The 115,343-nt window shown below is 52.1% G+C and carries 92 protein-coding genes and 1 tRNA gene (2 of these 93 running past the window's edge); 53 read left to right on the top strand and 40 right to left on the bottom strand.

The genetic code is table 11. From position 1 onward, the window contains the following. The 9 genes from D3A97_RS17315 to D3A97_RS17275 form a co-directional block, all read left to right on the top strand. Positions 1–774, top strand: the 3' portion of a protein-coding gene (locus D3A97_RS17315) for a SusC/RagA family TonB-linked outer membrane protein (RefSeq protein ID WP_232826003.1). The gene continues 2,415 nt to the left of window position 1, outside the view; the window shows 774 of its 3,189 coding nt (coding positions 2,416–3,189); its start codon lies off the left edge, out of view; it ends in the stop codon at positions 772–774. A gap of 20 nt (positions 775–794) precedes the next feature. Further along, positions 795–2,825 (top strand): RagB/SusD family nutrient uptake outer membrane protein, encoded by a 2,031-nt coding sequence (locus D3A97_RS17310; protein ID WP_119079787.1) that lies wholly within the window; start codon positions 795–797, stop codon positions 2,823–2,825. Between the two features lie 23 nt (positions 2,826–2,848). Continuing rightward, entirely contained in the window at positions 2,849–3,769 is a 921-nt protein-coding gene (locus D3A97_RS17305; protein WP_157986603.1) for a DUF5017 domain-containing protein, read from the top strand. Positions 3,770–3,771: 2 nt separating this feature from the next. Further along, complete coding sequence (locus D3A97_RS17300; protein ID WP_119079785.1) at positions 3,772–5,010, top strand: glycoside hydrolase family 88 protein; 1,239 nt, start codon at positions 3,772–3,774, stop codon at positions 5,008–5,010. A gap of 193 nt (positions 5,011–5,203) precedes the next feature. Next, positions 5,204–6,340, top strand: coding sequence for a cellulase family glycosylhydrolase (locus D3A97_RS17295; protein ID WP_119079784.1), 1,137 nt, complete (start codon positions 5,204–5,206; stop codon positions 6,338–6,340). A 384-nt stretch (positions 6,341–6,724) separates the two neighbouring features. After that, a complete protein-coding gene (locus D3A97_RS17290) occupies positions 6,725–7,657 on the top strand; it encodes a glycoside hydrolase family 43 protein (RefSeq protein WP_119079783.1) in 933 nt (310 codons plus the stop codon). Between the two features lie 42 nt (positions 7,658–7,699). Further along, positions 7,700–8,275 (top strand): AraC family transcriptional regulator, encoded by a 576-nt coding sequence (locus D3A97_RS17285; RefSeq protein WP_157986602.1) that lies wholly within the window; start codon positions 7,700–7,702, stop codon positions 8,273–8,275. A gap of 125 nt (positions 8,276–8,400) precedes the next feature. Continuing rightward, positions 8,401–8,757: a nuclear transport factor 2 family protein gene (locus D3A97_RS17280; RefSeq protein WP_119079781.1), complete on the top strand. Its 357-nt coding sequence runs from the start codon at positions 8,401–8,403 to the stop codon at positions 8,755–8,757. 80 nt (positions 8,758–8,837) lie between these two features. After that, on the top strand, positions 8,838–9,842 hold the full coding sequence (locus D3A97_RS17275) for a DUF6528 family protein (RefSeq protein WP_157986601.1): 1,005 nt from the start codon (positions 8,838–8,840) through the stop codon (positions 9,840–9,842). 69 nt (positions 9,843–9,911) lie between these two features. Here the strand turns inward: D3A97_RS17275 and D3A97_RS17270 are convergent, their stop codons facing one another. Next, positions 9,912–10,367: a YciI family protein gene (locus D3A97_RS17270; protein ID WP_119079779.1), complete on the bottom strand. Its 456-nt coding sequence runs from the start codon at positions 10,365–10,367 to the stop codon at positions 9,912–9,914. A gap of 28 nt (positions 10,368–10,395) precedes the next feature. Next, the gene (locus D3A97_RS17265; protein ID WP_119079778.1) at positions 10,396–12,156 is read right to left on the bottom strand and encodes an ABC transporter ATP-binding protein; all 1,761 of its coding nucleotides are present in this window, start codon (positions 12,154–12,156) and stop codon (positions 10,396–10,398) included. A 229-nt stretch (positions 12,157–12,385) separates the two neighbouring features. Between D3A97_RS17265 and D3A97_RS17260 the strand changes: the two genes are divergently transcribed. Beyond that, on the top strand, positions 12,386–12,964 hold the full coding sequence (locus tag D3A97_RS17260; protein WP_119079777.1) for a PhnA domain-containing protein: 579 nt from the start codon (positions 12,386–12,388) through the stop codon (positions 12,962–12,964). 78 nt (positions 12,965–13,042) lie between these two features. Then, on the top strand, positions 13,043–13,456 hold the full coding sequence (locus D3A97_RS17255) for a VOC family protein (protein ID WP_119079776.1): 414 nt from the start codon (positions 13,043–13,045) through the stop codon (positions 13,454–13,456). 95 nt (positions 13,457–13,551) lie between these two features. On the opposite strand, the gene D3A97_RS17250 is transcribed toward D3A97_RS17255, so the two are convergent. Beyond that, positions 13,552–14,523 carry a 3-keto-disaccharide hydrolase gene (locus D3A97_RS17250; RefSeq protein ID WP_119079775.1) on the bottom strand — a complete coding sequence of 324 codons (972 nt, stop codon included), beginning with the start codon at positions 14,521–14,523 and terminating at the stop codon, positions 13,552–13,554. Between the two features lie 100 nt (positions 14,524–14,623). Here D3A97_RS17250 and D3A97_RS17245 point away from each other — a divergent pair, with 100 nt between their 5' ends. Next, positions 14,624–15,646: a S66 peptidase family protein gene (locus D3A97_RS17245; RefSeq protein ID WP_119080156.1), complete on the top strand. Its 1,023-nt coding sequence runs from the start codon at positions 14,624–14,626 to the stop codon at positions 15,644–15,646. Between the two features lie 57 nt (positions 15,647–15,703). On the opposite strand, the gene D3A97_RS17240 is transcribed toward D3A97_RS17245, so the two are convergent. From D3A97_RS17240 to D3A97_RS17225, 4 genes are all read right to left on the bottom strand, one after another. Next, the gene (locus D3A97_RS17240) at positions 15,704–16,396 is read right to left on the bottom strand and encodes a hypothetical protein (RefSeq protein WP_119079774.1); all 693 of its coding nucleotides are present in this window, start codon (positions 16,394–16,396) and stop codon (positions 15,704–15,706) included. A gap of 19 nt (positions 16,397–16,415) precedes the next feature. Beyond that, positions 16,416–18,410, bottom strand: coding sequence for a hypothetical protein (locus tag D3A97_RS17235; RefSeq protein WP_157986600.1), 1,995 nt, complete (start codon positions 18,408–18,410; stop codon positions 16,416–16,418). Positions 18,411–18,664: 254 nt separating this feature from the next. Beyond that, the gene (locus tag D3A97_RS17230) at positions 18,665–21,256 is read right to left on the bottom strand and encodes a phosphoenolpyruvate carboxylase (protein WP_119079772.1); all 2,592 of its coding nucleotides are present in this window, start codon (positions 21,254–21,256) and stop codon (positions 18,665–18,667) included. Positions 21,257–21,334: 78 nt separating this feature from the next. Beyond that, complete coding sequence (locus tag D3A97_RS17225) at positions 21,335–22,765, bottom strand: hypothetical protein (protein ID WP_119079771.1); 1,431 nt, start codon at positions 22,763–22,765, stop codon at positions 21,335–21,337. A 324-nt stretch (positions 22,766–23,089) separates the two neighbouring features. Here D3A97_RS17225 and D3A97_RS17220 point away from each other — a divergent pair, with 324 nt between their 5' ends. After that, positions 23,090–23,431, top strand: coding sequence for a YciI family protein (locus D3A97_RS17220; protein WP_119079770.1), 342 nt, complete (start codon positions 23,090–23,092; stop codon positions 23,429–23,431). Between the two features lie 2 nt (positions 23,432–23,433). Next, a complete protein-coding gene (locus D3A97_RS17215; protein ID WP_198674042.1) occupies positions 23,434–24,666 on the top strand; it encodes an RNA polymerase sigma factor in 1,233 nt (410 codons plus the stop codon). Between the two features lie 257 nt (positions 24,667–24,923). Here D3A97_RS17215 and D3A97_RS17210 read toward each other — a convergent pair whose 3' ends face one another. The 6 genes from D3A97_RS17210 to D3A97_RS17185 all read right to left on the bottom strand — a co-directional run bounded on the left by D3A97_RS17210 (position 24,924) and on the right by D3A97_RS17185 (position 33,311). After that, positions 24,924–26,198: a polysaccharide pyruvyl transferase family protein gene (locus D3A97_RS17210; protein ID WP_119079769.1), complete on the bottom strand. Its 1,275-nt coding sequence runs from the start codon at positions 26,196–26,198 to the stop codon at positions 24,924–24,926. Positions 26,199–26,226: 28 nt separating this feature from the next. Then, entirely contained in the window at positions 26,227–27,678 is a 1,452-nt protein-coding gene (locus tag D3A97_RS17205; RefSeq protein WP_119080154.1) for a RagB/SusD family nutrient uptake outer membrane protein, read from the bottom strand. 11 nt (positions 27,679–27,689) lie between these two features. Next, positions 27,690–31,004, bottom strand: coding sequence for a TonB-dependent receptor (locus D3A97_RS17200; RefSeq protein WP_119080153.1), 3,315 nt, complete (start codon positions 31,002–31,004; stop codon positions 27,690–27,692). A gap of 237 nt (positions 31,005–31,241) precedes the next feature. Beyond that, the gene (locus D3A97_RS17195; protein ID WP_119079768.1) at positions 31,242–32,369 is read right to left on the bottom strand and encodes a FecR family protein; all 1,128 of its coding nucleotides are present in this window, start codon (positions 32,367–32,369) and stop codon (positions 31,242–31,244) included. Between the two features lie 60 nt (positions 32,370–32,429). Beyond that, on the bottom strand, positions 32,430–33,026 hold the full coding sequence (locus D3A97_RS17190; protein WP_119079767.1) for an RNA polymerase sigma factor: 597 nt from the start codon (positions 33,024–33,026) through the stop codon (positions 32,430–32,432). A 36-nt stretch (positions 33,027–33,062) separates the two neighbouring features. Continuing rightward, a complete protein-coding gene (locus D3A97_RS17185; RefSeq protein ID WP_119079766.1) occupies positions 33,063–33,311 on the bottom strand; it encodes a hypothetical protein in 249 nt (82 codons plus the stop codon). A gap of 965 nt (positions 33,312–34,276) precedes the next feature. On the opposite strand from D3A97_RS17185, the gene D3A97_RS17175 reads away from it, so the two are divergent. Further along, on the top strand, positions 34,277–36,364 hold the full coding sequence (locus D3A97_RS17175) for a polysaccharide lyase family 8 super-sandwich domain-containing protein (RefSeq protein WP_119079764.1): 2,088 nt from the start codon (positions 34,277–34,279) through the stop codon (positions 36,362–36,364). A 79-nt stretch (positions 36,365–36,443) separates the two neighbouring features. On the opposite strand, the gene D3A97_RS17170 is transcribed toward D3A97_RS17175, so the two are convergent. Continuing rightward, complete coding sequence (locus tag D3A97_RS17170; RefSeq protein ID WP_119079763.1) at positions 36,444–39,008, bottom strand: TonB-dependent receptor; 2,565 nt, start codon at positions 39,006–39,008, stop codon at positions 36,444–36,446. 279 nt (positions 39,009–39,287) lie between these two features. On the opposite strand from D3A97_RS17170, the gene D3A97_RS17165 reads away from it, so the two are divergent. From D3A97_RS17165 to D3A97_RS17105, 13 genes are all read left to right on the top strand, one after another. Beyond that, on the top strand, positions 39,288–40,055 hold the full coding sequence (locus D3A97_RS17165) for a motility-associated ABC transporter substrate-binding family protein (protein ID WP_157986599.1): 768 nt from the start codon (positions 39,288–39,290) through the stop codon (positions 40,053–40,055). Between the two features lie 74 nt (positions 40,056–40,129). Next, positions 40,130–40,687 carry a DUF4256 domain-containing protein gene (locus tag D3A97_RS17160; RefSeq protein WP_119079761.1) on the top strand — a complete coding sequence of 186 codons (558 nt, stop codon included), beginning with the start codon at positions 40,130–40,132 and terminating at the stop codon, positions 40,685–40,687. A 159-nt stretch (positions 40,688–40,846) separates the two neighbouring features. Further along, entirely contained in the window at positions 40,847–41,410 is a 564-nt protein-coding gene (locus tag D3A97_RS17155) for an RNA polymerase sigma-70 factor (protein ID WP_157986598.1), read from the top strand. Positions 41,411–41,473: 63 nt separating this feature from the next. Beyond that, entirely contained in the window at positions 41,474–42,661 is a 1,188-nt protein-coding gene (locus D3A97_RS17150) for a FecR family protein (RefSeq protein ID WP_119079759.1), read from the top strand. A gap of 347 nt (positions 42,662–43,008) precedes the next feature. Continuing rightward, the gene (locus D3A97_RS17145; protein WP_198674041.1) at positions 43,009–46,347 is read left to right on the top strand and encodes a TonB-dependent receptor; all 3,339 of its coding nucleotides are present in this window, start codon (positions 43,009–43,011) and stop codon (positions 46,345–46,347) included. Positions 46,348–46,422: 75 nt separating this feature from the next. Beyond that, positions 46,423–47,820, top strand: coding sequence for a RagB/SusD family nutrient uptake outer membrane protein (locus D3A97_RS17140; RefSeq protein WP_198674040.1), 1,398 nt, complete (start codon positions 46,423–46,425; stop codon positions 47,818–47,820). Between the two features lie 35 nt (positions 47,821–47,855). Next, a complete protein-coding gene (locus D3A97_RS17135) occupies positions 47,856–49,064 on the top strand; it encodes a serine hydrolase domain-containing protein (protein WP_119079756.1) in 1,209 nt (402 codons plus the stop codon). A gap of 20 nt (positions 49,065–49,084) precedes the next feature. Beyond that, positions 49,085–50,701 (top strand): serine hydrolase, encoded by a 1,617-nt coding sequence (locus tag D3A97_RS17130; RefSeq protein WP_198674039.1) that lies wholly within the window; start codon positions 49,085–49,087, stop codon positions 50,699–50,701. Position 50,702: 1 nt separating this feature from the next. Further along, complete coding sequence (locus D3A97_RS17125; protein ID WP_119079754.1) at positions 50,703–52,400, top strand: serine hydrolase domain-containing protein; 1,698 nt, start codon at positions 50,703–50,705, stop codon at positions 52,398–52,400. Between the two features lie 39 nt (positions 52,401–52,439). Beyond that, the gene (locus D3A97_RS17120; RefSeq protein WP_119079753.1) at positions 52,440–53,459 is read left to right on the top strand and encodes a dipeptide epimerase; all 1,020 of its coding nucleotides are present in this window, start codon (positions 52,440–52,442) and stop codon (positions 53,457–53,459) included. 13 nt (positions 53,460–53,472) lie between these two features. Then, positions 53,473–54,732, top strand: coding sequence for a DUF819 family protein (locus D3A97_RS17115; protein WP_119079752.1), 1,260 nt, complete (start codon positions 53,473–53,475; stop codon positions 54,730–54,732). Positions 54,733–54,803: 71 nt separating this feature from the next. Then, positions 54,804–56,630, top strand: a complete 1,827-nt coding sequence (locus D3A97_RS17110) for a glycoside hydrolase family 71/99 protein (protein WP_119079751.1) — start codon at positions 54,804–54,806, stop codon at positions 56,628–56,630. An 83-nt stretch (positions 56,631–56,713) separates the two neighbouring features. Continuing rightward, positions 56,714–58,054, top strand: a complete 1,341-nt coding sequence (locus tag D3A97_RS17105; protein WP_119080152.1) for a Gfo/Idh/MocA family protein — start codon at positions 56,714–56,716, stop codon at positions 58,052–58,054. 97 nt (positions 58,055–58,151) lie between these two features. Here D3A97_RS17105 and D3A97_RS17100 read toward each other — a convergent pair whose 3' ends face one another. After that, positions 58,152–58,727, bottom strand: coding sequence for a GNAT family N-acetyltransferase (locus D3A97_RS17100; protein ID WP_119080151.1), 576 nt, complete (start codon positions 58,725–58,727; stop codon positions 58,152–58,154). A gap of 312 nt (positions 58,728–59,039) precedes the next feature. Between D3A97_RS17100 and D3A97_RS17095 the strand changes: the two genes are divergently transcribed. Next, the gene (locus D3A97_RS17095; RefSeq protein ID WP_119079750.1) at positions 59,040–59,738 is read left to right on the top strand and encodes a DUF1826 domain-containing protein; all 699 of its coding nucleotides are present in this window, start codon (positions 59,040–59,042) and stop codon (positions 59,736–59,738) included. Positions 59,739–60,255: 517 nt separating this feature from the next. Here D3A97_RS17095 and D3A97_RS17085 read toward each other — a convergent pair. The 7 genes from D3A97_RS17085 to D3A97_RS17055 all read right to left on the bottom strand — a co-directional run bounded on the left by D3A97_RS17085 (position 60,256) and on the right by D3A97_RS17055 (position 70,846). Beyond that, on the bottom strand, positions 60,256–61,176 hold the full coding sequence (locus D3A97_RS17085; protein WP_119079749.1) for a hypothetical protein: 921 nt from the start codon (positions 61,174–61,176) through the stop codon (positions 60,256–60,258). Beyond that, the gene (locus D3A97_RS17080) at positions 61,173–64,334 is read right to left on the bottom strand and encodes an AAA family ATPase (protein WP_119079748.1); all 3,162 of its coding nucleotides are present in this window, start codon (positions 64,332–64,334) and stop codon (positions 61,173–61,175) included. The genes D3A97_RS17085 and D3A97_RS17080 overlap by 4 nt, the downstream gene beginning before the upstream one ends. Continuing rightward, complete coding sequence (locus tag D3A97_RS17075) at positions 64,331–65,005, bottom strand: condensin complex protein MksE (protein WP_119079747.1); 675 nt, start codon at positions 65,003–65,005, stop codon at positions 64,331–64,333. The genes D3A97_RS17080 and D3A97_RS17075 overlap by 4 nt, the downstream gene beginning before the upstream one ends. Further along, positions 64,981–66,339, bottom strand: coding sequence for a hypothetical protein (locus D3A97_RS17070; RefSeq protein ID WP_119079746.1), 1,359 nt, complete (start codon positions 66,337–66,339; stop codon positions 64,981–64,983). Before D3A97_RS17070 ends, D3A97_RS17075 begins: the two co-directional genes overlap by 25 nt. A gap of 30 nt (positions 66,340–66,369) precedes the next feature. After that, positions 66,370–68,253, bottom strand: a complete 1,884-nt coding sequence (locus tag D3A97_RS17065) for a UvrD-helicase domain-containing protein (protein ID WP_119079745.1) — start codon at positions 68,251–68,253, stop codon at positions 66,370–66,372. Positions 68,254–68,264: 11 nt separating this feature from the next. Continuing rightward, a complete protein-coding gene (locus D3A97_RS17060) occupies positions 68,265–70,418 on the bottom strand; it encodes an ATP-dependent endonuclease (RefSeq protein WP_119079744.1) in 2,154 nt (717 codons plus the stop codon). 131 nt (positions 70,419–70,549) lie between these two features. Beyond that, positions 70,550–70,846, bottom strand: a complete 297-nt coding sequence (locus D3A97_RS17055; RefSeq protein ID WP_119079743.1) for a helix-turn-helix domain-containing protein — start codon at positions 70,844–70,846, stop codon at positions 70,550–70,552. 123 nt (positions 70,847–70,969) lie between these two features. Here D3A97_RS17055 and D3A97_RS17050 point away from each other — a divergent pair, with 123 nt between their 5' ends. Continuing rightward, complete coding sequence (locus D3A97_RS17050) at positions 70,970–72,619, top strand: recombinase family protein (protein WP_119079742.1); 1,650 nt, start codon at positions 70,970–70,972, stop codon at positions 72,617–72,619. A 176-nt stretch (positions 72,620–72,795) separates the two neighbouring features. Here the strand turns inward: D3A97_RS17050 and D3A97_RS17045 are convergent. The 3 genes from D3A97_RS17045 to queG form a co-directional block, all read right to left on the bottom strand. Next, positions 72,796–72,869: transfer RNA gene (locus D3A97_RS17045), tRNA-Pro, on the bottom strand. 72 nt (positions 72,870–72,941) lie between these two features. After that, positions 72,942–73,640, bottom strand: coding sequence for a collagen-like triple helix repeat-containing protein (locus tag D3A97_RS24880; RefSeq protein ID WP_232826020.1), 699 nt, complete (start codon positions 73,638–73,640; stop codon positions 72,942–72,944). Between the two features lie 250 nt (positions 73,641–73,890). After that, a complete protein-coding gene (queG, locus tag D3A97_RS17030; RefSeq protein ID WP_119080150.1) occupies positions 73,891–74,811 on the bottom strand; it encodes a tRNA epoxyqueuosine(34) reductase QueG in 921 nt (306 codons plus the stop codon). A gap of 76 nt (positions 74,812–74,887) precedes the next feature. On the opposite strand from queG, the gene D3A97_RS17025 reads away from it, so the two are divergent. Together D3A97_RS17025 and D3A97_RS17020 are read left to right on the top strand one after the other, a co-directional pair. Further along, the gene (locus D3A97_RS17025; protein WP_119079740.1) at positions 74,888–76,918 is read left to right on the top strand and encodes a DUF3858 domain-containing protein; all 2,031 of its coding nucleotides are present in this window, start codon (positions 74,888–74,890) and stop codon (positions 76,916–76,918) included. Beyond that, positions 76,918–78,822 (top strand): DUF3857 domain-containing transglutaminase family protein, encoded by a 1,905-nt coding sequence (locus D3A97_RS17020; RefSeq protein ID WP_119079739.1) that lies wholly within the window; start codon positions 76,918–76,920, stop codon positions 78,820–78,822. The genes D3A97_RS17025 and D3A97_RS17020 overlap by 1 nt, the downstream gene beginning before the upstream one ends. Before the next feature lie 80 nt (positions 78,823–78,902). Here the strand turns inward: D3A97_RS17020 and D3A97_RS17015 are convergent, their stop codons facing one another. Then, positions 78,903–80,168 carry an OmpA family protein gene (locus tag D3A97_RS17015; RefSeq protein WP_119079738.1) on the bottom strand — a complete coding sequence of 422 codons (1,266 nt, stop codon included), beginning with the start codon at positions 80,166–80,168 and terminating at the stop codon, positions 78,903–78,905. Positions 80,169–80,450: 282 nt separating this feature from the next. Between D3A97_RS17015 and clpB the strand changes: the two genes are divergently transcribed. The 4 genes from clpB to D3A97_RS24875 all read left to right on the top strand — a co-directional run bounded on the left by clpB (position 80,451) and on the right by D3A97_RS24875 (position 84,883). Next, positions 80,451–83,048, top strand: coding sequence for an ATP-dependent chaperone ClpB (gene clpB, locus D3A97_RS17010; RefSeq protein WP_119079737.1), 2,598 nt, complete (start codon positions 80,451–80,453; stop codon positions 83,046–83,048). A 580-nt stretch (positions 83,049–83,628) separates the two neighbouring features. Then, positions 83,629–84,111 (top strand): nucleoside deaminase, encoded by a 483-nt coding sequence (locus D3A97_RS17005; RefSeq protein WP_119079736.1) that lies wholly within the window; start codon positions 83,629–83,631, stop codon positions 84,109–84,111. A gap of 112 nt (positions 84,112–84,223) precedes the next feature. Next, a complete protein-coding gene (locus tag D3A97_RS17000; RefSeq protein ID WP_119079735.1) occupies positions 84,224–84,682 on the top strand; it encodes a DUF6934 family protein in 459 nt (152 codons plus the stop codon). Positions 84,683–84,712: 30 nt separating this feature from the next. Then, positions 84,713–84,883, top strand: a complete 171-nt coding sequence (locus D3A97_RS24875) for a hypothetical protein (protein ID WP_157986596.1) — start codon at positions 84,713–84,715, stop codon at positions 84,881–84,883. A gap of 56 nt (positions 84,884–84,939) precedes the next feature. On the opposite strand, the gene D3A97_RS16995 is transcribed toward D3A97_RS24875, so the two are convergent. The 4 genes from D3A97_RS16995 to D3A97_RS16980 form a co-directional block, all read right to left on the bottom strand. Next, positions 84,940–85,287, bottom strand: a complete 348-nt coding sequence (locus D3A97_RS16995; protein WP_119079734.1) for an anti-sigma factor family protein — start codon at positions 85,285–85,287, stop codon at positions 84,940–84,942. Positions 85,288–85,309: 22 nt separating this feature from the next. Next, positions 85,310–85,876, bottom strand: coding sequence for an RNA polymerase sigma factor (locus D3A97_RS16990; protein ID WP_119079733.1), 567 nt, complete (start codon positions 85,874–85,876; stop codon positions 85,310–85,312). An 81-nt stretch (positions 85,877–85,957) separates the two neighbouring features. Next, entirely contained in the window at positions 85,958–87,031 is a 1,074-nt protein-coding gene (locus tag D3A97_RS16985) for a tetratricopeptide repeat protein (RefSeq protein WP_119079732.1), read from the bottom strand. Further along, positions 87,028–87,588, bottom strand: a complete 561-nt coding sequence (locus tag D3A97_RS16980; protein ID WP_119079731.1) for an RNA polymerase sigma factor — start codon at positions 87,586–87,588, stop codon at positions 87,028–87,030. Before D3A97_RS16980 ends, D3A97_RS16985 begins: the two co-directional genes overlap by 4 nt. 74 nt (positions 87,589–87,662) lie before the next feature. Between D3A97_RS16980 and D3A97_RS16975 the strand changes: the two genes are divergently transcribed. Further along, the gene (locus D3A97_RS16975; protein WP_119079730.1) at positions 87,663–88,427 is read left to right on the top strand and encodes a C40 family peptidase; all 765 of its coding nucleotides are present in this window, start codon (positions 87,663–87,665) and stop codon (positions 88,425–88,427) included. Positions 88,428–88,596: 169 nt separating this feature from the next. On the opposite strand, the gene D3A97_RS16970 is transcribed toward D3A97_RS16975, so the two are convergent. The 4 genes from D3A97_RS16970 to purE form a co-directional block, all read right to left on the bottom strand. Beyond that, entirely contained in the window at positions 88,597–89,142 is a 546-nt protein-coding gene (locus D3A97_RS16970; RefSeq protein WP_119079729.1) for an inorganic diphosphatase, read from the bottom strand. Between the two features lie 183 nt (positions 89,143–89,325). Continuing rightward, a complete protein-coding gene (locus tag D3A97_RS16965) occupies positions 89,326–89,784 on the bottom strand; it encodes a DUF4878 domain-containing protein (RefSeq protein ID WP_119079728.1) in 459 nt (152 codons plus the stop codon). 91 nt (positions 89,785–89,875) lie between these two features. Further along, complete coding sequence (locus D3A97_RS16960) at positions 89,876–90,838, bottom strand: PhoH family protein (RefSeq protein WP_119079727.1); 963 nt, start codon at positions 90,836–90,838, stop codon at positions 89,876–89,878. Positions 90,839–90,918: 80 nt separating this feature from the next. After that, the gene (gene purE, locus D3A97_RS16955) at positions 90,919–91,374 is read right to left on the bottom strand and encodes a 5-(carboxyamino)imidazole ribonucleotide mutase (RefSeq protein WP_119079726.1); all 456 of its coding nucleotides are present in this window, start codon (positions 91,372–91,374) and stop codon (positions 90,919–90,921) included. A gap of 213 nt (positions 91,375–91,587) precedes the next feature. Here purE and D3A97_RS16950 point away from each other — a divergent pair, with 213 nt between their 5' ends. Both D3A97_RS16950 and D3A97_RS16945 read left to right on the top strand, forming a co-directional pair. Continuing rightward, complete coding sequence (locus tag D3A97_RS16950; RefSeq protein ID WP_198674038.1) at positions 91,588–94,200, top strand: PAS domain-containing protein; 2,613 nt, start codon at positions 91,588–91,590, stop codon at positions 94,198–94,200. Between the two features lie 6 nt (positions 94,201–94,206). Continuing rightward, complete coding sequence (locus tag D3A97_RS16945) at positions 94,207–94,599, top strand: response regulator (RefSeq protein ID WP_119079724.1); 393 nt, start codon at positions 94,207–94,209, stop codon at positions 94,597–94,599. On the opposite strand, the gene rpe is transcribed toward D3A97_RS16945, so the two are convergent. From rpe to thrA, 5 genes are read right to left on the bottom strand one after another with little or no spacing between them, the layout of a single operon-like run. Further along, entirely contained in the window at positions 94,577–95,257 is a 681-nt protein-coding gene (gene rpe, locus D3A97_RS16940; protein WP_119079723.1) for a ribulose-phosphate 3-epimerase, read from the bottom strand. The two genes, D3A97_RS16945 and rpe, sit on opposite strands and share 23 nt — an antisense overlap. 28 nt (positions 95,258–95,285) lie before the next feature. Beyond that, complete coding sequence (locus D3A97_RS16935; protein WP_119079722.1) at positions 95,286–96,098, bottom strand: tetratricopeptide repeat protein; 813 nt, start codon at positions 96,096–96,098, stop codon at positions 95,286–95,288. 47 nt (positions 96,099–96,145) lie between these two features. Then, positions 96,146–97,450, bottom strand: a complete 1,305-nt coding sequence (gene thrC / locus D3A97_RS16930) for a threonine synthase (RefSeq protein ID WP_119079721.1) — start codon at positions 97,448–97,450, stop codon at positions 96,146–96,148. 3 nt (positions 97,451–97,453) lie between these two features. After that, on the bottom strand, positions 97,454–98,392 hold the full coding sequence (locus D3A97_RS16925; RefSeq protein WP_119079720.1) for a homoserine kinase: 939 nt from the start codon (positions 98,390–98,392) through the stop codon (positions 97,454–97,456). A gap of 7 nt (positions 98,393–98,399) precedes the next feature. Then, positions 98,400–100,841 (bottom strand): bifunctional aspartate kinase/homoserine dehydrogenase I, encoded by a 2,442-nt coding sequence (thrA, locus tag D3A97_RS16920; RefSeq protein ID WP_119079719.1) that lies wholly within the window; start codon positions 100,839–100,841, stop codon positions 98,400–98,402. A 739-nt stretch (positions 100,842–101,580) separates the two neighbouring features. Between thrA and D3A97_RS16910 the strand changes: the two genes are divergently transcribed. The 6 genes from D3A97_RS16910 to D3A97_RS16885 all read left to right on the top strand — a co-directional run bounded on the left by D3A97_RS16910 (position 101,581) and on the right by D3A97_RS16885 (position 106,561). Continuing rightward, a complete protein-coding gene (locus D3A97_RS16910) occupies positions 101,581–102,738 on the top strand; it encodes a homogentisate 1,2-dioxygenase (RefSeq protein ID WP_119079717.1) in 1,158 nt (385 codons plus the stop codon). A gap of 25 nt (positions 102,739–102,763) precedes the next feature. Then, positions 102,764–103,756 carry an aldo/keto reductase gene (locus tag D3A97_RS16905; RefSeq protein ID WP_119079716.1) on the top strand — a complete coding sequence of 331 codons (993 nt, stop codon included), beginning with the start codon at positions 102,764–102,766 and terminating at the stop codon, positions 103,754–103,756. Between the two features lie 45 nt (positions 103,757–103,801). After that, entirely contained in the window at positions 103,802–104,932 is a 1,131-nt protein-coding gene (gene hppD / locus D3A97_RS16900; protein ID WP_119079715.1) for a 4-hydroxyphenylpyruvate dioxygenase, read from the top strand. A 134-nt stretch (positions 104,933–105,066) separates the two neighbouring features. Then, entirely contained in the window at positions 105,067–105,399 is a 333-nt protein-coding gene (locus D3A97_RS16895) for a hypothetical protein (protein WP_119079714.1), read from the top strand. Between the two features lie 103 nt (positions 105,400–105,502). Continuing rightward, a complete protein-coding gene (locus D3A97_RS16890; protein ID WP_119079713.1) occupies positions 105,503–105,760 on the top strand; it encodes a TFIIB-type zinc ribbon-containing protein in 258 nt (85 codons plus the stop codon). A 30-nt stretch (positions 105,761–105,790) separates the two neighbouring features. Further along, positions 105,791–106,561, top strand: a complete 771-nt coding sequence (locus D3A97_RS16885; protein ID WP_119079712.1) for a TerC family protein — start codon at positions 105,791–105,793, stop codon at positions 106,559–106,561. A 103-nt stretch (positions 106,562–106,664) separates the two neighbouring features. Here D3A97_RS16885 and D3A97_RS16880 read toward each other — a convergent pair whose 3' ends face one another. Then, positions 106,665–107,498, bottom strand: coding sequence for a glycoside hydrolase family 16 protein (locus D3A97_RS16880; RefSeq protein WP_119079711.1), 834 nt, complete (start codon positions 107,496–107,498; stop codon positions 106,665–106,667). A 353-nt stretch (positions 107,499–107,851) separates the two neighbouring features. Between D3A97_RS16880 and D3A97_RS16870 the strand changes: the two genes are divergently transcribed. From D3A97_RS16870 to D3A97_RS16835, 8 genes are all read left to right on the top strand, one after another. After that, the gene (locus tag D3A97_RS16870) at positions 107,852–108,658 is read left to right on the top strand and encodes a L,D-transpeptidase family protein (RefSeq protein WP_119079709.1); all 807 of its coding nucleotides are present in this window, start codon (positions 107,852–107,854) and stop codon (positions 108,656–108,658) included. 175 nt (positions 108,659–108,833) lie between these two features. Next, complete coding sequence (locus D3A97_RS16865) at positions 108,834–109,403, top strand: gluconate 2-dehydrogenase subunit 3 family protein (protein WP_119079708.1); 570 nt, start codon at positions 108,834–108,836, stop codon at positions 109,401–109,403. A 29-nt stretch (positions 109,404–109,432) separates the two neighbouring features. Then, a complete protein-coding gene (locus tag D3A97_RS16860; protein ID WP_119079707.1) occupies positions 109,433–111,127 on the top strand; it encodes a GMC oxidoreductase in 1,695 nt (564 codons plus the stop codon). Between the two features lie 78 nt (positions 111,128–111,205). After that, complete coding sequence (locus D3A97_RS16855) at positions 111,206–112,900, top strand: GMC oxidoreductase (protein ID WP_119079706.1); 1,695 nt, start codon at positions 111,206–111,208, stop codon at positions 112,898–112,900. A 271-nt stretch (positions 112,901–113,171) separates the two neighbouring features. After that, a complete protein-coding gene (locus D3A97_RS16850) occupies positions 113,172–113,591 on the top strand; it encodes a CBS domain-containing protein (protein ID WP_232826019.1) in 420 nt (139 codons plus the stop codon). A gap of 213 nt (positions 113,592–113,804) precedes the next feature. After that, positions 113,805–114,245, top strand: coding sequence for an NADH-quinone oxidoreductase subunit A (locus D3A97_RS16845; RefSeq protein ID WP_119079704.1), 441 nt, complete (start codon positions 113,805–113,807; stop codon positions 114,243–114,245). Further along, on the top strand, positions 114,226–114,864 hold the full coding sequence (locus tag D3A97_RS16840) for an NADH-quinone oxidoreductase subunit B (protein WP_119079703.1): 639 nt from the start codon (positions 114,226–114,228) through the stop codon (positions 114,862–114,864). The genes D3A97_RS16845 and D3A97_RS16840 overlap by 20 nt, the downstream gene beginning before the upstream one ends. Before the next feature lie 103 nt (positions 114,865–114,967). Beyond that, positions 114,968–115,343, top strand: the beginning of a protein-coding gene (locus tag D3A97_RS16835) for an MBL fold metallo-hydrolase (RefSeq protein ID WP_119079702.1). 404 nt of this gene lie beyond the right edge of the window; only the first 376 of its 780 coding nucleotides appear in the window; its start codon is at positions 114,968–114,970; the stop codon falls past the right edge of the window.

The raw sequence follows: 115,343 nt of genomic DNA, 5'->3' as shown, positions 1-115,343 counted from the left end.
TCCGGCACGTTCTTCAATACTACTTTTTCCGGCCTTTCTCCTTATATATCCGTTATTGGGCGCCCCATTGGTGAAATGTACGGGCTGGTGTTTGACGGGGTGTACCAGTTCTCCGACTTTGACCTCATGCCCAACGGCACGTACCAGCTGAAGCCGGAAGTAACGGCCAACGGCGCGGCCCGCAACGCCATCCGCCCGGGAGATATCAAGTACAAAGACCTGAACGGCGACCTGCTAGTGAATAACCAGGACTATACCATCATTGGCCGCGGCCTGCCCAAACACACGGGCGGTTTCAGCAACGATTTCCGTTACGGGAACTTTGACCTGAACGTATTGCTGCAATGGTCTTACGGGAACGATATCATCAATGCCAACCGCTACGTGTTTGAAGGCGGTATCGTCAACAACCCGAACCTTAACCAGTTTGCCAGCTACGCCAACCGCTGGACGCCGGAGAACCCCAGCAACACCCTCTTCCGCGCGGGCGGCATGGGCAATGCGGCGTACTCCTCAAGGGTGGTGGAAGACGGTTCTTACCTCAAGCTGAGAACGGTATCCCTGGGCTATTATGTACCCAAGGCGGCTTTGCGGCGGGCAAAAATAGACAACATGCGGTTGTATATGTCCGCCCAGAACCTGTACACCTGGACCAACTACTCCGGTAAAGATCCCGAAGTATCCGGCCGTAACGGGAACCTCACGCCGGGCTTTGACTACGCCGTATACCCGCATTCGCTCACCTATGTGATAGGGCTGAACGTAACCTTCTGATCAACGAAAAATCTTTGCATATGAAACGCATTTGTATCATTGTGTGTGTGGCCATGGCAGGACTCACTTCCTGCAAAAAGTTCCTTGACACCAAACCAACGGATTTCTTTACACCAGATAATTATTATACCTCCGAAGCACAGCTGCAGCAGGCGCTGAACGGCGTGTACGGAGACCTGATGCGCCCCGAGCTGTATGCGCAGGTGATGGGCTTCAACTTTGTGTCCACTACGGACGAGGTAATGTCTAACCGCACGGCAGACGGCGATGCGCGCGGGCTGCGGTACAACTATGACGCCTCGCTGGTACACATCGGCAACATCTGGAAGTTTTCCTACATAGGCATTGCCAACCTCAACCAGCTGCTGGCCAATATTGACAAACCCGACATGGACGAAGGCCGCCGCAACATTATCAAAGGCCAGGCCCTGTTCCTCCGCGGTTTCCTGTACTTCACGCTGGCCAGCAACTACGGGGACGTGCCCCTGGTGCTGCGGAACCTGGCCATCAGTGAAGTGAACATGCCCGCCACGCCTCAGAAGGGCGTGTACGAGCAGGTGGAAAAAGATATGAAAGAAGCCGAAACCCTGCTGGCCGGTTATACCTCCAACAAACTGGGGTATAACGATGTGGTGACCCTTACCGCCGTGCAGGCGGTGCTGGCGCGCGTATACCTGCACTGGGCCGGTTACCCGCAGAACGATGTGTCCAAATATGCGGACGTGATCACCTATACGGACAAAGTGATCAATTCCGGCCTGCATGCGCTCAACCCTGATTACCGGCAGGTATTCATCAATCTCAGCAGGGACCAGTACGACGTGAAAGAGATCATCTGGGAGCTGGGCTCTTCCGGCGCCGCGGCCGGTGTGGTGAACAAACCGGGAAACGACATCGGGAATTTTGTAGGCGTGCAGAGCAACCTTACAGCGGCAGACACCAGCTCTTATTCTTCCGCGGCCTGGGTATGGATCACCCGCAAGCTGTTTGACGCCTACGAGGTGGATGCGGCCAGCACCGCCCTGCCCTTCAAATCTTCGCTGGACGTGCGCCGTGACTGGAACTGCGCCAATTATATCTATTCCGGCACGCCCCGCGTGAGATCGGCCCGCAACAACGTATGGCAGATGTGTGCCGGCAAGTTCAGGCGGGAGTATTGCCCGGCGGCCATCCGCAATACCAACGGGGTAGGCGGCACCTATAATATCAACTGGCCTGTGATACGTTATGCAGACGTGCTGTTAATGCGGGCGGAAGCGGAGAACTATGTGAACGGCCCCGGCAACGCCTATACGTATATTGACCAGGTAAGGAAAAGAGCATACGGCATACAGGCGGGCAACGTGGTGAAATCCGTAACGGTGAGCCATGGCGGGTCCGGTTATACCGCCGCCCCTGCCGTGACCATTTCCGGCGGCGGCGGCCACGGCGCTGCGGCCACGGCCATCGTATCCGGCGGCCAGGTAACCGGCATTTACCTGAGCAGCCCCGGCGCCCTGACGCCGGGCAGCTATTACTCATCCGCTCCCGTAGTGGTGATAGGCACGGCCTGGATACCCGGCACTACCTATGCCGCGGCTACGCAGATCACCAACGGCGGCCACCTGTATACCGTTACCACGGCCGGTACCGCTACCAATACGCCGCCCACGCATACCTCCGGCGCGTCTGACGCGGCGGTGACCGGCGCCGTGTTTACCTACGCCGGTACAGCGGCCACCGCGGCAGCCGCCATTACCAATGGAACAGAATCGGCGCTTACGCCCGGCCTGGGCCGTGAAGCGTTTCAACTGGCCATCCGGGACGAGCGGATGCGGGAACTGTGTTTTGAAGCGGTGCGGAAGGCAGACCTCATCCGCTGGGGCAATTTTGTGGGAGACATGCAGACCTTTGCCGCCTGGGCCACCTCCAACGGCGCCAGCGTAACCGCTACCGGCAATGTGAACGGCCTGCAGGGCCTGCGCAACGTGGCAGACCGCCATGTGCTGCTGCCCAAGCCTACTTACGAACTCAACCTGAATCATGACCTGGTGCAAAACCCCGGCTGGTAATGTACTCCCAAAAAAACATACACATGAAACGTTCTATATTCATCATAACCGCAGGCCTCTCCCTGGTGGCAGCCGCCTGTAACAAAGACATGCAGGTAGACACGCCTTCCTTTTCGGTACACCTTGACCCTGCGCGGCTGGTGGCAGATACATTTACCTACAGGGCAGGAGATACCACCCGCTTCATCTTCTCCGGCAATGCGGACAATATTGCTTTCTACTCCGGGGAAACCGGTAAAAAATACGCCAACAGGCAGGTAGCCTACCAGCTGGGAAACGTGTCCCTCTCTTTTTCTTCCAAAGCGGAATGGGGCAACCAGGCCAATACCCTTACCGTGTTGGCCACCAACAACCTGACGGCGTTCGATTCTACGGCTATCGTAGATGCCGCCTGGACGGACATTACCTCCCGCGTAAAGCTGGCCACCAACGCCACCGTGGTGGCGTCTGGAGAAGCAGACCTGACAGACCTGGTGAGCAATGAAAAAGACTCGCTCTTTATTGCCTTCAAATACAGCGGGGTAACGGGCAGCACCCAACGTACGTGGACCATCACCAACTATGCTGTAAAAAATACGGTTAACGGGGAGGCCTATACGGCCTCGGCCCTGGCTACCGATGTGAGCTTCTGGACGCGCCTGGGCAATGTGAAAACGCCCGCCAGCGCCATCTGGGCCGCCACTTCTTCAGACCTGAAGATCATTGGCGGCAACGGCGCCGCGCCCACCAATACCAGCTGGATCATCAGCAAACCCATATACGCAGGCCGCATTCCGCCAGATGTGAGCACGCCCGTCAAGAGCATTGTAGACCCCGCCAAAACAGGGCATGCATATAGTTACGCGAAGGCTGGGATTTATAAAGCAACTTTTGTAGCTTTCAACCACACGCTTGACGACGAAAAAAGCGTAGTCAAAGAATTTATCATTAAAGTGATACCATAGTTATGAGAACGGTACTTTATTTCATTGCACTGGCCGGCCTTTTTGCGTTTACTGTAAGCAAAAAGGAGAACGGTTTTATTGACAGCAACTTTTCCTTTGTGCAGCAGCAGCTGAAACACATGCTGAAAGAAACGGAAACCCGCAACAAGCTGGCTTTTCCCCGCACTACGGACGCCTCCGGCAAAATGACCACCACCAGCATGTACGACTGGACGCCCGGTTTTTTCCCCGGCAGCCTCTGGTACGCCTTTGAGCACACCAAAGACAAGGCCCTGGAAGAGCAGGCCGTTGCGTGGACGGAGAAACTGGAGCCGCTGAAAGATTTCACCAAACATCACGACCTGGGCTTTATGGTGTACTGCAGCTACGGCAACGCCTACCGCCTCACCGGCAACAAGGCCTACCGGGACATTCTCATCCAGTCCGCCCGCTCCCTCAGCACCCGTTTCAGCCCCGTTACCGGCAGCATCAAATCATGGAACGGCTTCAAAAGCTGGCACGGCAACAAAACCTATTATTACCCGGTGATCATAGACAATATGATGAACCTGGAGCTGTTGTTCTTTGCCGCCCGTGAAACCGGCGATACCAGCTTCCGCCACATTGCCGTTACCCATGCGGAAAATACCATGAAGAACCAGATACGCCCTGATGGCAGCTCTTACCACGTGGTATGTTACGACTCCACTACCGGCAAGGTAGAAGGCCGGGAAACCGCGCAGGGGTATGCAGACAACTCCACCTGGTCACGCGGCCAGGCATGGGGCATTTACGGTTTCACCATGGTATACCGCGAAACCAGGGACCCGCGGTTCCTTGCCACCGCGGAACGCATGGCGGACTTCTACCTGAACCACAAGAACCTGCCGGCAGACAAAGTGCCTTACTGGGATTTCAACGCGGGAGAAGCCGGTTACACGCCCGGCGTCAACTCTAACGCGCTGAAAGTAAGCACCCGGTACCGCGATGCTTCCGCCGCCGCCATCACCGCTTCCGCGCTGTTTGAGCTGAGCGGGTACGTGAAAAACAAAAAGGGAAAGAAATACCGCAAGGCCGCCACGCAAATGCTGCATGCGCTGGGCAGCCCCGCCTACCGCGCTCCTGAAGGCGCCAACGGTAACTTTATGATCATGCATTGCGTGGGCAGCATACCCCACAACAGTGAAATAGACAAACCGCTGGTGTACGCAGACTACTATTTTACAGAAGCGCTGCAGCGTTACAACGCTTCCCTGAAATAATATTTTTAAGCAGGCATAAGAAAAACACAGGAGGTGTATCAGCGTTTTGATATACCTCCTTTTTTTATCGGGGTACCCGGCAGGGGCCTTCGTTTACACGGCCCTCCTCTTTTTGCCGGGGCTTGCATAAGCAGGGAGATATTGCTATATTGAGGGCTTGTCCACGTCGTTTTTTATCATTTAAAAGGAAATTATGTACAGAAAATTCCTCGTAGCACTCGCTGCCGCGGCCGTAGTGGGCTGCGGACAACCTCAGCAAAAACAGGAAAAAGAAACCACCGCAACAACCGGCGTATGGGACGCAGCCAAAGCCAACGAATGGTACGGCCAGCAAGGCTGGCTGGTAGGGGCCAACTACATCACCGGCTCCGCCATCAACCAGCTGGAAATGTGGCAGGCAGAAACTTTCGATACCGCTTCCATTGACCGGGAACTGGGCCTGGCGGCCGGTATCGGCATGAACACCATGCGCGTGTTCCTGCATGACCTGCTGTATGAACAAGACCCGCAGGGCCTGTTTGACCGCATGGGAACATTCCTGCAGATCGCGGACAGGCACAAGATCCGCATCATGTTCGTATTGTTTGACTCCGTTTGGGACCCTTTCCCCGCACCAGGCAAACAGCGCGATCCCAAACCGCATGTACACAACTCCGGCTGGGTACAAAGCCCCGGCATCAAGGTGCTGCAAGACAGCACCCAGTACCCCCGCCTGGAAAAATACGTGACAGAGACCGTGAAGAAATTTGCCAACGATAAAAGGGTGATCTGCTGGGACGTATGGAACGAGCCCGATAACCCGAACGTAAGCGCTTACGGCCCGGTAGAGCTGAAAAACAAGGTAGACTACGTGCTGCCCCTGCTCAAAAAATCATTTGACTGGGCGCGCGCCGCCGCCCCGGAGCAGCCGCTTACCAGCGGCGTATGGTCTGGCAACTGGGCCGCGGACTCCACCCTCAAGCCGATTGAAAAGCTGATGATAGCAGAATCTGATGTGATTTCTTTCCACTCTTATGATGACAGCGCCGAAGTGGAAAAACGCATTGCCCAGCTGCAACGCTACGGCAAGCCCCTGATCTGTACCGAGTACATGGCCCGCCCGCGCAACAGCACCTTTGAAAGCATCATGCCCATTTTCAAAAAGCACCAGGTGGCCGCTTACAACTGGGGCTTCATAGAAGGCAAGTCACAGACCAACTACCCCTGGGATACCTGGACCAAACAATACACCGGAGAGCCGGATGTATGGTTCCACGATATTTTCCGCAAGAACGGCGAACCTTACCGCCAGCAGGAGGTAGATTTCATCAGGCAAATCACGAAACAATAGTACACCGGGGCTGCTCAAGAGGCAGCCCTGTTTTTTTGCCCGGAAGCCCGCTGTTCCTGCCGTAATTTGCCGGGAAGCCGCCGTTTCCGCAGGGGTGTGCCACCCGTACCCACCCGCGTGAAGCCCGCTGTTCCTTCGGTCATTGTTCGGTGATCCTTCGGTCAACCTTCGGTTAAACACCCTCAAACCCGTACCAGCACTGAACACCACCGAAGGATCACCGAAGGATGGCAGCAGGATGTCAGTAGGGCGCCCGTACTACTGCTTCTGATTGAAGAAGTTATATATTAACCGTGTCACATTTGCCCCCGCAATTTCCAGCATCAGGGGTCATATTGTTAATTTCAAGAATTTGAAGCCGGTAACGCCGGCGTTATTTGCACCATGAAAACGATCATGCTCTTTTTAGGCCTTTTCTGCCTCTTTACGGGGCCGCGGGCCCATGCGCAGGACTCCGCCATATACCTTGCAGACCCTGCCATTTTCCAGCATAAGGGTACGTATTACCTGTATGGGACCGGCGCAGTGAGCACCGGCTTCCAGGTATACACCTCCAAAGACCTCCGGCACTGGCAGCGCTCCGGGGAAAATAACGGCTACGCCCTCCACGAAGGCGATGCGTTTGGCACAGACGGTTTCTGGGCGCCGCAGGTATTTTTGTATAAAGACACGTTCTACATGGCCTATGTGGCCAACGAAGGGATAGCCATAGCCACCAGCACCAGCCCGCTGGGCCCCTTCAGGCAGGCCGTAAAGCAGCCGCTGGCCGCGCCGGTGAGGCAGATAGACCCTTTTGTGTTCATAGACACGGACGGAAAAAAATACCTGTACCATGTACGCCTCACCGAAGGCAACAGGATCTTTGTAGCGGAAATGACGGACGACCTGTCTGCCATCAAACCCGCCACCCTGCGGGAATGCATATCGGCTACCGAGCCTTGGGAAAACACCGCCCATGCCAAATGGCCCGTGGCGGAAGGCCCGTCCGTTTTCAAACGCAAAGGCCGCTATTACCTGGTGTATACCGCCAATGACTTCCGCAACCCTGACTATGCCGTAGGCTACGCTACCAGCAAAAGCCCCCTGGGGCCGTGGACAAAACACCGCGGCAACCCCATTCTCAACAAAACCATGATAGGGCATAACGGCCCCGGCCACGGGGATTTTTTCCGGGATACGAAAAACGGGCTGCAGTACGTGTTCCATACCCACTTTTCGCCGTCAAAAACAGGCCCGCGCAGAACAGCGGTCATAAAGGCATCCTTGGGAAATACGCTTACCTTTGACGCCGGCAGTTTTCATTTTCTGTCAGAATAGATGATCGTTCCATTCGAAAACTTCAACCGGAAAAAGGCGGCCGTGAGACTGTTGTACGCAGAGGGGGCCGTGAACATAGCGCATTGCCGGTACCAAAAGCCGTCTGAAGATGCTTTTTTTATGCCGCATGCCGCCGTTACGTACGTGCGGCAGGGCAGAAAAGTGGTGTGCTTCAATGGCCGCCAGTACGAAATGAAGGCGGGCGATGCGCTGTTCATTCCCAAAAACACCATCCTTTATTCAGATATACTGGTGAAGCGGGAAGATTTCATCAGCGTGAACATGACCATTGCGGATAACGATGCGGCCTGCGGCCTGTTGCAACCGGTGGCCTGCCGCCTCACAGACCGCGTGCCGCTGGAAGAGCTGGCCCGGGGGCAGCATATGAGCCTGAGCACCTTTAAACGCCGCTTCCGGCGGCATACGGGCGCCAGCCCGGGGCAGTGGGTGATCACAAAGCGGCTGGAGCGGGCGCGCTACCTGCTGGCGCACAAACAGTTGCCGGTAACGGCCGCCTGCTTTGAAAGCGGCTTTGAAGACCTTTCGTATTTCATCCGCCGGTACCGCCGGCAATTCGGGCATACGCCGGGGAGCGAGGTGTTAGGCGGGATGTTTTAGGGTGAAACTTTGCGCAGCCGGTTTTCGCGGTGGCCCGGCGCCATGCCGCCGCTACAAAAAAAATGGCCTTTTTGTCCTATTCCCGTAACGGCGCGGCCCGCTAATTTTGTCATTAAAAAAAGACAATGATCACACGTCAGCAAGCATTGGATTTTGCGCATGAATGGGTGGCGGCCTGGAACAGCCACAACCTGGAGCGCGTATTATCTCATTACACAGATGATTTTGAAATGAGCAGCCCTTTTATCGCGGCCATGGGCATTGACCCCTCCGGTACCCTGAAAGGGAAGAACAATGTGCGGGACTACTGGAGCAAGGCCATGGAAAAATACCCCGATCTTTCTTTCGGGCTGATAGAAGTGCTTTCCTGCGTTAACACCGTTATCATTTATTACACCAGCATAGCAGGGAAAAAAGCGGCAGAGTTCTTTACTTTCAATGAAGCAGGAAAAGTGTACAAGGCCATGGGGCATTATAATTAATGAAAGGCCCGGCGCAGTGAAGGTTTGGAACATCCAGGACAGCAATACCCGGAATCATCCACCCAATAAACCTGACACATATGAAACCACTATTTGTTGCCGCATCGCTGATGCTGGCACTGGCCTGCAAGCGGGACAGCACTGCGCCCGAAAGCCTCCCCGTTCCTGACACCCGGTCCGCCGTGGCCGCCGCTGCGGCCACACCGCGGGAAATCATCATCTGCGATCAGAAGAATGCCCGCATCATTATGGTAGACGTGGCCAACGGCAATACCATTACCTGGGAATGGAAAGCCAACGCTTCCTATGCCATGATACGCTCCGGCGCACAAGGCTGGTTTTCCAACCTCAGCGAGGCCAAGCTGGTGTACAATGGCAAGTACATACTGGCCACTGCATCCGGCGGGGGCGTGGCGCTCATCAATGTATCTTCCAAAAAAGCCATCTGGTACGATTATGCCGGCGGCAACACCCATTCCGCGGAGCTGCTGCCCAACGGCAACGTGGTAACGGCGTCCACCACGGGCGGGTACCTGCTCATTTTTACGGTAGACTCTTACATCAACGACCAGTCTGCCCAGGGCGGCAAAGTGCTTTTTGAGGATGTACACAACGTGGTGTGGGACAATGCCCGCAAGGTGCTCTACGCCGCAGGCAAAAACAAGCTGAAGGTGTTCACCTATAACAACAGCTGTGCCTCGCCCAAGCTCACGTTGAAAAGCACGTACACCATGCCGCAGGGCAACGCGCATGACCTGTTCCCCGTACACGGCAGCACTACGGACCTCTGGCTCACCAACTCCGGCCACATCTACAAATTCAACGTGACCACCGGGGCGTTTACGCTGGTAAAAACACAGACCGCCGTGAAGTCCGTTACCTCCGGGCCATCCGGCTACCCCACCATATTGGCAAGGGCCACCGGCGCGGGCGGCGAAACGTGGAGAACAGACCAGATCATTGACATCAACGGGGCGCTGGTATATAAGAATACTTCACTGGGGCTGTACAAAGCCCGCTGGAAGCTGGTGAACGCTTTCAGTTACCCGGCGGGAGACAGTTTTCATGAGTGTACGCATCCCTGAGCGGGATGAGTTGAGTGTTGAGGGGAGAATAGCGTATGCCGTTTTCCCTTTGTTGTTGCCGCGAACAATTCAGAATACCTTCTTGCCTACCTTTTCCGCATACGGCAGGTAAACAGGCAGCGCCGCGGAGCCGTACCACTCGTACATTTCAGCATCCAGCAGCCCGCTTTGAACGGCCGGGTCTGTCTGCAGCAGGGCCTGGGCTTCGTTCAGCGTTGCGGCGTTGAGGATGAAGATGCCGCGGTACGTTTTATCGTTTTTCCCCAGGGGGCCGGCCACCACCAGCTTGCCGTTCTTCACCAGCCGGTTGATGTTGGCCATATGGCCGCGGAAAAGGCTGTCAATTGCTTTTTTATCGGCAGTGGTATTGGCGCCGGTTTTCAGCATCACCAGCACGTACATTTTCATGCCGTAATCATCCGCGCCCAGGGAGTCTGCAAGGGCCTTGTTGTATTGCGGATTGTCTTTTTGTGCATGGGCGCAGGCGCAGCCCAGCAGCAGGAGCAGTGTGAACAGTTTGCGCATACCCGTTTTTTTTGTAAGGTAAGATTTTTTATACCTGCGCGCGCATTTCCCGCCGTTCCCCCACCTGCTGGCGCCACATGGCATAATATAATCCCTTTTGCCGCAGCAGGTCGTCATGCGAGCCGGTCTCGGCAATTTTGCCCTTTTCCAGCACGTAGATCACGTCCGCATGCATGATAGTGGAGAGGCGGTGCGCAATGAGTATGGTCATTTGCCCGCGGCTGGCCGAAATATCGCGGATGGTGCGGGTAATGTCTTCTTCCGTAAGGGAGTCCAGCGCGGAGGTGGCCTCATCGAAGATGAGCAGCCGCGGCTGCCGCAGCAGCGCGCGGGCAATGGAGATCCTTTGTTTTTCCCCGCCGGAGAGTTTCATGCCGCTTTCGCCCAGCACGGTGTTAACGCCATGCTGCGCGCGGGCAATAAGGGCGGAAGCGGAGGCCTTGTGCAGCGCTTCTGTTATCTCCGCGTCTGTGGCGGCGGGGTTGACGAACAGCATGTTCTGTTTGATGGTGCCCGCGTAGAGCTGCGTATCTTGCGTTACAAAACCGATCTGCCGCCGCAACGGGTTGTAGCGGATGGTGGCGGACCTTACATCATTGAAATAAATAGCCCCTTCCACCGGCGCGTACAAACCTACCAGCAGCTTTACCAGGGTAGACTTGCCGGAGCCGGAGGGGCCTACAAAGGCAATGGTCTGCCCTTTCTCCACGGAAAATGAAATGCCGTCTATGGCGTTGTAGCCGGCGGTTTTGTGGCGGAACACCACATCCTCGAACCGCAGGCTTTCCAGCGGGCCTATTTCCACCGGGTTTTCCGGACGCTGTTCAACAGGTTTCTGCATCAGCCGGTCAAAGTTTTTGATGGAGGCGTCTACTTCCCGGTATTGCAGTATCATGTTGCCAAGGTCTTGCAGGGGCACAAAAATGGCGGTGGAAATGAACTGCATGGCAATCAGCTCGCCCGTGCTGAGCACCTGCCTGAAAATGAGCCAGAGCAGGATGAAGAGGATGGACTGTTTCAGCAGGTTCAGCGTGGCGCCCTGTAAAAAAGACAGCGTGCTTACCTTTTTTGCCTTGTACATTTCCAGCTCAAATATTTCCTGCGTCTGTTTGTTGAGCCGCCTTATTTCCGGGAAGGTGAGGCCCAGGCTTTTGACCAGTTCTATATTACGCAGGCTTTCCGTAATAACGCCGGCCTGTGCGTCAGTTTGCCGGTTGATGCTGCGCTGTACGGTCTTGATCCTGCGGGAAAGCAGGCCGGTCAGGGAGCCGAGCACTACCACGCCTACAAAGAACACCGGTATGAGCAGCCAGTTCTTGTTGATGCTGTACCATAACAGGAAGCCCGTGCCCACCAGGGAAGAGAACAATACGTTGATGAAGGAATTGACAAACCGCTCCGCGTCCGTTTTTACTTTCTGCAGTACGGAGAGGGTAGTGCCGCTGCGGTTCTCTTCAAACTCCTGGAAAGAAAGGCGCAGCGTTTGTTTCAGCCCGTCGTTAAAGATCTGCATGCCGAACTGCGCCACGGTTTTGCGGGTAATGTATTCCTGCCAGGACTTGAAGCCGCGGGAGAGCAGCGCCACGCCCACGGCTATGCCCAGCCAGTACAGCACGTTTTGCACCAGCTCTTTTTCAGACAGGCCCTGTGGGTTGGCGGCATAGTCATCCACGATCTTCCCGAAAATAAGCGGGTCTACCAGGTTGAGCAATTGCGCGGCGCCGGCCAGCAGCAAGGCGTAGATAACGAGGCGCCGGTGTGGACGAAGGTACTTCCAGAGTGTTTTCATACGGTCTTGATGTGAATGACGGGAGGTTTTCCGTGTTACGAATATACTGATTTGTGCGGCGGTCCAATGCATCGTTCCCGCGTGCAGGGGCGGTATTTTATTGCCCGGCCTTTTATGAAGGACAGATCTTGGTGCAGCCGACCATGACCAGTAGCTGCTGTTAAACGGCGGCCCTTTTTTGATCCGCCGGCTGAAATGCTTACCTTTGCCGGCGTTCTAAAAAGATTGTATGAAACTCGAAGAGCAACTGCAGCAAAGAAGCGGCAACCAATGTGAACTATGCAAGGCGGGCGGAGCATTGAAAGCGTATGACGTACCGCCGTCTAACGGCTATGCGGATAGCCACATCCTCCTCTGTGACAAGTGCCTGGCACAGATCAACAAAAAAGAAGAGCTGGATAGCGCGCACTGGCGCTGCCTTACGGAAGCCATGTGGAGCGAAGTGCCCGCTGTACAGGTAGTAGCCTGGCGCATGCTCAACCGCCTGCGGAACGAGAGCTGGGCCATGGAAAGCCTTGACATGATGTACCTGGCAGACGATACGCTGGCCTGGGCCAAAGCCACCGGAGACCATGAGAGCGACGGCTCGGTAGACCTGCATAAAGATAGCAACGGCCACCTGCTGCAGAACGGAGATACGGTAGTGCTCATCAAGTCGCTGGACGTAAAAGGCTCCACGCTGAACGCCAAATTGGGCACCGTAGTGAGAAATATCAGGCTGGTGCCCGATAATACCGAACAGATAGAAGGGCGCATAGAAGGGCAACTGATCGTTATCCTGACCAAATACGTGCGTAAACAGAACTGACAATAACTGCTTTCCCCTGATAGCCCGCCGCTCTGCCGGCGGGCTTTTTTTTGTAGATTGGATAAAAATCGCCCCAATATGGAAATTCAAGGCATGTGCCCGCTGCTGCAGGTATTTGACATGAATACCTCCCTGCAATTCTACTGTGAGATACTGTCATTCAAGGTACACCAAAGCGCCGGGGAAGCCGGCGCCCCGCCAGACTGGGTATGGCTGAAGTGGAACAATATAGACCTGATGCTGAACACCGCGTATGAAGCGGCCCGCCGCCCCCCAAAGCCAGACTATGCCCGTGAGCGCGCGCATGGCGATGTGACCCTTTACTTTGGCTGCCCGGATGTGGATGCCGCTTACCGGGAGCTGACGGCCAAAGGTTTGAACCTGACCCCGCCGAAAGTAGCGCCCTACGGCATGAAACAAATGTATGGCTATGACCCTGACGGGTACCAGCTTTGTTTTCAGTGGGGGAACGATGCGCCTGTACAACTATGAAAATACGGCTGGCACCTTTGCCAACCTGCAGGCGTGTTCAAAGAAAAGGCCGGCCCGGATGGGGCCGGCCTTGCCGGGAATTATTTGTACGCGGCTTATTTAGCCGGTGTGATCACTATTTTCCGGAACTCAATGGGCCCATGGTCTCCCTGGATGTAGATAGGGCCGGGCTCGCCTTCATTGCTGTTCAGCGCTCCGCCGGTAATGCCGGGGATCTCCTGGTTGCTGATCACGGTTTTGCCGTTGGCTACGATGGTCACCATGCGGCCTACCAGCGTAATATCGTACCGCTGCCACTGGTCAGGGCCCAGCGCATTGATCTCTGACGGGGCCAGGAAGCCGTATACGCCGCTGTACAGTACGCTGTTGGGATGCGCGTCTTTCGGGCTGTCTTCGATCTGCACTTCGTAGCGGCCTCTCAGGTATACGCCGCTGTTGCTGCCTTTTTTATAACGGAACTCAACGGTCAGTTTAAAGTCTGTGAACTGCTGCTCGGAGATCAGGTTAGCGCCTGATTTGGGACTGGTGAGAATGCCGTTGCGCACTTCCCACTGGTTGGCAGCGCCTACGGCCTTCCAGCCGGTAAGGTCTTTCCCGTTGAAGAGATTAATGGATTTGCCCCATGCCGGCGCGGCGGCGCGTTTCAGGTAAGGCGCTTTTACGCCTTTATAGCTGAATTGCTTGCCTTCGCTGGTGGTAATGGTACCTTGTATGCCTTCTCCCGCCAGTTCGCCTTCAATAACAAAATCCTGGTCACCGCCTTCCCACTGCGGGGGAATGGTGAAGCTGAACTTGCCGTTGTTGAAGTTCACTTTGGCCACGGGCCGGGCGCTGCCGGAAGTACCTACAAAGTAGCCCACCAGCGTACGGGTGCCGGAGAGCTTCACTTCCAGCCAGGACGGCGCGGGCTTGCCGTTCTCATCTACAGTAATGTCCCAGCGGCCAATGAGGGCCTTCTGGTCTTGCGCCTGCTGTGCTGCAGGTTCATGGGGTGCGGCGTTCACGGGCAACATGGCGGTGGATATTAAAAGGCAGCTGATGCCAGATACGAGAAATTTTTTAAGCATAGTTATTCAATTGTAGCTGAAGGGACAAGGTAAGGTTTATTTGGGGGTTGGGCAAGGCCGGAAAGCTGGCATTTTTGCAAATATTGATTACATTAACCGTATGAACCGCAAACATTTCCTGTCTGCACTGGTAGGTACCAGCATGAGCATACCGCTGCTCAACCGCTTCACCAGGGCCGCTCCCCCCATCACGCCTTCCATGCCGCCCTATTTAAAACCCGGAGATACCATCGGCATCACCTGCCCCGCCGGGTACATCACCGCGGAAGAAATACTGCCCGCCGTACGCACCATGGAGAGCTGGGGATTCAAAATCGCTGTTGGCACTACGGTAGGCAAGAGAGACCATACCTTTGGCGGCACGGACGCGGAGCGGCTGCAAGACCTGCAGGCCATGCTGAACAACCCGGGCATACAGGCCATTATGTGCGCCCGCGGCGGCTACGGCTGCGCACGTATTGTTGACCAGCTGGATTTCAGCAAATTCCGCGAGCGGCCCAAATGGGTGATCGGCTTCAGTGATGTTACCGTGCTGCATTGCCATATTAACCGGCACTTCGGGATAGCCACCCTGCATTCCAAAATGTGCAACAGCTTCCCGGATAACCTGGCGCAGGCAGACAAGGAAGTGCAGGATACCATTCTCTCCATCCGCCAGGCCCTGACCGGCATGCCCATGCAATACACCGCACCGCCGGAAAGCAGCAACCGCGCCGGCGCGGCCAGCGGCATGCTCATAGGCGGCAACCTGGCCATGGTACAAAGCATATCCGGCACCAATTCTGAAATTGACACCATCGGCAAGATATTGTTCCTGGAAGACGCCGGAGAATATCTCTACAGCCTTGACCGCATGCTGGGCAACCTGCAGCGCTCCCGCAAATTCGACAACCTGGCGGGGCTCATCATTGGCGGGTTTAACCGCATCAAACCGGATGATCCCGGAGAAGAGTTCGGGCAAACAGTGAATGACATGGTGCTGCGGCGGGTGAAGGATTTTTCTTACCCGGTATGTTTCAATTTCCCGGTGGGGCACCAGCGGAATAATTATGCGCTGAAGTGCGGGGCCATGCACCGGTTGAATGTGGCGGCGGATGGGGTGGTGTTGCGGGAGGTGAGGTGAGCGGCCACTGAAATGAAAACAGCTCCGCATTTACCGCTGAACAAACTGTTCTTTCACTCACTTTACAACAAATGTGTAAGCGCCATCCCGTTCAATGTATGTTGCAGAATGGTGATCGGTCTTTTCACTGACCGCGTAGCAATGTTGCTTGAAAATGTGGTATCCTGATCCGGCCTCGTTAAAACGGAAATATATTCTTTCAATCCTGGCAACTTGCTTTTTGCCTTCTGCATTCAAGCCCAGCTCAATGTGAGACTGCAAGGTTCCGTATGTTCCGGGGCTGTCGGTTAGCGTAGATATGTGATGCACACCTGTCACCTTCGGTATGAAAGCGAACTTGAACCGGCCTAATGCATCATCTGTCTCAAAATTATATCTGATAAATGAAGAAGATACTTTTCCCAATGTGCCTAACACAGCCTCAGAACCATAAGTATCTGCAACACCATCTTGCATGGCCAGGCCAGTTGCCGGATTTACCAATCGTTGAAAAGAAAGAAGTCCTGACAGATACTTTCTATCAATTTTATAATATTGTTTCCTGGTGATCTCTAACAGTGTATCAGGGATGTTGGCTTCTATCCATATTGTGTCACCAATATTGATTGTATCCTTTGTTGGATATACTTTGAGTTTGGCTTCAAAATGCAGCCAAATATTTACATAGTCGGGCTCTTTTTCTCCACAGGCAGAAATGAGCGCTATGGCAATAAAAAGAACAGTTAAGTATTTATATTTCTTCGGTTTCATCGTGATGCTTCAAGTCGTCTTACCAAAAATAACTAGTAACAAGTGTATTGAGTTCAGCGGCCTGTTGGTTACCATTTCTTGAGAGGATCTCGTTTTTCAACCCCTGTACATCCAGTACATTGTTGCGGTAGCCACTAAAAATCTGCGGTATGGTGTAAGTGTTCACCTGGTCCGTTACACCGGTGAATAACGGTTCTCCATTATCCGTCATATCATGCAGCATACCATACGGAATCCAGTTAAAATGACTAGTTGGATTGGCAAGGGGCCGTTGGTTTTCCAGTCTATCCAGTTCATTCTGCGCTATGACAGGATTATCTGTGAAATATTTCAACCGGTTTAAGGTGCTGCCCATAAAATAGCCCCATGCTTCCACAACAGCAACAATACCTTCCCGGGTATTACCTTTTTCCCCATAAGCATCTCCATGCGCAATAAAGTTCGCAGCATATGCATTGTGTACCCTGTCTTTCCAATAAAGCCCGCCTACCTGCGCCATATGCGAAGCGTGGGAGAGCTCATGCAATGCATCATTGCTGATTTCTGCCGTAAAGCGAGTCTGCTCTGCGTCTATGTGCATGCCGTATTTCAAGCTAATATCAGGAGAATTACGTGCCATTATCTGGGTAATGATACCCTTGTGCGTGACATTCCCAATAAAATTAAGTACATCGCTATTGACCATCGTTGCCGCATCACTGTTTGGCGGCATAAAGTTGCCATGGATCTGCCTGGCCATCATAGCCGTAGCCGAAGCCTCGCCGCCAAAACGGTTTGAGATCCAAATGCACATTTGGGTAGGCACTTGCGCAATCCCCAGTTGCGTATTGAATTGCCTAGCCTCCGCAACCGCATTGAGGGTGGTTGCCGCTGCGAAACACATTGCTTCATTACTTGTTCTGCTGGGATTGTAAGGGAAATTATACGTCAGATTTTCCATGGATGTACCGGTGAACTTCCCGATATTCTTTTTTATCGGAAATACTGTTTCCCAGGGCCTGATAAAAGTTGCAAAATCCGGGCTCACACCGCGAACGGTAACGTTATTGTTCTTGAACTTAGTAATGATAACAGCTGCTTTTCTATATTGTTTACCGATGGAAAAATTGCCGGTTGCATTTGTATACGTATGATCGAGCTTAAACCAGCGCCGGCTCTTGACCAGTAAGCCTTGCACACCAACTGTAGTGGTAGTCTGATTGTCTGTATCAGTTACAGTTATGCGTCCTGCAGGACGATATCGGCGTGCGGGCGCCACAGGGGCGTCTATTTGTTTGCCCAATTGGTTTGGATGGATCATTTCATCTTCATTACCGGTTAGGCGCATCACCTCATCATATAACGCCTCTTTGGTGATGCCCACAGTTCGAAGCTGCTCGTCTCCGGATTTACCTTTTGGGCTTCGCCGCGCCATAGTGCCACAGGTAGGCCGCCCCCAGGGATCCCAGCAATCTTCGGTAGGATCAGGACACTCAATACATTCTGTAGGATCCCACGGGTCCCAATCCCACTCGTCGCCGGAATCCTCATCAAACAGAAAAAGATCGGCTATTTTTTCGTGCTGAATACTTGCAGGAAAGCTGACACCGATAGGAATGCAGGTATACATCCACGTTATTTGGTCCGCAGGTACGGTAGGGTCATGATAATAATCTCCCAAATATTCAACATCTGTGTCCAATGGGAAGTCCCACAGATCAAATCCGGTTTCTTCCAAATCCATCAGTTCTCCAACATTGGCCGGTTTAAACCGGTAATATTCATGTGTTGGCTGCATATTCATCAGACCAACAGTGGCATCGCCGCTTTTCCCTGATTGCTGGTGAAGGAGATTTCCCAGGGCCTGAGAGACAACCTGCACGGTATACGGATTTTGCCTTTTCTTGCCAAGAATGGTCATAGTCCGAGGTGAATCTGCCTGACGGGCTTCGTTTGACGGGGATTGGGATTCTCTTTTACAACCGGTGATGCAAAAAAATAGCAGGATTGAGAATACGAGATAAGGATTTTTCATAAACATTAATTGGGTAACTGACAATATTGAATTGCAAAAATAAAAGGGTCCAAGATATATGGGGGTCAACTTTCTTGGAAGTGATTAAAGTTATGCATCCTTTGGATATAATTGAATAGCATTTTTGTGTTATGTGTTCTTAGTGGATTACATGGGAAAGCCTGATCTAGTTCAATGCAAAAAATGGCAACACACCAAGGAAGTAGTGTACTCACCAGAAGGCATAGTGCAACCGTTTCGCAAAATACTCCCCATCACACCAGATTCCTCCCCGCATTCACGATCCCGTACACCGTCCGTATCACCAGCTTCTCATACGCGCTCTTCAATTCCGCGTCTTTAGTGGTTTTGGCTTTCTGCAAAGCATAGTGTTGCGTTACCACCAGCGGCAGCATGATGCGCTCGCGCAGGGCAATGGAGTTTTTCTCTACCGGGTATTCCTGCATCAGTTCCTTGTTGCCGGTCAGTTCCAGCAGCATGGCGTGGGTGAGGTCAAATTCGTTCTTCAGCATTGTCCAGAACTCGCCGTAGCGCTCATCGTTTTGCAGGTGGGCGGTAACGCGGAAATCTGATTTGGACATGGACATGATACAGTTGTCTATCATGGTCTTGAAGAAGCCGGATGTTTTGTACAGCTCGGTGGCGCAGGCCCATTTGCCGGCTTTTTTCACGGCCTGCAGGGCGCTGCCTACGCCGTAGGAGGCGGGCACGCTTTGTTTCAGCTGGCTCCAGGCGGTCACAAAACTGATGGCGCGCAGGTCTTCCAGCCTTAGGGCGCTACCGGCGTTGCGTTTGGTAGGGCGGCTGCTGATGTTGATGCTGGAGAGCAGTTGCAGGGGGCTGAGGTTCTCCAGGTACTCCGTGAACAGCGGGTGCTCCCGCAGGGCGGTGAAGCGCTGGTAGCTTTCTTCTGCCATGGTGGTGATCAGCTCTTTCTCCTTGTAGTCCAGCAGGTCCCGCTGGTCGGGGTGCAGCACGGAGGCCACGCCGGCGTTCACCAGTTGCTCTATGTTGAACTTGGCGGTTTCTACGGAGCCGTACAGGGAGCTGACGGTTTGGCCCTGGATGGTAAGCTGTATGTGGTTATGGGCAATTTCTTCGCCCATGGCGGCGTAGAAGCGGTGTGTTTTGCCGCCCCCGCGGGAGGGAGGGCCGCCGCGGCCGTCAAAGAAGGTCAGGTCAATGTCGTATTTGCGGGTAATGGCCGTCAGTTCCACCTTTGCCTGGTAAATAGACCAGTTGGCCATCAGGTAGCCGCCGTCTTTGGTGCTGTCTGAAAAGCCGAGCATGATCATCTGGCGGTTGCCGCGCCTTTTCAGGTGCTCCTTGTAGATGGGATGGGTATAGAGTATTTCCATGACCCCGGCGGCGTGCTTCAGGTCGTTGATGGTCTCAAAGAGGGGGAGGAAGTCTACGGTGAGGTCTTCCTTGGTCCAGCCGCACCAGAGGAACAGGTTCATCAGCTGCAGGATGTCTGACGCCTGCTGGCAGTTGCTGATAATGAAGCGGTGGCTGGCCATTTCGCCGTTCTGCTGCTGTATGCTGCGCATCAGGCGGATGGTGCAGAGGGTATCATTGATCAGCGGGTCCATGCCCTCTTCCGGCGTTTCCCGGCAGGGGAAGTCTGCTTCGTTGAAGCTGATAAGCCGGAGCTTTTCGGCTTCGGGGAGGCTGTTGTATTTATCTGCGGGCAAGCCGTTATTGAGCGAGGGTTGGGACAGGCCGTAGCTGAACACCTTGCGCAATACGCGGCTGTCTTGCCGGATGTCCAGCCGGGCAAAATAGCAGCCGAAGAGCCGGATCTTCAGGGCCAGGTCGTCTACCAGGTTCACGAACAGGCTGTCATGCTCTTTAATGAGCGTGTCTTTGATGCGCTGCAGCAGGCCGGTCATTTCCTCTTGCAGGTTGGCGGCGTTGGGCTGGGGGTTGAAGGCATTGTCGTACATCAACTGGCCCAGCACGTTCATGGGCTCTTCTATGCCGCGGAAGGTGATGCGGCGTTTCAGCGCCCGGTAGTCCCGGTAGTAGCAGCGGAAGATGGTCTGGCGCAGGGTGGCGGACACGGTGCGGGTGCTTTCCGTGGTCACGTTCGGGTTGCCGTCACGGTCGCCGCCGGGCCAGAAGCCCAGTTCAAAAATGCCGTCTGGCAGGTTGCTGAGATCAAACTCTTCACCGAGGCGGGTCTGTATATCTGCCAGCGCATTATAGAACACGTGCTCCACGAACCAGATGAGGCTCACGGCCTCGTCTACCGGCGTGGGACGTGTTTTATTGAAAAAGGGCGTTTTGCCCAGTTGCTGCAATAATAAATTGATGGTGTTGATATCGTTCACCTTCAGGGCCTCGATCAGGTCTGTCATGATGGTGAGCACCGTGCTAGGGTAAAACTGGGTAGGGTGGGCGGTGAGCACCAGCCGGAGCGAGAAATGGCGCAGCTTTTCGCTGATCTGCTCGCGCAGCTCGTCATCCTGGGCAATCTGCTGCACCAGGCCTTGCAGGGTGCCGCTGCCGTCCGTGCGGCTCAGTTTGCTGAAAGAAGAGTCTTCAATGGCGTCAAACAGCACCACCTGTCTTTCTATATATTGAATGAAGCGGAACAGGCGGTTGATCTGCTCCCGCTCGTCAATTTCCGGCGCGCGCTCCCTGAAAAAGGTCTCGATGATCTCCGTGGGCGATGTCAGTTTGGCGACCCCTTTCTCGCAATGGGCTGTAAAAAAAGGCAACAATATGCCGGTGTCTTTTACCTGGTAGAACGGGAGGGTTAAAAAGAGACTATTGTACAGCTCAAAGCGGGTGATCACTTCGCGGGTGTATATATCTTTCTGGTTGCCGGACTGTTTCAACATTGAATTATTCGTTAAGCACCGGCAAAATTATAAATATTAATATAAAAAAGGGGAAAAGTTGGGCTGTGGAGCCACATGTTAAAAATTGTGAATGTATGATACGAGCAGGCCTGCCTGCACGGTGCTGGCGGTAACGGTACCGGGGTTGCCGATGAGCAGGTTGCGCTCGTCAGGATGGTCAAAATTGAATTTCTGCAGGTAGGCGCTGTTACGGCCGTAGGAGAGCAGCAGCCCGGTGCGCAGGTAATACCGTTTACGGCGGAGGTTGGCGCCCAGCTGGGCATGGTACATGTTCCAGTTGGTCACGTTGGCGTTGTACCCTTCCGTGATGGCCTGCGTATCGTCATACGCGTAGGAGAAGTCTGTCCGCAGGGAGGCAAAGAGCATGAAGGCGGGCGCTACTTCGTAGCTGGCTCCGATGCCGATGTTCACCACCGCCTTGCGGGCGTCGTTCAGTTCCAGGTAGGCGGAGGTATTGCTGGTATCCGGCCGGATGAAGGCGGCGGACCTTGGGGTGAGCACGAGGTAGGGCTGCACCCTTGCAAAGTACTCTACGCAGGCATACAATTGCCCTTTCTTGTGGAGGTAGGTATACCCCGCGGCGAGGCTGAGCGGGTCTTTCCAGCGGCTGGGGAGCCGGGTTTGGCGGCTGCTGGCCAGCAGGTTGAGGGCGGAGTTGCCCAGCATCAGGTTGCTGATCTCCACGTTGGAGAGCACGGTGCCTTTGCCGAGTATTTTCCATACCGGCGTGGTCACCAGCAGGCCGGCGTGGTGGCTGGCGGATATTTCCCACGCCAGGCCCAGCCGCGCGCGGAAACCGATCTGGCGGTAGGTGGCGGTGTAGTCTTCAGACACGGTGGTGATGGGCGCAAAAACAGTATCCGGCCCCGCGGGGTTCATCATGGCGCGGGACACGAAATCTACCGTAAAGCTCTGCCGGTGCAGCACGCCCTCCATGGTAAGGCCGGCTGACAGTTTGGGCGAGACCCGCATGCCGGCGGCCAGCTGGAAGGAGGTCTGGTCTATACGGTTGGCCGCCTTGTACTGGCCAATGAAGGTTTCCGGGCCGGGACTGTACGCATCGCCCAGCACGTTCTGTTTCACGTCTTTCTGCTGGGAAACGCCATAGTCTATCACCGGCGTATGCACAATGGCATAGGCCAGCGTAAAAGGCAGTTTTCTTTTGATGTAAGGCACGGCATGGGAGGCCACCATGGGCACAATGCTGGTGCCTTGCGAGCGGAGGGGAAGCCCGGTGCCAAGACCGTCTTTCATAAAAATGGAATGCCACTGGTAAATGGTACCGGTCAGTGAGGAAGTGGTGCCCTGCGTGTTGACCAGCAGGGCAGGGTTGTAGAACAGCACGCCGCTGTCCCGGTTCTGCGCTATGACGGCGCCGGGCATAAAAAATCCCGCGGGGCCGTAGCCGGCAGACCAGTAATTCGCATCCTGCGCGTGGAGGCGTGCGGGGCATGCCAGCAGCCATACGGGCAGTAACAGGTAAAGCATTCTCATAGGCTATTACAGCAAATGTCAGCGGGGCGCCGGCCGCTTATGCTGGTCTTTGCGATCTTTGCGGATGACGTCCATCCACAGGCGCCGCTAAAGGCCATGCAAACCGTGGTTGCACCAGACGTGCCGGCCATGCTGATGACGGTTAAACAATGTATCAGGCAATTTAGCGAAAAAAAGGGTGTGCTATGGCTTTTGTGGCATTCCGGGGCATTATGCGGTCTTGGCGTATATTTGAACGCGGATAATTTTCTCCCGGTTATTTGTCCCCGTTCCGCATACCCGGTCGTCATACCAACGAACCAAAAAATTGTATACATCATGAAAGAGTTCATGTTAATTTTCAGGCTGAGCGAAAAGCCCGTTGCACCGCCTTCACCTGAACAGATGCAGGAAAGAATGAACTGGCTGGCGGGCATTGCCGCCCAGAACAAGCTGGTAGACAAAGGTAACCGGCTGTCTCCCGCGGGGGCCAGAACGGTGAAGCCGGGCAACGTGGTGAGCGATGGCCCTTTTACCGAGATCAAGGAGTTCGTGACCGGCTATATGGTGCTGAAAGCGGCCAGCATAGAAGATGCCACGGAAATAGCCAGGGCCAATCCTATTCTTAAGATGGGCGGCAGCGTGGAAATACGGGCCGTTCTGACGCCCGAAGAAAAATAATAATGGCGGCCTCATACCAGGAGCTGTTACCACATTTATTCAGGCTGGAGTATACCAGGATGACGGCGGTGTTATGCCGTCATTTTGGCCTCCGGCATATGGCCATTGCGGAAGATATTGTGAGCGATACCTTTCTGAAAGCCACGGAAGTGTGGGGTGCGCAGGGCCTGCCGGAAAACCCCGCCGCATGGTTGTATACCGTGGCCAAAAACAAAACCAAAGACTACCTCAAACGCGCCTCATTGTTCGAGACCCGTGTAAAGGGCGCCATACAGCAGCAGGAGCAGGAGGCGGCGCGGGATTTTGATTTCTCCGGCCAGGCCATCACAGACAGCCAGCTGGCCATGATCTTTGCCGTTTGCGACCCGGCCAACGCTACAGCATCGCAGATATGCCTGGCGCTGCAGGTGCTCTGCGGGTTCAGCGTGGAAGAGATCGCGGATGCTTTTCTGACCGGCAGGGAAACCATCAAAAAGCGGTTGCTGCGTGCCCGCGCCGGTCTTCGTGATAACAATTTCCATCTTGGCCCCTTGCAGGAAACCACCATACAGGCGCGGCTGGATGCCGTGTTGCGAACGCTCTACCTGCTCTTTAACGAGGGCTACTTTTCCAAATCAGGCAATCATCTTGTACGGAAAGATCTTTGTTCGGAAGCGGTACGGCTGGCCCTGCTGCTAACAGAAAACCCGCTTACCAATACTACGCAGGCCAATGCGCTGCTGGCGCTCATGTGTTACCAAAGCTCCCGGCTTGAGGCCAGGGAGGATGAGGAGGGCGAAGTAGTGCTGTTTGAGCGGCAAGATCAGAACCTGTGGAGCAGGGAGCTGATCGATAAGGGCAATCATTACCTGGTAAACGCCTGCACGGGCGAGGCCGTATCGAAATACCACCTGGAGGCCGGTATTGCCTACTGGCATACTACGCCCGCCGGCAACAACAAATGGGAACACATCCTGCAACTCTACAACCAGCTGATCCTCCTGGAATATTCTGCGGTAACGGCGCTGAACAGAACGTTCGCTTTTGCCAAGGTGTACGGGAACAAGGCGGGTATTGCGGAAGCGGAGAAGCTGGGGCTGGAGGATGTCAGCTACTATCATTCCCTGCTGGGATACCTGTATGCGGGAACAGACGCTCCTAAAGCTGTGCTGCATTACAACAAAGCTATTGCGCTCACAAAGTCTGTTGCGGAGAAAAGAACATTGCGGAGAGAAGTGGAGCGGTTGGAAAAGTGAAAGGTGTGAAACAGCGCTTTTAAGCACAAAGTCCGGTTTGAGAAGAAGTGAACCGTATTAAACAGCGCTTTTAAATACAAAGGCCGGTTTGAGAAGAAGTGAACCGTATTAAACAGCGCTTTAAAATACAAAGTCCGGTTTGAGAAGAAGTGAACCGCATTAAACAGCGCTTTAAAATACAAAGGCCGGCCTGCAACAATCTGCAGGCCGGCCTTTTTTAGATATTTATTGTTACTGGATGATCGGTGAGAAGATGTTTATGCATACAGCTTGCTTTTCAGCACGCCCATCGTTTCCCGCTGTTTATCTTCCACAAACTGCTGCCCCTTCCTGGCCAGCGCCTTTGCGGCGGCGGGGTCTTTGGCCATAGCCAGCGCGGCGGGCACTATTTTGGGGATGTCTGCCTCGTTGTCCATATCAAAAAGCCACTCGCCCAGGCCAATGTCCCGCCACATAACGCCCTTGCTGGTCTGCTCGTGAAAGCGGCATACAATGGCCGGGATGCCGTGGCCGATGCACATGATAGGGGTGTGCATTTCCAGGCCGAACATACCGGCGGAGCGGCGGTAGGTGCTCACTGCTTCGTCTGTAAGCCAGTAACGGTCCCGCCAAACAACTTTTTCCTTTACGTCTTCGGGCAGCTTGTCGTACAATATTTCTTTGCCCAGTTTTACCTGTGTTTCATCTTCGGGGCAGATCAGTATTTTCATGGGCGTTTGCCGCACTATTTCTACAATGGCTTCACGGATGGGGGCATTGTCGTGCTCCCGCATTTCCTGGTTGCGCGCGTCTTTTTTGGCGTCAAGGGACCTGTTTTTAGACGGTATTTCCCAGTAAGGCGTAAAGCGCTGCCGGGGTATCACGCAGAGGAACCGGCCTGTTTCCAGCCCGTGTTCTTTCATGAATGCTTCCGCCGCCGCATCGTTCTGCAGGTCTACGGCAAAGGCGCCGTCTGGCGCAAAGCCCATCACGGGGCATTTCACGCCGTGGTCTTTGGCAAACTGCAGGGAAATGGAATCCCGGAAGTACGCGAACTGCGCTTTGGTGAGCAGCTCTACTTCCGTAGGGAAAGCGGCTTTGGTAGCGGCGGAGGGCTCACCGTAGTAGCCGGGAAAGGTGATGCCGTAAATACCGTAAGGTCTGCCGGTAGCGGCCCAGCGCTGCACGTCCTTACGGGCTACCAGGGAAGGGCCGGAGCCGTGCAGCAGAAAATCGGCCTGTGCAATGGCGGCTTCCACCTCTTCCTTGTCCTGCACTATTTTCACCTTCGGGAAACGCTGCTGCAGCATTTCCTTCACGCCATTGTCTACACTGGAGGGCCAGAGTATGACATCGGCATCGGGGATATGTTTTTCCAGCAGCGTGAGCACGCCGGGCGTGTGGCCGATGTCCCCGATGTTAACGGTTTGCCAGGAAGAGCGGAGCAAGATGGTTTTCTTTTTGCCGTTGCAGGAGCTGGCCAGCGTGGGCAGGCCTGCCAGCAGTGCCAGCAAGGCCGGCGTTTGGGTCAGAAAGTGTCTGCGTGTATACATGATGATGCTGTTGTTGTCTGAAGGTGAATCAATATCCCTGGTTTTGTTCCAGCGTGGGGCTGGCGTCCATCACAGAGAGGGGGATGGGGAACAGTACGTGGAAGGGCTGTATCTCCGCGTTCCGGTTGTAACTGTTCTCTGCTTTTACGGCGGCTACCAGCCGGCCGGTGCGCACCAGGTCAAAGCGGCGGTGGTTCTCGAAAGCCAGTTCCAGCCGTCTTTCCAGCCAAACGGCTTCCCTGAACGCGTCATAGTTCAGGCCGCCCAGGTCTGCCAGTCCCGCGCGGGCGCGTACCTTGTTCAGCGCCGTGTAGGCGTCTGCGGTAGGGGCGCCGTTGGCCTCGTTGGCGGCTTCGGCGTATATCAGCAGCACGTCCGCATACCGCAGCACGGGCCTGCTGGTACCTTCGCCGCCGTTGGTTTTGGCCGTTCTGTCCCAGAGCTTCTGGAAAGATACGGCTTTGGTGGGATCGGGATCGGTAATAGACAGGTTGGTGGTAACGCCGTTGTAAGTGTAGGCCATCATGAAGGTGACAGGCTTCCGCTTGTCGTTAACCGCATAGGAGTTGAAGAGGCTTTCCGTGGGCCGCGCAATGGCGGAGCCGCCGCCGGGGAAAATGGGCGCCGCGCGCGGGCCGTAGCCCCGGCCAATGCCATGGCCGTACACGTCCGTGAGGTACTGCATTTCCAGCATGTTCTCCTTGCCGCCGCGTGCGGTGAGCGCAAAGGCGTCCGCAAAATTGTCGTGCAGCCCGTACACGCCCTGGTCTATCACTTCTTTGGCTTTGGCGGCCGCCTGTGCCCAGAAGGGAGAGCCTTTTTCTGTACCGGCGCGGGTAAGGTATACTTTGGCCAGCAGCCCCTTGGCGGCACCGGAGGTAACCCGGCCGGCGTCTGTGCCGGTATAGCCGGGCGGTAATACGTTTTCCGCTTCCGTGAGGTCTTTTTCTATCTGCGCGTATACTTCGTCTACGGATTTGCGCGGTATGTCAAGGCCTTCCAGTGTAGCCGTTTCCGTGGTGGTGACGGGCACGCCGCCATATAGCCGTACCAGGTTGAAGTAGTGGAGCGCGCGCAGTACCTTGGCCTCGGCAATGTACCTGTTTTTCAGATCTTCGTTCATCGGGATGCCGGGCAGCCGGTCTATAACGGTGTTAGACCGGTTAATGCCGGCGTAGGCGCCGCTGTAAACATTGATGAAAGAATTGGACGGCGTAAGGTTGTAACGCCAGAGCAGCACCCTGTCTGCCGCGCCGGAGAGGAAGGGCACGGCATCGTCCGTGGTGACCAGGTCGGGGAAGGGGTCCAGCACGCCCATGCTTTTGTAACAGGCGCCGAGCGCTGCTTTGGCGTCTTCCGCCGTTTTATAGTAAGTGGCGTTGGTGAGGTTGGTAACGGAGGCAATGTCCAGCTGCTTTTCACAGGCCATGGCCGTTAACAGTATGAACGCCGCCAGTATATATCTTGCTTGCTTGATCATGTTCATAAGAATTAAAATTTCAGGTTAATGCCGGCCAGTATGGTTTTGGCGGCGGGATACGTACCGTAGTCAAGCCCCTGGCTGAGAGAGGAGCTGCCAAAGCGGTTCACCTCCGGGTCGTAGCCATTGTACCGGGTAATGGTGAACAGGTTCTGCGCGGCCACGTACACTTTCAGGGAGTTGACGCGCAGGCGGCCGAGCCAGGCCTGCGGCAGGTTGTAACCCAGTGAAATATTCTTGAAACGCAGGTAAGCCCCGTCTTCTACCTGGAAGCTGCTGAGCACGCGCGAGCCGCCCGCAGCATTGGCGCGTGGCATGCTGTTGCTGGGGTGCTGCGGCGTCCAGCGGTCCAGCACGCGGGCGCTCTGGTTGTTGCCGCCGGTGAGGTTCAGCAGGTCAAAGTTGCCGTAGTTCAGTATCTCGTTGCCATAGTTGCCCTGAATGAACACATTCAGTTCTACGCCTTTATAAGTAAAGGTGTTGTTGAGGCCGCCAAAAAAGTCGGGGTTGGAATTGCCGATGATGTCCCTGTCATTATCATTGATCACACCGTCCCCGTTGCGGTCTTTGTAACGGATGTCTCCCGGCTTGGCGGTTTTCTGGGCGGAGGCGTCTATTTCTTCCTTGCTCTGGAAAATACCGTCCATCACCAGCCCGTAAAAATTGCCGAGCGAGCTGCCTACCCGCAGCAGTATGGGGTTGATGGAGGTGTTGAAAAGACGGGCGTCTACGCCGGTGGTGAACTCATCGCGCCCGTCCAGCCGCAGCACTTCGTTGCGGTTGAAGGTGATGTTGAAGTCAGTGGTCCACCGGAAATCATGCCGGTCTATGTTCACGCTGGCCAGGGACAGTTCCACGCCGCGGTTGCGCACGCTGCCGATGTTCTTGAGCGTAGTGGTGAAGCCGGAAGAAGTGGGCACGCTGACGGAGAACAGCAGGTCCGAGGTCTTTTTATTATAGTAGTCTGCCGTGAGCTGCAGGCGGTTGTTGAAGAAGGCCAGGTCTATGCCGGCGTCAAACTGCGCGTTCTTTTCCCAGCGGAGGTCGGGGTTGGCAATGCCGGCGGTATTGGAGGCCGCCTGCAGGGTGCCGCCCAGCACGTACTGCGAGGTGGAAATGTTGGCGAGGTATTGATAGTCGCCTATTTCCTGGTTGCCGGACAGGCCGTAGCTCACGCGTACTTTGGCATCTGAAAGGAAAGATTGCCTTTGCATGAAGTTTTCGTTCATCAGTTTCCAGGCCAGCGCGCCGGAAGGGAAGATGCCGAACTTGCGCTGCGGGCCGAAGCGGCTGGAACCGTCGCGGCGGGCGGTGAGCGTTAGCAGGAAACGGTCGTCAAACCCGTAGTTGACCCGCGCAATGTAGGATATCAGCTTCCAGTTGCTGGCGCCGGAGCTGGGAGACACCAGCGTGGAGCCCGCGCCCAGGTTGTTGTATTGCGCAAAGTCGTCAGAAAACGTGTTGGCCCTGGCGGTGGCATTTTCCGTGCTCAGCCCCTGGATGGTATAACCCAGCAGGGCGTTGAGGGAATGGTAATGACCGATCTGCCGGGTGTAATGCAGCGTGTTCTCATTAAGCCAGTTGATGCTTTGCGAGTTGGCCACTGCGGCGGAACCGCCAAGGGTGGCGCCGGCCAGCGCCAGCCGGGTGGTATAGCTGTTGGTTTTGGAGGCCTGCAGGTCTGCGCCCAGGCTGGTGCGGAAGTGCAAGCCGTCTATGATCTCGTAGTCCAGGTACGTGTTGGCCAGCAGGCGCAGCACGGAATTTTTGCTGATGATCTCGTTGGTAACGGCCAGCGGGTTGTCTACGCCGTAGCCGTTCAGCGAGCCCTGGTTTTTATAATAGCTGCCGTCTTCATTGAACACGGGGAAAGTGGGGGAATAGCTCAGGGCAGAGCTGGTAACGCCGCCGCCTTCCGTACCGTCTACGTCCGTTTTGGCATTGTTGCTTTGCGTGTAGGCGCCCTGCATGGAAAGGCCGGTCTTTACGCGGGAAGTGATGTTGTTAGTGAGGTTGGCGCGGAGGGTATACCGTTTGAAGCCGGAGTTTTTGATGATGCCCTGCTGATCGTAATACCCTGCTGAAATAGCATAGCGCGATTTTTCCGAGCCGCCGCTTACGCCCAGCTGGTGGTTCTGGATGGGCGCGTTGTGCAATACCACGTTTTGCCAGTCCGTGCCTTCGCCAAAAGTTTCCGGCAGCGCCCTTTCCGGCGTGCTGCCGTTAAAGTAGGGTGCGGCGCCGTTGTTGGCCAGCGCTTCGTTCACGAACAGGGCAAACTGTTGTGCGTTCAGCAGCGGGATGGTCCTGCGGGCAGATTGCGAGCCGTAGTAGCCATTGTACGTTACCACGGCCTTTCCCGGCATACCTTGTTTGGTGGTGACCATCACCACGCCGTTGGAGCCCCTGGAACCGTAGATGGCCGTGGCGGAGGCGTCTTTCAGTATTTCGATGGATTCTACATCGTCCGCGTTAATAGAATTGAGCCCGCCTGATACGGGAAAACCGTCTATCACGTACAAGGGGTCATTGCCCGCGTTCACCGAGCCGGAGCCGCGTATGCGGATGGTGGCCGCACCGCCCGGGCGCGCGGAGTTGGTGGTGACCTGTACGCCAGCCGCGCGGCCCTGCATGGCCCTGTCTAACGACGGGATGGGCGTGGACTTGATGGCGGATTCTCCCACTTTGGCCACCGCGCCGGTAAGGTCGCTTTTTTTGACGGTGCCGTACCCCACTACTACCGTTTCATTCAGGCTACTGGCCGCTTCCTTGAGCGTAATATCCGCCGCGCCGCCGCGGGCCGCCAGCTCCTGCGGTTCAAAGCCGAGCGAGCTGATCTGCAGCACCGCCCCGGGCCGCACGCCTTTCAGGGAAAAGTGGCCGTTACCATCTGTTTTAGTGCCGTGCATGGTACCTTTTACCAGCACGGTAGCGCCCGGCACCGGCCCGCCTTTGGAATCCCTGACCGTGCCGGTGGCCGTGATCAGCGAGTCTGCCGCGGGTGGCGGCGCGGCAGGTGCGTGCCCGTCTGCCCGCCGTTTGATAATGATGCTGTTGCCTTCAAGGGTGTAGGTGAGGGGCTGGCCTTTTATGCAAAGGTCCAGCACCTCCTGCAGCGAGGCGTTCTTTACAGACAGCGTAACCGGCGCTGTATTGCGCAGCACCGTTTCGCCATAGATCACAGACACGCCGGTGCGCGCGGTGATTTCCTTGAACAGTTTTTGCAGCGGTACGTTTTTGACCGACAGCGTTACCTGCTGTGAAAGACCGGTTGCACTCACATGCATGCATGTAACAAAGAGGATAAATGCAGTGATCTTGATCATTTTGCACAACGTGGTTAAGAACCTGCGCCGGCGCAGGGCTTTTTCATTCGCATTAAAATACATACTTTAGCGGTGTTTGGTAGTCTAACAATAGTCCTTCCAGATTATAGGGAATACCAGATACAGCCGGGAGTGTTGCAACCACTTCCGGTTTTTTTGTGTATTCCCTTAAAAGATCTTCTTACGTGTTTTTCTATTTGGTTGAAAAAGTTATGTGGCGTTCGTGTTGTTGTACGATTATGGCAATACCGTTATTTTCCTCCCTTCCAGTTTCAGGTGGTTGAACCCGCTGCCTTCCAGCATATGCAACACGGCTTCCAGGCTCATGCTGCGGCTGATGGCGCCTCCATACAGTTCTGCGCTCGGCTTTACACCATACACTATTTCTACATTATACCAGCGGGATATTTCTCTCAATATGGTTTCAAGGTCCATGTTATCAAACAGGAAGAGGCCGTTCTTCCAGGCAATGGCTTTGGCCGTATCTGCTTCCTGCACGGCAAAATGTGCGCTGCCGCCTTCCAGTACGGCCTGCTGGCCCGGCCGCAGCACACGTTCGGCCGCCGCGTGCTTTACGCGTACGGCGCCGCTGAGCAGCGTGGTGTTCATGGCCTTTTCATCTTCATAGGCCATCACGTCAAAACGGGTACCCAGCACCTGTACTTCCATATCATTCACCTTTACTATAAAAGGCCTGGAAGGCGCCTGCGCAATTTCAAAGTAGCCCTGGCCTTTCAGCTCCACCACTCTTTGCTGCCCGGTGAAAGCGGTGGGGTAGCGGAGGGAGGACGCGGAGTTGAGCCATACCTTGCTGCCGTCCGGCAGGGTGAGGCCAAAGCGGCCGCCCTTGGGCGTAACCAGTGTATTGATCTGCGGCGCGTTGCCGCTTGCTACCGCTGTATAATGCAGCTGGCCGTTGCTTTGCCGGATGTTCCGGCGTATCTGCTGGTTGCCCATACTGTCTAGCGGTACGGTGGTGCCGTCTGCCAGCACCAGCGTGGCCTGGTTGTAAGCGGGCTGTATAGTGTTTTTTGTGCCTGCCGTTTGCGGCGGCGGGGCCACCCGTTCCTGCCGCAGCATATACAACAATCCCGCGCCGGCTATGGCCAGTACTGCAGCGGCGGCCAGCCAGTAGGCGGGGCGGCGGCGTTCCGCACGGCGCGCCCTGCGGAGGATGGCGCCGGCCAGCGCTGTTTCTTTTTCAGGCGGCAGCGGCGGGTGCTCCGCTGTTGCCAGCAGTTGCTGCACCGCATCGGGGAGGCGCAGGTCACGGTCTTTGACCAGTTGCAGAAATTCTTCCACCTCCGGCGGCGTAAGCGTACCGGCAAGGTAGCCTTGCAGCAGTATGTCGAATCTTGTAGGCATGTATTATGTATAAAGACACATCCCGGGAAGGATATTACTAGTTGCCCGGAAAATTTTTTTTCAAAGGCCGGCCTGCACCAGGCAGATAACGAGTAAAACGCCGGTGGCGGCCCGTTCCAGGAAGTGACGGATGTTTACCAGCGCCTGGGCCAGGTGGTTGCGCACGGTATGCTGGCTGATGTTGAGCCTGGCGGCTATTTCTTCCTGCTTTAACCCTTTTTCCTTGCTGAGCTGATAGATCAGGCGCTGCCGGTCAGGCAGGTGGGCAATGGCCTGGTGGAGAAAACCGCGGGACTCTTTTCGCAGCAGGGCCTGCTCGGGGTTGTCCGCAGACTCGCTGAAGTATTCCAGCAATGCGTCGGTGAACTGCCGGCTGTGGGATTTTTTGCGCAGCTCGTTCAGGATATGATGGCGGGCGCTGGTGTAGAGGTAGGCCTGCAGGTTTTCCACGCCGGAAAGGCTGGCGCGGTTGAGCCATATTTTGAGGAACACTTCCTGCACCATGTCTTCCGCCAGCCCGGCGGATTTGGTCATGAGAAAAGCAACGCTGTAAATGTGATGGCTGTAGAGATGGAAGAACTCGCGGAACGCGGATTCATCACCTGCGGCCAGGCGTGCTGGCAATGGGTCCGTATGGTTGACGCGGTCCTTTTTCATAACGTTGCGTGGAGGCGGTACTAATATATAAACTTTTCAGCATTCGGAATAGTCCGAAGAAAAAGTGCCGTTTACGGCGTACAGCTTGTCTATGGGGATGTGTACGGAATCGTCCAGCACCATCCACTGGCGGCCTTCTTTTTCATACATGGCTGTAACAAGGCCGTTGGCGCGGGTAACACCGTTGTCTTCATACAGCACGCCGGCGGGTTGCCGGTGCTCGTAAAGGTCTTGTATGATCGTATAGAAACTGCCGTTGCTGGGGAGAGTTTGACGCGTGTCCATGGCCTGAATTTTTTACAAAGGTAGGGAAGTTTGAAAGACGGGACAGGTGGTGGAAGGGCCGGCCAAAAACGAGTACGCGAAAGCGCGGTTCTTTTCCTGTTCGCCGGAATATTTGCGGAAACGTTCAGTCCCGGAAATGAGCCTGTATGCCCGTTTGTTGCTTTGACCCAAAACCGGGACTGTCCCAAATGTACCTTGCACCCGAAAATGCCAAAAACATACACTCCCCATACACTATGGTGGGAGTATCCTGGCAGTATGGTGGGAGTAACGTGGGAGTAAGGTGGGAGTAACGTGCTGGTAAAGTAGCCTGTCTTATCCTGGAAAAACTTTACAGCGAGGTAGGTTAATACGGCTTTGGCTTTACAGGTTGGGTATTAATCCTACCAGCACTTTACAGTTGGTTGCCAAAGTAGTTGTTTTTTTGGTTTTCTGGGTCTTATCCTGGAAAAACCTTGCAGGAAGGTAACCGCCAGGTACGGTTTTACGGCTGTAAACCGCATTGCCCGCCTGCGGCGGCTTCACCCCCCCGGGGGCAAGATGGCAGTTTTCCCGCTTCGCGGCGCTATTTACCCGCCTGGCGGCATGGGGGTTATATTACCTGCCGGAGTGGTTTTTCTGCCCGGGAATGGGCTAAAAAACGTTCCGCGGGGCCTGCTCCCTTACCGGAACATCCCGTTTTACCCCTCCTGACAGGCCATTTTCAGTCCCGTTTTTTGTATTTCGGGTGCGGGGAGTGCATGGTTTTTAGGGTATCAAAAAATTATCCGATCATTTTACCGTCCCGTTTCCAGGACTGTTCAGGCACTCCGGCAGTCCCGGAAGCAGGACTGGAACAGTCCCGTTTTCAGGACATGGGGCCCCCCGGGAATGACGGGGATTTTTGCGGCCCTGAAAAGATATTGCATAGTGCAAAAGCCGGTGAAAAAAATTATTTTGTGGCTGCATAAAAAATTCCACGTAACATGCAAAGACGCACTACTGCATTTGCCATCGTACTATTTGTACTGGCATCTTGCTTCAACAGCTACGCACAGGATATCCATGTAATTAAAAAAAGGATGGTAGATGACCTGCTGCAGCCGCCCGTGAACGCCGCCGCTATTACTCAGCTGGTGCGCACCATCCGGGCAGACGGCACCTGGCCCGGCATCAACTACCAGGATGTTTCCCGCACAGGTTTTCAGCACGCGCAACATCTCAACAACATGCTGGCATTGGCCAGGGCCTACAAAAAGCCCGGCTCTCCGCTCTCCGGGAACGCGCCGGTGAAAGAGACCTTCTCAAAGGCGCTTGATTTCTGGCTCGAGAAAGACTTCAGGTGCGATAACTGGTGGTGGAACGAAATGGGCACCCCCGGCCTGATGATCAACATCCTGCTGGTGATGGACAGCAGCCTTACCGCAAAACAGCGGGTAGAAGGCCTTCGTATTGCACACCGGGCCAACCTGGAAACCTTTGGCGCCCGCCCCGGTGGAGACCTGATGCCCATTGCCGGCATGCTGGGCAAGCAGGCCCTGTTCACCAACAGTCCAGACACGCTGCGGCGGGTGATCACGGTGATGGCGGCGGAAATCAAGACCAGCACCGGCCGCGGCCTGAAGCCGGATATGAGCTTTCACCACCGTACAGACAATGTGATCTCCACCCTTACCTACGGCAGTAATTTTGCCGCCTCTTTTGCCTACTGGGCGGCCAAGATACAGGGCACGCAATTCTCCTTCCCAGAAAGCGCCATGGAACTGCTCGTGGATTATTTTCTCGATGGCATCTGCCAGTCGCTCGTATATGCCACCTATCCTGACCCCGGCGCCATGAACCGGGATGTAAGCCGGCGGAACGCCTTGCATAAAGAAGGTACCGAGCTGCCGGAAAACCTGCTGGCCGCCACCAGGTACCGGGCCGGGGAACTGGAAAACGTGGTCCGCATACGCAGGGGAGAAGTAAAGGCCAACCTGACAAGAGACCGCTACTTCTGGTACTCACATTATTATACCCATCAGCGCCCCAACTACTACGCGTCTGCACGCATGCACTCCGCCCGTGCCAATAACATGGAAGAGCCGCACAATGAAGAAGGCATCAAAAACCATCATTATGGGGACGGTTCCTTTTTTATCTCCCGCACCGGTCAGGAGTATTTCAACATCTACCCCGTATGGGACTGGCAGAAAATACCGGGCGCTACCATCCTGCAAAAAGCAGACGTACCGCACTGGAAGCAGCTGGCCAAAAAAGGCCGCACCCATTTTTCAGGCGGCGTGAGTGACGGGGTGTATGGCGTAGCCGGTTTTGATTTTGCCAGCGTGCATGATCCGCTCAAAGCGCGCAAGGGATGGTTCTTTTTTGACAATGAGATCGTTTGCCTCGGCGCGGGCATTCATGCGGATACGGCCTTGCCGGTGCTGACCACCCTCAACCAGTGTTTGCTGAACAGGCAGGTGATGGCGGGCGTGAACAACAAGGCCACCACCTTGAAAACAGGCAAGCACGCGCTGCGGAACGTATCCTGGGTGTGGCATGACAGTGTGGCCTATGTATTCCCGCAGCCGGCCGGTGTAAACATCGCCAACGGGGAGGCCACCGGCAACTGGCGGCAGATCACCCACCAGGCCTGGGCTACCACGGAAACCGTGCGCGAAAATGTATTTTCCCTTTGGCTGGACCATGGCGTGCGGCCGCAAAATGCCGGTTACGCCTGGGTGGTGGTGCCAAACACCAGCGCCGCCTCTGCCGCCGCATACAGCAAAAGCATGCCGGTGAAAATACTGGCCAATACGCCCGCGTTGCAGGCCGTGCAGCATACCGGCCTGCAAAGAACAGGGATCGTTTTTTATGAAGCGGGATCTGTAAAGGTGAATGACCGGCTAACGCTGGCCGCAACACAGCCCTGCATCGTGATGGTGAAGGCGGATGGCGCCGCCGTTAGCGCACTGGCGGTAGCGGAGCCTACGCAAAAGCTGGGCTCCCTGCAGCTGACAATGAATGACCGCACGGTAGACGTAACGCTGCCAGCGGGAGCGCAGGCCGGCAGCACGGTGATAGTGCAGTAGGCCGTTTGTGACATCATGATAAAAGCCGGAAGGAGATGGTCCTTCCGGCTCTTTTTTTGTTGTAACGCCGCTATCCGGTTTAGTTATTGCCGGCGCTGAAAACGTAACGCAGCGTTACGCCAAATGTTCTGGGATCTCCCAGTACCGCGGCATAATGCCCCGCGTTGCCGCCGGCCACCAGCAATTGCTCAAAATAATCCTGGTTGAACAGGTTGCGCCCCCATACAAAAACAGATACGCCCTTTGTTGCGCGGAAACCAAGCCGGCCGTTGAGCAGGGCATAACCATCTACGTTAAGGTAAGCAGAAGGGGACGAGCTGGAAGAAAAGCCGGAACGGTAATAACCGTCCAGCGCCAGGAAGTACCGGCCGCCCTGGCCCAGGAACTTGCCGCCGGTAGAGGCTTCGCCGCCCAGGGTTACCGTCCAGTCCGAAATGCCGGGCAGCTTGCTGCCGGAAATATCTTTGAAGGCGTTGGGGCCGCCGGTTTCTTCCAGCGGCACGGGCGCATTTTTGAAAGACTTGTATTTGCCGTCTATATAGGCTACCGCGCCAAAGAGCGAGAAGTGGTTGTTGAACCGGATGTTACCGTCCAGTTCGGCGCCGCGTACCTGTACTTTTTCCGCATTGGCCAGGTAGCCGCGGTTTACGCCCAGTTCAGCCGTTTGTACCTGCGTCTGGAAGTCCCGGATGTCTGTGTTGTAAATAGCGAGGTTCAGGGTAGAAGAGGCAGAGGGGGTGGTTTTGATGCCCACTTCGTAATGCTGCACGTACTCCGGCTTGATCTCCGCCAGTTCCAGCATGGGCTTGCCGCTGGCCGTAGGCAGCCCGCCCAGGTTGAGGCCCACCGGTTTGTAGTTGGTGGAGTAAGTGGCGTAGGTGTTGATGTTGTTATTGGCTTTGTAGGAAACAGTGATCTGGCCGGAAAGGTTGGTATTATCGGTATTGGCAATGAAGGCCTGGTCTGTATACACTACGGCCTTCAACGCCAGCAGGGCGGGATCTGTGGTTTCCAGGCCGCCGTATGTTTTGCGGTTGAAGTCCACTTTTTTGTCATCATAATTATACCGCAGGCCGGGCAGTACATGCAGCTTGTCTGTGATGGCCCAGTCCAGTTGCCCGAATACAGCGGCGCTGAGCGTTTGCAGGCGGGAAGTGGTGCGGATGCCGTACCCTTCCAGCAGCCCCGGTGTTTTCCATAATTCGCTGGTGGAGTTTTGGGAGAAACGCCATTGCGCCGCGCCGGACTCTTCAATGTGAACAGGATCGGTCTTAAGGTCTTGCCCGATCACGAAAACACCGATCACGCCGCTCAGTTTGGAAGAGAAGTTACCGGCGTAGCGCACCTCCTGTGACCATTGTTTGTGTTTGGAAGTAGCCTGGGACAAGGTCAGCACAGGCAGCGCCGTAAAGTCGCGGTCGTTAGACGGGTCCCAGTTCCAGTAGCGCCAGGCCGAAGTGGCCGTGAGGGTACCGCCGCCGATCCTGGCGTCTACGTTCAGCGATACGCCGCCCTGGTCGTTACCGGAGCGCCACGTGGTATTATGGTCTATCAGCCGGTCAAACGGGTTGCGGCTGGGCAGCTGGTAGTTAAGATCGGCAATGATGGCGTCAAACTGGCGGTAGTCTGCGCGCTGCGTTTTTACCACGCCGGCCACTACCTGCGCATACCCTTCCGGGCGCTGGCGGGATGCGTCTCCGGTGAGCGTAAGGCTTACCCGGTCACTAGGGATATAGAGCAATTGCGCGCGCCCGCCGATATTGTTGATGTCGTTCACATATTTGAGGGAAGACACGTTATAAATGGTGCCGTCCCGCTGCGTGCCGGAGAAAGACACGCGGCCGGCCAGCTTGCTGCCGATACCGCCGGTAATGGAGCCTTTGGCCTGGATGTAGCCATAGTTGCCATAGCTTACTTCCGCGGTGCCGCCCGGTGTGAAAGACGGTTTGCGGGTGGTGATGTTGAGGGCGCCGGCCGTGGTGTTCTTGCCGAACAGCGTACCCTGCGGGCCGCGCAGCACTTCTATCTGTTCTACATCCACAAAATCGAACGTAGTGGCTGCCGGGCGGGCATAATATACGCCGTCCAGGTAAAAGCCAACGCCGGGGTCAATACCGTCGTTCGTGAGGCCGAAGGTAGAGCCGAGGCCGCGGATGTTGAGCGTGGTGTTGCGCGGGTTGGAAGAGTAGAGCTGTACGGACGGTATCAGCTCTTTTACGCGGTTCACGTTGAATGCGCCCGCATCTTCAATGGCGCCGCCCCGTACCACTGAAATGGCAATGGGCACGCTCTGTATCTTTTCATTACGGCGGCGGGCCGTTACAGATACCTCATTGAGCTGGCGGTTATCTACCGTCAGGATGATCTCGAGCGATTGCTGGTTTTGCTCGGTCACTTCAATTTCGCGGGTGGTGAAACCAATGGAACTAACGGCCAGGCCTAGCGGGAAAGGAGCATAGGTCTGCAGGCTGAACTGGCCTTTATTGTCTGCAATGGCATGGTTGGTGGAGCCTTTCAGGCTAATGGTGGCACCGGGAACAGGGGAGCCCTTTTCACCCTTTACAACGCCTTTGATGATCTTTTGTGCAAAAGCTGCGTTGACCAGCAGGGTGGTAAGGAGCAGGAGAGGAAGTACTTTTTTCATGTTGATTATTGTGGATGTTGGTTGTTTTACTATATAAAGTCTATTTAGTCTACCAAATTTGTAGACAAATATAGGGCGGGATTTGAATTAATCATTATTTTTTTTGGAACTGGATGCATTTGCGGCAAGGAAACCATGCAGGACCGCACATGCCGTGTTCATAACCGGACAGGGAAGCGCTGCGGAGAAAAATGCAAGCCATTGCTGCTCAACGGATTTTAGCCAGGCAGCCTTATTGGCAGCATATTTGGCCTCCCAGGGGCATTAAATCCCGTTGTTATGAAAATTACAATAAACGCACTATCGAAAACAGGCCTGGCCATGCTGACCGCCTGTACACTGTTTTATGCGAACATATCACAGGCGCAAACATCCTCCGCCAAACGGCATATCATTGTAGATGTTGGCCATGGCCAACGGTTCTACAGCGCGCCGGGTACCAGCACCGGTAATGACGTGGCGCCGGTAGAAAGGGTGAACTATATAACCGGTGAGGTGGAGAAGAACGCCGGCTCGCTGAACGCGAAGGTCAGTTATCTGAAAACCGCTATAACAGCAGAAAGCCTGGCAAAGAGCGATGTATTGTTCATGCACATACCCTCATCGAAATTCAGCCCTGCGGAAGTGAAGGCCATTCATGAATACCTGCGGAAAGGCGGTTCGCTGTTCCTGGTCATGGACGTAGATTATTGGTCTACCCTGGCCCAAACGAACGTGAATGACCTCATCAGCCCCTACGGTATCACGTATAAGCATGACAATCCTGACACGGAAACCAACGGCGGGTATGCGAAGGCAGGACCCGTTACCGCCGGCCGGCTTAGTATTCCCTACCATGGCGCGCGGATCGTAGAAGGTGGTTCTCCCTTTTGTTTCAGTAATACAACACAAGACCATCCGTTCGGCGTTTATAAGGCACTTGACGGCGGTGGCAAGATCATTGTAATGGGAGACGGCATGGTATCTCTCTATATGGCGGAATGGAAGGGGGTAACTTATCCCTGCGCTGAATTTATGCAGCATGCATTTGCCTGGTTGTTGAACTGATGCCGCTACCTGGCCGCTGAAAAATTTTTGCCATTACGCTGCCGGGCGTATATTTGTAGCTAAATAGCTACATAATGAAAAAGAAGCTGACCCAGGAACAGCAGGAGAAACTGCTCCAAACATTGAAAGCCCGTTTTGAAAAGAACATGCACCGCCATAAGGGCATTGAATGGGCCAAAGTGCGGGCAAAGCTGGAAGCTAAACCCGCAAAACTATGGTCTCTCAACGCTATGGAAGAAACGGAGGGGGAGCCTGACGTGGTAGGGCATGATAAAAAGACGGGCGAATATACATTTTATGATTGTGCTGCGGAAAGCCCCAAAGGCCGCAGGAATGTTTGTTATGACCATGAAGCATTGGAAGCAAGAAAAGAGCATAAGCCGGAAGACAGCGCTGTTAACATGGCTAAGGACATGGGCATTGAATTGTTGACGGAAGAAGAATACCGGGAGCTGCAGCAACTGGGTAATTTCGATATGAAAACATCCAGTTGGGTGCAAACGCCCGCCGCTATCAGGAAGCTGGATGGCGCGCTCTTTTGCGACCGCCGCTATGGCCATGTTTTCACCTACCACAACGGTGCGCAGTCTTACTACGGTGTCAGGGGGTTCCGTGGCTCGCTGAAGGTATAGGCATTTCAGCTTGTAGTTTTTCCTAATATAAGTGATTCCCGGTTTTCTGATGCGTTTTGAAGCAGCGGCAAGATGAGCTAAATACTGGTGCAGGTAATTTCCCGGATTATTTATTATCTTATTGCTAAATTTGAGGATTATTCAGCAAACTGGCCGTTATTGAATACGCTTTACCATTCTTATACTGACGAGCAGTTATTTCCCTTGCTACAGGATGGCGATGAGGCCGCTTTCACGGAGATTTACCAGCGCTATTGGAAACTGCTGTTTGCAGTGGCCGCCAATAAAACGGGGGTGCTGGCGGATGCCGAGGAAATTGTGCAGGAAATATTTGCGGACCTCTGGAAACGGAGAACGGCCATCAGTATCCGCCATTCTCTGAAAGCGTACCTGGCGGGCGCCGTCAAATTCCAGGTGTATGTTTATTTTGATAAACAGCACCGGCAGCGCCTCTGCCAGCAGGAAGCCGTTTCAGGCGAGGCGCAGGTAGCGCCTTCTTACGATTATAAAGCGCTGGAAGAACAGGTACACCAGGTAACGGCCCAACTGCCCGAGCGCTGCAGGCTGGTGTACGAGCTGAGCCGCAACGCGGGCCTCACGCATAAAGAAATTGCCCGCACACTGGAAATTTCCGAGAAAACCGTGGAAAACCAGATCACCAAAGCGCTGAAACATCTGCACGCAGCGCTCCGTTCTCTCCTCTCCCTGGTAGGGACCTTGTAATTTTTTTTTGATGGCATAGGGGGAAGCCCGTTGTTTTCTTACTTATAGGAAAATATACGCGTTATGCCCGGAAACAATAGGGAAGATCTCGCCTATTACCAACAGCTTATCCGGAAGCTGATAGACGGATCTATAGATGAATCCGAGAGGCAGCAGCTGGAAAACTGGTACAATAAAGGATTGGAAGACCCTGTGCATATACCGGCCAATTTTGTGGCCGGGGAAGAAGAGCAGGAAAAGCGGCTGCTGGAACAGATCAGGAACAGGGCCGGATTGCCGGCCGCCAGGCGTGTTCCCATGTGGAGCGCCCGGAGCTGGTGGGCTGCCGCCGCCCTGGTGGTGATGGCAGGCACAGGCTTCCTGCTATACCGCAGCGGCAACGGCAGCGGGTCAAAAGACGGGCATCCTGCGCCGGTGGTGCAAGACGTGAAGGCGCCGCGGACCAACCGCGCCACCATCACCCTGGCAGACGGCTCCCAGCTGGTGCTGGACAGTATGGCCAACGGAACAACGGCGCTGCAGGCGCATGCGCAACTGGTGAAGCTCTCCGGCGGCCAGATCGCTTATAAAGACGCCGAGCCGGGGGGTAAAGCGGATGAACCGGTGTACAATACGCTTACAAATCCCAGGGGCAGCCAGGTGGTGAGCATCGGCCTTTCAGACGGTTCCCGCGTATGGCTGAACGCAGGCTCGTCCATTACTTACCCCGTGGTGTTCAGTGGAAAGAAGCGCGCCGTGGAGCTGAAGGGAGAAGGATATTTTGAAGTGGCAAAAAAAGCGGGCCAGCAGTTTGTAGTGACCGCCCGCGGTGTGCAAACCGAAGTGCTGGGCACGCATTTTAATATTAATGCCTACGAAGAGGAAACAGATACCAGGATCACGCTGCTGGAAGGAGCAGTGCAAGTACAATTACCGGGCGCGGCGCAGCAGGGCCCGCATGTTTTGAGGCCCGGAGAACAGGCATCGGTAACGGCCGCGGGAAAACTGACCACCACGCGCCCCGACCTGGACCAGGTATTGGCCTGGAAGCAGGGGGATTTCTACTTCAGCGGCGCGGACATCGAAACCGTGATGCGCCAGGCGGCCCGGTGGTACGACCTGGAGGTGGAATACCGCGGCAAGGTGACCGGCACCCTCTCCGGCGATGTTTCGCGGAGCGTGAACGCCTCAGAGCTGTTTCACATGCTGGAGCTGACCGGCCGCGTAGGGTTTGAGATACAGGGAAGAAAAGTGATCGTCATTCCTAAATAAATTCAGAGTATATGCAACAAGACCAAAATCAGGTTTATTCCGGCGCAACGCCGATGGTGCAAGACAGTAGAGGCTTTCCGCAGTACCATAGCAAATAGGGGTATTCAAATAAAAGGCCGCTCCGTGGTTCAGACGGAACGGCCGGAATTTGGGTAAACCCGGTTTGCACTGGGAAATACAATCTCGCTTGACTGTTTTCTTTTCTTCACCCAAACCAGTCCCGGGGGTAACCGGGACCCGGCAAAGATATGACTTTAACCAAGAAGTTGCCTGTCAGAAGATGGCGCAATACGCTTCCACGCGTCACCCTTCTTCAAGAAATTTTTAAACACAATGTGATCCGAGCCATGAAACTGTCTACGGTCTTTTTACTGATCGGCTGTCTTTCCGCTAGTGCAAGAGGATACACACAGATACTCACCATTAACGAAAAAGACGCGCCCATTTCCCGCGTTTTCCGGGAAATCAAGAAGCAGACGGGGTACAACTTCGTCTACTTTGACAGTGATATACGGCAAGCGCAGCGCGTTACCGTACAGGTGAACAACAGTCCCCTGGAAGACGTGCTGAAACTATGCCTGAAAGACCAGCCCGTTTCCTACAAGATCGTGAACAAAACGATCATCCTGTCCCGGAACGCAGCCTCTTCCTTCCGCCAGGCCGCCGCGGCCGATTCTGTAAGAGGAGATATTACGGGCAGGCTCATTACGCCGGCAGGAGAGCCGGTATGGGGCGCCAGCATCTTTATCAAGGGCAGTTCCAAAGGAGCGCAGTCTAACGAGCAGGGCCGTTTCCAGCTGAACGGCGTGCGGGAAGGCGCGGTGATCGTGATCACTTTTGTGGGCTATGCCACCCAGGAGCTGACGGCCCATTTCCAGCAGAACGGCGCCGTTCGTTTGAGCGGCGGTAAAGACGCCGCTGTTACCCGCACGGCAGAAGGTGAGATCACCGTGATCATGAAGCCAGCGGCACGGCAGATAGATGAAGTGTTGGTAGTGCCTTACGGCACGCAAAGCCGCGCTTCCTATACCGGCTCCGCCACCACCGTGAAAAGCGAGCAGCTGGAAGACCGCTCCCGCCCGTCCTACCAGCAATCCCTCCAGGGCAACGTAGCCGGTCTGCAGGTGATGGAATCTACCGGCCAGCCGGGCGCCGCGCCCACCGTACGGCTCAGGGGCATCAGCTCTTTCAGCGGTATCAATACGCCTTTGTACGTGGTAGACGGCGTGCCGATGCTTACCCAGGAAATTACCACGCTGGCCACCTCTTCCAACTCCGGCGCAGGCATCAATCCCAATGACATTGAGTCTATCACCGTGCTGAAAGACGCCTCCGCAGCGGCTATTTACGGGTCGCAGGGCGCCAACGGCGTTATTCTCATCACCACCAAAAAAGGTGCGGCGGGCAGAACAAAAATATCCGCATCCGCCAATTACGGTGTTAACCAGATGGCCACTTCCGCCCGCAACAAACCGCTGAACACAGCGGAAATGACCTCCATGCTGATAGAAGGGGTGATCAACCGGAATGTCAACAACATCTCCACGCCAGACGCCGCGCTGGATTACCTGGTGAGCCAGGGCCTGAAGCCCGACGTGAATACGGACTGGATGGACGTGATCACGCAAACCGGCCAGTACCAGCAGTACAACCTGTCTGCTTCCGGCGGTAACGATAAAACGAAGTTCTTCCTTTCAGGAGGGTATTATAAACAGGATGCCGTTACCCGCGGACAGTGGTTTGACCGGAAAACCGGCCGGCTTTCCGTGAACCACAAGGCAAGCAACCGGCTGAGCTTCAACGGTTCCATGAACCTGGCATCGCAACGGCTGAGCACCGTACCCGCAGCGGGCCTGGGGCAAAACCCCATACGCGGCCTGTACAGGCTGGTACCCTGGCTCTCGCCCTATACGGAAAACGGGGACTACAACCCGCTGATCACCCACAACCCGGAAGTGGTGAGGAACGAAAACAAGTATGAGACCAGCATTTACCAGGCCATCGGCAACATAGGCGCGCAACTGCAGTTGACAGACTACCTGTCTGCCGAATCAAAAGTAGGCATAGACCTGCACTACTCCGATGATTACCGCTACTGGAGCCCGCTTTGGCCGGACGGCCGGGGCACCAACGGCAGGGGATCTGAATACAGCACCCTGTGGCATAACTGGACGGTTTCCAACCTCCTGAAGTTCAACAAACAATTAGGCGGGCTGGGCATCAACGCCACGGTTGGGCAGGAAGCCGCGCGGCGTAACCTGAAGAGGGTGAGCACGCAAGCCAACAATTTTGCCGCCGAAGACCTGTATACCCTCGGCAACGCTTCCGAGCCTTTCATTGCCTGGAGCTACAAGGCAGCGGCCACCCTGGCTTCCTACTTCGTCAATACCAGCTTTAATTACGATCAGAAATATTACCTGAACCTTACCGGCAGGAGAGACGGCTCATCCCGTTTCGGCAGCCTGGTGCGCTGGGCCAACTTCTGGTCTGCCGGCGGCGCCTGGAACATAGACAAGGAAAACTTCATGACGGGCGTTAGCTGGGTAGACCTGCTGAAACTGCGGGTGAGCTATGGCCTCAGCGGCAGCCAGCTGGGAGAGTACTACGGCGCGCAAGGCTACCTGCTCGGCGGCGCCAATTACATGAACAATCCCGGCTTCATCATAGCGCAGATAGAAAGCGGTACGCTTACCTGGGAAGAGAACCGCCCGCTGGACGTTGGGCTGGAGTTCGAGATCTTCCGCGGCCGCCTCTCCGGCGCCATTGACTGGTACACCCGCCGTACGGACAAGCTGTTCCAGGACATGCCCGTGCCCATGGAAAACGGCGTAGGCTCCCTGAACTTCAACGTAGGCTCCATGAAGAACTACGGCTGGGAATTTACCCTCAACGGGCAACCGGTTAAACCGAAAGTGGCCGGCGGGTTTGCATGGAACAGCAGCTTTAACATCTCCACGCAAAAGAACAAGATCCTCAAATACCAGGATTCCAGCAAGGTGCAGGGCGTGTACCTGCGGCAGATAGGCGGGGATTTCTACCAGTTCTACCTGCGCGGTTATGCCGGCGTAGACCCGCAAACAGGCGAGGCGCTCTGGTATACCAATGCATCCAAAAGCGCTACCACCAATGTATTCAACCAGGCAGCCCCCTTCAAGCAGGAAGGGATGAGCGCATTGCCCAGGTTCTTTGGCGGGTTTACCAATACCTTCACGTACAAAGGTCTGTCCTTGTCCGCCCTCATCTATTTCAACTGGGGCAATTATATCTATGACAACTGGGGGCAATATACCCAGTCAGACGGTTCGGCAGGGCTGGCGGAAACAGCGCAGATGAGCCGTATGACCTACAACAACCACTGGAAACAGCCGGGAGACAATGCCAAGTATCCCAAGATCATGTACCGTGGCACCCAGTCAGGGCTTACCGGCCAGTCTTCCACCCGCTTCCTGTACGATGGCAGCTACATCAGGCTGCGGGAAGTGACGCTCTCTTACCAGGTGCCGTTGAGAGGCCCGCTCACACAGGTAGTGAAAGGAGCGCAGGTATATGTCAGGGGTAACAACCTGTACACCTACATCCGCGACCCTTACCTGCCTTATGATCCCGAAGTGGACATCAGCGGCATTCTTGACCAGAATCTGCCCATTTCACGGCAGTATGCGGTGGGCGTCAACTTATCACTATAAACCATCAATACATTGTTTATGGAAATTATTACAGCTAGGGTAGTGCGAACTCTACATACATGTGCGTTTCTAATATTGGCCGGGGCGGCAGTGCTGCTGTCCGGTTGCGGCAAGAGCTTCCTGGAGCTGAAAAACCCGCAGGCAATAGACTTTGATCATATATCCGACCTTGAATCGCTTACCACGGCTTCTACCGGGGTGTACAGCCTCTTCAAGCAGTCCAATTACTATAACCGTACGTTCACGGTGATACCCGAGCTGATGTCTGACAACAGCTTTGTCAGCATCAAAAATTCAGGGCGGTACCTGAACGAAGACCGTTTTACTGTTACTAACGGAGACTCCTATATTACCGGCGCCTGGCAATTGATGAACCAGGTGGTTGCCAATGCCAACCTGGCATTGGCGGCCGGCCGGGCTATCAGTTTCTCCGCCGCCGAACAGGCGCAGGCCAACCAGGTAATGGGGGAACTATATGCCTGCCGCGCCCTGGCATGTTTTGACATGGTGCGGTTCTTTGCGCAGCCGTACCGTTTTACGGCAGACGCTTCCCACCCCGGCATCCCCATTTATACAGAGCCCGCCAGCCAGATCATTTACCCGGTCCGCGAAACCGTGAATAAAAGCTATCAGCAGATCATCACAGACCTGAAGCAGGCGGAATCGCTGCTGGGCAACGCCAAAAAGAACGGCCGCTTTACCCTTGCGGCCGCACAGGCGCTGCTGGCCAAAGTATACCTGTACCAGGAAGATTGGGTGAATGCGGAACTGTACGCCACCAAGGTGATCGACAACACCAGCTACTCCCTGCTGCAGAACCAGAACTATGTAGCCGGCTGGGCCGCCAAGTTCACCGCGGAATCTATTCTCGAAATAGGCAATACTTCTACCAGCAATTCCGGTTCGGACGGCATCGGGTATTTCACGGAGCAGAACGGTTATGGGGACCTGCTGGCCACCCAAGACCTGTATGATACCTACACGGCCACAGACGTGCGCCGCCAGCTGATAGTGCCCGGCGTGCGCGTGGGAGGAGAGCCGCAGGCGTACTTCATCAAAAAATACCCTAACGGCGTTGGCAGCAAGGACGATAATCCAAAAGTGCTGAGAAAGGCGGAGATATACCTGATACGGGCGGAAGCCAGGGCTGAACTGGCGCTCACAGACGCCTCCCGCCACGCGGGCGCGCTGGAAGATCTGAACACCATCGTTAAACGCGCGGATACGCAGGCGGCAGAGGTAGACCTCAGCGGCCAGGCACTGGTAGACCGCGTGTTGCTGGAACGGCGGAAAGAGCTGGCATTTGAAGGCAACCGCCTGTTTGATCTGAACCGGAAAGGCAAGGACGTGATCAACATCCAGTCAGATGCGCAGACCACGTATGCATACCCGCATAACCGTTTCATTATGCCGATCCCGTACAATGAAATAAACGCCAACCCCAACATGGAGCAAAACCCTGGCTGGCGTTGACCCGGTAATTATTTGTTAACTGAAAACTCAATAAGATGCGTTGGTACTATTCTAACCGTTATATAAAGTTATGCCCGTACGGCCTGATGCTGGCCATGCTGCTGCTGGCGGCCTGTTCCAAAAAAGACCTGCCGCCAACACTGCCCGATGTAAAGGCAGACACCAATGACCCGCAAACACTGGTAACAGACATGCCGGTGATAGACACGCAGATCACCAATTTTATGGCGCAGTACAATGTGCCCGGTGCGTCCATTGCGGTTACTAAAGACGGCAAGCTGGTATACGCCAAAGGTTATGGCCTGGCCGACCAGGAAACGCTGGAAGCGGTAGACACGGCCAGCCTGTTCCGCATAGCCAGCCTGTCCAAATTCATCACCGCCATCGGCATCATGAAGCTGGTGGAAGACGACGAGCTGGAGCTGACGGATAAAGTATTCGGTACCGGCGGCCTGCTGGGCGATACGCTGGGCAGCCTCCCGTACCCGGCCTACGTGGAAGATATTACGGTAGAGCACCTGCTGCGCCACGAAGGCGGCGGCTGGGGCAATTCCTCCAACGATCCCGCATTTGCGCAATCAACGCTGAATATTGACCAGTTGATAGGCTGGGCCATAGACAACCGGCCGCTGGCCACCTTGCCCGGCGCCAACCTGGATTACTCCAACCTGGGTTTCATGATACTGGGCCGCATTATTGAAAAAGTAAGCGGGCAGGCCTATGTGGACTTCATCCAGCAAAACGTGCTGACGCCGGCCGGTGTTACCAATATGCAGATAGGCGTGGCCACACTGGCAGGCAGGAAGCCTCATGAAGTGAAATACTACGGCCAGAGCGGCCAGAACCCGTACGGCTATGCCACCAATACCTTTTCAAGGTTGCGCGCCGCGGGCTCGTGGATTGCCAGCGCTATAGACCTGCTGCGCATTATGGTGCATGCGGACGGGTTCACCACGGTGCCGGACATGCTGGCGCCGGCCACCATCACTACCATGAGCACGCCTTCCACCATATCGAACTACGCGTTCGGTATCCGCATCAGCACTATCAGCCACAACTGGTACCACGGCGGTTCCCTGTCTGGCACCCGCACCTGGCTGGTGCGTACGTACCACGGGTACTGCTGGTCTATATTGCTGAACACCCGGAATACGACCGCTGCGTTCTCTACCGCGCTTGACCGCCTGATATGGCCGGCCGTGAACAGCAGCAGTACGGTATGGCCGGACCAGGACCTGTTTTAACATTTACTCAACCATCAAGCATGATGAAAGGTATGATCAATTTGACCGGCAGCACCTGCCGGAAAGTGCTGGTGTTGTGCTGCCTGGCAGTGACCTGCTCGGCCACGGCATACGCCCGGCAACAGGCCACTTTACCGCCGGGCCTGGACGCCTATATTGAAAAGGTGCTGAAAGTATTTCATGTGCCCGGTTTAAGCATTGCCGTGGTGAAAGACGGGCAGGTAGTGCTCTCCAAAGGCTACGGCATCAGGAAAACGGGCGGCGGCCAGCGGGTAGACGAGCATACGCTGTTCCCCATAGCGTCCAACTCCAAGGCCTTTACAGCTACTGCCCTGGGCATACTGGCCGAACGCGGCCAACTGAAGTGGGACGATCCGGTGATCGATCACCTGCCCTGGTTCCGCCTGTCTGATCCCTATGTAACGCGGGAGCTGACCATCAAAGACCTGCTGGTGCATAACAGCGGCCTTGCGCCTTACGCGGGCGACCTGATGCAGTTCCCCGTGACCACCTTTACCCGCAGGGAAATTGTGGAGAAGATACGCCACCTTCCGCTCGTGAACAGCTTCCGGTCTGCCTATGCGTATGACAATGTACTGTACCTGGCGGCGGGGGAAGTGATCAAGGCGGTAAGCGGGCTGGAATGGGAAGACTTCATCCGCCAGGAAATATTAACGCCCGCCGGTATGCGCGAAACGCTGCACCGCTTTTCCCTGTTCCAGCAGGAGGCAAACATTGCCGCATCGCACATCCCGGACAGCAAAGGGAATATCAGCGTGCTGGAAACTTTTTTTGAAGAAGGCATGAGCGATAAATCCAATCCCGCCGGCGGCATTGTATCCAACGCCACCGACATGGCAAAGTGGATGCTGCTGCAGCTCGATTCCGGCAGGATGGCAACAGGCAAGGCGCTGTTTAAACCCGCTACCACCACCTTGCTGTGGCAGGGCGTCAACCCCATGCCGGAGCTGAACGTACCCGCCTGGATAGCGCCGGCGCGCACATCGCTGAATGCCTATGCGCTGGGCTTCCGCGTATACCTGAACCGCGGCGCCAAGGTGGTGACCCACGGCGGCAAGCTGGACGGCTTTGTTTCCTGCGTGATGATGTTCCCGGAAATCAACCTGGGCATCACCGTACTCACCAACCAGGAGTCCGGCAACGCTTACAACGCCATCATCCAGCATATTGCAGACCATTACCTGAAAACGGCGCCCTTTGACTGGATAGCGGGCTACCGCAAGCAGGAAGACGCCAAATTTGCCCGCTTTTCCCAACTGGAGCAACAGGCGCTGGGCGTGCGTGACGCCAACTCCAGGCCCGCATTGCCGCTCCAAAAATATTGCGGCACCTACCGCGATCCCTGGTATGGAGATGTTGTCATCACCATGAAAGATGGAGGCCTGCATATGACATTCAGCCATACGCCGGTGTTTTACGGCAAGCTGGAGCACTGGCAATATGAGACCTTCATTGTACGCTGGGACCACCGCGAGGTGCGCGGAGATGCCTTTGTTACTTTTTCACTGACGCCCGAAGGAAAGATCGATGCGGTAAAGATGAAAGCCGTTTCGCCGCTAACAGACGTCAGCCTCGATTTTCATGACCTGGACCTAAAACCTGTTAACAAGAAGTGATATGAACCTGAAATATCTCCGGATAGGATGCTGCCTGGCCGGCGCGCTGGCATTTTCCCAGGCGCGGGCGCAGCAGCAAGACAGTGTGGTGCAGCGGCTCAACCGGCTGGTGGCATCCTATAGCAACCAAGAACCGGGCGGCGTGCTCATTGTCAGCCGCCAGGGGCAGCACATCTTTCACAAGGCTTTTGGCGTTGCCAACCTGGAGCAGCCACTGCCTATTACCGATACCACCCTGTTCGAGGCCGCATCGGTCTCCAAGCAGTTCACCGCCACGGCGCTGCTCTTGCTGGTAAGGCAGGGAAAGCTGCAACTGGAAGATGATATACGCAAATATTTCCCGCAGCTGCCAAACTATGGCCGCACTATTACCGTGCGGCAATGCCTTACGCACACCAGCGGGCTTAAAGACTGGCGGAACGTGACCTACCTCACCAGCTGGCCCACCGGCTACCGTTTAATGGACCAGGCCTTTGCGCTGCAGACCATCTTCCGGCAGGCTAACCTCAACTATACGCCCGGCGAACGTTTCTCTTACACCAATGCGGGGTACGACCTTGCCGCCAGGCTCGTAGAACAGCTCACCGGCATGCCCTTCTCCCGGTTTGTGCAGGACAGCCTGCTGGCGCCCGCCGGCATGACGCACTCGTTCTTCCGGAAAGGCTTCAGGGTGGTAACGCCCGGCAGGGCCACCGGTTATTACCTGGAGGGGAAAACGTTCAGGGCCGGTACCGTGATGGATGAAAGCTACGGCGCGGCGGGGCTTATCACCACCGCCGGGGACCTGCAGAAATGGCTGCTGTATGTCAACCATCACTTCGGCCCGGATGATCCCTTCACTACAATGCGGCTGGAACGCTACGTGCTCAACAACGGTGACACTTGCGACTACGCCAACGGCGGCGTGTACGTAAAGCACATCAAAGGCATTACGCAGATCAGCCATTCGGGCTTTCTGGCGGCGTTCCGCGCGCTCACCACATACTACCCGCAAGGGGATTATGCCGTGAGCTATGTAGGCAACAACCAGGAGATCTCCACCACGGAGCTGAATAACGAAATATTCAGCATCCTGTTTGACCGCGAAACCTCCGATCCGCTTCCTTACACCGAAAAAGACACCATCCCCACGCGCCCGGCAGACCTGGCGGGCAAAACAGGCAACTATATCAACACAACAGACAGTTCTGACGTACTGCAGTTCTTTGTCCGCAACAACCGCCTGCTGCAATACCGCGCGCCGCTGCACGCCCTTCCGGGCGGCCGGTTCCTGTATGACAAGGCGATCTATCAGTTTGCTGAAAAAGGAGGGTCGCTCACGATCACCCGGGGCGGCACTGCCACAGCGTATACGAAAGTAACGTTCCGCACCATTTCACCCGCCTTGCAGCAGCAACTGGCGGGAGCTTACCATAGTGAGGACTGTGATGTGACCATCTATCTTCAGCCACATGGCAAAGCGCTGATGATGCACCGCGCACCCTCGGACTCAGTACTGCTGGAGCCGGTTTACAACAACGGCACGCACGTGGGTTACAAAGGTTTTGACCACCGGCTCAGGGCCATCTATGATTTTACGGTGAGCGGCGGCAAGGTGGCCCGTTTGTCTATCAGCCTGCCAAGGGCCAACCGCATTTATTTCTACAAAACAAAAGAGAACGGCACGCCGCGTTTCCTGGCGGAGCTGGGCGCGCGGTGATCCGCACATTACAACAGTCAATTGAAAAAACAGATACGAATGAAACTCAGCTTTGAAAAATTCGAACTAAAGAAAAAATACCCGTTCACTATTTCGGGTCATACCATGCTTTCCCAAACCGTTATTTATGTAACAATTGAGCACGGCGGGTACACCGGTACCGGTGAGGCCAGCCCGGGATATTATTTTAATGAAACGGTAGATGATGTGGTAGCTTTCTACACCTCCCTGGCGCCCGATTTTGAAAAGTTCCCGAATATGGACAACCGCCAGGCCATTATGGACTTTGTAGACCAGAAAAGGCCCGGCCTCACCGCGGCAAAAGGAGGTATTGACATTGCCCTCAATGACCTTTACGGGAAAATGTCAGGCCAGCCCTGCTACAAGCTGTTTGGCGCCAACCCTGCTACCATGCCTATCACTTCTTTCACCATTGGCATGGACGAGCCGGCCATGATCCGGAAAAAGGTACGCGAGGCCACAGACTTCAAGCTGCTGAAGATCAAACTGGGCGGCGAGCGGGACAGGGAGATCATAGAAGCCATCCGCTCCGAATCAGACCAGCCGCTTACCGTAGATGCCAACCAGGGCTGGACGGACCGCCAGGAAGCGCTGGATATGATCCACTGGCTGAAAGAACGCAATACCATCTTTATTGAACAACCCATGGCCGCAGACCGCCGGGACGATAATGCCTGGGTTACCGAGCACAGCCCGCTGCCCGTGGTGGCAGACGAGGCCGTACAACGCCTGGCGGACGTGGAAAAGGCCAAAGGCGTATACCATGGCATCAATATCAAAATGTCTAAATGCACCGGCATGCTGGAAGGGTACAAGATCCTTCAGAAAGCACGCTCGCTGGGCCTGAAGGTAATGATCGGCTGCATGGGAGAATCTTCCGTGGCCATACTGGGCGCCGCCGCCATTGCCCCGCTGTGCGACTGGGTAGACCTTGACAGCAGCTGGCTGATGGCCAACAACCCTTACGAAGACCCGATCTTGAAAGAAGGAAGAATTATTTTATCAGACCAACCGGGCCTGGGCCTGCGTAAAAAATAGGAGTCAGGTCATTATGGATGTATTAACCACCCGCACCCCGCTGATCACGCAAGATGTAGTTGTATTCGGGTTGCTTGTTCTAATTGCCGCCGTGGTGCAGCTCACCTCCACGTCATCTAACAGGTTCCTGAAGAAATTCTATTTTTTCTGTCCGCCGCTGCTGGTCATGTATTTTCTGCCCGGCATCCTGAACACCACCAATGTGATCAACGGAGAAAGCTCCCGGGTGTACGAGATCATTTCCAAATACCTGTTGCCCGCGGGCCTGGTACTGTTTACGCTGAGCGTAGACGTGCGGGAGCTGTGGAAGCTGCGCAAAAAAGCCGGCACCATGTTCCTGGCCGGCGCCGTAGGCGTGATCATTGGCGGGCCGCTCACCATCCTGATCGTAAAACAGTTTGCGCCCTCCCTGGTAGGCGGCACCGGCGAAGATGCCGTTTGGCGCGGCCTGGCCTGCGTTTCCGGCAGCTGGATAGGCGGCAGCGCCAACCTGGCGGCACTGAGCGAAGTGTTCAAGCCCAGCCCGCAGCTGTTCTCTTCCATGGTGATCCTCGATACCATTGTGGCCAACCTCTGGCTGGCCATCCTGTTGTACGGGGTAGGGAAGAACCGGCAGCTGAACCGTTTTTTCAGGGCAGATGACCGGGATGTGGACGAGGTACGCGAAAAAATAGAAGCCTACCAGTTATCTACCGCCAAAATACCTGCATTAACAGACGTTTTGCTGATACTGGCAGTAGCTTTTGGCGGCTGCGGCGTGGCGTATTTATTTGCCGACCCGCTGGTATCCTACATACAGCAAAACTTCCCGGTGCTGGAAAGGTTCAGCCTTACGTCTTCGTTCTTCTGGGTGGTGATCATATGCACCACGCTGGGCGTAATACTCTCGTTTACGCCCCTGCGGCGGCTGGAAGGCGCCGGCGCCTCGCGTACCGGCAACGTTTTCCTGTATCTTTTCATTACGGCAGTGGGCATGCAAATGGACATTGTAAGTGTGGTGGAGAATTACGGGCTGCTGCTGGTAGGCCTCATCTGGCTGATGTTCCACATCCTGGCCATGGTGATTGCCGGCCGCCTGATCCGCGCACCGTACTTTTTCTTTGCGGTGGCGGGTGAAGCCAACCTGGGCGGCGCGGTGCAGGCCTCCCTCATTGCCTCCGCCTTTCACCCGGCATTGGCCCCGGTGGGCGTGCTGCTGGCGGTGCTGGGGTATGTGTTCGGCAACTACGGCGGGTACCTCTGCGGGTTGCTGATGCAGTGGGCGGCGTCATAAACAATGCCGCTTCAGGTAGGTACAGGATGCATTTTTCTCTGGCGAGTGGTAACTTGTTGTTATTACGCGCTATGACAAGCAATACACTACAATATGTTACCCTGTTTGTTCTGATATTTTCAGTGGAAGGGGCCCGGGCGCAACAAAGCCCGGGCCCTGCCACTACGCGGCAACTGGTGTCTTCATCCGGTGCGGATACGTGGGTGGCCGTAGATGGCCTGAACAGAAGCCTTGTTACCGGAACACAAAATGGCGCCATCCGCAAGCACCGGTATGTGGGCATCTTTTACTTTATATGGCACGGCGCGCATGGCTATGACCGCCATACAGACAGTACCGCCGCTGGTGAGGGCGTAATGGACAAGTTGCCCGCAGATACTATAAGCCCCTACGATAATACGAAGATACTCGCCGCTAACCCCGATCATCCCCGCTGGGGCCCTCATCTGGCCTGGCACTACTGGAGTGAGCCCTACTTTGGTTATTATCTCCCCACAGATGAATGGATCATCCGTAAACACGCCCAGATGCTGTCAGACGCAGGCGTTGATGTGCTGGTACTGGATGTGACCAATGCCTTTATCTACCTGCCGCAGGTAACCAAACTGGCCAACACCTTCCTGGCTATGCGAAAGGAGGGCAAGAGCACGCCCGCCTTAAGTTTTATAGTGAATACCGCCCCGGAAAAGACCGTGCAACGGCTGTATGACAGCATTTACAAGCCCGGCAAGTTCCGCGGCCTCTGGTTTTACTGGAAGGGCAGGCCATTGCTGCTTTGTCCGGAAGATGCGGCCACGGCGGAGACCCGTGCTTTCTTCACCATCCGCCGTTCCTGGGCCTGGAGCACCGGGCAGGAGTGGTTCGGGAACGGGAAAGATAAATGGCCCTGGCTGGACCATACCCCGCAGAACTATGGCTGGCATGAATTCCCCAACCAGCCGGAGCAGATCAGCGTGGCCATGGCAGAACACCCGGTGTCCAACATCGGCCGCAGCTTCCACAACGGCCGGCAGCCGGAAGCGCAACGTTCCGCAGAAGGGCTCTACTTTGCCGAGCAGTGGAAGCGCGCCCTGGAAACAGACCCTGAATTTGTGTTCGTAACAGGCTGGAACGAATGGGTGGCCATGCGCTTCAACGGCGAAGGGCCGAAGGAATTTATCGGGAAACCCCGGAAGAAGGGCGATACCTTTTTTGTGGACCAATACAACGAAGAATACAGCCGTGACGGGGAGCCGGTTAAAGGTGCATTGCAGGATAACTACTATTACCAGCTGGTGGACAACATCCGGCGGTATAAAGGGGCGCGCCGTTTACCCGTATCAAACAAACGTTTTGATATTGCCATTGATGGCAATTTTTCCGACTGGCGGCCGGTGACACCGGAGTTTAAAGACGATGAAGGGGATACCTTCCACCGCAAGCACCCGGGATGGGGGCGGATCAAAGAATATGTGAACAACACTGGCCGTAATGATATTGTGCTGGCAAAGGTGGCAAGTGATGAGGAGTTTGTGTCGTTCTATGTGCGGACTGCCGCGCCGCTTACAGCGCCAGATCCCGGTTGGATGCGGTTGTATATAGGCGTTGGCAACGGGCCGGAATGGGAAGGTTTTCAGTTTGCGCTGGGGGTTAGTGCTGCGCCGCAGCAGTTTTCCATTGCGCGGTGTAAAGGTGGGTGGAACTGGGAGCAGATCGGCGCTATTCCTTACCGGATGAAAGGGAATGAGCTGGAACTGCAGGTCCCCAAAAAGCTGTTGAATATTTCAGGAGGCAGCTTTACCCTTGATTTCAAGTGGTGCGACAATGTGCCGGCAGACGGGGAGCCGATGCACTGGCTGGATAAGGGAGACGCGGCGCCGAACGGGCGGTTTCGGTATAGGGGTGTTTTCAGGCTTTGAGCCTTTTGTGGAGGATAATAGTGTTTTTTCTTTCTACTTTACTATATTTGGAGGACCGCCAGAACCGAAAAAAAACCAAACAAATGAATAGACGAAGTTTCCTTAAAAACACCGCAGCCGGAAGTCTGGCTTTCTTTCTGCCGCTCCGCTCAATGGCGTTCGGCTCTGATAAGAAATTAAGGATAGCCCAGGTAGGGCTGGGTATGATGGGTGTGAGCGATCTGAAGAGCATATCTTCTCACCCGTCTGTAGACGTGGTGGCGCTTTGTGATGTTGACCTGAGCAAGATCACCGCCGTAAAGGCAAAGTACCCTAATGCCAAGATCTTTGCAGACTACAGGGAAATGTTTAAAAGCATGGGCGGGGAGATCGACGCGGTTGTTGTGTCAACACCTGATCACGCGCATGCGCCTGTTTCGCTGATGGCCATGGAGATGAATAAAAATGTGTATTGCCAGAAGCCGTTGACCCACTACATTTCAGAGTCCCGTAAAATGGAGGCCGTAGCTGCCGATAAGAAACTCGTTACGCAAATGGGCATCCAGGTACACTCTTTCTATGATTACAAGCTGGCTACTATTCTCATTCAAAAAGGGATTATCGGCAAGGTGAAGAAAGTAATAGCCTGGTCGCCCAAGGTGTGGGGCTATGATGGGCCGGTACCCGAAGGGAGTGATCCGGTACCGGAAGGACTGGACTGGAACCTGTGGCTGGGCACTGCAAAAGAAAGGCCGTATAAAAAAGGTTTCTATCACCCGGGCAACTGGCGCAGGTGTATTGACTACGGCTGCGGTACTTTAGGTGACATGGGCGTTCACATCTTCGATACCCCGTACAACGCACTGAAGTTAGGCGTTCCTTTAACCGTAAAAAATGAATGCCGCCAGCCTAACGATTTTGGGCATGCCGAAAAGAACCATGTAACGTACGTTTTCCCCGGTACAAAATATACCGCCAAAACGCTGGAGTGGGTTTGGTACGATGGCAAAGGCGCACCGGAGTTGCAGGACGAGCTTGCACTGCCCGGCGGGGAAACGCTGCCTGACCAGGGCGCCATGTTCATTGGAGAAAATGGCCAGCGGTTGTTGTTGCCCCATTTCATGCAGTTGCCTAAATTGATCGTCAACAATAAATACGAAAAGATCGATCTGAATAAATTTGACCCCAGCGGAGCAGCGGGCAAACCCACTGTGAGCTATGATATTGAAGGGGACAAGCATTATCATGAATTTGTGGACGCCTGTCTCGGCAAATCGAAATGCAGCGCGCCTTTCTCTTATGCGGCGAAGCTCACGGAAGTGATTTTGCTGGGTGTGATCGCGGCGCGATTCCCCAATCAAACGCTGAACTGGGATGGCAAGAATGCCCGTTTCAAGGAAGAGGAGGCGAATAAGTACCTGTCAGGCGAGTACCGGAATTTTTAGGGATAGATTTTTTAAGCAACTTTTATAAAGAAAAACGCCCAGGCAACAACCTGGGCGTTTTTTATACCTGATTTGCGGGGATGACCGCATAGTTACTTCATTGCGCTCTTCTCAACATAGGGCGTAAAACAGGTGAGCTGCCAGATTGAATTTCGCCAATAACCTCGAAACCGTGACGCTGATATAGCGAAATGTTCCCGGGATTTGAAGATTCGAGATAGGCGATTGCGCCGTCACGGTCAACGGCCTTGAGCGCTTCCGTCATCAATGCGGAGCCTACGCCCACACCCTGATATACCGGGTCTACGCCTATCATCGGCAAGTACCAGTGCGGCCCGGTTGGATGAAATTTTTCCATTCGCTCAAAAATGCGCTGCATATCCTCTTTTATGGCGCCGGGAGTGTTCTCGTCGAACAGTCTTTTTAGGGATTCTTCATCGGACCTGACACCGGGCGGCAACCATAGGGCAGCACCGGCGAAGTCATTGGCAATATAAGCCGTTCCCTTCCCGAACGCGCTTCCACCGAAAGCCTTCACAATAGAAGGGAAAATTGCTAGATAGCTTTCCGGGTCCGGCAAAGACCACCGGGCCATCGGATCAACACTGAATGCCAGCGTTAATACGCCAATGGCGCCGGCCTGATGGGGTGCCGAAGCTTTTTTTATGGTCATAGTACATGCTTTATCAGTTCTTTTGTTTCTTCCGGCCTTTGTCAAAGTAACAATCAATAGCTTGATTCTGTTCAAATCTGGAAAACTGCTGTGGTATATCTGTCATGGGGGATCAGTGAGGGGCACCAAGCCTGCTTGCTTCCATTAGTGCCAAAGAAAAAGCCCACGTAGTTGCGTGAGCTTTATTTCTTCTGGTCGGGATGACCAGGTTCTCACCAGTTCATCGAAAAGCTGACTACTTTTGAAAAGTTTCAGTTTTGACCAAAATAGCAGTACTTCGTTGTCGAAGAAAAGCTTATTTATATCAGCAATATGGTAGATTTATCTCATGTAGAAGGCCAAATTCAATATGTCACGAATTTTCAGGACCTTGTTTCTACATCATTCAATGGAGCGATCAATGCAATTTGCTGGACCCGTAAACTGATAGGTGATTTTTCCGAGATCGTTAAAAATGTAGCGATCAGCGGGAACATAACGGAAATAGAACAGGAGGAACTTTGCGGACTTCAATTGAGCGAACAGGGGCAACTTGCCCGGGAGATTCTTTTAAAGGACTGGAAGTTATTGAAAGCGCATGGCGCATTGCCCAGCCTTAACGTGATCAAATGCTATGATCGGGATGACACCTACCCGTTTTTTTCAACAGATGTTTACTCCTTCCATGTAGACCGTTCTCCCATACCAACCGATACTTTTTTATGTACCTACTACGGTGAACCCAGTGAAATACTGCCCAATTCACAAGGCCAGAAGAAAGTGCTTATTCCGGAAATACGGGATGAGCTCAAAAAGCTATATCATGGAGCAGATGAAGGCTTTGAATCATTTTTGAGTGAACATTTCTTTGATCTGCATTATCAACCCAAGCCTGGTGCATGTACTATAAGCCTAGGCCTTGGCAACCTGTGGAGGTTGGCGGTTGACCATCCTGAAAGTCAGGTACCTCCCTGTCTTCATCGTGCGCCAAAGGAAAATCCCGGGGAGAGCAGGCTGTTGATGATCTGTTGAGCGCAATACAACACAATTGCATGGGATTTTGTGAAGGTCGGGATGACAGGTAATAGGTTACTATCTGACAGCTGCCTTGTCTTGTTGTTTGCCGCTTTATTTGGGGTGTTAGTATTATTTATCGTTAAAGCTGATAATGGTGCTCCCATCGTAAGGATACACCCCATGTTAATATCAAAAATCAGAAAAAACTGCACCTCGATCCGAATAGCAAAATTGTTGTTATTCGTGGCAAAGGTTATAAACTTGACATTAGCGCTTAGGATGAATTTCCTGCCCAATAAAACAAGGAAGCCTGCTCATTTCCTGAACAGGCTTCTTTTTCTTTAGTCGTCCTGTCGGGACAATTTTCGAACCATTTTTTGGAAGACTTAAGAAAATTAGTTTTCGACAACACCTTCTAAGTGTCTGAAAATCAACTAAAATATCAAAAGTATGGATTGCGCACCCAATGCTAAGATTTATTATGTTTAAATTGGTGCGAACTTATTGAAGCGCTTCCCCTGCATGGAAAAAATTAAGAGCAGTGAAGTGTGGGGAAAATTTCTGCTACATCATTTGACTCCTCAATAATCCATTGATTATTTTGGATAAGTTCATTTATTATCTTTTGTTGCTTGGAAGTCAATAAAGAGTCTATATTTCTACCTTTAGTTGTCCATTTACTATTATGCTCAGTTTCGTCAATATCTCTTGGAGCGCCGTTGGGTGTGAGAAGTTGAATTGTTGGCATCTTTTCTTTCACCAATGGATAAATGATAAATAGACCATCAAAATCCCAATCACAGGAATAGTAAATAGGCAATCCTCTTGGATCAGAAAAGTCCAGTTTATTCACATTTTTACCCCCAGCATACCACAATTCTATATTATTAGCCCTAGCCAATGTAGGACGCTTCAAAAAGTCAATATTTTCACAAAGTACAATGCACTTAGGATTGTTGCATTCAAGCACATATTTGTATTGTAAATCTTTATCGTCCGCTAACTTCTCAATCCGCAAGAGTGTTTTTACAGCATTAATTAAAGCCTCCTTTCCCAATAGATACTTTTCGTTTTTGAAAAACATAAGGGATACAATTCTAACAGTTGCTTCCTTTTTAATTATTTGCTCCCTGAGTGGCAATAGGTTGCCAGTATCCATATCTTCTTTTATCCTCATCAATACTTTAATATCGGACTCTTCAAAACGAAGCTGATGTTTTAATAGTTCATTATCTGACAAAAAGGCTTTATAGTGGTTATACTTTTCCAGATAATCTTTTTCATATATCTCAGTAAAGCCGTGTAAAGTGAAGAGTTTATTATGTGACCTATCAATTATCCGAAGGGAGTTGATCAGGTAATTAATTTCACCGCTTTTTGCCAGGGTATCGTTCAACTTTACCTCGCCATTTGTATATAGATTATTTAATGCCCTTAACTCAATCCAATTCATTTTGCAATTCTGTTTATATAGATGTTCAGATCTTCATTGCTATCTTTTGTCTTAAAATAAGAAGCTGAAGGACAGTAATTAATATTATCATCCTCTTTTCCCTTAATCAAATGATGAGCATACCACTCATCAGACAATCCGATGTTGAATGTATGCGGAGCCATTGTTATAATCTGATATTGAAATTCCTCTGCAATGGCAGGGAAAGTATTAAAATTCGTATTATCGAGACTTCCCAATTCCTCCAGAATAATAAACCTTAAACCATTACGCTTTTCTTTTTGTACAGCAGAAAGTCTCGCGATGCCCAGTAACGCAATAGCAGAATAGGTTTCTCCGGTACTGCCAGGAACCTCTGTTCCAAACTGGTCTGTGAGTTTAGCTGACAGCTCGAAGTATGTTTTTGGATTTAGCAATTTATCAATCGGAATTTTGTCTTTGATCTTTGCTTGTTTCCTGAAGAAATCTTCAATAAAGTCAACTATAGATTGACCAAAGTGTAGTTCTCCTTTTGTTGCAGTATTCCTGACCTCATAAGCCATCTGTTTGATATAATCAATCTTTATTTCTTTGTTACCATCAAATTCGAGTTTGAAATAAAACTTCCTGCTAATTTTTCGGTCAACAAAAAATGCATTTATTCTTTTTACTTGGTCATCATATTTGTCATAGCGTTCAGTAGTTCTACTGAATATTTTAATCATATTGTCCCTGATACCATTGGCTATGGTCGTTCGGGTTTGATTGGCCTCCTGTAAAGCTGTAGCAATATCATCAGTAGATTTGATTTTGCTTCCCAATAATGCTTCTTCCAAAACCCTGAATGAAAACCCCTGGTCTTTAATCGCTAATTGTACTGCCGGGTTCTTTTCATTACTCGTTTCTTCAAATGAATTAGATATTCCAATAAATGTTGTTTTATATTCTTCCCATAACTCATTGTAGTTTTGTCCCAATTCTTCAATATCATTGGGTGTTAAAGGAAAATCTTCTACGTTTTCCTGGAAATCTTTGTAGTAAGCACTATTGAGCGTATCAAATTCCGTTTGCTTTTTTATCAGATTGCCGATAATGATTTGCAAATCCTGCTTATCACGCTGTACATCATTTTCCAGAGATTTGAACCTGCTTTGTTTGGCTCCTTTTTGTTCATAAAACTTATCTTTCTTATCGCTCCATTCTTTACGAATCTTCAACAATTCCTTTTTTACAACTTCAGGCTCATCGTATTCAACCTTAAACCTGTTTTTGATTTCCGATAATTTCTCTTCCTCCCTTTTCTTTTGTGCTTGTAATTGAGTAATCCTTTCGTCAATCTGCAAGATACAAGCTACTGCGTTTTTTAATTTTTCGATATTGCTATTTTCGACAATTGCTATATCGAAGGAATAGTTAAAAAGGCTGGTATCATAAGATTTTCCATCTGCGATATGCTCCAATGCTTCCAACTTGCTATTCATCGAGTTGATTTCTGCATTCAGCTTATTGATTAATTGTTGAACCGATTGCTGCAGATTCGCTCTATCTCCCAATAGCGCTGCATCAGGGTTCAATTGGATGAACTGACGTAATGCGCCTAATTTCAGCCAAAGTCCTTTTGGGGATGAGTTAGCTTCAAAATCTTTGATTAGTTCATCGGGATTAATATATTGAAATGAACCGTCCGGATTAGAAATTTCAGAAACAGGCATGGTAGCGTAATATAAAATAGCCTGTAACTGCTCATCATTTAACGTTGGTAGATTCTTGAGATACCAATATAAAAGACCATCTTCATCATTGTCCTGTAATAATGACAACAGCTTTTCTTTGGCGGCTTTTTCCTCTTTTAAAGAGGATTTTAATTCATCTAAAATCTCAGATTGTTCTTTTCTGATTCGGACAATATTTTTAAGTACTTTATACTTTTCAAGATACGGTTTCGCAAAAGCGATTTCTTTTTTTATAGTTTCATTATTCCAGTTTGAAATATCAATTCTTTGTATCTCATTTCTCCAGCTATCATCTACTTCAGGAAATATAAACATTTTAAGCTCGGTGATATCTTCACCCAACTTTTCTATACTGTTTGCTAACTCTTCATAGCGGTTGAACATATTAAAGTTTGCATCCGCTTCTTCATAACCTTGTTTTACAGCTTTTTCTTCCGCTGGAAGGTTTTCGATAGCTGTTTTAAGATCATTAAGTTCAATTTGAAGGGTTGCTACCACTGTCTTGCCTTCTGCTTCTTTATCCTGTAATTGCTTTAATTCGATATACGCGTTTTGTAATTCAGCTTCTTTAAACGATTGGAATTTTGCTTTATGAGACTGCCCCAATTCCCTTAAGCTGGTTAATCTTTTTTGCTTGTTGGATAGGTTCTGAATGTCTTTATTCAGACTTTCATATTCTCTCAAAATCTTTTCAAGTTCGGATTGCTCTTTCTGAAAGTTGGCAAGAATATCTTCGTCAGATTCTTCAAAGAGAAATTCTTTTAAGTTTCTGGAAGCTTGGTTGCCACTCAAATTCAGTGTTTTAGCTTTTGAAAAAGATTGTATAACCTTAGCAAAGGCTTTTAGATTTTTATCCTGGCTGAGATTCAGAGGAAGGATGTTTTTATCATAAAGGAACTTATAATAGGTATTGACGCCTTCATTATTACCGAAGAAGTTTAGCCGAAGTCCATGCTTTTCGTAAAGGAATGTCGCCAAATCCTGTATATCTACTATTTCTTTCTCACCAGATTCTTTTTCTTTCAATAAGTCTTTGGCGAAGATCAGCCCTTCTTTTTTAAGAGCCAGTTCATTTATCCTAAGGTTTATATCTGCCTGCTTAGTAATAACAAATGGAATAATACGCTTGCTTTTCTGACTGCTTATCTGTATTCCTATAGTTATAAATTTGCCTGAATCAACTTCGATATTCAAAAAGCAATAGGCACATTTAGTTTTATATGGAAGCGTACTGATTTGCCTTTCTTCTTTTTTTACACCATCAGTCCCGAATTTGACCAGATCCTTATCATATACAAATATCATTTGGAGTAAATCTGCAATAATGGATTTCCCCACGCCATTGGAGCCAACAAAATCTGTTCTTGTCGGATGAAAGAGGTAATCGTGTATATAATGCTTCAGAACACCTACGGTGGATAAGGAGTAGATTCTTGGATAACTCATTGCGCTTCATCATTTTTAAGTTGCTGGCTAAATGCACTAAAATCCTGAAGCTCTTCCTGGTACAGTTTGGTCAAACGGTGAATAGCTGGTCTTATTTCAAAAACCAAGTCTTCGTTCCTTCCCGATTGTTTTTCTACCCAGCCTAACTTATCAAAATTCTCTATCGTTTTGCTGAATTTTGTATGCACTTCATTCCATTCCTTCTCATCATAAGACGCTCTGATGTCATTGAACAAAATCCGTTTGTATGCTTCCTGATGATCACTCTCTAATATTTGTGTTTTGATGTCATTCCAGTAAATAATCTTTTCTTCGTCAAAATACTTCTGGTAGTACATATCCAAAAGCGTCAATCCAATCAGTGTTTGTAATTCAGTAAGTTCTTTATTACGGCTTGTATCACTTAATTTCCCCTTCCCGTTTTCTGTGAAGTCGAGATAATAATACCGGCTTCCGTCAGAGATATCGGAAACGAGATTTAGCCTGTACAGATTGCTGTAAAAAATGCTCCACTGCGGCTCATAGCTTTCCAATACGGTATATTCCGTGTAATACTTGTGGTCAATATGTTTGCCCGATAATAACAGTATATTGATGTCTGCAAAATGTTTTTCAACGCGTTCCTCCGTTAGAAAAGAATAATCGCTTATTTCATGATTTTCGTTTTCCATAGGGATAGGTTTTGTTGGGATAAGGAAATGATTTTTTGTTCTACATCGATCAATACATTGCTATTCTCCGAAGTGTAAGCTGTCATACGAGATGCTACCTGGTAAGCGATAGACAGGTCTTTTTCTTCATCCACGATACTATTCATAAGTTCATCTACAGATAACTGACCTTTGCTTTCCAGAATATCTTTGGCTTTATCAACCCATTGATTGATGATTTGCTGGCGGTTGATTTCTTTTGCTATTTTCTGCTTTTCATTACGTTCATACGTTTCATCAACGTCAATATTTACAATGATATTTGGTTTCGGAGGTTCAAACTCATAATGTTTTGGGTACAATATTCGAACAGGCTCATATACCACTTGCTTTAGCGGAAAATTATTGCTAAACCTGACACCTTCGATAGTATATTGTGAACTTTCCAGGATTGTCCGATGCAGTTTTTTTAGTTGTAACCTAAAAAAAGCTCGTGCAGAAAACTGCTCTTGCAACTCGGTCAGTTTTTCACTGGCGTGGTTGATTTGTCTGCGGATAATATGTACTTTACGGTCTATAGAATTGAAAAATTCTCTGATATCTGTATATATTTCCTGCGCTTTTTCCCAATCACTTTTGCTTTTCTGTACATTGTTAGTATCAAACTTTCCATCGTCTTCCATCTTTCTATAAAAGTGATCCACCACACTTTGCAAATCACCAAGAAATTTGTCTTTGGATATGATGGATTCTGTAATATCTTCTGCTCTTTCTCCGAATTTTCTAAAGACAACGGTAAACTGCCTTACTAAAAAAGTTGCACTTTGTTCGTCTTCTTTTCGGAGAATATCGTTTAGCTCTTTATAAGCGTCCCGTAATTCATCCTCCAATGATTCTAAATGATCGGTGATAATTTTCTTTGAACCTTGAATGAATATTCTTCCGAACTTTCTTTCAAGATCTTCAATGGTCTTGATTTCGCCGTGACGTAGAGTAAATGAATCCTGAACACTTTTTTTAAGTGGATGATTCTTGTATGGATTTTCTAACTTACTTATCATCAAATCCATTACATTTTTTGCGTAGTCCGTCAGATAATATTTCCAAGGCTCATCAGGATGGCTCCGCAGGAAATAGTGAAATAGGTTGTCTTTAATATTGCTCCATTGCCGAACAGAATCCAGATTAAAATCGATTTTTATATCCGTCAGAATCTCATTGATCTCTTTTTGTGTAAAGTATTCTTCAATTTCTCGGTTTTTGAGTTTTTCATAAAGAGCAATAATCAAATAGCCTCCGTCAAATTTTGGGGGAAGAAGGAGGTCGTATTTGGTGTATAGTTGCTGCTCTTTCATTATCAAAACCTGTGGTGTTATAAATCTGTATTATACGATAACTTCCACTTCATCGTCGCTAAACCACCCATTGTGAATAACATTTTTCTTTAGCTCTTCTGGCAAGTCTGTATAAGAAACCAATGCTAAGCTTTCTTTGGCTCTGCTACATGCCACATAAAACAATCGCATCGTTCTATCTATTCCTGTTTCTTTGCCTTCATCTATGTTTTTCTTATCGGTATTTGTGAGCGGTTTTAGTCCAAATAATTTATCGTAGCTAAACATGAAGCCTTTAGACTCTTCATCATCTATTATAACCATTACCCGGTCGAATTCAAGCCCCTTAACACCTTGATGCGTTCCAAATTTAGATTCTTCGTTGATGTATTCATTATACTTTATAATCTCAGTAAAATTGGCTTTTAATGCTTCTTCCCAGGCTATAAGAATTTCATCGTCCTCATCTGTTTCATTATCTTCAAAGCTGTTCTCGGTATCAATACCTCCTCTCTGTAAAACAACTTTTAGTACGGGTGGAATTTTAAACAAATTAGTTTCTTGTATTTTTTTTAGTATCTCGATTAACGAGGGATGAGCATCCTCATTCCATAAAGACAATACTTCGTTTACCTTATCATTTGCAGAATGCAATAACTCTAATTTATTGGCATCATCTTGTAATGCTTGCTTATTTATTAAATGAGAATGTTGTTTTACGATATTAGCTATCTCGAATTTATTCTTCTTTACATGAGCTTTATATAAGGGCAAAATTATTTTTGCAAATAAGTTAATAGAAGATAAAGAGCCGTCTAACAAACCTGTTTTTAGCTTATCAACGGCATAAAGAGGTATGAAAAAATTGGAAAAACCCATTCTTCTTGCAGCCATGTGATGCTCCAACGTTAAAGTCATGATTTCAGCATTATCTCCAGTCCATTTATCATCCGTAGTTACTTCCTGCATTTTCTGACGAATCTGCTCTTCTGTTTCAAACTTGTCTTTTGTGCGAGAAACAGCAAAGAATCTAACAATTCCACCTTTATTTTCAAGGCGTGGAAATTGTTCCTGACCATCTATATCTTTTCTAATTTTATTTATCAGGTCAATTATTCTTGATTTTGAACGGTGGTTCATTTTTTTTGCAGGTTTAACCCATTTGTCTGGTAATCCTACTCCCAGATTTTCCTTTCCATCTGCATAAATTCTTTGCATGGTATCTCCAAATAATCCTAATGAAAGCCTTTGTTCATATTGGCGTTGAAGTTCAAATAATGCATCGATTAATTCCTTTTTAGTATCCTGGCTCTCGTCTATAAGTATTACTGGGAATCTGTTTATCAGGATTTGCTTTAATAAATCTTTTGATTTAATAAAATCAGCAGTAATTGAAATTACTTCAGTATGATTTAAAGAATCTTTCGTCAGGTTATCTCCATTTGGATTATAAATGAACTTTTGAATAGTTTCAAGTGATGCGAGCCTTTTGTTTTTGGATTCTATTTTTTTTGCTCTACCTATGGATGTCTTGTTATTTAGATCTTTACTTTTGGATTGTTGTTCTTGTAATTCTGCTATTTCAACAGTCAAGTTGCTCTTTATCCAGATTTTTATATCTGAACTATAGTTCTTTATTAATTCCCAACAAAAACTATGAATGGTACTAACATTAAATATTGAACTATATTCCAACCTATGAGTAATTTCGTCGGCAGCGGCGTTAGTATATGTGATTATTGCTATTCTTTTATTTCTTAGTTTATACCCCTGTCCAAACTCCTCTTTGAAGCGAGCCAGTACATTTACAAGGGTTCTTGTTTTGCCTGAACCTGCACCTGCAAAAAGAAAAAAACTTTGAGGCGATGATGGTTTAAGACTTTCATAAATCGCATCATCAACCGGCGCATCTATTTCATTAGTATATTCAGCCATTAGATTTATGTTTAGTTAATTAATCCTTGTTTGTTACTTTTCAATTGCTCTTCAATCCAGTCCAACCCTTCTTTTATATAAGAAGGCGTTTTTATCTTTTTAGGGTCTTCAAAATATAAAACATCCAAGGCAAATTCCGATTTTTTGGTTTGTTTATCGTTAATGATTTTATATGCTTCTTCTACTAATTCTTTTAAATCATCTTTCTTAGAAGCTTCTACCATCTTTTTCAAAAGACCTGTAGCATCGATAATAGCCTTAAAGCTTTCCTTGTTCTCAATTACCAATGCATCTTCAAATGTGTAGGGATAAACAATGATTTTGTTGCCATTATTGTCAAGTTCGATTGCTTTTTGATAAGCTACCCTGATCGGTAAATCTTTCTTTATTTTATCGTTTGAGCTTAAATTCAACAATTCATCCAAAAGCTCTTTTCCCGGATGCCAGCTTTTTAATGTATCATTATTCGTTTTATAATTCTTTCCTAATTCCGGCTGACATTTCTTCCCATTGTCATTTGGATTGACAGAATCAACATCAGTAATAACCAAACAAATCAGACCTAATTTTTCAATGAGAGGTTTTAGTCTATGTGCATGACTTCCGCCAATTTCTAAAATTGTTACATAGCAACTATCTAACAAGCAATTTTCATTCTTTATGAAATGTGGCAGGAGAATTCTTTCAGCAGGACCCTCTACTAAGATTGCAGCATCAGCAAAAAATAAGTCGTTATGCGTCGTATTCAGGTATCGAATTACAAATTTCTCTGTTTCTTTCTCTTTTTCTCCAAAAACTGATTTTAGACTAATCACTTCTGATGTAGGAAGCTCTAAAGAGTTATTTCTTTTAAAATATCTTAGACTTTCAAATTTTTGGTGAGCGATGTAGCTGGAATGTGTACTGATAACTAATTGTGTGGTAAAATCTTTCTTATCTGCTAAATTTATATTGTTTCGCAGTACATCATAGGCTTTCTTAATGAAAACCTGTTGAACTTGTGCATGTAAATGAGCTTCTGGTTCTTCTATTAAAACCAAGTGTAATGGTTCAATAATTTCATCATCTGTTATTGCATTTTTGCCAACCCTCATCCATTCATCCCTAAACCGTATTAATTTGAAGATGATTGATATAAGATTTTGATAGCCTAAGCCATTATATTTTTCTGGCAACGATAAGTCTTTATCGAGATAATATTTTACCGCTGAATCATGCTGAAGGCCGTCAGCTGTTGAAACTTTAGTAGATAATTGAATTTGAGGATTCCCAAATCCTGGATAGTTCAACCCTTCAAGTTCTGAAAGAGATGTCTTAAAGCTATCTTTTAGATTCTTATCGAAATCGTCTTGAGCATTATTAATTGATTCTAATGCATCTATATCTTTTTCGGTTGGCTCTAATGTTGGATTAAGATGTTTATCATAATAGGCTCTTAATTGTGAAGACAGATTTCTACTACTATTGCTCTCAAAAGTTTCTGAATTTGCATCACTGAATCCACGTTGAGCATTAATAATATCTATTTTTATTAGCCCTTTTAGAACATCTCCTTCTAACGCTATATTATTACCTAACAATTCTTGCTTTTCATCATGTTTATCAGGATCAAGCAAGTAAGTTTTGATTGTAAAATGAGTATTTAGCTTTCGTTCACAAAAATCCCATAAGTGTTTTGGCCATAGTTTGAAGTCTTTGCCCTTTTCTTGTGAGAGCTTGTTTGATTTATTATAAAGGGTTATGAATTCTTTTATTAACTCATCCATATCTTTCGGCTCAAACCTTAGCCTTATTCCCAATAAGCCACACTTCCAATCCAAAGTAGGGATTATGTGGCTTACATAGTGAAGCTCTGAATTATCAACTTCGACCCATAAATCCAACATGGGTAGATATTGTTCCAATAGTTTTACTGACCTGGCTTCTTCATTTAGCTCGTCTGCTTTAATCCAGTTTTCTCCAACTTCATTTAAACTTTTCCAATGGCAAAGTGTAAAATCTTGGGTTTTGAAACTTTTTGTTTTAAGAAAAATTATCAAAGCATCCATAGCAGTCGTTTTACCACTATTGTTTGCCCCTACGAAAATTGTTTCTTTTTCAGAAAAATCAATTTTACACGATTGTAGTTTTCTGAAGTTTTGTATGTGGATAGAGTTAATTATCATTTGTTTTATTTAATTGTACAGACTTCAAAAACTTCTTCGTATTTGTATTCCATTAGCTGTTTTTATTGTTGTTATTTAAGATTTGAGGCTTTAGTCAATATCAATCACATTGTTATTCTCAAAACCAACCTTTAACTCTTAATATCCTGCTGTTTCAACCTTTTTTGTGTCAGTTTTATAGCTTGTTGTGCTAATGGTTCTTTTTGTAATAGTTCAACCATTTTATCTGATAGCCATAAAACCAACAATTCATCTACGGGCACTTTCAGAAATTCTGCAATTTTGCTTAAATGTTTTCTCGGTAGTAATCTCTCTTCGTTTTCCACCTTACTGATAAAAGCATTGTCCAACTCTAAGGCTGCTCCAACCTCTCTTAAGAATAGACCTTTATCTTCCCTCAACTCTTTTATACGCTTCCCAAATGCCATTTTGATTTTTTAAGACTTGTCTAAATAATTCAAATTTAATAAAAAACACCAATAGTTTGTGTGCCTGTAATTGATTATCCTTCTGATATTTAGCTGGTAATTCAACCCTCTAATATCTAAATAATGTTTTCTGCAATTCTTTACATCCGCGTCAGCACTGACGAACAAGCACAAAAAGGATATTCCCAACGCAGCCAGGAAGAAAAATTAAATAAATATTGTAAGGACAATCATATTGAAATCGCTCAGACAATATTTGAAGACCATTCTGCGAAGAACTTCAACAGACCTGGCTGGAGTGTTATGCTGAAGCAACTGAATTCAAGCAAAGCTTCAAGGCCAAACCTGATCCTTTTTACCCGGTGGGACAGGTTTAGCAGGAATACCGCCAATGCCTATTATATGATTACCCGGCTTGAAAAGATGGGCATTGAACCCCAAGCTACAGATCAACCTTTGGATATGGCAATACCGGAAAACAAGGTTTTGTTGGCTATGTATATTGTTACGGCGGAAGTCGAGAATGACCGAAGATCTTTGAACATCAAGCAAGGCATCTATAAGGCCAAAAAGGAAGGAAGGTATATGGGAAAAGCTCCCATTGGCTACGTTAATATATCCATGCCGGACGGAAGAAAGGCCATAGTTCCCCGTGAACCGGAAGCTACCCTAATTAGAAAAACATTTGAAACATTTGAGGAAACTACATCGGTACGCTCTCTTTATAAAACGGCTCTTCAAAAAGGATTGAAATGCAGCTTAAATGCCTTCTTCAATATGCTCCAAAACCCGGTTTACTGTGGCAGGATAAGATTGCCATCAATAGAGGGGAAGACCAATTATAAAGTTCCAGGTGTACATATTCCTATAATCTCCGAAGAACTCTTTTTTCAGGTACAATCCAGAATTAAGCATCGAGACAATAAGTACATCAAACAAAATGCTAACAGCGAATTGATGTTTAAGGATTCTCTTCATTGCCCCATTTGCTTAAAGAAATTATCTGGCAGTGGATCCACAGGAAGATCAAAAAGATATTTCTATTATCATTGTTACTACCCATGCAGTTATCGAGTAAGAGCGGATTATGTAAATGAGCATTTATTATCGGTAATTGGGTGCCTTAAGCCAGAAAAAGTATATATCCCTATTTTCGAAAAGCTAATCGAAATAGTCTACCATAGGCTCTGCCAGCAGAAATCTATTGATAAAGTCAATATTAATCGATCCCTGCATAAATTGGTAGAACGTGCAGCAAATGCCAGAGAGCTTTTGGTAAAAGGCATCATTGATGAAGAAGATTACCTATCGATAAAATCCGATTGCGAAAACAGAATAGATATTCTAGGAGAGCAGCTCAATGATGCCTACAGACTTGAAGCACAACAAAAGCAGAGCCTTAAGACCCTAACAGCATACTTTTTAAATCCAGCTCTTCTTTTCCAGAAAGTTTGCCAAATAGTGCAATTAAAGGTAGCAGCCCTATACCTACAAGAAAACTTGGTTTATAGTGGGACGGACATTTTCCACTACATCAAACCTGAAGTGCAAATGATATGCGGATTTTCTTTGACCTCGATGCGTAATTGCAAAAGACCAGAGGATACAGCTAACGTGACCAAAGAGCAGCAAGATTTGGTTGCAAAAATTATGGAAGTCGGGAGAGATAAAGGACATGAAATTGATGCTCCAGACGGCCTAAGAATATTATCCTTTCTATCAGCTTTAGCAGAAATTTGCGTCTCTATAAAAATGCTCTCGGAAGGAAATTAACCGGTTCGAATCCTGTCAACATCTTCGCCTATATCGTGGTATTTGCAGGATAAGAAGTTTAATTAAGTGATTTTTCAGGAAGGATAATTCGTGAATGTAGGCGCTCTACACTGATAAATAGGCATTTAATAAAAAAACGGCACCATTTGTCTCCAAATGGCGCCGTTTGGCTTTAGTCGGGATGACTGGATTCGAACCAGCGGCCTCGTCGTCCCGAACGACGCGCGCTACCGGGCTGCGCTACATCCCGAATGGGCTGCAAAGTTAACCTTTGCAGCGAAAAATCAAAAAAATATTTCTGTACTCCGGAATGCCACGGTTATTACAGTCCGAGCAGGCGGGCCACGGCCTCATAATCACCCGTTCTCATCCGGGCCTGCCGCAGTTGATTGGCCGCCAGGCCGGTTACCGTCACCACCTTGAATTTCAAGGTGGGAATAATGGTGGTAGAGGCAGACGGCGGGTCAACGGTTATTTTATGGTGAAAGTAAAATAGCCGCACTTTCCCCGGGAAGGTCTCAAAAAAGTAGTTAATGGAATAACCGGCGCCGGGGAAGGTGGCGGGCAGTGGCATCCATCCGTTGGGGTTGGAGTTGGCATTATGCGTGAAATATACCAGCACCATGCCCTTGTCCAGTATATCCTGCGTGATACGGTCATTGAAACGCTCGTATATCCTGGACGGGATGCTAACAGTACTCTCTGGTGAAGCAGCGTAGTTGAAGTTGTAGAGGGTGCGCGGGTAATCGTAGTTAAATAAGGTAAATGTGTCTACCGTTACGTTGGCATTACCGGCGGGGCCTTGCGGGCCTTGTGGTCCCTGTGGGCCGGTGGGGCCTTGAGGGCCGGTTGGTCCGGTGGGCCCTGCAGGCCCATCCTGGCCTTGTGATCCGGGTTGGCCGTTGGTGCCGGTATCGCCCTTGGGGCCTTGCGGCCCTGTGGGCCCTTCTTTGGTACAGGAATAGAGGGTTACGGCCGCAGCCAGGGCCAGCAATTGAAAAAGGAGCCTAAAACGCTTCATGGTGTTGTAGTGATTTATTGTATTTAAAAGGAAAGAAGGCGCGGGTACTGCCGGGTAACGCTTTTGGGGGTTATTGTCAGGGGGCGCTCTTTGCGTCGCAAAATTAGGGATGATCACGGTGTTGGGGAAACGGAAACGTGTTGATTGGCAGTTCAAAATGAGCAACTGGCGGGCAATGGCGGGAAAACGGAGGCGTTTGGGTGGCGGAAGGCGGCAGCGGGATGACATTCGGTACCCGGCGTGCGTGCGGTCACTCCTTCAAAAACTTCAGGTTCCGCCGTATCCCCGCATACTTGCTGCGTTTCAGCGGCGAATGCCGGAATATCCGTTTAAACTCTTCTTCCGTCAGCTCCTCCCATTCCGCGGTGGTGAAATTCAGCACCTCCGGTATGGGGATGAACGTGTTGTTGGCGGCAGAGAACCGGTTCCAGGGGCACACGTCCTGGCAGATATCGCAGCCGAACATCCAGTTATCGAACCGGCCTTCCATGGAGCCGGGGATGAGGGCGTCTTTCAGTTCAATGGTATAATAGGAAATACACCGGCTGCCGTCTACCACGGTGGGAGATACCAGCGCGCCGGTGGGGCAGGCATCCAGGCAGCGGGTGCAGGAACCGCAGAAATCGCCGGTGGGGGCATCGTACAGCAGCTCCACATCTACAATGAGGGTGGCAATAAAAAAGAAAGACCCGGCCTGCTTGTGGATCAGGTTGCCGTTCTTGCCCACCCAGCCCAGGCCGCTCCGCTGCGCCCAGCTTCTTTCCAGCACGGGCGCGGAATCTACAAATCCGCGGCCCTGGATGTTGCCGAGGAAACCCCGCAGTTCCTGCAGAAATTCGTTCAGTTTGCCGCGTATCACCTCATGATAGTCAGCGCCATAGGCATATTTGGCTACCCTGGGGGCATCCGGCTGCTGCAGGGCGGGGGGGTAGTAGTTCAGCAGCAGGGTGATCACGCTGCGTGCGCCTTCTACCAGCTTGCGGGGGTCTATGCGTTTGTCGAAGTAATTGGCCATATAGCCCATGCTGCCGTGCATGCCTTTGTTCAGCCACTGTTCCAGCCGGTAGGCGTCTTCCGTCAGTTCCTCCGCACGGGCAATGCCGCAGTGGTCAAAACCCAGGTCACGGGCCTTTTCCTTCACCAAACGGGTATTTTTCTCCAAAAGCTGCATTTGCATGCAAGTTACACCTATGTGTCATAAAAAGTTATACATTTAGCGCTAGTTTTGAATCCCATAATACCTATAGATGCGTATCAGAGCCTTTACCCTGCTGTTTGGAGCCTTGTTTTTATCCCTGTATGCCGCCGGCCAGGACAAAAGCTCCGCCCGTTTCGGGAAAATATCCCCTGACGATTTTAAAACCGACCCATACAAAATAGACACCGGTACCAGCGCCGTTATTGTGGCAGACATCGGGTCTTCCGCCTTTGAATCCGGCAATGAAGGGTTCATACAGGTGTTCAAACAGTACAAACGGGTACATATCCTCAATAAGAACGGCTATGACGAAGCCAATGTGACCATCTACCTGCACGTAGACGGGCAGGATGAAGAACGTGTCAACAATCTCAAGGCGGTGACCTACAACCTGGAAAACGGCAAGGTGGTGGAAACCAGAATGGAGAGTAAAAGTGTGTTCACGGAAAAGCGGGACAAGAATACTATCCTCAAAAAGTTCACCTTGCCGGCGGTAAAAGAAGGTGCCATCATCGAGTACTCCTATTCCATCAACTCCGAGTTCCCCTACAGGCTGCGGCCCTGGGCTTTCCAGGATATGGAGCACCCGGTGCTCTGGAGCGAATATGAGATCACCCTGCCGGAGTATTTTGAATACATTTTCCTCAGCCAGGGGTATCACCCTTTCCATATCAAAGACAGTGAGAACAGCCGCAAGCACTTTTCCTTCCGCGTGCCGGTTACCGGCGGGTATGGCACGGCTTCCGGCCGCTCGGAGTCGGTATCTGTTACGCCCGGTATTACCCGCCACCGCTGGGTGATGAAAGACGTGGAGCCATTGAAGGAAGAGAATTTTGTGACCACGCTGGGCAACCATATCAGCTACATCGAGTTTCAGCTGGCGGCAGTTCGCTATCCTAATTCCCCGGTGCAAAACATCATGAGTACCTGGCCCAAGTACATGGAAAACATCCTGAAAGCGGATTATTATGGCGGCTCGCTGGACAAGAACAATAATTTTATGGCGGACGAGGTGAAAGCCCTCACCACCAGCGCCGCTACAGAGGCGGCAAAGGCGGAGAACATCTATAACTACGTGCGTGACAATTTCACCTGTACAGATTTTTCTAACCGTTATACGGAACAGTCGCTGAAAACCACGTTCACCAAAAAGAATGGCTCCGTAACAGACATCAACTTGCTGCTGGTGGCCATGCTCCGCCAGGCTGGGCTACAGGCGGCGCCCGTGCTGCTCAGCACCCGCAGCCATGGCAAGGTGTACTCGCTGTACCCCATTGCCAGCCGCTTCAACTATTCCATCGCTTCCGTACAGGCAGACGGTGCCACTTATCACCTGGACGCTACCCGCCCGTACCTGGGCTTCGGCAAGCTGCATGCTTCCTGTTATAACGGTCATGCCCGCATGGTTACGCCGGAAGCTACCGCGCTTTCTTTTGAGCCGGATTCCCTGAAAGAGCACCGCGTAACGGGCATTTTTATTGCGCCCAATGAGAAGGGAGAACTGGCCGGCCACTTCCAGCAGCAGGCCTCCTACTTTGAGTCTTATGACCTGCGCGCCAAGGTGAAAGAAAAAGGGGAGGAGAGCTATTTTAAAGACCTGGCCAAAAATTTCAATTCGGAAGTAAGTGTTAAGAACGGGAAAATAGACAACCTGAAAGATTACAAGGAGTCAGCCATTGTGGAATGTGATTTTACGCTGAATATGGACAATAATACGGGCATGGTGTACCTGCACCCCATGTTCTCCGAGTCTATGCGCAAGAACCCGTTCAAATCGGCTATTCGCCGCTACCCGGTAGAAATGCCGGCCGTGATGGACGACAACTATACCCTGAGCATTCAATTGCCGGAAACCTACGCCGTGGAAGAGATCCCGAAATCCACCATTGTAAAGTATAACGATGGGGAAGGGCTTTTCCAGTTCCTGGTGCAGCAAACCGGCAACATGATACAACTGCGCTCCCGCATCAAGCTGGGCCGCGCCAATTACGATCCGGACGAATATGACAGCCTCCGCCAGTTCTTCGACGTGATCGTGAAAAAACATGCAGAACAGATCGTTTTAAAGAAAAAAAGCTGATGACCAGGAAAATATTATGCCTTTTGTTATTAAGCGCCGCTGCTTACGCCGGTGACCCGAAGTACCCGGTGAGCGCCATCCCCGGGGCCTTGCTGAAAAATGCCCACGTGGTATGCAGGCTGGAAGAGGTGAGCGTTAAGATGAACGGCCTGAAAGATATACGGGTGGTGGAGAGGCATGTATATACCATTCTCAATGAAAATGGCGCTGACCATGCGGATTTTCAGGCGGGGTATGACAAGGATACGGAGATCCGCGGCATCAGCGGTGTGCTGTACGACGCACAGGGCAACGTAGTGCGCAAGCTGAAAAAGAATGAAGTGGCAGACCTCAGCGCCGTGGGGGAAAGTTTGATGACTGACAGTCGCATGAAAACCCACAGCTTTCACCACCGCGTATACCCGTATACGGTGGAGTACGAGGTAGAAACCCGCAGTTCCTTTACGGCCACCATGCCCGCGTGGGTCCCGCAGGGAGGGCTGAACTTTGCCGTGGAGCAAAGCCGCCTGACGGTTACCGTGCCGCAAAACTACCAGCTGCGGTACCGCCAGCATATGTATACCGGGGAACCGGCGCAGACCGCGGGCAAGGGAGAGAAGACCTTTACCTGGGAAACCAAAGGCATGCCCGCCCTGGAAGACGAATGGATGGCCGGCTCCATCCGCAACCGTACCACCTGGGTGTACCTGGCCCCCAGCGATTTTTCGTTTGGCAGCTACACCGGCAACATGAACACCTGGAACGATTTCGGGAAGTTCTTTTCCACGCTCAACGCCGGCCGCGACCAGTTGCCGGAGAAAATAAAAGCGGAGGTGCACGCGCTCACGGACGGCCTCAAAACCCCGCAGGAAAAGATCAGCGCCCTCTACCGCTACATGCAGAAAAACACCCGCTACATCAGCATACAGCTGGGTATTGGCGGCTGGCAAACCTTTGATGCGGCCTACGTGGCCGCCAAGGGATATGGCGATTGCAAGGCCCTCAGCAACTACATGCTGGCGCTGCTGAAAGAAGCGGGCATCCGCTCGCACTATACCATTGTGTTCGGCAGCCCTTACCCGCCGGATATTATAGAAGATTTCAGTATGAACCAGTTCAACCACGTGATCCTTTGCGTGCCGCTGGGGAAAGATACCACCTGGCTGGAGTGTACCAGCCAAACGCTGCAGCCGGGCTACCTGAGTGATTTTACCTGTAACAGGGCCGTGCTGCTGGTGGAGGAGAACGGCGGGAAGCTGGTGCGTACGCCCAAATATCCCATGGGCCAAAACAAGCAGCTGCGGAGCATCACGGCCAGCATCAGCCCAACGGGAGACCTGAGCGGGCATGTGCAGACCCTGTATACCGGGTTGCAGCAAGACTGGTGCCACTGGCTTGTGAACGATCTCAAGCCGGAAAAGCAGTTGGAAAGCCTGAGAAGAAGGTTTAACCTGCCCAGCTATGACATTGCCAAATACAGCTACACGGCCAACCCTGCGGGCCGGCCGGTGCCCGAAATGGGAGAGCTGCTGGACATTACAGTGAACAATTATGCCTCCGTGAGCGGCAAGCGCCTGTTCGTTACGCCCAACATCCTCAACCGCAGCAACGTGCGGCTGGACGCGGACAAGAAACGCACATCGCCCATCCGCGTCACTTATCCCTGGAAAGACATAGATACGGTAAAGCTCACCATACCGGCCGGTTACCGGCTGGAAAACGCCTTCCCCGACAAAACCATGGAGAACAAATACGGCCGGTTTTCCGTGAAGGCGGAGGTGGAGGGGAACGTGATCACCTACATCAGGGAAAGGGAGCAGCATGACGGCGTGTTCCCGGCCTCGGAATATGAAAAAATTGCGGAGTACTATAACGCTATTGACAAGGCAGATCGTGCCATGCTGGTGTTTGTGAAGGCGGAGTGAGCGGCCGCGAAATAAAAAGCGAAGGTGTACCAGGTTGCCCGGTACACCTTCGCTGTTATGATTACTGAAGCCATATGAACTTATTTTTCCCGCACGCTCACAGATATTCTCCTGTCTGCTTTCCTTTCTTCATCCGGAGCCTCAGCCGGGGCTTTGGCAAATTCAGCGCCGTAACCTTCCGCGCCCAGTATCTGCACTGGTTTTACATGTGCGGCCTGCAGGGCGTCCACTACAGATTCAGCCCTTTCCTGAGACAATTGTTTGTTCTTTTTAGGGTCTCCCACCGCATCGGTATACCCGCCTATTTTGATCTTGGCTTTGGGGAAGGCGTTCAGGATGGCCACAATGTTGTTTACCTGCGCCTGGCTTTCCGGCGTTAGTTCCGCGCTGCCGGTTTTGAAGTTCAGGTTGTCGAAATCGAACCACTGGTCTTTGCCGCCCTTGGTGTTCGGGTCTTGCAAGAATGCTACCAGCCGGTCTTCAATGCCGCCTTTAAAAGCGTCCAGCACGGTGCCGTCTGGCAGGGTTACCTTGATAGACTCGCGGATGGGGGCCGCGGCAGCCGGTTCTGATACGTTGGCCACGGCGGAATCATGCATCCCGGACATGCTGGTGGAGTCTGTAGTGACCATGGTGTGTTGCTGCCCGCAGCCGCGCAGCAGGTACCAGATCAGTAAAATGATGGCCAGTATCGCTATCAGCATCCACAGCCAACGGTTGCCGCCGGTCCTTTCCACGGCATGCCCAACGGTGTTGGCGGTATGTTTCACCCCGCCGCCGATGCCGGAAATAAGGCCCGTCAGTTTGTTGCCGATGTCTCCCAGGTTGCCCACGCCCAGCAGGCCGGCCAGGCCAAGGCCGGAGGGTACGGCGGCCAGTATCTTGTCTTTCTGGCTATTGAGGAAAGAAAGCAGCCCCGGCCCGCTGTCTACCTGCTGGCCCACAACGCCCAAGGAGGCGGGAGCGGCCGTTTGCAGCAGGGTTTCCGCGCTTTGGGGTTTAATGCCGGCATAGGCGGCAATGGCGCTTGTAATGTCTCCGGCCTTGTTGCCGAAAAGCGAGCGCAGCAGGTCCGCCCCTTTGGCCAGCATGCCCGCCGGCAGCGACCCCGCCAGGTTGCCCAGCCGCGAAAAATCGCCGGAGGCGGCCTCTTTTACCAATCCCAACAGGTTCCCTGCTTCCCCCGGAGAAGAGGCCTTGTTCAGCAGGCCCGTTAACACGGCGGGTATGATGCCGCCGAGCGCTTTCTGCACATTGCCCTCGCTTTCTCCCAAAGATGTGGCCGCATTCCGCGAAAACTCATTATTAAAGAGGTTTTTCAGGGTGTCGAGCAGATCAAATGCCATAAAAGTAGGTTTTGGAGGTTATTGAATAGAATCGTTATGCATGGATAAATAAAGGACAGATCCCGAACAGATTATATAACAGGGAATACCGGCGTTGGTTCAACGGTGGCCCGGCCAAATAGACAAAATAGCAGTTTTTTGTATATAAGCTGAAAATAATGCAGTTGCAGCGGCCGTTTTCTGCCATTATAGCTGTTAAATGACCATGGTGCAACATTTGCACAGCGGTAAACAAATCAAAAATCCAATCGTTAACCTAAAAGGAGACAAAAGCAAGAAGACATGAACTTGAATAATTTCACCATAAAATCACAGGAAACGCTGCAGGAAGCGCAGCAACTGGCCTTTAACCACCGTAACCAGGCCATTGAGACCGGCCATATATTGAAGGCCCTCCTGCAGGATAATGACAATAGCATAGAATACCTGCTGAAGAAGAACGATGTGAACACCAGCTTCCTGGATGGCAAGCTCAACGAACAGTTGCAGCAGTACCCCACCGTTAGCGGGGAAGGCGGCCAAACGCTGAGCAGGGACGCCAACAACGCGCTGCTGCGCGCCGGCGCCAGCATCAAGGAGTTTAAAGACGAATTTGTGAGCGTGGAGCACATTTTGCTGGGCCTGCTGGGCGGCAGTGACGATACCGCCAAACAGCTGAAGGCCGCCGGTCTCACAGAGAAAGGCCTGAAAGCCGCTATCACGGAGCTGCGCAAAGGCGGCACGGTTAATTCGCAAACGGCAGACGCACAATACAACAGCCTCGAAAAATACGCCAAGAACCTCAACGAACTGGCCCGTGCCGGCAAGCTGGACCCCGTGATAGGCCGCGATGAGGAAATACGCAGAACACTGCACATCCTGTCACGGCGTTCTAAAAACAACCCCATACTGGTGGGTGAGCCGGGCGTGGGTAAAACCGCCATTGCGGAAGGACTGGCGCACCGCATTATTAACGGGGACGTGCCGGATAACCTGCATAACAAAACCATTTACGCGCTGGATATGGGCGCATTGATGGCCGGCGCCAAATACCGCGGGGAGTTTGAAGAAAGGCTGAAAGCCGTGGTGAAAGAAGTGGGAGACAGCAACGGAGACATCATCCTGTTCATAGACGAAATACACACCCTGATTGGCGCTGGCGCCATGGAAGGGGCTATGGACGCGGCCAACATACTCAAGCCCGCCCTGGCCAGGGGCGAGCTGCGGGCCATCGGCGCCACCACGCTCAATGAATACCAGAAATATTTCGAGAAAGATAAAGCCCTGGAACGCCGTTTCCAGAAAGTACTGATAGACGAGCCCAGCACGGAAGATGCCATCAGCATTCTCCGCGGTCTCAAGGAAAGGTACGAGAACCACCACCATGTGCTGATCCGCGATGAGGCTATTATTGCCGCCGTGGAACTGTCTCACCGGTATATTACAGACCGCTTTCTGCCAGATAAGGCCATTGACCTGATAGACGAAAGTGCGGCCAAACTGCGGCTGGAAATGAACTCCATGCCGGAGGAGCTGGACGAGCTGGAGCGCCGCATCCGCCAGCTGGAAATTGAAAGGGAAGCTATCAAACGTGAGAATGATGAAGACAAGCTGCGCGAGCTGGGTGCGGAAATAGCGCGCCTCAGCGAAGAGCGCAACACCTTCAAGTCCAAGTGGCAGCAGGAAAAAGAACTGGTAGACAAGGTGCAGAATGCCAAGGCCGCCATCGAAGACCTGAAGCTGGAAGCCGAACAGGCCGAACGCAACGGCGATTTTGGGCGGGTAGCGGAAATACGCTACGGCAAAATAAAGGAACAGGAAAAAATTGTGGCGGACCTGTCCACAGAACTGATCACGCACTCCGCCAGCCATAAAAGATTGTTAAAGGAAGAGGTGGATGCGGAAGATATTGCCGAAAATGTGGCAAAAGCTACCGGCATACCGGTGACCAAAATGCTGCAAAGCGAAAGGGACAAACTCCTCCAGCTGGAAGATGAACTGCACAAACGGGTAGTAGGGCAGGATGAGGCCATTGTGGCCGTGGCGGACGCCATCCGCAGAAGCCGCGCCGGCCTGCACGACCCCAGGCGCCCCATCGGTTCCTTCATTTTCCTCGGTACTACCGGGGTAGGTAAAACGGAACTGGCCAAAGCCCTGGCAGACTATCTTTTTGACGATGAAAGCATGATGACGCGCATAGACATGAGCGAATACCAGGAAAAACACGCCGTAAGCCGTCTTGTAGGCGCGCCTCCGGGATATGTGGGGTATGATGAAGGCGGGCAACTCACAGAGGCCGTTCGCCGTAAACCTTATAGCGTGGTGCTGCTGGACGAGATAGAGAAAGCCCACCCGGACGTGTTCAATATCCTGCTGCAGGTGCTGGACGATGGCCGGCTTACAGACAACAAAGGCCGCGTGGTGAACTTCAAGAACACCATCATTATCATGACCAGCAACATGGGCAGCCACATCATCCAGGAAAAGTTCGAGAAGATCAATGAAGGCAACCGCGAGGAAATAGTAGACGCTACCAAAGAAGAAGTGATGAACCTGCTGAAACAGACCATTCGCCCCGAGTTCCTGAACCGGGTAGATGAAGTGATCATGTTCCAGCCGCTGATGCGCTCAGAAGTGAGAGGAATAATTAACATACAATTACAACAATTGAAAGACCTGGTAGCAAAGAATGGCATGATATTGGATTTTTCCGATTATGCGCTGGATTACCTGGCAGAACAGGGTTATGATCCGCAATTTGGTGCAAGACCGTTGAAGCGCCTGATCCAGAAAGAGATCGTGAACCTCCTCAGCAAGAAGATACTGGCGGGGGATATAGACAAAGCGAAACCCGTGCTGATAGATGTATTTGACGGGGTGGTGGTGATCAGGAACAACTAGCATTTTCTATTCTTAAATACGACGATATACAGTTACAGGTAATGCCCGGGTGATTCCTCACCCGGGATTTTTTTTACCCCAAAATTGTCAGTGTCAATCTTTTGTGGGCATACACAAATTAAAATATTGTTTAATTTGATTTATCCCCTTATATTGCACCCGGGCCAGCCGTTAACCGTGGGGAATTAGCTGTCCGCATAACCAGAACCTGACACCTATGAAAACGACCGATACCCGGGCCCGCGCCCCGTATAGCCATCCGTGCGCATACCCTGGCCGCAGCCGTACTTTTGCTGATCGTATGAGCGTTCCCGTGGTTTCGTATGACCATTGCCCGCGTTTTCCTTGTAACGATACTTTATGCTCCCTTTCCCGCATATCATCACCCGGTGATGTTTTGCCTGCCACGTCAAACGCTGTGTTGTAGGAAATGGGGGTTAAAAGGCCTGCAGGAAGGGCGTGGGGCAACCTGCTCTGCGCCTTTACCTGTACGGTGAAATATGCCTCTGGGCGGCCAGCCCCTGAATGCCCGTAAAACAATACTTTTGCATACAGCGTTATACCATAAAATGAAAAGCGTATGCAGATAGGAGAAAGGGAAAAGAAGTTCATGGCCATGGCGGTGGAGCTGTCCAAAAAAGGCATGCAGGGCGGTGATGGCGGCCCTTTCGGGGCTATTGTGGTAAGGGGCGATGAAATTGTAGGAGAAGGCTGGAACCAGGTGCTGGCCCACAATGACCCTACTGCGCATGCGGAAGTAGTGGCCATCCGCAATGCCTGCGCCCGGCTGAATACGTTCCAATTGACGGACTGCGAAATATTTACCTCCTGCGAGCCTTGCCCCATGTGTCTCGGCGCCATTTACTGGGCCCGCCCGCTACGGGTATACTTTGCCAATACAAAAGAGGAAGCCGCTGCCATTGCTTTTGACGATTCCTTTATTTACCATGAAATAGAAGTGCCTCACGGGCAGAAGAAGATACCTTTCATTCCCATGCCTACGGAAGCGGCCCGGGAGGTGTTTGCCATGTGGGCAAAGAAGGGGGATAAGGAGCTGTATTGAAACGGTGTAACATGCTGAAAATAACCGGATGTCGGGTAATATATTCGTATTGATTACCTTTTGTTTTTTCAAATGGATTTACAAGTAAATTGTGATACTTTAAAACTTGAAAATGCATCTTGAAAAATATGATTTTGTCTCCAATCCAGCTTATACAAGTTTTGCTTTTCAGAGTGCGGGTGCTCACGGTACAATTGAAAAGGTCATTAACTACCAGCCTATTCCGGGCTTTATACTGTCAGACGGGCGGCAGGTCATTAACCTTGGGTTTGGGGATTGGGATGAAGGCCATAGAAAAGTGGATGATTCAACGGTTTCAAATAATGGGGACAGAAGCAAAGTGCTTTCAACCGTGGCGTCAACCATTTTCGCATATATGGAGAAACATGGCAAGCTGCCGGTTTTTGCGAAGGGAAATTGCCCCTCCAGAACAAGGCTGTACCAGATGAGCCTGAACGCGCATCTGGCAGAGGAGGAGGAGTTCTTTAACGTCTTCGGGCTGCTACAAGACGGATGGCACCCCTTCCGGCCCGGCGTAAACTATCAGGCATTTCTGGTAACTAAGAAATAACACTATTTTCATACATCAAAACTGGATCTTATGCTTTTCAGCTTCAACAAAAAAAAGGAAAAAGTGCTTGAAAAAGGCGGCGTAACGGTTTGCGCGTCTATGAGAGACTTTAACAAAGAAGAATATTTCGTGAAAAAGGTAGAAGCCGCCGCAGCGGTACTAGGCAAATGGGGGCTGCCAAAAGAACTGATGGCCCAATAAAATGATCAATACGCAAATAGTTTAAAATCCTTCTTAAAGAAGGATTTTTTTTTGCCCTACCTGGAAAAATGGTATCCCCAGTACAGCGCAATAGCCAGCAATATCACCACCAGGGCCACAATACCGATAAACAGGTAAAAGTCCTGTTTACGGCGGCTATGATTTTTCCTGCGCAGCTTCTTCAGCACGTTCCATTTGGCTTCCCGCAGCCAGCCGGGTATCTGTTCTTTTTGTGCAATAGCCTGTAAACCTTCTACCGCTTCGCTGCAAAGATCGCAGTCCTGCAGGTGCATTTCCACACGGTGGCGCTCGGCGGCACTGAGCTTGCCTTCTACGTAGGCCAGCAGTTGCTCCTGCGTGGGACATGTGGTTTCGGTGAAGATGTCGGCAAAATGATCGTTCATAATTATGCTCCGCTAATGCAAGTTAGCGCTTATTTTTACTATACTTCTCCAATAATAGTTTCAGGTTGCGTTTCCCGTTCTGGATGTAACTTTTTACCTGCAGCAGGCTGTACCCCGTCTGGTCCGCAATTTCCTGGTAGCTTTTCTTTTCCAGGTAGAAGAGGCGTACGCAGGTGCGCTGTTCTTCGTTCAGCAGCTCCATGGCCGCCTGCATGTTTTCCAGCAGCAGGTCTTTCTGCATATGCCCGGAGTGGTCTTCTATTTCCGCTGCGCCCGGCATATGGCTTTCCTTCAGCTCAACGTCCTTATGATGCCGCAATTGCATCAGGCAATGGTTGCGTGCCACCTGGTAGATCCAGGCCTTGAAATACACCACATCGTGCCGGTGAATGTCAGACAGCACCTTCAGGAAGATCTGCTGCACACTGTCTCTCGCGTCTTCTTCATTTTTCAGGTACTTCATGCATAAACCCAGCAGCAGGATGGCATAACGGTCGAAAAGCATGCCTATCCAGTTGCTGTTGCCGTCTGTTCTGTACCGTTGCAGCAGCTCCTGGTCTGTCAGTTGTTGTTCGCTGGGATGATTCACAGTGTAAAGATAGCGTTCCCTGTAAAGATGCGCGCCGGAACAAATTCCATAAACTTTTTTATTGCCGTATGGCCGGCGCCGTTAGTTCTTGTTATCAAGTTCCGCCTGGGCCTGTGATTTGAGGTTGCCATCCATTTTTACCACATCTTTAAACAGCCGGCGGGCCTTGCCGTTCTGGCCTTTGTTGCGGTACAGGATGGCCAGCTGGTATTTCACGCGCTCTTCATAACGGTTGTTGCCGGAGAGTTTTTTGAGCTGGTTAATAGCGCCGTTCACGTCTCCCTGCTGTTTCAGCTGCATGGCTACACGGTACATGGCCTCTTCTCCGCTAACAGGGGGCGGGGTGGCTTTGGGTGTTTCTTCTTCCGTTTTTTCCACGGTTTCTTTGGGGGGCGCTTTTTCTTCTTTGTCTTGCTGTATGGGCGTGGTGTTCACTGCCAGTTTCTCTACCCTGGGCTTGGGCGTATCTTTGGCCACGGGGGGCTGCGGGGCTTTCAGCGCCACGCGGGAGCTGGAGTCCGGAACGGATTTGCGCACCGTATCTTTAGCCGTTTTTTTCTTCAGCAGGGCGGAGTCCTTAGCGCTGAGCGCGGCCACCCTGCGTTGCAGGCTATCCCGGTTGCCGTAGTGGGTCTGTATAACAGGAGCGGGCTTTTTTTCTTCCGGCGGCGCCGCTGTAATGGCCGCGGCTGGCTGGGCAGCAGGCGGTATCACCAGTGTTTCCGCGGCCCTGGCCGGCAATAGCGGGAAGGCGGGGCGGTTCTTGAGGTGCTGTTGCAGCAGGAACACGCTGCCGCCGCCAATAACAATGAACATGATCACCCAGAAATAGGAGAGCAGGCTTTCCCGGCTCATTACCTGACGGGGAGGCCTTATTTGCTGTTTCTGCTGTTTCGGAGGGGGGGCGTATTCCCGTTGTATGAACAGGCTGAGCTGCTGGCTGAGCCGTTCGTACGGTTCGTGGTTTTTCGGGTTTTCCAGCCCCATCAGGGCATGATGGCAAAGGTCGCAATCTACCATATGCTGCTCCACCAGGTGCTTTTCCACAGCGGTCATCTGTCCGCGCTGGTACCGCAGCAGCTGGTCCCTGTTCATGCAGCGCACAGGGGTAAATATCTTCAGGATGCGTTCCTGCCTGGGTGTTTGATTGTTCATAAATGCTGGTCCATCAAATGAGCAGCTAGTTTTTTCCGTATCTGCCTGAGGTGATTCCTGACCTTGTCTGTTGTTGTATGTTGTGCTTTGGCCAGCTCCTGGAGGGACTGGTGTTCGAGATAGAAGCGGGTTACCAGTTGGCGTTCTTCCGGCTGGAGGGTGTTCAGGCCCTCTTCCAGCCGGCTGGCAATGGTATCTTTTTCAATCGGGTTGTTACCGGCAAGGTCTACCCGGTTCTCCAGCCGCTGAATGGCTGTAGGGGAGGATGGCGGGTAAGGCAGCGGGCTTTTGCTCCCTCCGTGGAAGTAATACTGCACCATCTCGTAAATAGTATCGCTTACTTTGCCGTAAGAAGACTGAAGGCGGGTGAACAGCTGGCGGGTTAATGCGGGAAATGCTTCTTCTGCCGATTTCTCCGGGCCCAGCCTGGGCAGGCTGGTGGCTACCAGCAAATGGCTGTAGCGGTCCAGCAACACGCCGGCCGCCTCGCGGTCTTGCAACTTCCTGATCCGCAGCAACAGCTCTTTATCATTCAGGTTATTTAACAGAAGGTGCATAGCTTATTATATTTATATTTACGCATTTTCTTGTCAAAAGTTCACCAGCACGTCATATTATTTAAACAATTAACATGCCATTTGCGATTACCATAGTGCCTGTGATGCCTATGCGGGCAGAACCCTCCCACAAAAGCGAGATCATTTCCCAGGCGCTTTTCGGGGAATGTGTTGAAACAGAGACCGTTAATGCCGAGGGCTGGGTAAAGGTACGGTTGCAGGCAGACGGGTACGAAGGATGGGTGACCTATTCTCACCTGGCAATCATTACGTTAGAGGAATTTGATGCCCCGCCTACGCATATTGCCGCGGAATGGGCTTCCGTGGTCCATATCAACGGCCGCCCCATGCATATCCCTTACAGCTGCCTGCTGAAGCTCGGAAACCCGCAATGGGGCAACTACCTGGTGGAGCCGGTGGCCGGTATTACCCCCTGGCAGGCCCCTGTTGCGCCTGAGGCGGCCTGGAGCGGTATAGCCCATAACTTTCTGAATACGGCCTATTTATGGGGCGGAAAAAGCGTTTTCGGGGTGGATTGCTCCGGGTTTACCCAATCCGTGTATAAAATGCTCGGTATCCCGCTGCTGCGGGATGCTTACCAGCAGGCCACACAGGGGGCGGACGTGGGACTGCTGCAGGAAGCACGGCCCGGAGACCTGGCTTTCTTTGACAATGAAGCGGGCAGGATCACCCACGTGGGCCTGCTGCTCAGCGATCATGAGATCATCCACGCCGCCGGCAGGGTGCGGATAGACCCTATTGACCATCAGGGTATCGTGAATGCGGATACCGGGTTAAGAACGCACCAGTTGCGGCTGATCAAAAGATTGTTTGCATAACTGATACTATTTTACCATTATACTTTGACCGAACCTCAAGCGAACGAGAAGCGAAGGAGAAGCGAACGAGAAGCGAAGGAAAGATGGGGTAAACGGATGTGAAAATACTATCTGAAACAGAAAGGGGCCGGCCCCCGGCCAGCCCCTTTGCTTATCTGTAAAAAATTTCTTATTGTTTGTTACCGAACGTGGTATCGTACAATTTGAACGCCTCCAGGATGATCTGTTCGGCCTTCTCCTTGTTCTGGAACTCTTCCACCTTTACGGTCTTGTTTTCCAGCTTTTTGTACTCTTCAAAGAAGTGGCGCATTTCTTCAATGAAATGCGGGGGCAGCTCGGATATGTCGTTAATGTGGTTAATGCTCATATCGTGCGCGGCTACGGCAATAATTTTATCGTCCGCTTCCCCGCCGTCTATCATCTGCATGACGCCGATCACCTTGGCGTCCATGATGCACAGGGGTACGCAATCTATCTGGGAGAGGATGAGAATGTCCAGCGGGTCATTGTCATCGCAATAAGTTTTAGGAATGAACCCGTAGTTGGCCGGGTAGTATACGGAGGAATACAGTACACGGTCCAGTTTCAGCAATCCACTTTCCTTGTCCAGTTCATATTTGGCGCGGGAGCCTTTGGGTATTTCAATAATACCGGTTACTACATGGGGTGCATTATCGCCAGGGCTCACATTGTGCCAGGGATTCGTTGTCATCATTCAATGCTTCATTTAAAAGTATACAATCTCGTGCAGCGGATAGCCGTGGGCCGCGGTAAATTTTTGATCAGGAATGCGGCAGCCGGTTTGCTGACGGCGCAAAATTAAGGAACAAACCCCGGAATTGCTATAAAAAATGTAAAAGGACCTGTGGTTTTTAGTGTTTTATGCGGGAAAGGAATATCATTTGGTGACAGCAGAATCCGTAGCCGGCGGGGTCATGTTCATGTCCATGGTTCCGGGCGCTACATAGGTAGGAAGGATGCTTTCAAGCGTGAGGGATATTTTCCATTGACCGCTTTCTTTGACCAGCTGCAGGGTTTCCTGCTGGCTGGCGGAAGAATTGAGGATGGTTACCGTGGCTTTGTCCCCTTCTTCTTTATGGTCCACTACTTCAAGCTGGGCATTCTTGATCTTCTCTCTTTCGTTCTCGTTGCGTTTACCGTCAAAAATGGAGTAGAGCAGTATTACCTGTTGTGATTCCTTGGTAGCGTATTCCTTTGCACGTTCAAAATTCGATTCCTGGATGGCGTGCATGAATTGAAGGGCCACTTCCTGCGGTTCAGGCCGCTTTTTGCAGCTGCTGAAAATAATAGCCCCCGACACGCACACCATATATACAATTCGCCTGTAATAGCTCATGTGGTTGATAGGTTAAAGTTATAATGTCATTGTCAAAATTAGCAGGAATCGCTCAATTGCACAACTTACAACAACCGCTGTTAATATACTGTTAATTGTGATCTTCCTTATTTGCGTCGTAAGCCCTGATGATGGCCTTTACCAGGCGGTGGCGCACTACATCTTCCTCATCCAGTTCCAGGTAGCCGATGCCCTCAATATTCTTCAAAATACGGGTGGCTTTCCCCAGCCCGCTTTTCTGGTTCTTGGGCAGGTCTATCTGCGTCAGGTCTCCCGTAATAATGGCTTTGGCGTTGGCGCCAATACGGGTCAGGAACATCTTCATCTGGAGATCTGTGGAGTTCTGCGCTTCATCCAGCAGAATAAAGGCATTGTCCAGCGTACGGCCGCGCATATAAGCCAGGGGGGCTATCTCGATGATCCTGTTGGTCATGAAATAGCTGAGCTTGTCAGCGGGGATCATATCGTCCAGCGCATCATAGAGGGGGCGCAGGTAAGGGTCGATCTTTTCTTTCAGGTCTCCCGGCAAAAAACCCAGGCTTTCACCTGCTTCTACCGCGGGGCGGGTCAGAATGATCTTTCTTACGGCCTTGTTTTTGAGCGCCCTTACTGCCAATGCCACGGCGGTATAGGTTTTACCGGTACCGGCGGGGCCTATGGCAAATACAATGTCGTTCTTGTCTGCCAGGGCTACCATTTTTTTCTGGTTGGCCGTTTTGGCGCGTACCGTACGGCCGTTGGGCCCAAATACCAGCACTTCATTGGGGTTCCGGTCTTTGAAATGGTCAATGCCGGTCCCTTCTTCATCTCCCAGTATCTGCTCAAAGTAGTTTTCGCTGAGGTGCCCGTTCCTTTCCAGGTAACTGACAATCTGCCCTATCTTCTCCCGGGCCGTGGCCACTTCTTCCGGGGCGCCGGAGAGTTTGATCTGTGTGCCCCGGCTGAGGATCTTTAACAATGGGAACTTCTTTTTCAACAAGTCCAGCTTTCCGTTGTTGACCCCAAAAAACTCGATGGGGTTTACATTATCAAGGTTAATGATAGATTCTGTCAAGTGCGGTTCAATTTAAGTTTCTGCATTATCGGACCTGAACATTGTTAAACCGGGCCCGGAGGCCCGGTGAAAAGATGTGACTAGATCCGGTATCCGTTCTGTTTGAACGCTTCTACGCGTTCCGCGATCTTTTTGTCGCCAAGGGCTAATATGCGTGCGGCCAGTACTGCTGCATTCCTGGCGCCGGCCTTTCCTACTGCCAGGGTGCCAACAGGCAGGCCGGCGGGCATTTGTACAATTGAATAAAGGGCGTCTATACCGCCGGGCAATCCTCCATCCAGGGGAACGCCCAGTACGGGAAGGGAAGTATATGCGGATACAACACCCGGCAGGGCTGCCGCCATGCCTGCTGCTGCAATAATCACACCATAACCCTGCGGTTGCGCATTGATCACCAGTTCCCGCACTTTGTCAGGGTTACGGTGAGCAGATGCCACCACCAGCTCGCTTTCTATACCAAAAAACTGTAAAAAATTCTGAGATTCCTGCATCACCGGTTTGTCACTCTCGGAGCCCATGATTATTAATACTTTCATCCTGTTGCTTGATTTTTAATTTGCTATAATTTAACGTAAAAAGTTGTCTGTTTGTTTTCCGCTTCAAAGATATTTAAAGTAGGCACGCTCCCCAAGAATACCTATGTGAATTTTTTGAAATCACTGTATTCGCTTGCTGATAGCATGAATTTGTATAATATAATTGTTACATTTGGCCTCATTCCAAGTGCCTATGCCAAATTGAAGTGCTCCATGAACAATGCCCTGCTGCGCCAGGTAGTGGAGGCCTTGCCTGACCCTGCGGCCGTTTTTGACCGGCAGTTACAGCTGATAGCCGTCAACCGTGCCTTTGCGGAAGAGAACCGTAAACTCCTGGGCTTTGAACTGACGGGGGGAGACAGCCTGCAAAAGATCTGTGATGCCTGTCCCCACCTGGCCGAACTATTGCTGAATAAATGGCGGCGCGCCCTGGAGGGTGAGCGTTTCAATACCGTATTGGCTTTTGGCGACCCGCCCCGGCATTACCAGACCAGTTTCAGCCCCCTTTGCGCCGGGAACGGCCAGGCAGACATGGTGATGATGGTGGCCCGCAACGTACAGCAGGAGGTAGAGGCCCGGGAAAACGAGCTGTTCTTCCGCAGCGTGCTGGAAAACCTGCCCGTAGGCCTGCATGAACTGACGGCGGAGGGCTGGCACCGCAATATGAACGGCGCCCTGCGGCGCATGCTGGGGGCCGACCACCCGGCCGCGAAAAATGAGCCCTACAACATATTTGCAGACCCCATCAACGCCCGCAACGGCCTCAACAGCCTGCTGGTGGAGGTGAAGGAGCTGAAAGCGCCTGTTAAAAGGGAAATGTACCTGCACTATGTGGAAGAAGTGCATGACAATGTGACCCGCATCCGCCCCATGTACTACGAAACCACCGGTTTTCCCGTACTGGACGCCCAGGGCAACATCACCTGCCTCTTCCTCATCCTCAACGAGATCACAGAAAAGAAACTGGCCCAGCTCAGCCTGGAAAAAAGCGAACGCCTGCTGCAGACCATTGTGGAGCACCTGCCCGTGGGCTACATCCAGTTCGACAATTTTGGCTTCATCCGCCGGGTGAACCAGACGCAGCGGCGGTTTTTCACCTGGCAGGAGCCGGAAGGCCCGGCCAGCACAGCCCTTCACCACGATCCTTTTTCCAAACTGTTCGAACTGGACCGCCTCTTTGCCCAGGTGCTGCAGAACGGCAAAATGGTACGGCTGGAGAAAAAGCTGGATTACCTGCCCGGCCAGCCCGGCACGGGTATGGAGGGGGAAGTGTTCCTGGACCTCACCATGTTCCCTGTAGAAGACCCGGTAGACAAAGACCGTATTGTAGTGGCCCTGGTGAACGATATCACGGAAAAGAAGCGGCAGGAGCTGGAAAACAACAAAACTCACGAGTTCCTGACCCAAACGGGGGAACTGGGCAAAATAGGGGGCTGGGAAGTAGACATGCAAACCCGCACCATGCGGTGGAGCGCGCAAACCTACAAGATACACGAGCTGCCGCCCTACGCCGCCATGACCATGGAAAAGGCCCTGTCTTTCTTCACCGTTGAGTCCCGCGCCAAAATAGAACAGGCGTTCAAGGCCTGTATGGAAAGGGGCAAGGCCTTTGACCTGCAGGTAACCATCCACACCGCCCGCAACAACATTTTGCAGGCCCGCACCATCGGCAAACCGGAATACCGCAACGGGCGCATCATCCGCATTTACGGGGTGATACAGGACATCACTGAACAATACAAGATCAAACACCAGCTCACCCGCAATACCGAGCTGATGCGGCTGTTCTTTGACACCATAGACATGGGCTATGCCGTAATGGACAAGGAGGGCAAGGTGAACTTCATCAACCGCAAGGCGCAGGAGATCGTAGACCACGGCACCGTGATCGGCAAAAACATTTTCGAAGTATTTCCCATGCTGGTGGGCTCTACCTTTCATGCCCGGGTACAGCAATGCATGGAGCTGCAGGCGCCGGTGTCTTTCTCCAACTACCTGCCGGTGCCGGACAAATGGTACGAGTTCCTGCTGGCGCCCATGCAGGATGGCAACATCTCCATCTTCACCCGTAACATTACAGACAGCAAAAAAATGCAGCGGGAGCTGCGCAAGGCCAACGAGCAACTGTCTTCCCTCAACAAATACCTGGTGAACCAAAACAAGCAGCTGGAAGACTTTGCCCACATCACCTCCCACAACCTGCGCGCGCCCATTGCCAATATGAAAGCGCTGATGCAGATCATGAGCGAAACAGACGGGGAAGAGGAAAAAGAACTGTACTACAATATGTTCCAGGAGGTGATCCGCAACATAGACGAAACCCTGAATGACCTGATAGAAGTAGTGCAGATCCGGAAAGACCTGAACGTGGAAAAGGAACGGCTGGCCTTTGCAGACCGGCTGCAGAAGGTGAAAGACATCCTGCTGGTGGACATTGAGACCAGCGGCATCCGCATCACCACAGACTTTACGGAGGCGCCGCATATTGAGTACCCGCGTATATACCTGGACAGTATCTTGCAGAACCTGCTCACCAACGCCATCAAGTACCGCTCCCCGGAACGCCGGCCGGCCTTGCATTTCCAGACCCGGGTAGAAGATGGCGGCATTGTGCTCACGGCGGAAGACAACGGGCATGGCATAGACATGGAGCGCTACGGGGGCAAATTGTTCGGGTTCAGGAAAACGTTCCATAAAAACAAAGATGCAAAAGGAATAGGGCTGTTCATCACCAAAAGCCAGATAGAAGCAATGGGTGGCAGTATCACGGCAGAGAGCAGCCTGGGCAAAGGAACCAAATTTATCATTACCTTCAGACCCGAATAGTAATCTATGAAGCCGTTAAAATCGATCTTTATAGTAGATGATGACCCCATTCACCAGCAGATCACCGAGATCATGCTGCACAGATTGAGCATCTCTGAAGCTGTCAGCCGTTTTTCAGACGCGCAAGACGCACTGGACCACATCCGCGCCAACATGCATGACGCGCGGGCTATGCCGGACATCATTCTGCTGGACCTCAACATGCCCGTTATGGACGGGTGGGAGTTCCTGGAAGCATTTGATGCGGTGCGCAGCACCCTTCCCAGTAAAATAAAAGTGTACGTGCTGACTTCCTCTATTGACGAGAAAGACCGGGAACGGGTGTCTCGCTTCACGTTTGTGGAAGGTTACCTCACCAAACCCCTGAGCAAGGAAATTATTTTGCAGCTGGCGCAGTAACCGCGTGCCTGAGCGCGCTGATGGTGGCAACGGGATCTTTGGAGCCGAATACCGTGCTGCCCGCCACCAGTATGTCCGCACCCGCGGCTACAATGGCGGCGGCGTTCTGCAGGGTTACGCCCCCGTCTATTTCGATCAGCGCAACGGAGCCGCTGGCCGTGATCATTTCTTTTACCTGCCTGATCTTTGTATAGGTGTGCTCAATATAGTGCTGCCCGCCGAAGCCGGGGTTTACGCTCATCAGCAGCACCACATCTATATCCCGGATAATATCTTCCAACTGGTTCACCGGGGTGTGCGGGTTAACGGCTACTCCGGCTTTCATGCCCAGCGCCTTGATCTGCTGGATGTTGCGGTGCAGGTGGCGGCAGGCCTCTATGTGTACGGACAGCACCTGGGCGCCGGCCTTGGCAAAGGCCTCCGCATATTTTTCAGGCTCTTCTATCATCAGGTGTACGTCACATACCTTTTTGCATATTTTGGATACCTGTGCTATCACGGGCAGGCCAAAGCTGATGTTGGGCACAAAGCGGCCGTCCATCACGTCCAGGTGGAGCCAGGCGGCCTCACTCCGGTTGATCATGTTCACTTCCTGCTCCAGTTGCAGAAAATTGGCGGCCAGCAGAGACGGTGCAATAATGGGTGTTGTCTTTTCCAAGGGCTGATGATTTATGCTGTATGCAAACCTACTGAAAATTGTTGGCCACTGCGGAATCCAGCAGGGCTTTTGCAGCAGGGAACTGTTTACGGAACGAAAGGGCTTTGGTAAGATCGTCCATGCCCGCCGGCCGGTTGCCCAGTTTCAGCAGGGCCTTGCCACGGTGGTAAAAAGCGTCTGCGTCCGTAGGGTCTGCTTTGGCGGCCAGGTTAAAGAAGTTGAGCGCGGCCGCGGTGTTACCGCTGGTTTCTTCGGCTTGCCCCATGGCAATGTAAGCGGGGCTGAAAGCGGGGTTTACCTGTATGGCCCGCTGGTATTGCGCCGCGGCTTTCTGCCAGCGGCCCAGTTGCTCCTGGCTGCGGCCCGCGCCGTACAGGGCCTCGGCAGACGTGGAGTCTATGGTATAGGCCAGCTCGTAGTAGGGCAGGGCCTCCCTGGCGGCGCCGCGCTGCAGCAGCAGGTCTGCCGCCATCATCACCGCTTCATACTCACTGGCGGCGCCTTTCAGGGCAATGGCCGCCGAAAGGTGCCGGATGGTGGTAGTGGTGTCTGCCCGGAAAATGGCCACCAGCGCCCTGATGTAATGCGCACGGTATGCCTGTGCGGTGTCTTGCGCCAGTATGGCGGCCACACTGTCTGCCGCGGCATATTCCCCGTGTTCCGCCAGGGCATTGGCCAGGTACACCCGCAGCTCCGGGTCGCCCGGCCGCACGGCCAGGTCTGCCCGTATATTGCGGATGGCGGTGGCCAGGGAATCTGTATCCGCCACCGTATTTTTTTGCTCCTGCCCGGATGGCTGGCAGGCAACAAAAAATACCAAAACGATCAAAACGTATTTCATTACCCGCAAACATATGGAAGAAATACGGCATAACAAAAATGCCGGCGTCAGTCCGTTTTCATGAGCCAGGCCTTCATCTGCGCATAGTCCGCGTCCATTTTCACCGCCTGTTTTTGCTGGCTGAACAGGGCCTGCACGCGCTCAGGGATGCTGACCTTGCCGGCCAGGCTGGCGGGCATGGTGTTGGTGAACTTCACGGGGTGCGCTGTTTCCAGGAAAATGCCGGTGTAGTTGGGATGTTGCTGCATGTATTTTTTCAGCCCCAGGTACCCCACGGCACCATGCGGTTCCAGCAGGTACTGGCGCTCTTCGAACACCTTTTCCATGGCGGCCACGGTGTCCGCGTCTGTAAAGGAGTAGGCGGTGAGGCTGGCTTTCAGCGCCCTTTCATTTTGCGCAAAAAGCTGCAGGATGCGTACAAAGTTGCTGGGGTCCGCCACATCCATAGCGTTGGAAAGGGTGGGGATGGCGGCCAGCGGCTCGTATTGCCCGCTGGTGAAGAAGCGGGGCACCGTATCGTTCACGTTGGTGGAGGCCACAAAGTGTGTAATGGGCAGGCCCATGGCGGCGGCCATCATGCCGGAGCAGATGTTGCCGAAGTTGCCGCTGGGCACGGAGATCACCGTTTCTTTTTTGAACTGCTTCACCTTGCGGTATGCCATAAAGTAATAGAACATCTGCGGCAGCCAGCGGGCCACGTTGATGGAATTGGCGGAGGTAAGCGGGCGCACGGCCTGCAGCTCTTCGTCCAGGAAGGCGGTTTTCACCATGCGCTGGCAATCATCAAAGCTGCCGTTGATCTCCAGGGCGCGGATGTTGCGGCCCAGGGTGGTGAGCTGTTTTTCCTGCAGGTCGCTCACCTTGCCCGAAGGGTAGAGTATCACCACTTCCACGCCCGGTACATCATAGAAACCATGCGCCACGGCGCCGCCGGTATCTCCGGAGGTGGCTACCAGCACGGTTACCGGCTGGCTGCTGCCACGGCGGAAATAACCCAGGCAACCTGCCATAAAGCGCGCGCCTACGTCTTTGAACGCCAGGGTAGGGCCGTGAAATAACTCCAGGGCATATACGTTTTCCTCCACTTCGCGCAGGGGGAAGGGGAACGAAAGGGTTTCCCGGATGATCTGTTTCAGGTGATGTTCCGGTATATCTTCTCCCACAAAAGGTTCAATGGCCTTGAAGGCAATGTAAAGCGGGTCATATTCTTCCAGCCGGTCTATAAAGTTCGCTTTCCCCAGTTTCGGTATCTCGGCCGGGAAGTACAGGCCTTTGTCTGGCGCAAGCCCGCGCACCACGGCCTCACGGAACGAAACACGGTGCTGATGGTTCTGTAAGCTGTAATACTGCATGTTCTATATTTCTTTTACGCCGGAAGTGCTGATCCGGGACACATAAATTTTATAATCCACACCCAGGGGCGCGTAAATTTCTTCCATCATGGCCGCTACGGCGCGGGCATTGTTTTCCCCTTTGCTGAGCATGAACACGGAAGGCCCGCTGCCGGAAATACCGCCGCCCAGGGCGCCGGCGTCTTTGCAGCGCAGCTTCAGGTCATAGAACGCGGGAATGAGTATGGCGCGTATGGGCTCTACGATCACATCTTCCAGGGAGCGGCTGATGAGGGCATAGTCTTCCCGGTACAGGCCGGCTACCAGCGCGCCTACGTTGCCCCACTGGCGGATGGCGTCTTTGAGCAATACCTGCTGTTTGAGAATGCCGCGGGCGTCAGATGTTTTTACTTCTATCTGTGGATGTATAACGGTTACCCAGAGGTCTTCCGGCGTATGCAGGCGTACCACGTCCAGCGGCTGATAGCTGCGCACCAGCGTAAAGCCGCCCATAATGGCCGGCGCTACATTGTCCGCATGCGGGGTGCCGCAGGCCAGGCGTTCCCCTTCCATGGCAAAGCGTACCAGGGCCTCGGGAGAAAAGTGGTTGTTCAGCAATATGTTGGCGCCGGCTACCGCCCCGGCCGCGCTGGCCGCGCTGGAGCCGATGCCGCTGCCGGGCTGTATCAGCTTGCGGATAAACACTTCCAGGCCCAACTCCGGCTGCCCGTATTCCTGCAGCAATGCCTGCAAGGCCACGCCGGCCACGTTCTGGGAGGCCTCCAGCGGAAGGTCCGCGCCTTCTATGCCGGTAATGCGCACGCCGGGCGTTTCGCTGCGGCGTATCTCCATTTCATCTCCCGTGCTTTCCAGCGCCAGGCCTATGATGTCAAAGCCGCAGGCAACGTTGGCCACAGTGGCGGGGGCAAATACCTTAACGGATTGTTTGTTCTGTTGGCTCATATAATTTTTATCGAACGGTTCTGATAATGTCTGCAAATATGCCGGAGGCGGTTACGTCCGCACCGGCGCCAGCGCCTTTTACGATGAGCGGCTGGGCGGAGTAGCGGTGGGTGGTGAAAAGCACAATGTTGTCTTTCCCTTCCAGCTGGTAGAAAGGGTGCTGCGGGCCAACGGACTGCAGCCCTACGGATGCCTCCCCGTTATGGTACCGCGCTACGAATTTCAGTCGCTCTCCCTTGTCCGCGGCCGCTTTCAGCAGTTTGCCGAAATGCGCGGCATGCACGTCCAACTGCTCATAAAAGGCGGGTACATCTTTGGCGTGAAGGGCTTCATCCGGCAGGAAGGAGTGGTTCACGATATCTTCCATTTCCAGCTCCGCGCCGCTTTCCCGGGCCAGGATGAGTATTTTGCGCATCACGTCTTTGCCGCTGAGGTCTATGCGCGGGTCCGGTTCGGTGTAGCCCTCATCTTGCGCGGCTTTCACTACTTCGCGGAAGCTGGCGCCGTTCACAAAGTTGTTGAACACGAAGTTGAGGCTGCCGCTCAGCACGGCTTCTATGGTCTGCACCTTGTCCCCGCTGCGCACCAGGTCGTTCAGCGTGTTGATCACCGGCAGGCCGGCGCCCACGTTGGTCTCAAAAAGGAAAGAGGCATTGAACTTGCGGGCCAGGTCTTTCAGCTTTTTATAATTGGCGTATTCGGAAGAGCAGGCTATTTTATTGCAGGTCACTACGGAAATGCCATGCTGCAGAAAGGTGCTGTACACGTCTGCCACGTTTTCGCTGGCGGTATTGTCTACAAACACGCTGTTGCGCAGGTTCATGCTCTGCACGCGCTGCATGAACTGTTCAAGGTCCATTTCATGGCCGGCTTCCAGCTCTTCTTTCCATTTACCCAGCTGGATGCCGCTTTCGGAAAAGCGCATTTTGCGGCTGTTGGCCAGCGCTATTACACGCACCTGCAGCCCCAGTTCCTTTTGCAGGTAGGATTGCTGCAGCTGGAGCTGTTCCAGCAGCTTGCCGCCCACATTGCCGGTACCGGCCACAAATACGTTCACCTGCCGGGTTTCCGATTCAAAGAAGGCTTCGTGTATCACGTTGAGCGCCTTGCGCACATCGCTCTTGCCTATTACGGCGGAGATGTTCTTTTCGGTAGAGCCCTGGGCAATGGCGCGCACGTTGATGGCGTTGCGGCCCAGCGCGCCGAAGAGCTTGCCGCTCATGCCGTGATGGTTTTTCATATTGTCTCCCACTACGGCCACAATGGCCAGGTCTTTTTCGACAATGAGGGGCTCAATGCGCTTGTCGTGTATTTCCTGCACAAACTCGCTGTCTATGCCTATCTTGGCTTTCAGCATGTCATCTTCATGCACGCCTACGGTAATGGAGTGTTCGGAAGAGCTTTGGGTGATGAGTATCACGTTCACCTTTTCGCGCAGCAGCGCGTCAAAGAGCCGTTTGGAAAAGCCGGGGATGCCCACCATGCCGCTGCCTTCCAGGGTGAGCAGCGCTATTTTCTGGATGCCGGAGATGCCGGTAACGGGATAGGCTTTTTCCCCGTTGTCCTGTATCAGGGTGCCGTAGTCGTCCGCGGCAAAAGTGTTCTTGATCCAGATAGGGATACGGCGGTTCATGACAGGTTGTATGGTGGGCGGATAAATTACTTTGGCGCCGAAGTGGGAAAGCTCCATGGCCTCTTCATAAGAGATCTGCGGAATGGGGATGGCCTGCGGCACCAGGCGCGGGTCTGCCGTCATCATGCCGCTTACGTCCGTCCATATTTCCAGTACGCTGGCGTCCATGGCCGCGGCCACAATGGCGGCGGTGTAATCGGAGCCGCCGCGGCCCAGGGTGGTGGTCTCCTTGCCGGCGGAGGCGGCTATGAAGCCCGGCAGCACTACTATGTGCGCGTTCTGGTGCTGAAAAAAACCGGTGATCTGGTGGTCTGTGGTTTCAAAGTCTACCAGCGCATGGCCAAACTGCGCGTCTGTGGCAATCAGCTCCCGGCTGTCTTTCCAGGCGGCGGAAAGCTTCATCTGCTTCAGCTTTTCAGCTACCATCCAGGAGGAGAGCAGTTCTCCAAAGCTCATGATCTTGTCCAGCGACCGTTTGCTGAGCTCGCCTACCTGGAAAATACCGTCACACAGGGACTCCAATTGATTAAGCTGTTTTTTTACCTGGCTGAGCAGGCTGCTTTGCATGGTAATGGGGAACAGGCCGCGGATGGTGTCCAGGTGCCTGTCCTCGATTTCCTGTAACAGGCTTTTGTATTGCTCCTGCTGCAGGCCGGCCAGCTGCCCGCATTGGATCAGTTTGTCCGTAGTGCCGCTCATGGCAGATACAACCAGTACCAGTGTGCTTTTCCGTTTATATTGCGCTACAATGTTGCAGACCTGCTCTATAGCCTGGGTACTGCCAACGGAAGTACCCCCGAATTTTAAAACTTGCATGAAAAGAAAATATTGGATCAGAAATAAGGCAACCTTTTGCCTAAGTGTACCAGTTTACCTGGCCGGTGGACGATATGAGAAAATTAACCCCGCGATGGGGTTGTAATGGTTGTGGTGGTAATAATAGTGCTGAACGCTCCAGTGGAGAGGGAAGCATTACGGGTAATATGTGGATGGTGGATACGCACTATTGATTTTATGACTTTTACGTTACAAAGGTGTAACATTTAAAGTGAAAATGCAATGGGGGAGGGAAAAAATTAGAAAATATCAAAAAAGGGACGATGCTTGTCAGCACTACGTCTACGCCTATATTACTGTCTCCGGCCGGGCAGAGGAGGGGTGTATTATGACAATTTGATGACTAATCTTGTGGTGGGAAGATATTTGCTGCAGGAGCGGGCCGCTTCAAAGTCTACAGGGTCTTCCGCGCTGCTGAACGGACCTTGTACCAGGAACGCGGACAGTAACATATAGCTCATGTAGATACCCGCCTGCAGCAAATAACTGAGAAAAAAATCTTTTCTCCCATTCCAGAAAATAACCATACTTTTAACGCAGGTTTACAACATGCATTCCTCGCTGATATATAAGAACCAGAGCAACTATTGCTTCCTCATGGCTACCCTGGCCATGGATTCGGCGTTATAACCCCTTCCGCGCTTCCCGTTTATAACAATCTTGTTACCGCTTCACTGCATCTATTTCCGCAGTTAATTGTTGTATTCAAAAAGTCATTATGCCACATTACCATACGCTCGGGCAGGTCCCGCACAAGCGGCACACACAGTTCCGCAAGCCGGACGGCGGGCTGTATTCGGAGCAACTGTTTTCCACGGAGGGTTTTTCTTCCCACTATTCGTTACTGTATCACTGCCACCCGCCCACGGAAATTGTGAAAGTAGGGGAGCCTTACGTGGTAACGCCTGCGGTAGCGGAAGAAAAAATGCTGAAACACCGCAGTTTCCAGGGTTTTAACCTGCAGCCGGAAGCAGACTACCTGCAAAGCCGCAAACCTGTACTGGTGAACAGCGATTGCCATATTTCCCTGGCGGCGCCGCAACAGGGTAACAAGGATTATTTTTACAAGAACGCGGATGCGGATGAGCTGCTGTTCATGCACGAAGGCAGCGGCGTGCTGCGCACCCAATACGGCCAGATCACGTTCGGCTACGGTGATTACCTCGTTATTCCACGCGGCACCATTTACCAGCTGGAGTTTTCCAATACGCAAAACCGCCTGTTCATTGTTGAGTCTTTCAGCCCGCTCCGCTTCCCGAAGCGTTACCTCAGCCAGTACGGCCAGCTGCTGGAAAACGCTCCCTTCTGCGAGCGGGACATCCGCCAGCCGCAGCACCTTCAAACCATCGATCAGGCGGGAGATTTTGTTATCCTTATCAAAAAGAAAGGCGTGATGTACCCCATCCATTACGGGCATCACCCGTTTGACGTGGTGGGCTGGGACGGCTGCGAATATCCCTTCGCACTGTCCATTCACGATTTTGAGCCTATCACCGGGCGGGTACACCAGCCGCCGCCGGTGCATCAGACCTTTGAAGGCCACAATTTTGTGGTGTGCTCTTTCTGCCCCCGCCTGTTTGACTATCACCCGCTGGCCGTGCCCGCGCCCTATAATCATAGTAATATAGACAGTGATGAAGTGCTGTATTATGTAGACGGTGACTTCATGAGCCGCAAGCATGTAACCCGCGGCATGATCACCCTGCACCCCGCCGGTATCCCGCATGGGCCGCACCCCGGCGCCGTTGAAAAAAGCCTGGGTGCAAAGGAAACAAAAGAGCTGGCTGTAATGGTAGACACCTTCCACCCGCTGCAGATCACCCGGCAGGCGCTTGATATTGAAGACAGGGAGTATGTGATGAGCTGGGCGGAATGACTACTTTAGCGCAAAAATTACAAGTATGGAATACAGACAATTAGGAGAAAGCAATTTGCAGTTATCAGCTATTACCTTCGGCGCATGGGCCATTGGCGGCTGGATGTGGGGCGGCACAGAACGGAAAGGCGCTACGGAGGCCATCCGCGCCTCCATAGACCAGGGCGTTACGTCTATTGACACGGCGCCTATTTACGGCCAGGGCACCAGTGAAGAAATTGTGGGCGAAGCCCTGAAAGGCATACCGCGCAGCAAGGTGCAGATACTCACCAAATTCGGCCTCACCTGGGAAGGCACCAAAGGCAAATTCAACGTCAAAAGCAAGAACAACAACAACGAAGACATTGATATTTACAAATACGCCGGCAAAGAAAGTGTCATAAAGGAATGTGAAGACAGCCTGCGCCGCCTGGGCACGGATTACATTGACCTGTACCAGATCCACTGGGCAGATGAGACCACGCCCATAGAAGAAACCTTTGAGGCGGTACTGCGCCTGCAGGAGCAGGGCAAGATACGGGCCGCGGGCGTTTGCAACTACAACGTGGAACAAATGGAACGGGCCAACAGCGTGGTGAAGCTGGCCTCCAACCAGGTGCCGTTCAGCATGGTGGAAAGAACTATTGAGCAGGAAGTAAAACCCTGGTGCATAGAGAACGGCAAGGGCATTCTGGCCTACAGCCCGCTGCAGCGTGGCATCCTCACGGGCAAGATCAAGCCGGGCCATGCCTTTGGCGAAGGAGACCACCGCCCCACCACCCGGTTCTACCAGCCTGACAATATTGCCCGCATCAACGCCTTCCTGGCGCTCATCAAACCGCTGGCGGAAAAAAAGAACGCTACGCTGGCGCAGCTGGTGATCCGCTGGACCATTGAGCGCCCGGGTATTACCGTAGCCCTGGTAGGCGCGCGCAATGCAGACCAGGCTGTACAGAACGCCAAAGCCATTGATGTAAAATTACTGCCGGAAGAAATAGACTTTATCAATAAGCATTTATACGCCTTGCAACTGGTGTAAACGCAAGAATTTTTCAAAAACCATCATTACCAAAACAATCTTTTTATGAACAGTGCAGTCGTAATTCCGAAGCCTGCGCAAAACCAGCAGGATTTTCTGCCGCTTAACGGTACAGACTACGTGGAGTTTTACGTAGGCAATGCCAAACAGGCGGCGCATTTCTACAAAACGGCCTTCGGCTTCCGGTCGCTGGCCTACGCCGGTCCCGAAACGGGGGTGAAAAACCGCGCCTCTTACGTACTGGTGCAAAACAAACTGCGTTTTGTGCTCACCAGTCCCCTGCATCCCGGCAACGATATTGCCCGCCATGTAGATGCGCATGGAGACGGCGTAAAGGTGCTGGCCATCTGGGTGGATGATGCCCGCCTGGCCTTTGAGGAAACGGTGAAAAGGGGTGCCCGGCCTTACCTGGAGCCGGTTACGGAGAAGGACGGGTTTGGCGAAGTGGTGCGCAGTGGTATCCATACCTACGGCGATACGGTACATATTTTTGTGGAAAGGAAAAATTACAAAGGCCCGTTCCTGCCCGGCTACCGGGAGTGGGAAACCAGTTATGCGCCCGCGGAAACCGGCTTGCAGTACGTAGACCATTGCGTAGGCAACGTAGGCTGGAACGAAATGAACACCTGGGTGGACTTCTACGCCAAAACCATGGGTTTCCACAACCTGGTGTCTTTTGACGATAAAGACATTTCCACCGAGTACTCCGCTCTCATGAGCAAGGTGATGAGCAACGGCAACGGCCGTATCAAATTCCCGATCAATGAGCCGGCTGAAGGAAAAAAGAAATCGCAGGTGGAAGAATACCTGGAATTTTACGGTGCGCCCGGCGTACAGCATGTAGCCATTGCCACCAACAATATTGTTGACACCGTGAGGGAACTGCAAAAAAGAGGCATTGAGTTCCTGACCGTACCGGATTCTTATTACCAGACCCTCCTGGAGCGGGTAGGAAAGATCGATGAAGACATTCAGCCCCTGCGGGAGCTGGGCATACTGGTAGACCGGGACGATGAGGGCTACCTCCTGCAGATCTTCACGAAACCGCTCCAAGACAGGCCCACGGTGTTTTTCGAGATCATCCAGCGTAAAGGCGCCAAATCTTTCGGAAAGGGCAACTTCAAGGCCCTGTTCGAGTCCATCGAAAGGGAACAGGCCCTGCGCGGCAACTTATAACCAACCGCTGACCGTTACCATAAAATCGAACCATTAAATGCTGCCGCCCGGGTTTCCGGGCGGTTTTTTAGTTTCGCAAATGGCCCGCTTTTTCAAAAAATTAGTACATTCGGCAGGAAATTTTCCCGGCACTGTTGAATAATTTTATTGATATATCTCTTAACAAGCGGCTCCGTATTATCTTTCTCCTGGTATTGAGCCTGTTTTCTACTGCCTCACCTATTTTGCCTGACAGTATCAGGCCCGGCAACCGCCCCATACTGGAATCTCTCGTATATGAAAATGACGGCCATGAGGTAGGCAAGACCGGTTTTGAAGTAACGGCCATGCGCAAGGCAAAGGCCATTGCCCGCAGGCTGCGGGAGCAAACGGCGGGCGGGGAAATATCACCCCTGGGCACGGCGCTGTACGCAGCGTGGCTGCGCCCTGAGAGTTACAGTTTTTTATACCGGCTGCACCTGTTTTGACCTGCTTTCATTCCCAACATGTCTTTTTTCTGCCGTTTGCAGGTGGAAAAGGAACAACTGACCCGAAAAGGGAGTATTTACTGACCAAAAAGAATGAAAGCGCATGAAATGCCCAAACTGTAATGAAACGCTCCTGATGACGCACAGGAACAACATTGAAATAGACTATTGCCCCAATTGTCGGGGCGTTTGGCTGGATAAAGGGGAACTGGACAAACTGCTGGAGCAGGAAGCCCGGCAGGGCGGTGACCGTAGTCAAGACCGTGACCGGAAGTATGACCAGCCGCGTTACGACGAACGCCATCACCAGCACCCGCGGAAAAAGAAAGGTTTCCTGGGAGATTTCTTTGACTTCGATTAATTCAGAACATAAAACACTAAAAACAAACCGATGGAATTTGTCATTCCTGATTTTGCAGATCCTTCCGTATGGATAAGCCTGCTCACGCTATGTTTCCTGGAAATAGTGCTGGGCATAGATAACATCATTTTTATTTCCATAGTGGCCGGCAAGCTGCCGGAAAACCAGCAGCGCAGGGCCCGTAATATAGGCCTCAGCCTGGCCATGATATTCAGGGTGGCCCTGCTGCTTTGCATTAACTGGATCATTGGGCTGAAAGACCCGGTGGTGAACTTCAAATGGCTGAACGGAACGGTCATCCCCCTTAGCTGGAAAGACATCATTCTGCTGGCGGGAGGGGTGTTCCTGATCGTTAAAAGCACGCTGGAAATACACCACAAGCTGCAGGAAGGCGGGGAGGAGCAGAAAAAAAGCGCCCGTGCCGCACACAGCCTTGGCGCCGTGCTTTTCCAGATAGTGCTGGTAGACGCCGTTTTTTCCTTTGACTCCATCCTGACGGCGGTTGGGCTGGTAGACGATGTGGTGGTAATGATCATTGCCGTGGTAGTGTCTATTGCGGTCATGATGCTGTTTGCAGGCCCGGTTACGCGCATCATCAACAAACAGCCCACCCTGCAGATGCTGGCGCTCACCTTCCTGGTGGTAATTGGCGTGGTGCTGATTGCCAGCGGCTTTCACCAGGAGATCAGCAAGAGCATTATTTACTCCTGCCTGGGCTTCTCGCTGATCGTGGAAATGCTGAACATACGGCTGAGAGGGAGGAAAGCGAAGAACATTACCTTGAATAATCAGGAGATGTAAGTTTCCCGGTGAGATGAAATAAAAACCGCCCGGAGCAACCGGGCGGTTTTTTTATGTGTGTTGCCCGGCAGCATAGCTGAAAGCCACAGGTGCCTTGCGCGTGTCAGGTTCCCGGTTGCTGGTACACCCGCACGTAGTCTACCAGCATCCGCGCCGGTATGTGCGCATCGGGTATTTCCTCCCCGTTTTGACCCAGTGCAAGGTTAAGCAGCAGGTAGAAGTTTTCCCGGAAGGGGTTGTTGCCCTGCCTGGCGTTAACGGTTTCCCGGAAATCAGCGCTGTTCAGTTCTTTCCCGTCTACGCTGATCACCATTTTATTTTCGTCCCATACCAGCACCCATTCATGGAAATCTTCCGCCCATTTTTGACCGCCCCAGGCGGCCACGGACCACTTGGATTCATCCCAGGCGGTGCCGGCACTGCCTTCCCAGGCAAAGTTGGCCAGCAGGTTGCCCCGGTAAAATTCCATGATGTCTACTTCGCCGCAGGCGGGCCAACGCATGCGCCCCGGGGCGGCGCCCAGCATCCAGAAGGCGGGCCACATGCCCTGGCGTACGTCTATTTTGGCGCGCATCACCACTTTACCGTACCGGAAGCTGAACTTACCTTTGGTAGTGAGGCTGGAAGAGGTGTATTCCGCGTACGCGCGGTTCCGCTTCCAGTCCTGGCTGCTGCTGTCATATTGCGGGTTCTGGTGTCTTTCTTTCCGGGCTTCTATGATGAGCAGGCCGTTTTCGCACCAGGCGTTATCCGGCTGGTACCATTGCGGCTCGCGGTTGCGCTCAAAACCATGCTCATACCCCCATTTGGACGGGTCCGGTCTGCCGTTGCTGTTGAACTCATCGCTCCATACCAGGGTATAGGCGGTGGTATCCGCGGGCGCGGCAGGCAGGCTGGCGGCCGCCAGCAATGAAAATAACGTCGGGAGAAAGGTCATAATTTACAAAATAGTAAAAATTAACAACTGTAACCACATTGTACAGCAGATACCCCAACAGCCGTTCCGTCACAATTTTTCTCGTTTTTTCTCCCTGCTTTACCTACTAAATTGTTAAATTTGACGTTAATATCTATGGATTTAAAGGAATTATTCGGTTATTTATTCATCCTTGCAGGGCTTTTTCAATTGCTGACTGCATACCTGATATTTGCCGGCCAGAAACATTACATTCTGCGCCTGGCCAACAGGAAGGTTGGATCAATAATATATGTTATTTTTGCATTTGTACTGTTCTACCTGGCTTATTATTTCCTGGCGTGACCAGTACAGTTTTTGGAAAGTTAAATATTATGAAGCGTTTACTCATTGGCATTTTATCCCTCATGGCCGCTATGAATGTACAGGCACAGCAATCTTTCCTCGATAACCAGAAGATGTTTCCGAGGGTAGGGGTTGCGTTCCGTGAAAAGGAGGAGAGCTTAAAAAAGGAGTTTGCGAAAAAAGGCATCACCTACCCGGCAAAGCAGATCTATATCCGCTCTTTCAAGCTGGATAGCGAGCTGGAAATATGGGTACGCAACAATGTGGCGGATACTTTCCAGCTGCTGAAAACCTACCGTGTTTGCTCCCTTTCGGGTAAAATGGGCCCCAAACGCAAGGAGGGGGACCGCCAGGTGCCCGAAGGGTTCTATTATATCAATGATTTCAACCCTAACAGCAGTTTCCACCTGTCTCTGGGCATCAACTACCCCAATTATTCAGACAAGATATTGAGCGACCCCAGGAAACCCGGGGGCGATATATACATACACGGCAGCTGCCTCACCATAGGCTGCATACCGCTAACAGACGATTTTATTGAAGAAGTATACCTGCTGGCCGTACACGCCAAGAACAACGGACAGGATTTTATTCCTGTACACGTGTTCCCGGTGCGTTTCGGCAACTCCAGGTCTATGGATTACCTGGGCAGCGTTTCCCTGACGGATAACGACTCCCAGAAGTTCTGGCTGAACCTGAAATCAGCCTACGACTACTTCGAAAAACACCGCAAGCTCCCCGTGATCATGGTGAACAGCAAGGGCCAGTACGTGTATACCACGCCCCAGCAGAACGGCCCCCACCTGGCACAGGGCAAAACGGCTTCCGGCAACTGACCGGGAGGAACAAAAAATATTGGTCAAAAGAGGCGCATAATTATGCGCCTCTTTGCGTTTTAGGGGGACTTCGTGTTAGTTTCACACATTAATTTGCCCGGCAGGCCCAAATTATTTTGGATTCTCGATTTTTTTTCGAAACTTACCGGGGAAGGTCAAATCAATTTACCAAATTATGAACAGAAGAGACGCTATCAGGAACGTTGCTATCCTTATGGGGACGGCGCTTTCCGCTTCCACGTTAGCGGCACTGGAGGGTTGCAGCTCCGGGCCGAAAAACTATACCCTGCAAACGCCGGAAACCAGGGCGCTGCTGGCAGAAATTGCCGAAACCATCATCCCCGAAACTTCCACGCCCGGCGCCAAAGCGGCCAAGGTAGAAGAGTTTATGCTGGTAATGGTGGGCGACTGCTACGATGAAAAGGCACAGAAAGTTTTCACAGACGGCCTGGACAAGATCAATGACGAGAGCAAAAAACGCTTCTCCAAGGGTTTTGTTGACATCACGCCTGAACAGCGCACGGAACTGCTCACTGCCATTGATAAGGAGCGCATTGAGTACAACAAGCGGAAAGATAAAAAAGAAGGCGATCCCGTGCATTACTTCCAGTACATGAAAGAGCTGACGCTGCTCGGTTACTTCACGTCCGAGCCCGGCGCCACCAAAGCCCTGCGCTATATAAAGGTGCCCGGCAAATACGAAGGCTGCGTACCCTACAAGAAAGGCGACAAGGCATGGGCGTAATTTTTCAACTTCTTTAAACCATTACAGTAATGAACCTGAACATAAAAGCGCAGGACCAGAATACGTATGATGCCATCGTAATCGGTTCCGGTGTAAGCGGTGGCTGGGCTGCCAAGGAACTCACCGAAAAAGGCCTGAAAGTATTGATGCTTGACCGTGGTAAAGACCTGAAACATGGCCAGTACGAGACCGCCAACAAAGACCCCTGGGAATTTCCCCACCGCGGCCGCATCACGGAAGAACAGAAAAAAACGCACGAAAAGCTGAGCCGGGATTATCCGTACAGCGAACACAACGAAAAATACTGGATCAACGATAGCGAAAGCCCCTATAAGGAAGATAAACGCTTTGACTGGTACCGTCCAGACATTGTTGGCGGCAAGTCTATCATGTGGGGCCGCCAGAGCTACCGCTTCAGCGACCTCGACTTTGCGGCCAACGCCAAAGAAGGTATTGCAGTAGACTGGCCAATCCGCTATAGTGATATTGCGCCCTGGTACGATTACGTAGAGAAATTTGCGGGTATCAGCGGCCAGAAAGAAGGGCTGCCCCAGCTGCCTGACGGACAGTTCATGCCCGCCATGGAAATGAACTGCGTGGAGAAAGACGTGAAAAAGCGCGTGGAAGCGGCTTTCAAAGGCCGTATCATGACCATTGGCCGTGTGGCCAATATTACACAGCCGCTGCCGGGCCGTACCAACTGCCAGTACCGTAACCTGTGCAGCCGCGGTTGCCCCTTCGGCGCTTATTTCAGCACGCAGTCTTCTACATTGCCCGCAGCCATGGCTACCGGCAACCTTACCCTGCGCCCGGACTCCATCGTGAACTCCGTGATCTATGACGAAAAGCTGGGCAAAGCTACCGGCGTTCGCGTAATAGACAAGGTGAGCAAACAGATGACGGAATATTACGCCAAGATCATCTTCATCAACGGCTCCACCCTGGGCTCTACCTTCGTTATGCTCAACTCCACTTCCAGCCGCTTCCCCAACGGGCTCGGTAATGATAGCGGCGTACTGGGCAAATACCTGATGGACCACCACTTCCGCACCGGCGCTTCCGGTACGGCAGAAGGTTATGAAGATAAATACTTCTTCGGCCGCCGCGCCAACGGTATCTATATTCCCCGTTACCGCAACCTCAACGGAGACAAGCGGGATTACCTGCGCGGCTTCGGTTACCAGGGCAGCGCTAGCCGCTCCGGCTGGAGCAGGGGCATTGCCGAAATGGGTGTGGGGAAAGACTTCAAGGAAATGCTCACCGAGCCCGGCCAATGGTCTATGGGTATTGGCGGCTTCGGGGAATGCCTGCCCTACGAAGACAACTACGTAGCGCTCGATACTTCCGTGAAGGATGCATGGGGGCAACCCGTCCTGCGCTTCAACGCAGAGTTCAAGGAGAACGAAATGAAGATGAGAAAAGACATGATGAACGATGCCGCCGAAATGCTGGAAGCCGCAGGCCTCAAAAATGTGAGGACCTATGACAGGGGCTCCTGGCCCGGCATGGCCATTCACGAAATGGGTACCGCCCGCATGGGCCGCGATCCCAAAACGGCTGTGCTCAACGGCTGGAACCAGATGCATACGGTGAAGAACGTGTTCGTAACAGATGGTGCGGCCATGACATCCGCCTCCTGCGTGAACCCTTCACTCACCTACATGGCGCTGACCGCGCGCGCGGCAGACTACGCCGTGAAAGAACTGAAGAAAGGCAACATCTGATCGTAACGGCTTTACAGATCATATTTCATAAAGAGCCGCGTTATAGTGCGGCTCTTTATATTTTAAATCCGCGTTTACATGAACCTGAACATCAAAGCAGACCAACAAAACACCTACGATGCCATAGTGGTAGGCTCCGGCATCAGCGGCGGCTGGGCCGCCAAGGAGCTTTGCGAGAAAGGCCTCAAGACCATTGTGCTGGAGAGGGGCCGCAACGTGGAGCATATCAAGGATTATACAACGGCTAACCTGGCTCCGTGGGAAGTGAAACACCGCGGCCGGCAAACCAGGGAGATGAAGGAGCAACACCCCATCCAGAGCCGCTGTTACGCTTTTGATGAAACTACACAGCAATTCTGGGTGAACGACCTGGAAAATCCTTACAACGAGATCAAGCCCTTCAACTGGCTGCGCGGTTACCACGTAGGCGGCCGCTCCCTCATGTGGGGCCGCCAGGTGTACCGCTGGAGCGATATAGATTTTGGGGCCAATGCCCGGGACGGCCACGGTGTAGACTGGCCCATCCGCTATAAAGACATTGCGCCCTGGTACAGCTACGTGGAAAAATTTGCCGGCATCAGCGGGCAGAAAGAAGGCCTGCCGCAGTTGCCAGACGGCGAGTTCCTTTCGCCCATGGAAATGAACGCGCTGGAAAAACATGTAGCCGCCCGCATCAGGGAAAAATATAAAGACCGCATCATGACCATTGGCCGCGTGGCCCATGTAACGGAAAGCCACAACGGCCGCGGCCCCTGCCAGTACCGCGACCTTTGTGCCCGCGGTTGCCCCTTCACCGGCTATTTCAGCAGCAACGGCGTAACGCTGCCCGCCGCGGCCCAAACGGGCAACCTTACCCTGCGCCCGCATTCCATTGTGCTGGAAGTGATCTATGATGAAAGCACCCAAAAAGCCAAAGGCGTGCGCATCCTGGACGCGGAAACAAAACAGACCGTGGAGTACTACGCCAAAATCATCTTCATCAACGCATCTACCCTCGGCACCACCGCCATCCTGCTTAATTCTGTCAGCAACCGCTTCCCCACAGGGCTCGGTAATGACAGTGACCAGGTAGGCCGCAACCTGATGGACCATCACTTTGGCGTAGGCGCCGGCGGTTCGTTTGACGGCCTGCAAGACCAGTACGTGTATGGCAGAAGGGCCAACGGCATTTATATTCCCCGCTTCCGCAACATCAGCGAAAGCACCCGCCGCAAAGATTATGTGCGCGGCTTCGGCTACCAGGGTGGCGCCTCCCGCGGGCGCGGCGTGCCGTTTGAAGGTATTGGCGCAGGCCTGAAGGAAGCGCAGACGGAGGCCGGTAACTGGGGCATGTGGATCGGGGCCTGGGGCGAGCATTTACCGTACCAGGACAATACCGTACGCCTCAACAAGGAGAAAAAAGACGTATACGGCCTGCCTACGCTCGATATTGACTGCTCCTTCCGCGAAAACGAGATGGCCATGCGGAAAGACATGCTGGAGAGCGCCAGGGAAATGCTGGAAAACGCCGGCCTGCAAAACGTTTGGGCGGGAGATGATATGCCGCCTCCCGGCCACTGCATCCATGAAATGGGCACCGCCCGCATGGGCCGCGACCCCAAAACGTCTGTGCTCAACGGCTTTAACCAGATGCATGCCGTGAAGAACGTATTCATTTCAGATGGCGCCTGCATGACCTCTTCCGCCTGCCAGAACCCGTCTATCACCTACATGGCGCTAACGGCCCGCGCGGCGGATTATGCGGTGAGCGAACTGAAGAAGCAGCATATCTAGTATAACAGCACAACAAAGGGAGCATGGCTCCCTTTGTTGTGCTTAGGCACTGCGCCGCCACCAACAGCCCCGAAAACAATAGAGTAAAAAATGTCAACTGTAATTCGTTAAATGATAGCAGTGCCGCGTAAATGAGAAAAGAACTTCCGTGCTTTTTCATTTTTCCTTTTTGCTATTCCCGATAAAAAAAAGTAACTTAAAGTAGTAATTCCACACCCGTATTGTTTAACTTTTAATACAGCTTACCATGGGGAGAGTCAGAAATATCTTGGTGGGCAAAGGACACGCAGTATATTCCGTGCATCCTGACAGTACAGTTTATGAAGCCCTTAAAGTACTGGTAGACCGGAACGTGGGCGCGCTTGTTGTAATAGACAAGGAAGAGCGCTTTCTTGGAATATTTTCAGAACGGGATTATGCAAGGAGGGTGATCCTGAAAGGACGCGCCTCAAAAGAAACAACTATCCGCGAAATAATGACGGAACATCCTATTACTGTTACAGAAGACGAAACGATTGAAAACTGCATGTGCAAGATGACTGACAAGCGTATCAGGCACTTGCCGGTAGTAGACGATAACGGACGGCTCATAGGTCTCATTTCCATTGGTGACGTGGTTAAGTTCATCATGGACGAGCAGAAGAACATCATTGAAAACCTCGAATGCTATATTCACGGCACTCACCACTAGCCTGGCATTACATACCAAAAGGCATTTTCCGGCACTAAAGCAGACTGGCTGAAAACAGCACGGCATCCTATGCGTATGCGGCGCTGTATCCACCCGGTTATGTTGCTTTGTTTGTTTTATTGTTCTACGGAAGACAGGACGGTTACGCGTTGAACTGCAATAAAACAATGGATCGGAGAACAACAATTATCTGCATACAATAAAACAAATGCCATGGACCCTGTATGGCCATTCCTCGTATTTGGAGCCATCGTACTGGTATTGGTGGCTGCCATCCTGGGCCTGTCCTTCGTGCTGGGGCAGCGCCATAACGACCGTGCAACGGCCGAAGCATACGAGGCCGGTATTCTTTCCACCGGTTCCGCGCGTATGCGCTTTCCTTCCCAGTTTTATCTTGTAGCCATGCTCTTTGTGATCTTTGACATCGAAACGGTGTTTGTGATCTCCTGGGCCATCGCGTTCGATGAGCTGGGATGGGCGGGCTTCATAGGCGCCGCCATTTTTATTTTTATACTGCTGGCCGTACTCATTTATGAATGGCGCAACGGCGCGCTGGACTTTGGGCCGGATGGTAAAAAGATACTCCGGGCCTATAAAAAAATGCGTAAAGAGAAAACCGTTAAACATACAGCTCATGAAGTGGTGGTTAACTGAACCGAAAGACGCCGCGCCGCAGCGTTCCGGCAATTTCTCCATGGAAGAGTCCGTAGGGCAGAGCGTAATGCTCACCTCTGTGGAAAGGCTGCTGGCCTGGGGCCGTAAAAACTCGTTATGGCCTTTCCACTTCGGCCTTTCCTGCTGCTTTGTGGAAATGGCCACCGGCATGACGCCCAAGTACGACATGGCCCGCTTTGGCGCTGAAGTGATACGCGGCACGCCCCGCGAAGCGGATGTGATGATCATTGCCGGTACCGTGTTCATCAAAATGGCGCCCATCATCAAACGCCTCTATGAACAGATGATGGAGCCGCGCTGGGTAATTTCCATGGGCTCCTGCGCCAATTCAGGCGGCATGTACGATATTTACAGCGTAGTGCAGGGCGTAGACAAGTTTTTACCGGTAGACGTATACGTGCCCGGCTGCCCGCCCCGGCCAGATGCTTTCATGCACGGGCTGGTACTGCTGCAAGAGTCTGTAGGTAAGGAAAAACGCCCTCTGAGCTGGACAATAGGGGAGCAAGGCGTGATCAGGCCGGAAAAAATTTCCATGCAGGAAGTGAACAAAGAAAAACGGGAAGGGATGACGGTGTTTAAAACAACGGATGAGATATGATCCCATCCGTCCCGTGAAAGGTTATAAAACAACGGATGAAATATAATTCCATCCGGCCCGTAAAAGGTCATAGAACAACGGATGAGATATAAACATAACAACTATGAAAATTAAACGGCTCACTGCAAACGTATACGAAGTACCGCTTGGCATGGTCAACGCTTTCATTATAGAAGACGATGGCCTGATACTGGTAGATACCGGCGCTCCCGGCAGCGCTGGCAAGATACTGGCCGCCATAGGTGAAATAGGCCGTGGACCGGAAGATATACAGCACATCCTGCTTACCCACGCCCATCCAGACCATGCGGGCAGCGTAGCGGAACTGAAGCAGCTTACGCAGGCAAAAGTATGGATGCACCCGGCAGAGTTCCCCCACCTGCAGAACGGTTTTTCGCCCAAACCGCCGCAACCCGTTTTCAGCAGCTTCCTGAATAAAATGCTGTACCGGCTGTTTGTCAGGAACGCCCCGGGAGAAA

Origin of the sequence: Chitinophaga alhagiae (genome assembly GCF_003568665.1) — a bacterium.
GTDB lineage: Bacteria > Bacteroidota > Bacteroidia > Chitinophagales > Chitinophagaceae > Chitinophaga > Chitinophaga alhagiae.
Note: the sequence above shows the minus strand (reverse complement) of the source record. Positions and strands in the feature narration are given on the sequence as shown.

Bases quoted from the DNA above. Each gene is read 5' to 3' on its own strand.
- D3A97_RS17205 (WP_119080154.1), bottom strand. From the start codon at position 27,678: ATGATCAAGCAAGCAAGATATATACTGGCGGCGTTCATACTGTTAACG.
- D3A97_RS17185 (WP_119079766.1), bottom strand. From the start codon at position 33,311: ATGGACACGCGTCAAACTCTCCCCAGCAACGGCAGTTTCTATACGATC.
- D3A97_RS17025 (WP_119079740.1), top strand. From the start codon at position 74,888: ATGCGTATCAGAGCCTTTACCCTGCTGTTTGGAGCCTTGTTTTTATCC.
- D3A97_RS16870 (WP_119079709.1), top strand. From the start codon at position 107,852: ATGAAGCGTTTACTCATTGGCATTTTATCCCTCATGGCCGCTATGAAT.
- D3A97_RS17085 (WP_119079749.1), bottom strand. From the start codon at position 61,176: ATGAATTGGATTGAGTTAAGGGCATTAAATAATCTATATACAAATGGC.
- D3A97_RS17295 (WP_119079784.1), top strand. From the start codon at position 5,204: ATGTACAGAAAATTCCTCGTAGCACTCGCTGCCGCGGCCGTAGTGGGC.
- D3A97_RS17235 (WP_157986600.1), bottom strand. From the start codon at position 18,410: ATGAAAAATCCTTATCTCGTATTCTCAATCCTGCTATTTTTTTGCATC.
- D3A97_RS17095 (WP_119079750.1), top strand. From the start codon at position 59,040: ATGGTAGATTTATCTCATGTAGAAGGCCAAATTCAATATGTCACGAAT.
- D3A97_RS16975 (WP_119079730.1), top strand. From the start codon at position 87,663: ATGCCATTTGCGATTACCATAGTGCCTGTGATGCCTATGCGGGCAGAA.
- D3A97_RS16980 (WP_119079731.1), bottom strand. From the start codon at position 87,588: ATGCACCTTCTGTTAAATAACCTGAATGATAAAGAGCTGTTGCTGCGG.
- D3A97_RS17000 (WP_119079735.1), top strand. From the start codon at position 84,224: ATGCATCTTGAAAAATATGATTTTGTCTCCAATCCAGCTTATACAAGT.
- D3A97_RS17150 (WP_119079759.1), top strand. From the start codon at position 41,474: ATGCCCGGAAACAATAGGGAAGATCTCGCCTATTACCAACAGCTTATC.
- D3A97_RS16970 (WP_119079729.1), bottom strand. From the start codon at position 89,142: ATGATGACAACGAATCCCTGGCACAATGTGAGCCCTGGCGATAATGCA.
- D3A97_RS17260 (WP_119079777.1), top strand. From the start codon at position 12,386: ATGAAACTCGAAGAGCAACTGCAGCAAAGAAGCGGCAACCAATGTGAA.
- thrC (WP_119079721.1), bottom strand. From the start codon at position 97,450: ATGCAGTATTACAGCTTACAGAACCATCAGCACCGTGTTTCGTTCCGT.
- D3A97_RS16845 (WP_119079704.1), top strand. From the start codon at position 113,805: ATGGACCCTGTATGGCCATTCCTCGTATTTGGAGCCATCGTACTGGTA.
- D3A97_RS17310 (WP_119079787.1), top strand. From the start codon at position 795: ATGAAACGCATTTGTATCATTGTGTGTGTGGCCATGGCAGGACTCACT.
- D3A97_RS17195 (WP_119079768.1), bottom strand. From the start codon at position 32,369: ATGCCTACAAGATTCGACATACTGCTGCAAGGCTACCTTGCCGGTACG.
- D3A97_RS17170 (WP_119079763.1), bottom strand. From the start codon at position 39,008: ATGAAAAAAGTACTTCCTCTCCTGCTCCTTACCACCCTGCTGGTCAAC.
- D3A97_RS17050 (WP_119079742.1), top strand. From the start codon at position 70,970: ATGTTTTCTGCAATTCTTTACATCCGCGTCAGCACTGACGAACAAGCA.
- D3A97_RS17240 (WP_119079774.1), bottom strand. From the start codon at position 16,396: ATGAAACCGAAGAAATATAAATACTTAACTGTTCTTTTTATTGCCATA.
- D3A97_RS16855 (WP_119079706.1), top strand. From the start codon at position 111,206: ATGAACCTGAACATCAAAGCAGACCAACAAAACACCTACGATGCCATA.
- D3A97_RS16910 (WP_119079717.1), top strand. From the start codon at position 101,581: ATGCCACATTACCATACGCTCGGGCAGGTCCCGCACAAGCGGCACACA.
- clpB (WP_119079737.1), top strand. From the start codon at position 80,451: ATGAACTTGAATAATTTCACCATAAAATCACAGGAAACGCTGCAGGAA.
- D3A97_RS16880 (WP_119079711.1), bottom strand. From the start codon at position 107,498: ATGACCTTTCTCCCGACGTTATTTTCATTGCTGGCGGCCGCCAGCCTG.
- D3A97_RS17280 (WP_119079781.1), top strand. From the start codon at position 8,401: ATGATCACACGTCAGCAAGCATTGGATTTTGCGCATGAATGGGTGGCG.
- D3A97_RS17080 (WP_119079748.1), bottom strand. From the start codon at position 64,334: ATGAGTTATCCAAGAATCTACTCCTTATCCACCGTAGGTGTTCTGAAG.
- D3A97_RS16935 (WP_119079722.1), bottom strand. From the start codon at position 96,098: ATGAAATACGTTTTGATCGTTTTGGTATTTTTTGTTGCCTGCCAGCCA.
- D3A97_RS16905 (WP_119079716.1), top strand. From the start codon at position 102,764: ATGGAATACAGACAATTAGGAGAAAGCAATTTGCAGTTATCAGCTATT.
- D3A97_RS17265 (WP_119079778.1), bottom strand. From the start codon at position 12,156: ATGAAAACACTCTGGAAGTACCTTCGTCCACACCGGCGCCTCGTTATC.
- D3A97_RS17070 (WP_119079746.1), bottom strand. From the start codon at position 66,339: ATGAAAGAGCAGCAACTATACACCAAATACGACCTCCTTCTTCCCCCA.
- D3A97_RS17125 (WP_119079754.1), top strand. From the start codon at position 50,703: ATGAACCTGAAATATCTCCGGATAGGATGCTGCCTGGCCGGCGCGCTG.
- D3A97_RS17175 (WP_119079764.1), top strand. From the start codon at position 34,277: ATGCAAAGACGCACTACTGCATTTGCCATCGTACTATTTGTACTGGCA.
- D3A97_RS17120 (WP_119079753.1), top strand. From the start codon at position 52,440: ATGAAACTCAGCTTTGAAAAATTCGAACTAAAGAAAAAATACCCGTTC.
- D3A97_RS16925 (WP_119079720.1), bottom strand. From the start codon at position 98,392: ATGAGCCAACAGAACAAACAATCCGTTAAGGTATTTGCCCCCGCCACT.
- D3A97_RS16995 (WP_119079734.1), bottom strand. From the start codon at position 85,287: ATGAACGATCATTTTGCCGACATCTTCACCGAAACCACATGTCCCACG.
- D3A97_RS17115 (WP_119079752.1), top strand. From the start codon at position 53,473: ATGGATGTATTAACCACCCGCACCCCGCTGATCACGCAAGATGTAGTT.
- D3A97_RS17065 (WP_119079745.1), bottom strand. From the start codon at position 68,253: ATGGCTGAATATACTAATGAAATAGATGCGCCGGTTGATGATGCGATT.
- D3A97_RS17110 (WP_119079751.1), top strand. From the start codon at position 54,804: ATGACAAGCAATACACTACAATATGTTACCCTGTTTGTTCTGATATTT.
- D3A97_RS16950 (WP_198674038.1), top strand. From the start codon at position 91,588: ATGAACAATGCCCTGCTGCGCCAGGTAGTGGAGGCCTTGCCTGACCCT.
- D3A97_RS17135 (WP_119079756.1), top strand. From the start codon at position 47,856: ATGCGTTGGTACTATTCTAACCGTTATATAAAGTTATGCCCGTACGGC.
- D3A97_RS17245 (WP_119080156.1), top strand. From the start codon at position 14,624: ATGAACCGCAAACATTTCCTGTCTGCACTGGTAGGTACCAGCATGAGC.
- D3A97_RS16840 (WP_119079703.1), top strand. From the start codon at position 114,226: ATGAAGTGGTGGTTAACTGAACCGAAAGACGCCGCGCCGCAGCGTTCC.
- D3A97_RS17165 (WP_157986599.1), top strand. From the start codon at position 39,288: ATGAAAATTACAATAAACGCACTATCGAAAACAGGCCTGGCCATGCTG.
- D3A97_RS17215 (WP_198674042.1), top strand. From the start codon at position 23,434: ATGGCGGCCTCATACCAGGAGCTGTTACCACATTTATTCAGGCTGGAG.
- D3A97_RS17055 (WP_119079743.1), bottom strand. From the start codon at position 70,846: ATGGCATTTGGGAAGCGTATAAAAGAGTTGAGGGAAGATAAAGGTCTA.
- D3A97_RS17305 (WP_157986603.1), top strand. From the start codon at position 2,849: ATGAAACGTTCTATATTCATCATAACCGCAGGCCTCTCCCTGGTGGCA.
- D3A97_RS17290 (WP_119079783.1), top strand. From the start codon at position 6,725: ATGAAAACGATCATGCTCTTTTTAGGCCTTTTCTGCCTCTTTACGGGG.
- D3A97_RS17300 (WP_119079785.1), top strand. From the start codon at position 3,772: ATGAGAACGGTACTTTATTTCATTGCACTGGCCGGCCTTTTTGCGTTT.
- D3A97_RS17160 (WP_119079761.1), top strand. From the start codon at position 40,130: ATGAAAAAGAAGCTGACCCAGGAACAGCAGGAGAAACTGCTCCAAACA.
- D3A97_RS24875 (WP_157986596.1), top strand. From the start codon at position 84,713: ATGCTTTTCAGCTTCAACAAAAAAAAGGAAAAAGTGCTTGAAAAAGGC.
- D3A97_RS17005 (WP_119079736.1), top strand. From the start codon at position 83,629: ATGCAGATAGGAGAAAGGGAAAAGAAGTTCATGGCCATGGCGGTGGAG.
- D3A97_RS17255 (WP_119079776.1), top strand. From the start codon at position 13,043: ATGGAAATTCAAGGCATGTGCCCGCTGCTGCAGGTATTTGACATGAAT.
- D3A97_RS17225 (WP_119079771.1), bottom strand. From the start codon at position 22,765: ATGCTTTACCTGTTACTGCCCGTATGGCTGCTGGCATGCCCCGCACGC.
- D3A97_RS17130 (WP_198674039.1), top strand. From the start codon at position 49,085: ATGATGAAAGGTATGATCAATTTGACCGGCAGCACCTGCCGGAAAGTG.
- D3A97_RS17250 (WP_119079775.1), bottom strand. From the start codon at position 14,523: ATGCTTAAAAAATTTCTCGTATCTGGCATCAGCTGCCTTTTAATATCC.
- D3A97_RS16965 (WP_119079728.1), bottom strand. From the start codon at position 89,784: ATGAGCTATTACAGGCGAATTGTATATATGGTGTGCGTGTCGGGGGCT.
- D3A97_RS17075 (WP_119079747.1), bottom strand. From the start codon at position 65,005: ATGGAAAACGAAAATCATGAAATAAGCGATTATTCTTTTCTAACGGAG.
- D3A97_RS17220 (WP_119079770.1), top strand. From the start codon at position 23,090: ATGAAAGAGTTCATGTTAATTTTCAGGCTGAGCGAAAAGCCCGTTGCA.
- D3A97_RS17230 (WP_119079772.1), bottom strand. From the start codon at position 21,256: ATGTTGAAACAGTCCGGCAACCAGAAAGATATATACACCCGCGAAGTG.
- D3A97_RS17100 (WP_119080151.1), bottom strand. From the start codon at position 58,727: ATGACCATAAAAAAAGCTTCGGCACCCCATCAGGCCGGCGCCATTGGC.
- queG (WP_119080150.1), bottom strand. From the start codon at position 74,811: ATGCAGCTTTTGGAGAAAAATACCCGTTTGGTGAAGGAAAAGGCCCGT.
- D3A97_RS16890 (WP_119079713.1), top strand. From the start codon at position 105,503: ATGAAATGCCCAAACTGTAATGAAACGCTCCTGATGACGCACAGGAAC.
- D3A97_RS17210 (WP_119079769.1), bottom strand. From the start codon at position 26,198: ATGTATACACGCAGACACTTTCTGACCCAAACGCCGGCCTTGCTGGCA.
- D3A97_RS17105 (WP_119080152.1), top strand. From the start codon at position 56,714: ATGAATAGACGAAGTTTCCTTAAAAACACCGCAGCCGGAAGTCTGGCT.
- D3A97_RS17145 (WP_198674041.1), top strand. From the start codon at position 43,009: ATGAAACTGTCTACGGTCTTTTTACTGATCGGCTGTCTTTCCGCTAGT.
- hppD (WP_119079715.1), top strand. From the start codon at position 103,802: ATGAACAGTGCAGTCGTAATTCCGAAGCCTGCGCAAAACCAGCAGGAT.
- D3A97_RS17270 (WP_119079779.1), bottom strand. From the start codon at position 10,367: ATGCGCAAACTGTTCACACTGCTCCTGCTGCTGGGCTGCGCCTGCGCC.
- D3A97_RS24880 (WP_232826020.1), bottom strand. From the start codon at position 73,640: ATGAAGCGTTTTAGGCTCCTTTTTCAATTGCTGGCCCTGGCTGCGGCC.
- D3A97_RS16865 (WP_119079708.1), top strand. From the start codon at position 108,834: ATGAACAGAAGAGACGCTATCAGGAACGTTGCTATCCTTATGGGGACG.
- D3A97_RS16945 (WP_119079724.1), top strand. From the start codon at position 94,207: ATGAAGCCGTTAAAATCGATCTTTATAGTAGATGATGACCCCATTCAC.
- D3A97_RS16860 (WP_119079707.1), top strand. From the start codon at position 109,433: ATGAACCTGAACATAAAAGCGCAGGACCAGAATACGTATGATGCCATC.
- D3A97_RS16985 (WP_119079732.1), bottom strand. From the start codon at position 87,031: ATGAACAATCAAACACCCAGGCAGGAACGCATCCTGAAGATATTTACC.
- D3A97_RS17020 (WP_119079739.1), top strand. From the start codon at position 76,918: ATGACCAGGAAAATATTATGCCTTTTGTTATTAAGCGCCGCTGCTTAC.
- D3A97_RS17275 (WP_157986601.1), top strand. From the start codon at position 8,838: ATGAAACCACTATTTGTTGCCGCATCGCTGATGCTGGCACTGGCCTGC.
- D3A97_RS16885 (WP_119079712.1), top strand. From the start codon at position 105,791: ATGGAATTTGTCATTCCTGATTTTGCAGATCCTTCCGTATGGATAAGC.
- thrA (WP_119079719.1), bottom strand. From the start codon at position 100,841: ATGCAAGTTTTAAAATTCGGGGGTACTTCCGTTGGCAGTACCCAGGCT.
- D3A97_RS17190 (WP_119079767.1), bottom strand. From the start codon at position 33,026: ATGAAAAAGGACCGCGTCAACCATACGGACCCATTGCCAGCACGCCTG.
- purE (WP_119079726.1), bottom strand. From the start codon at position 91,374: ATGAAAGTATTAATAATCATGGGCTCCGAGAGTGACAAACCGGTGATG.
- D3A97_RS17015 (WP_119079738.1), bottom strand. From the start codon at position 80,168: ATGGCATTTGATCTGCTCGACACCCTGAAAAACCTCTTTAATAATGAG.
- D3A97_RS17200 (WP_119080153.1), bottom strand. From the start codon at position 31,004: ATGATCAAGATCACTGCATTTATCCTCTTTGTTACATGCATGCATGTG.
- D3A97_RS17060 (WP_119079744.1), bottom strand. From the start codon at position 70,418: ATGATAATTAACTCTATCCACATACAAAACTTCAGAAAACTACAATCG.